This window comes from Rhodococcus sp. SORGH_AS_0303 (genome assembly GCF_030819335.1).
Classification (GTDB): Bacteria; Actinomycetota; Actinomycetes; order Mycobacteriales; family Mycobacteriaceae; genus Rhodococcoides.
Map to the genome: position 1 here is coordinate 2,076,402 of NZ_JAUTBO010000001.1, position 115,343 is coordinate 2,191,744.

The 115,343-nt window shown below is 68.8% G+C and carries 109 protein-coding genes and 1 riboswitch (2 of these 110 cut by a window edge); of the genes, 82 read left to right on the forward strand and 27 right to left on the reverse strand.

Annotated elements, in window-relative coordinates:
* From coaD to QE449_RS09895, 13 genes are all read left to right on the forward strand, one after another.
* Positions 1–346, forward strand: the 3' portion of a protein-coding gene (gene coaD / locus QE449_RS09835; protein WP_027504973.1) for a pantetheine-phosphate adenylyltransferase. Its footprint begins 137 nt before the window's first position; the window shows 346 of its 483 coding nt (coding positions 138–483); its start codon lies beyond the left edge, outside the window; its stop codon occupies positions 344–346.
* Between the two features lie 137 nt (positions 347–483).
* Positions 484–1,257 carry a DivIVA domain-containing protein gene (locus QE449_RS09840; protein WP_027504974.1) on the forward strand — a complete coding sequence of 258 codons (774 nt, stop codon included), beginning with the start codon at positions 484–486 and terminating at the stop codon, positions 1,255–1,257.
* Between the two features lie 195 nt (positions 1,258–1,452).
* Positions 1,453–1,941, forward strand: a complete 489-nt coding sequence (locus QE449_RS09845; protein ID WP_081821208.1) for a DUF177 domain-containing protein — start codon at positions 1,453–1,455, stop codon at positions 1,939–1,941.
* 81 nt (positions 1,942–2,022) lie between these two features.
* Positions 2,023–2,205, forward strand: coding sequence for a 50S ribosomal protein L32 (gene rpmF, locus QE449_RS09850; protein WP_027504976.1), 183 nt, complete (start codon positions 2,023–2,025; stop codon positions 2,203–2,205).
* A 2-nt stretch (positions 2,206–2,207) separates the two neighbouring features.
* Complete coding sequence (gene rnc, locus QE449_RS09855; RefSeq protein WP_027504977.1) at positions 2,208–2,990, forward strand: ribonuclease III; 783 nt, start codon at positions 2,208–2,210, stop codon at positions 2,988–2,990.
* Positions 2,983–3,867: a bifunctional DNA-formamidopyrimidine glycosylase/DNA-(apurinic or apyrimidinic site) lyase gene (gene mutM, locus QE449_RS09860; protein ID WP_056445093.1), complete on the forward strand. Its 885-nt coding sequence runs from the start codon at positions 2,983–2,985 to the stop codon at positions 3,865–3,867. Before rnc ends, mutM begins: the two co-directional genes overlap by 8 nt.
* 236 nt (positions 3,868–4,103) lie before the next feature.
* On the forward strand, positions 4,104–4,202 hold the full coding sequence (gene kdpF, locus QE449_RS09865) for a K(+)-transporting ATPase subunit F (protein WP_222630725.1): 99 nt from the start codon (positions 4,104–4,106) through the stop codon (positions 4,200–4,202).
* Between the two features lie 3 nt (positions 4,203–4,205).
* On the forward strand, positions 4,206–6,014 hold the full coding sequence (kdpA, locus tag QE449_RS09870) for a potassium-transporting ATPase subunit KdpA (RefSeq protein ID WP_307108723.1): 1,809 nt from the start codon (positions 4,206–4,208) through the stop codon (positions 6,012–6,014).
* Positions 6,011–8,101 (forward strand): potassium-transporting ATPase subunit KdpB, encoded by a 2,091-nt coding sequence (gene kdpB / locus QE449_RS09875; protein ID WP_307108724.1) that lies wholly within the window; start codon positions 6,011–6,013, stop codon positions 8,099–8,101. The genes kdpA and kdpB overlap by 4 nt, the downstream gene beginning before the upstream one ends.
* A 2-nt stretch (positions 8,102–8,103) precedes the next feature.
* Positions 8,104–8,748: a potassium-transporting ATPase subunit C gene (locus tag QE449_RS09880; RefSeq protein WP_373428282.1), complete on the forward strand. Its 645-nt coding sequence runs from the start codon at positions 8,104–8,106 to the stop codon at positions 8,746–8,748.
* A 13-nt stretch (positions 8,749–8,761) separates the two neighbouring features.
* A complete protein-coding gene (locus tag QE449_RS09885) occupies positions 8,762–11,257 on the forward strand; it encodes a sensor histidine kinase KdpD (RefSeq protein ID WP_307109700.1) in 2,496 nt (831 codons plus the stop codon).
* Positions 11,254–11,985 (forward strand): response regulator, encoded by a 732-nt coding sequence (locus tag QE449_RS09890; RefSeq protein ID WP_307108726.1) that lies wholly within the window; start codon positions 11,254–11,256, stop codon positions 11,983–11,985. The genes QE449_RS09885 and QE449_RS09890 overlap by 4 nt, the downstream gene beginning before the upstream one ends.
* 45 nt (positions 11,986–12,030) lie before the next feature.
* A complete protein-coding gene (locus QE449_RS09895; protein WP_222645364.1) occupies positions 12,031–14,406 on the forward strand; it encodes a lysylphosphatidylglycerol synthase transmembrane domain-containing protein in 2,376 nt (791 codons plus the stop codon).
* Positions 14,407–14,415: 9 nt separating this feature from the next.
* Here QE449_RS09895 and QE449_RS09900 read toward each other — a convergent pair whose 3' ends face one another.
* Complete coding sequence (locus QE449_RS09900) at positions 14,416–15,921, reverse strand: PucR family transcriptional regulator (protein ID WP_261781972.1); 1,506 nt, start codon at positions 15,919–15,921, stop codon at positions 14,416–14,418.
* A 94-nt stretch (positions 15,922–16,015) separates the two neighbouring features.
* Between QE449_RS09900 and QE449_RS09905 the strand changes: the two genes are divergently transcribed.
* From QE449_RS09905 to QE449_RS09935, 7 genes are all read left to right on the forward strand, one after another.
* A complete protein-coding gene (locus QE449_RS09905) occupies positions 16,016–16,882 on the forward strand; it encodes a xanthine dehydrogenase family protein subunit M (RefSeq protein WP_307108727.1) in 867 nt (288 codons plus the stop codon).
* Positions 16,883–16,884: 2 nt separating this feature from the next.
* Entirely contained in the window at positions 16,885–17,358 is a 474-nt protein-coding gene (locus QE449_RS09910; protein ID WP_307109701.1) for a (2Fe-2S)-binding protein, read from the forward strand.
* Positions 17,355–18,710 (forward strand): 8-oxoguanine deaminase, encoded by a 1,356-nt coding sequence (locus QE449_RS09915; protein ID WP_307108728.1) that lies wholly within the window; start codon positions 17,355–17,357, stop codon positions 18,708–18,710. Before QE449_RS09910 ends, QE449_RS09915 begins: the two co-directional genes overlap by 4 nt.
* Entirely contained in the window at positions 18,707–21,043 is a 2,337-nt protein-coding gene (locus tag QE449_RS09920) for a xanthine dehydrogenase family protein molybdopterin-binding subunit (protein WP_307108729.1), read from the forward strand. Before QE449_RS09915 ends, QE449_RS09920 begins: the two co-directional genes overlap by 4 nt.
* 4 nt (positions 21,044–21,047) lie before the next feature.
* Positions 21,048–22,490: an NCS2 family permease gene (locus QE449_RS09925; RefSeq protein ID WP_307108730.1), complete on the forward strand. Its 1,443-nt coding sequence runs from the start codon at positions 21,048–21,050 to the stop codon at positions 22,488–22,490.
* Positions 22,490–23,563, forward strand: coding sequence for an XdhC family protein (locus QE449_RS09930; protein ID WP_307108731.1), 1,074 nt, complete (start codon positions 22,490–22,492; stop codon positions 23,561–23,563). Before QE449_RS09925 ends, QE449_RS09930 begins: the two co-directional genes overlap by 1 nt.
* A 91-nt stretch (positions 23,564–23,654) precedes the next feature.
* The gene (locus tag QE449_RS09935) at positions 23,655–24,506 is read left to right on the forward strand and encodes a type IV toxin-antitoxin system AbiEi family antitoxin domain-containing protein (RefSeq protein WP_307108732.1); all 852 of its coding nucleotides are present in this window, start codon (positions 23,655–23,657) and stop codon (positions 24,504–24,506) included.
* Between the two features lie 35 nt (positions 24,507–24,541).
* Here QE449_RS09935 and alc read toward each other — a convergent pair whose 3' ends face one another.
* The 6 genes from alc to QE449_RS09965 are packed head-to-tail and all read right to left on the reverse strand — an operon-like array spanning position 24,542 to position 30,594.
* Positions 24,542–25,567: an allantoicase gene (gene alc / locus QE449_RS09940; protein WP_222637734.1), complete on the reverse strand. Its 1,026-nt coding sequence runs from the start codon at positions 25,565–25,567 to the stop codon at positions 24,542–24,544.
* Positions 25,564–26,685, reverse strand: coding sequence for a glycerate kinase (locus tag QE449_RS09945; RefSeq protein WP_307108733.1), 1,122 nt, complete (start codon positions 26,683–26,685; stop codon positions 25,564–25,566). Before QE449_RS09945 ends, alc begins: the two co-directional genes overlap by 4 nt.
* A gap of 2 nt (positions 26,686–26,687) precedes the next feature.
* On the reverse strand, positions 26,688–28,487 hold the full coding sequence (gcl, locus tag QE449_RS09950) for a glyoxylate carboligase (RefSeq protein ID WP_307108734.1): 1,800 nt from the start codon (positions 28,485–28,487) through the stop codon (positions 26,688–26,690).
* Positions 28,484–29,368 (reverse strand): 2-hydroxy-3-oxopropionate reductase, encoded by an 885-nt coding sequence (locus QE449_RS09955; protein WP_307108735.1) that lies wholly within the window; start codon positions 29,366–29,368, stop codon positions 28,484–28,486. Before QE449_RS09955 ends, gcl begins: the two co-directional genes overlap by 4 nt.
* A gap of 9 nt (positions 29,369–29,377) precedes the next feature.
* On the reverse strand, positions 29,378–30,190 hold the full coding sequence (locus QE449_RS09960) for a hydroxypyruvate isomerase family protein (protein WP_307108736.1): 813 nt from the start codon (positions 30,188–30,190) through the stop codon (positions 29,378–29,380).
* Positions 30,187–30,594 (reverse strand): gamma-glutamylcyclotransferase, encoded by a 408-nt coding sequence (locus QE449_RS09965; RefSeq protein ID WP_307108737.1) that lies wholly within the window; start codon positions 30,592–30,594, stop codon positions 30,187–30,189. The genes QE449_RS09960 and QE449_RS09965 overlap by 4 nt, the downstream gene beginning before the upstream one ends.
* Positions 30,595–30,751: 157 nt before the next feature.
* Here QE449_RS09965 and uraD point away from each other — a divergent pair, with 157 nt between their 5' ends.
* The 14 genes from uraD to QE449_RS10035 all read left to right on the forward strand — a co-directional run bounded on the left by uraD (position 30,752) and on the right by QE449_RS10035 (position 47,665).
* Positions 30,752–31,261 (forward strand): 2-oxo-4-hydroxy-4-carboxy-5-ureidoimidazoline decarboxylase, encoded by a 510-nt coding sequence (gene uraD, locus QE449_RS09970; RefSeq protein WP_307108738.1) that lies wholly within the window; start codon positions 30,752–30,754, stop codon positions 31,259–31,261.
* On the forward strand, positions 31,258–31,596 hold the full coding sequence (gene uraH, locus QE449_RS09975) for a hydroxyisourate hydrolase (RefSeq protein WP_222645352.1): 339 nt from the start codon (positions 31,258–31,260) through the stop codon (positions 31,594–31,596). Before uraD ends, uraH begins: the two co-directional genes overlap by 4 nt.
* A 2-nt stretch (positions 31,597–31,598) precedes the next feature.
* The gene (pucL, locus tag QE449_RS09980; protein WP_307108739.1) at positions 31,599–32,492 is read left to right on the forward strand and encodes a factor-independent urate hydroxylase; all 894 of its coding nucleotides are present in this window, start codon (positions 31,599–31,601) and stop codon (positions 32,490–32,492) included.
* Positions 32,493–32,501: 9 nt separating this feature from the next.
* Positions 32,502–33,875: a nucleobase:cation symporter-2 family protein gene (locus QE449_RS09985; protein ID WP_307108740.1), complete on the forward strand. Its 1,374-nt coding sequence runs from the start codon at positions 32,502–32,504 to the stop codon at positions 33,873–33,875.
* A 36-nt stretch (positions 33,876–33,911) separates the two neighbouring features.
* Positions 33,912–34,676: an IclR family transcriptional regulator gene (locus QE449_RS09990; RefSeq protein ID WP_027505003.1), complete on the forward strand. Its 765-nt coding sequence runs from the start codon at positions 33,912–33,914 to the stop codon at positions 34,674–34,676.
* A 13-nt stretch (positions 34,677–34,689) separates the two neighbouring features.
* The gene (locus tag QE449_RS09995) at positions 34,690–35,100 is read left to right on the forward strand and encodes an OsmC family protein (protein WP_027505004.1); all 411 of its coding nucleotides are present in this window, start codon (positions 34,690–34,692) and stop codon (positions 35,098–35,100) included.
* Positions 35,097–35,381 (forward strand): acylphosphatase, encoded by a 285-nt coding sequence (locus tag QE449_RS10000; RefSeq protein WP_307108741.1) that lies wholly within the window; start codon positions 35,097–35,099, stop codon positions 35,379–35,381. Before QE449_RS09995 ends, QE449_RS10000 begins: the two co-directional genes overlap by 4 nt.
* Before the next feature lie 29 nt (positions 35,382–35,410).
* Positions 35,411–39,034 carry a chromosome segregation protein SMC gene (gene smc / locus QE449_RS10005; protein WP_307108742.1) on the forward strand — a complete coding sequence of 1,208 codons (3,624 nt, stop codon included), beginning with the start codon at positions 35,411–35,413 and terminating at the stop codon, positions 39,032–39,034.
* Between the two features lie 4 nt (positions 39,035–39,038).
* On the forward strand, positions 39,039–40,439 hold the full coding sequence (gene ftsY / locus QE449_RS10010; protein WP_056445072.1) for a signal recognition particle-docking protein FtsY: 1,401 nt from the start codon (positions 39,039–39,041) through the stop codon (positions 40,437–40,439).
* A gap of 222 nt (positions 40,440–40,661) precedes the next feature.
* Positions 40,662–42,023: an ammonium transporter gene (locus tag QE449_RS10015; RefSeq protein ID WP_027505008.1), complete on the forward strand. Its 1,362-nt coding sequence runs from the start codon at positions 40,662–40,664 to the stop codon at positions 42,021–42,023.
* A gap of 3 nt (positions 42,024–42,026) precedes the next feature.
* On the forward strand, positions 42,027–42,365 hold the full coding sequence (locus QE449_RS10020) for a P-II family nitrogen regulator (RefSeq protein WP_027505009.1): 339 nt from the start codon (positions 42,027–42,029) through the stop codon (positions 42,363–42,365).
* A 57-nt stretch (positions 42,366–42,422) separates the two neighbouring features.
* Positions 42,423–44,909: a [protein-PII] uridylyltransferase gene (locus tag QE449_RS10025; protein ID WP_307109702.1), complete on the forward strand. Its 2,487-nt coding sequence runs from the start codon at positions 42,423–42,425 to the stop codon at positions 44,907–44,909.
* Between the two features lie 91 nt (positions 44,910–45,000).
* On the forward strand, positions 45,001–46,569 hold the full coding sequence (ffh, locus tag QE449_RS10030) for a signal recognition particle protein (RefSeq protein WP_056445067.1): 1,569 nt from the start codon (positions 45,001–45,003) through the stop codon (positions 46,567–46,569).
* 31 nt (positions 46,570–46,600) lie between these two features.
* A complete protein-coding gene (locus QE449_RS10035; protein WP_222637819.1) occupies positions 46,601–47,665 on the forward strand; it encodes an amidohydrolase family protein in 1,065 nt (354 codons plus the stop codon).
* Between the two features lie 16 nt (positions 47,666–47,681).
* Here QE449_RS10035 and QE449_RS10040 read toward each other — a convergent pair whose 3' ends face one another.
* Together QE449_RS10040 and QE449_RS10045 are read right to left on the reverse strand one after the other, a co-directional pair.
* The gene (locus QE449_RS10040) at positions 47,682–48,362 is read right to left on the reverse strand and encodes a response regulator (RefSeq protein WP_307108743.1); all 681 of its coding nucleotides are present in this window, start codon (positions 48,360–48,362) and stop codon (positions 47,682–47,684) included.
* Between the two features lie 42 nt (positions 48,363–48,404).
* A complete protein-coding gene (locus QE449_RS10045) occupies positions 48,405–50,030 on the reverse strand; it encodes an ATP-binding protein (protein WP_373428385.1) in 1,626 nt (541 codons plus the stop codon).
* 106 nt (positions 50,031–50,136) lie between these two features.
* Here QE449_RS10045 and QE449_RS10050 point away from each other — a divergent pair, with 106 nt between their 5' ends.
* From QE449_RS10050 to trmD, 8 genes are all read left to right on the forward strand, one after another.
* Entirely contained in the window at positions 50,137–51,105 is a 969-nt protein-coding gene (locus tag QE449_RS10050) for a tripartite tricarboxylate transporter substrate binding protein (protein ID WP_027505015.1), read from the forward strand.
* Positions 51,102–51,629 (forward strand): tripartite tricarboxylate transporter TctB family protein, encoded by a 528-nt coding sequence (locus QE449_RS10055; protein WP_269320092.1) that lies wholly within the window; start codon positions 51,102–51,104, stop codon positions 51,627–51,629. Before QE449_RS10050 ends, QE449_RS10055 begins: the two co-directional genes overlap by 4 nt.
* Positions 51,629–53,152 (forward strand): tripartite tricarboxylate transporter permease, encoded by a 1,524-nt coding sequence (locus QE449_RS10060; RefSeq protein WP_051613188.1) that lies wholly within the window; start codon positions 51,629–51,631, stop codon positions 53,150–53,152. Before QE449_RS10055 ends, QE449_RS10060 begins: the two co-directional genes overlap by 1 nt.
* Positions 53,149–53,538 carry a universal stress protein gene (locus QE449_RS10065; RefSeq protein ID WP_027505017.1) on the forward strand — a complete coding sequence of 130 codons (390 nt, stop codon included), beginning with the start codon at positions 53,149–53,151 and terminating at the stop codon, positions 53,536–53,538. The genes QE449_RS10060 and QE449_RS10065 overlap by 4 nt, the downstream gene beginning before the upstream one ends.
* Before the next feature lie 216 nt (positions 53,539–53,754).
* The gene (rpsP, locus tag QE449_RS10070; RefSeq protein WP_027505018.1) at positions 53,755–54,216 is read left to right on the forward strand and encodes a 30S ribosomal protein S16; all 462 of its coding nucleotides are present in this window, start codon (positions 53,755–53,757) and stop codon (positions 54,214–54,216) included.
* Positions 54,217–54,225: 9 nt separating this feature from the next.
* Entirely contained in the window at positions 54,226–54,468 is a 243-nt protein-coding gene (locus QE449_RS10075) for an RNA-binding protein (protein WP_027505019.1), read from the forward strand.
* Positions 54,469–54,476: 8 nt separating this feature from the next.
* Positions 54,477–55,022 (forward strand): ribosome maturation factor RimM, encoded by a 546-nt coding sequence (rimM, locus tag QE449_RS10080; RefSeq protein WP_056445061.1) that lies wholly within the window; start codon positions 54,477–54,479, stop codon positions 55,020–55,022.
* 2 nt (positions 55,023–55,024) lie between these two features.
* Positions 55,025–55,705: a tRNA (guanosine(37)-N1)-methyltransferase TrmD gene (gene trmD, locus QE449_RS10085; RefSeq protein ID WP_056445343.1), complete on the forward strand. Its 681-nt coding sequence runs from the start codon at positions 55,025–55,027 to the stop codon at positions 55,703–55,705.
* Between the two features lie 9 nt (positions 55,706–55,714).
* On the opposite strand, the gene QE449_RS10090 is transcribed toward trmD, so the two are convergent.
* On the reverse strand, positions 55,715–56,671 hold the full coding sequence (locus QE449_RS10090; protein ID WP_307108745.1) for a serine hydrolase: 957 nt from the start codon (positions 56,669–56,671) through the stop codon (positions 55,715–55,717).
* A gap of 122 nt (positions 56,672–56,793) precedes the next feature.
* On the opposite strand from QE449_RS10090, the gene QE449_RS10095 reads away from it, so the two are divergent.
* The 6 genes from QE449_RS10095 (at position 56,794) to QE449_RS10120 (ending at position 62,507) form a co-directional block, all read left to right on the forward strand.
* Positions 56,794–59,115 (forward strand): Tex family protein, encoded by a 2,322-nt coding sequence (locus tag QE449_RS10095; protein WP_307108746.1) that lies wholly within the window; start codon positions 56,794–56,796, stop codon positions 59,113–59,115.
* A 65-nt stretch (positions 59,116–59,180) separates the two neighbouring features.
* A complete protein-coding gene (locus QE449_RS10100) occupies positions 59,181–60,038 on the forward strand; it encodes a hypothetical protein (protein ID WP_373428283.1) in 858 nt (285 codons plus the stop codon).
* Between the two features lie 191 nt (positions 60,039–60,229).
* Positions 60,230–60,571, forward strand: coding sequence for a 50S ribosomal protein L19 (gene rplS, locus QE449_RS10105; RefSeq protein ID WP_027505024.1), 342 nt, complete (start codon positions 60,230–60,232; stop codon positions 60,569–60,571).
* A gap of 112 nt (positions 60,572–60,683) precedes the next feature.
* Positions 60,684–61,439, forward strand: coding sequence for a signal peptidase I (gene lepB / locus QE449_RS10110; protein WP_307108748.1), 756 nt, complete (start codon positions 60,684–60,686; stop codon positions 61,437–61,439).
* Positions 61,440–61,450: 11 nt separating this feature from the next.
* Positions 61,451–62,194, forward strand: coding sequence for a ribonuclease HII (locus QE449_RS10115; protein WP_307108749.1), 744 nt, complete (start codon positions 61,451–61,453; stop codon positions 62,192–62,194).
* A 7-nt stretch (positions 62,195–62,201) separates the two neighbouring features.
* Positions 62,202–62,507, forward strand: coding sequence for a DUF2469 domain-containing protein (locus tag QE449_RS10120; RefSeq protein WP_027505026.1), 306 nt, complete (start codon positions 62,202–62,204; stop codon positions 62,505–62,507).
* A 37-nt stretch (positions 62,508–62,544) separates the two neighbouring features.
* Here QE449_RS10120 and QE449_RS10125 read toward each other — a convergent pair whose 3' ends face one another.
* On the reverse strand, positions 62,545–62,847 hold the full coding sequence (locus QE449_RS10125) for a hypothetical protein (protein WP_204867859.1): 303 nt from the start codon (positions 62,845–62,847) through the stop codon (positions 62,545–62,547).
* A 198-nt stretch (positions 62,848–63,045) separates the two neighbouring features.
* Between QE449_RS10125 and QE449_RS10130 the strand changes: the two genes are divergently transcribed.
* From QE449_RS10130 to dprA, 3 genes are read left to right on the forward strand one after another with little or no spacing between them, the layout of a single operon-like run.
* Positions 63,046–63,402 carry a YraN family protein gene (locus QE449_RS10130; RefSeq protein ID WP_027505028.1) on the forward strand — a complete coding sequence of 119 codons (357 nt, stop codon included), beginning with the start codon at positions 63,046–63,048 and terminating at the stop codon, positions 63,400–63,402.
* Entirely contained in the window at positions 63,402–64,913 is a 1,512-nt protein-coding gene (locus tag QE449_RS10135; RefSeq protein ID WP_307108750.1) for a YifB family Mg chelatase-like AAA ATPase, read from the forward strand. Before QE449_RS10130 ends, QE449_RS10135 begins: the two co-directional genes overlap by 1 nt.
* Positions 64,910–66,064, forward strand: a complete 1,155-nt coding sequence (gene dprA, locus QE449_RS10140; RefSeq protein WP_307108751.1) for a DNA-processing protein DprA — start codon at positions 64,910–64,912, stop codon at positions 66,062–66,064. The genes QE449_RS10135 and dprA overlap by 4 nt, the downstream gene beginning before the upstream one ends.
* Here dprA and QE449_RS10145 read toward each other — a convergent pair.
* The gene (locus QE449_RS10145; RefSeq protein ID WP_081821169.1) at positions 65,984–67,315 is read right to left on the reverse strand and encodes a DNA cytosine methyltransferase; all 1,332 of its coding nucleotides are present in this window, start codon (positions 67,313–67,315) and stop codon (positions 65,984–65,986) included. The genes dprA and QE449_RS10145 overlap by 81 nt on opposite strands.
* Before the next feature lie 250 nt (positions 67,316–67,565).
* Here QE449_RS10145 and QE449_RS10150 point away from each other — a divergent pair, with 250 nt between their 5' ends.
* The 4 genes from QE449_RS10150 to QE449_RS10165 all read left to right on the forward strand — a co-directional run bounded on the left by QE449_RS10150 (position 67,566) and on the right by QE449_RS10165 (position 70,964).
* On the forward strand, positions 67,566–67,910 hold the full coding sequence (locus QE449_RS10150) for an Lsr2 family protein (RefSeq protein ID WP_027505031.1): 345 nt from the start codon (positions 67,566–67,568) through the stop codon (positions 67,908–67,910).
* A gap of 90 nt (positions 67,911–68,000) precedes the next feature.
* Positions 68,001–68,744: a siderophore-interacting protein gene (locus QE449_RS10155; protein ID WP_307108752.1), complete on the forward strand. Its 744-nt coding sequence runs from the start codon at positions 68,001–68,003 to the stop codon at positions 68,742–68,744.
* Complete coding sequence (locus QE449_RS10160) at positions 68,728–69,657, forward strand: tyrosine recombinase XerC (protein ID WP_307109703.1); 930 nt, start codon at positions 68,728–68,730, stop codon at positions 69,655–69,657. The genes QE449_RS10155 and QE449_RS10160 overlap by 17 nt, the downstream gene beginning before the upstream one ends.
* A 77-nt stretch (positions 69,658–69,734) precedes the next feature.
* Positions 69,735–70,964 (forward strand): AAA family ATPase, encoded by a 1,230-nt coding sequence (locus QE449_RS10165; RefSeq protein WP_373428386.1) that lies wholly within the window; start codon positions 69,735–69,737, stop codon positions 70,962–70,964.
* A gap of 7 nt (positions 70,965–70,971) precedes the next feature.
* On the opposite strand, the gene QE449_RS10170 is transcribed toward QE449_RS10165, so the two are convergent.
* Positions 70,972–71,511: a M23 family metallopeptidase gene (locus QE449_RS10170; protein WP_307108753.1), complete on the reverse strand. Its 540-nt coding sequence runs from the start codon at positions 71,509–71,511 to the stop codon at positions 70,972–70,974.
* Positions 71,512–71,866: 355 nt separating this feature from the next.
* On the opposite strand from QE449_RS10170, the gene rpsB reads away from it, so the two are divergent.
* The 7 genes from rpsB (at position 71,867) to QE449_RS10205 (ending at position 79,343) form a co-directional block, all read left to right on the forward strand.
* Complete coding sequence (gene rpsB / locus QE449_RS10175) at positions 71,867–72,799, forward strand: 30S ribosomal protein S2 (RefSeq protein ID WP_056445046.1); 933 nt, start codon at positions 71,867–71,869, stop codon at positions 72,797–72,799.
* A gap of 128 nt (positions 72,800–72,927) precedes the next feature.
* Entirely contained in the window at positions 72,928–73,752 is an 825-nt protein-coding gene (tsf, locus tag QE449_RS10180; protein WP_027505036.1) for a translation elongation factor Ts, read from the forward strand.
* Positions 73,753–73,908: 156 nt separating this feature from the next.
* Positions 73,909–74,634, forward strand: coding sequence for a UMP kinase (gene pyrH / locus QE449_RS10185; RefSeq protein ID WP_027505037.1), 726 nt, complete (start codon positions 73,909–73,911; stop codon positions 74,632–74,634).
* 49 nt (positions 74,635–74,683) lie between these two features.
* Positions 74,684–75,241: a ribosome recycling factor gene (gene frr / locus QE449_RS10190; protein ID WP_027505038.1), complete on the forward strand. Its 558-nt coding sequence runs from the start codon at positions 74,684–74,686 to the stop codon at positions 75,239–75,241.
* A gap of 44 nt (positions 75,242–75,285) precedes the next feature.
* Positions 75,286–76,152, forward strand: a complete 867-nt coding sequence (locus tag QE449_RS10195; protein WP_037185291.1) for a phosphatidate cytidylyltransferase — start codon at positions 75,286–75,288, stop codon at positions 76,150–76,152.
* A 22-nt stretch (positions 76,153–76,174) separates the two neighbouring features.
* Positions 76,175–76,870, forward strand: a complete 696-nt coding sequence (locus QE449_RS10200) for a class I SAM-dependent methyltransferase (RefSeq protein WP_307108754.1) — start codon at positions 76,175–76,177, stop codon at positions 76,868–76,870.
* 97 nt (positions 76,871–76,967) lie between these two features.
* A complete protein-coding gene (locus QE449_RS10205; RefSeq protein ID WP_307108755.1) occupies positions 76,968–79,343 on the forward strand; it encodes an excinuclease ABC subunit UvrA in 2,376 nt (791 codons plus the stop codon).
* A 3-nt stretch (positions 79,344–79,346) separates the two neighbouring features.
* Here QE449_RS10205 and QE449_RS10210 read toward each other — a convergent pair whose 3' ends face one another.
* Together QE449_RS10210 and QE449_RS10215 are read right to left on the reverse strand one after the other, a co-directional pair.
* Complete coding sequence (locus QE449_RS10210; RefSeq protein ID WP_197027755.1) at positions 79,347–80,192, reverse strand: CoA ester lyase; 846 nt, start codon at positions 80,190–80,192, stop codon at positions 79,347–79,349.
* Between the two features lie 178 nt (positions 80,193–80,370).
* On the reverse strand, positions 80,371–80,763 hold the full coding sequence (locus QE449_RS10215; RefSeq protein ID WP_027505043.1) for a lipopolysaccharide assembly LapA domain-containing protein: 393 nt from the start codon (positions 80,761–80,763) through the stop codon (positions 80,371–80,373).
* A gap of 91 nt (positions 80,764–80,854) precedes the next feature.
* Here QE449_RS10215 and rlmN point away from each other — a divergent pair, with 91 nt between their 5' ends.
* Complete coding sequence (gene rlmN, locus QE449_RS10220) at positions 80,855–81,967, forward strand: 23S rRNA (adenine(2503)-C(2))-methyltransferase RlmN (protein WP_027505044.1); 1,113 nt, start codon at positions 80,855–80,857, stop codon at positions 81,965–81,967.
* Between the two features lie 4 nt (positions 81,968–81,971).
* On the opposite strand, the gene QE449_RS10225 is transcribed toward rlmN, so the two are convergent.
* Entirely contained in the window at positions 81,972–82,250 is a 279-nt protein-coding gene (locus tag QE449_RS10225) for a DUF2631 domain-containing protein (RefSeq protein ID WP_037185298.1), read from the reverse strand.
* A 100-nt stretch (positions 82,251–82,350) separates the two neighbouring features.
* Positions 82,351–82,884, reverse strand: a complete 534-nt coding sequence (locus QE449_RS10230; RefSeq protein ID WP_307108756.1) for a DUF1990 family protein — start codon at positions 82,882–82,884, stop codon at positions 82,351–82,353.
* Between the two features lie 107 nt (positions 82,885–82,991).
* On the opposite strand from QE449_RS10230, the gene dxr reads away from it, so the two are divergent.
* The 7 genes from dxr to QE449_RS10265 all read left to right on the forward strand — a co-directional run bounded on the left by dxr (position 82,992) and on the right by QE449_RS10265 (position 91,824).
* On the forward strand, positions 82,992–84,134 hold the full coding sequence (gene dxr, locus QE449_RS10235; RefSeq protein WP_373428387.1) for a 1-deoxy-D-xylulose-5-phosphate reductoisomerase: 1,143 nt from the start codon (positions 82,992–82,994) through the stop codon (positions 84,132–84,134).
* A gap of 8 nt (positions 84,135–84,142) precedes the next feature.
* Entirely contained in the window at positions 84,143–85,354 is a 1,212-nt protein-coding gene (locus QE449_RS10240) for an RIP metalloprotease (RefSeq protein WP_222630776.1), read from the forward strand.
* Positions 85,355–85,457: 103 nt separating this feature from the next.
* A complete protein-coding gene (gene ispG, locus QE449_RS10245; protein ID WP_155956970.1) occupies positions 85,458–86,621 on the forward strand; it encodes a flavodoxin-dependent (E)-4-hydroxy-3-methylbut-2-enyl-diphosphate synthase in 1,164 nt (387 codons plus the stop codon).
* 88 nt (positions 86,622–86,709) lie between these two features.
* The gene (locus QE449_RS10250) at positions 86,710–87,543 is read left to right on the forward strand and encodes a GNAT family N-acetyltransferase (RefSeq protein WP_027505050.1); all 834 of its coding nucleotides are present in this window, start codon (positions 86,710–86,712) and stop codon (positions 87,541–87,543) included.
* Positions 87,544–87,596: 53 nt separating this feature from the next.
* Positions 87,597–89,405, forward strand: coding sequence for a penicillin-binding transpeptidase domain-containing protein (locus tag QE449_RS10255; protein WP_307108758.1), 1,809 nt, complete (start codon positions 87,597–87,599; stop codon positions 89,403–89,405).
* Between the two features lie 29 nt (positions 89,406–89,434).
* A complete protein-coding gene (gene map / locus QE449_RS10260; protein WP_027505052.1) occupies positions 89,435–90,292 on the forward strand; it encodes a type I methionyl aminopeptidase in 858 nt (285 codons plus the stop codon).
* A complete protein-coding gene (locus tag QE449_RS10265) occupies positions 90,289–91,824 on the forward strand; it encodes a cobyric acid synthase (RefSeq protein ID WP_307108759.1) in 1,536 nt (511 codons plus the stop codon). Before map ends, QE449_RS10265 begins: the two co-directional genes overlap by 4 nt.
* Here QE449_RS10265 and QE449_RS10270 read toward each other — a convergent pair.
* Genes QE449_RS10270 through QE449_RS10280 form a run of 3 tightly spaced genes read right to left on the reverse strand, consistent with a single transcriptional unit; the run spans position 91,799 to position 93,836 of the window.
* Positions 91,799–92,527, reverse strand: a complete 729-nt coding sequence (locus tag QE449_RS10270; protein ID WP_307108760.1) for an ABC transporter permease — start codon at positions 92,525–92,527, stop codon at positions 91,799–91,801. The genes QE449_RS10265 and QE449_RS10270 overlap by 26 nt on opposite strands.
* The gene (locus QE449_RS10275) at positions 92,524–93,444 is read right to left on the reverse strand and encodes an ABC transporter ATP-binding protein (RefSeq protein WP_307108761.1); all 921 of its coding nucleotides are present in this window, start codon (positions 93,442–93,444) and stop codon (positions 92,524–92,526) included. The genes QE449_RS10270 and QE449_RS10275 overlap by 4 nt, the downstream gene beginning before the upstream one ends.
* On the reverse strand, positions 93,441–93,836 hold the full coding sequence (locus QE449_RS10280) for a GntR family transcriptional regulator (protein WP_197027756.1): 396 nt from the start codon (positions 93,834–93,836) through the stop codon (positions 93,441–93,443). The genes QE449_RS10275 and QE449_RS10280 overlap by 4 nt, the downstream gene beginning before the upstream one ends.
* A 125-nt stretch (positions 93,837–93,961) precedes the next feature.
* Here QE449_RS10280 and QE449_RS10285 point away from each other — a divergent pair, with 125 nt between their 5' ends.
* Positions 93,962–94,504, forward strand: coding sequence for an alpha/beta hydrolase (locus QE449_RS10285; protein ID WP_307108762.1), 543 nt, complete (start codon positions 93,962–93,964; stop codon positions 94,502–94,504).
* On the opposite strand, the gene QE449_RS10290 is transcribed toward QE449_RS10285, so the two are convergent.
* From QE449_RS10290 to QE449_RS10305, 4 genes are all read right to left on the reverse strand, one after another.
* The gene (locus tag QE449_RS10290; RefSeq protein WP_307108763.1) at positions 94,505–95,947 is read right to left on the reverse strand and encodes an HNH endonuclease signature motif containing protein; all 1,443 of its coding nucleotides are present in this window, start codon (positions 95,945–95,947) and stop codon (positions 94,505–94,507) included.
* 92 nt (positions 95,948–96,039) lie between these two features.
* Entirely contained in the window at positions 96,040–96,873 is an 834-nt protein-coding gene (locus QE449_RS10295; protein ID WP_307108764.1) for a chromosome condensation regulator, read from the reverse strand.
* Positions 96,874–96,884: 11 nt separating this feature from the next.
* On the reverse strand, positions 96,885–98,294 hold the full coding sequence (gene mtr, locus QE449_RS10300; protein WP_307108765.1) for a mycothione reductase: 1,410 nt from the start codon (positions 98,292–98,294) through the stop codon (positions 96,885–96,887).
* Complete coding sequence (locus QE449_RS10305; RefSeq protein ID WP_307108766.1) at positions 98,291–99,331, reverse strand: alpha/beta hydrolase; 1,041 nt, start codon at positions 99,329–99,331, stop codon at positions 98,291–98,293. Before QE449_RS10305 ends, mtr begins: the two co-directional genes overlap by 4 nt.
* A gap of 158 nt (positions 99,332–99,489) precedes the next feature.
* Between QE449_RS10305 and mqo the strand changes: the two genes are divergently transcribed.
* From mqo to QE449_RS10335, 6 genes are all read left to right on the forward strand, one after another.
* Positions 99,490–101,049: a malate dehydrogenase (quinone) gene (gene mqo / locus QE449_RS10310; RefSeq protein WP_307108767.1), complete on the forward strand. Its 1,560-nt coding sequence runs from the start codon at positions 99,490–99,492 to the stop codon at positions 101,047–101,049.
* Between the two features lie 12 nt (positions 101,050–101,061).
* Positions 101,062–101,547 carry a GNAT family N-acetyltransferase gene (locus QE449_RS10315; RefSeq protein ID WP_027505061.1) on the forward strand — a complete coding sequence of 162 codons (486 nt, stop codon included), beginning with the start codon at positions 101,062–101,064 and terminating at the stop codon, positions 101,545–101,547.
* A 39-nt stretch (positions 101,548–101,586) separates the two neighbouring features.
* Positions 101,587–101,670: riboswitch (cobalamin riboswitch) on the forward strand.
* Between the two features lie 94 nt (positions 101,671–101,764).
* On the forward strand, positions 101,765–103,666 hold the full coding sequence (locus QE449_RS10320; RefSeq protein WP_307108768.1) for a VWA domain-containing protein: 1,902 nt from the start codon (positions 101,765–101,767) through the stop codon (positions 103,664–103,666).
* An 11-nt stretch (positions 103,667–103,677) separates the two neighbouring features.
* Positions 103,678–104,298: a cob(I)yrinic acid a,c-diamide adenosyltransferase gene (gene cobO, locus QE449_RS10325; protein ID WP_027505063.1), complete on the forward strand. Its 621-nt coding sequence runs from the start codon at positions 103,678–103,680 to the stop codon at positions 104,296–104,298.
* Positions 104,292–105,674 carry a cobyrinate a,c-diamide synthase gene (locus QE449_RS10330; RefSeq protein ID WP_222649198.1) on the forward strand — a complete coding sequence of 461 codons (1,383 nt, stop codon included), beginning with the start codon at positions 104,292–104,294 and terminating at the stop codon, positions 105,672–105,674. The genes cobO and QE449_RS10330 overlap by 7 nt, the downstream gene beginning before the upstream one ends.
* A gap of 130 nt (positions 105,675–105,804) precedes the next feature.
* Positions 105,805–106,455, forward strand: a complete 651-nt coding sequence (locus tag QE449_RS10335; protein ID WP_307108769.1) for a pentapeptide repeat-containing protein — start codon at positions 105,805–105,807, stop codon at positions 106,453–106,455.
* Positions 106,456–106,472: 17 nt separating this feature from the next.
* Here the strand turns inward: QE449_RS10335 and QE449_RS10340 are convergent, their stop codons facing one another.
* Positions 106,473–106,889: a helix-turn-helix domain-containing protein gene (locus QE449_RS10340; RefSeq protein WP_027505065.1), complete on the reverse strand. Its 417-nt coding sequence runs from the start codon at positions 106,887–106,889 to the stop codon at positions 106,473–106,475.
* A gap of 151 nt (positions 106,890–107,040) precedes the next feature.
* On the opposite strand from QE449_RS10340, the gene QE449_RS10345 reads away from it, so the two are divergent.
* The 3 genes from QE449_RS10345 to QE449_RS10355 are packed head-to-tail and all read left to right on the forward strand — an operon-like array spanning position 107,041 to position 111,457.
* A complete protein-coding gene (locus QE449_RS10345) occupies positions 107,041–108,723 on the forward strand; it encodes an alkaline phosphatase D family protein (protein ID WP_027505066.1) in 1,683 nt (560 codons plus the stop codon).
* Between the two features lie 35 nt (positions 108,724–108,758).
* Complete coding sequence (cobA, locus tag QE449_RS10350) at positions 108,759–109,991, forward strand: uroporphyrinogen-III C-methyltransferase (RefSeq protein WP_222630836.1); 1,233 nt, start codon at positions 108,759–108,761, stop codon at positions 109,989–109,991.
* An 8-nt stretch (positions 109,992–109,999) separates the two neighbouring features.
* On the forward strand, positions 110,000–111,457 hold the full coding sequence (locus QE449_RS10355; RefSeq protein ID WP_307108770.1) for an MFS transporter: 1,458 nt from the start codon (positions 110,000–110,002) through the stop codon (positions 111,455–111,457).
* On the opposite strand, the gene QE449_RS10360 is transcribed toward QE449_RS10355, so the two are convergent.
* Together QE449_RS10360 and yaaA are read right to left on the reverse strand one after the other, a co-directional pair.
* Positions 111,448–112,674, reverse strand: coding sequence for a DUF2786 domain-containing protein (locus QE449_RS10360; protein ID WP_307108771.1), 1,227 nt, complete (start codon positions 112,672–112,674; stop codon positions 111,448–111,450). The genes QE449_RS10355 and QE449_RS10360 overlap by 10 nt on opposite strands.
* Entirely contained in the window at positions 112,671–113,414 is a 744-nt protein-coding gene (gene yaaA, locus QE449_RS10365) for a peroxide stress protein YaaA (protein ID WP_307092692.1), read from the reverse strand. Before yaaA ends, QE449_RS10360 begins: the two co-directional genes overlap by 4 nt.
* 44 nt (positions 113,415–113,458) lie before the next feature.
* On the opposite strand from yaaA, the gene QE449_RS10370 reads away from it, so the two are divergent.
* On the forward strand, positions 113,459–115,213 hold the full coding sequence (locus QE449_RS10370) for a proline--tRNA ligase (protein ID WP_307108772.1): 1,755 nt from the start codon (positions 113,459–113,461) through the stop codon (positions 115,211–115,213).
* Positions 115,210–115,343, forward strand: partial view of a hypothetical protein gene (locus tag QE449_RS10375; RefSeq protein WP_056444993.1) — the 5' end (the start) only. Its footprint extends 373 nt past the window's final position; the window shows 134 of its 507 coding nt (coding positions 1–134); the start codon lies at positions 115,210–115,212; its stop codon lies off the right edge, out of view. Before QE449_RS10370 ends, QE449_RS10375 begins: the two co-directional genes overlap by 4 nt.

Here is a 115,343-nt window from a genome sequence, read left to right on the forward strand (position 1 = left end):
CGTCGACGAACGGGTCGAGATGCTGGCGCAGGCCACCACTCATCTGCAGGGTGTGCGCGTCGCGACGTGGCAGGGGTTGCTCGTCGACTTCGCGTCGGAGTCCGGGGCCACCGCCATCGTCAAGGGTCTGCGCAACGCCGCCGACTTCGACTACGAGGTGCAGATGGCGCAGATGAACCGGCGACTCACCGGCGTGGACACAGTGTTCCTCGGAACCGACCCGGTGCACAGCAGCCTGTCGAGCTCGCTCATCAAGGAGATCGCGCGATTGGGCGGAGACGTCACGACGATGGTCCCGGCCGCCGTGCACGACCGACTGCTGGCCCGGCTCGCCGAGCGCTCCTGACCGGGCCGGACGGCGACACACCGGGGGACAATCGTGCGGACCGGTGCGCGTACCGGGCACACTGACACCGGAGATCGCGCCCGACGGGTGTGGTCGCCGAACTCAGAGACTGTCGATCGAAGTGAGGGCCGAGCACGGTGTACCGGGTATTCGAGGCGCTCGACGAGCTCGTCGCGATCGTCGAGGAGGCGCGCGGCGTCCCGATGACCGCGGGATGCGTCGTCCCGCGTGGTGATGTGCTGGAGCTGCTGGACGACGTCCGAGACGCCATTCCGGGTGAGCTCGACGACGCGCAGGACGTGCTGGACCACCGCGACAAGCTGGTGTCGGACGCACGGACCGGTGCCGAGAAGACGATCTCGTCGGCCGACGCGGAAGCCACCAGCACGGTGGAGAACGCGCGGGACGAGGCCGATCGACTCCTGGCCGACGCGAAGGCCCACGCCGACCGGATGGTCGCCGAGGCCACCGCGCACGCCGAGAGCCTCGTCGCCGACGCCACCGCGCGCGCCGACGCCACCATCGCGGACGCGGAGCACGAGTACGAGACGCTGACCGAGCGCGGCCGCGTCGAGTCCGCTCGCTCGATCGACGCCGGCAAGGCGGCCTACGAGCGTTCCGTCGCCGAGGGTCTCGCCGAACAGGAGCGCCTGGTCTCGCAGACCGAGGTGGTGCAGTCCGCGCACGCGGAGTCCGCTCGGGTCATCGACGCGGCGCACGCCGAGTCCGATCGTCTGCGTACCGAGTGCGACCTCTACGTCGACACGAAGTTCGCGGAGTTCGAGGAGATTCTCTCCGGCACGTTGCGGTCCGTCGGTCGGGGACGGCAGCAGCTCCGCACCGGCAGTGGCGTTCCGAGTTACGACACCGATTTCGCCGACTCGCGTGGTGAGGGCCGCTCGCGCTACTGACCGCCACGCAGATCCCTCCTCGCAGGGTGGGCTGGTGTGATTTGGCGCTGACCTGACGCTCCCGTATCGTGGAGTGGTTGCCCGCACCGCCCGTGAAAGGATCGTTCGTTGTCTCCCGCTGCTCGTCGCCACTCCGCCGAACCCGTCTCGGGGCTGGTGGTGGACACCCGTCGTCTGGGTCGCCGCGCAGGGTCGATGATGCCGGTCGCTCGCACCGTTCCCTCCCCGTCGCGCATCGGTCTGGACCTGATCGCGATCCAGGAGGGGGCCGACATCGATCTCGATCTCCGGTTCGAGTCCGTGTCCGAGGGTGTGCTCGTCAGCGGCACGGTCGACGCCGACACCGTCGGTGAGTGCTCGCGGTGCCTCGAGCCGTTCACGTCACACGTGCAGCTCCACCTCACGGAGCTGTACGCGTACCCGAACAGCGTCACCGAGGCCACCACGGACGAGGACGATCTCTACCGGGTCGAGGACGACGCGATCGATCTCGAACCACTGATCGTGGACGTGGCGGGGCTCACCCTGCCGCTGCGACCCCTGTGCACCGAGGACTGCCAGGGACTGTGCCCGGAGTGCGGCATCCGCCTGTCGATTGCGGAACCGGGTCATGCGCATGAGACAATTGATCCTCGCTGGGCCGGTCTCGCGGCGAAGCTGCAGACCGACACCGACCAGACCTAGTCGGCCGGCGCACCCTGCGCCTGCACGACCCGTGCTTCACCAGCACGACATTGCACCGAACGAGTACGAGGAGAAGTAGAAGTGGCTGTTCCGAAGCGCAAGATGTCGCGGTCCAACACCCGATCGCGACGCAGCCAGTGGAAGACCACTGCACCCACCCTCATCACCTGCCCCAACCGCGGGTGCGGCGAGAAGACCCTGCCCCACACGGTGTGCCCGAACTGCGGCACCTACAAGGGTCGCCAGGTCACCGCGGCAGTCTGACGGTGACCTCACAGTCGCCAGCGACAGACCGGAGCGGCGAGGACGATCATGCATCGCTTCTCGCCGCTCTTGGCGTGTCTCTGGACCACGACCTGCTCGTCCACGCTCTCACCCACCGCTCGTACGCGTACGAGAACGGTGGGCTGCCCACGAACGAACGCCTCGAGTTCCTCGGAGATTCCGTTCTGGGTCTGAGCATCACCGAGCAGCTGTACAGCGCCCACCCCGACAAGTCGGAGGGCGAGCTGGCCAAGATCCGCGCGAGCGTGGTCAACATGCACGCGCTCGCCGAGGTGGCTCGCCAACTGGGTGACGGCGGACTCGGTGCGCACCTGCTTCTGGGCAAGGGCGAGGAGATGACCGGTGGGCGCGACAAGCCGTCGATCCTCGCGGACGGCATGGAATCGCTTCTCGGCGCCATCCACGTCGAGCACGGCATCGACGTCGCACGCGAGGTGGTGCTGCGTCTGTTCGACGCGTTGCTCGAGCGTGGACCGCGTCTCGGTGCCGGCCTCGACTGGAAGACCAGCCTGCAGGAGCTCACGGCCGAGAAGGGTCTCGGTGTTCCCGCGTACGAGATCACCGCGACGGGACCGGACCACGACAAGGAGTTCACGGCCACCGTGCTTGTCGGCGGATCGCCGCACGGGCAGGGCGTGGGTCGCTCGAAGAAGGAAGCCGAGCAGCGCGCCGCCAGCGCGGCCTGGAACGCTCTCAGTGAATCGGCCTCCGCAGCGCTGATCGCCGGCCCGACCCCGGAGATGTCGTCCGACCGGAATGCCTGAACTTCCCGAGGTCGAGGTGGTGCGACGCGGACTCGCGTCGCACGTCGTGGGGGAGACCCTCGTCGACATCGAGGTCCTTCATCCGCGTGCCGCTCGACGGCATCTCGAGGGAAGTCTCGATCTCCAGTCGCGACTGGCCGGCACCACCGTCGTGTCCGCCGAGCGCCGTGGCAAGTACCTCTGGCTCGTGGTCGCCGCGAACGACGACGCGACCGGGCCGCTCGAGTCGATCGTGGTGCACCTGGGCATGAGCGGGCAGATGCTCGTCCAGCCCGCGGACGCACCCGACGAGAAGCATCTCCGCATCCGCGCCCGACTGGGCAGCGGCACGGATCTGCGATTCGTCGATCAGCGGACGTTCGGCGGGTGGGCCGTCGCCGACCTCGTGGAGGTCGACGGCTCCCGGGTCCCGGTTCCCGTGGCGCACATCGCCCGCGACCCACTCGACCCCCAGTTCGACGCGGAGTCCGTGGTGACGGCGATGCGGGGGAAGCACACCGAGATCAAGCGCGCGCTCCTCGATCAGACCGTCGTGTCGGGCGTGGGCAACATCTACGCCGACGAGTCGTTGTGGCGCAGCAAGATCCACGGCAATCGACTCACCGATTCACTGACTCGCCCGGCGCTGCGCAGGTTGTTGAACAACGCGCACGCTGTCATGGGGGAGGCACTGGCGCAGGGCGGCACCTCGTTCGACGCGCTGTACGTCAACGTGAACGGTCAGTCGGGGTACTTCGACCGGTCACTGGCCGCATACGGCCAGGAGGGACTCCCGTGCCCTCGCTGCGGCGCTCCCATCCGCCGCGAGAAGTTCATGAATCGGTCGTCCTTCAGCTGTCCGAAGTGTCAGCCGGCGCCGAGGGTTCGGCGGGGATGATTCCGGTGCGTGGCGTAAAGATCGCATCAAAGCGCCTGCTCGCAGCGTCAACAGAGCGTCAGTAAGGCCGAGATGGGCGCGTAGGGGGTGGACGCTGGCGTAGCTGCCGAGCATCCGCCGGCAGGTCGTCGCCGTTTCACGAGGATTGCATCCATGGCTGACCTGGCCTACCTACTCACCGCGGCAGCAGGTTTCGCTGCGCTGGTGTTCACCGTTCTTCGACTCGGTCGATCCGCATGACCGCCGCTGGAATCGAGAGCGTGATGTTGATCGTGGTCTCCGCGGCACTTGCGGTGTACCTGCTGATCGCGTTGCTCGACCCCGAGAGGTTCTGAGCCGTGACTCCCGCACTTGCGGCCGGGCTTCAGATCGCGGCCGTCGTGATCGTGCTCGCTGCCGCCTACGTTCCCCTCGGCGACTACATGGCGCGCGTCTTCACCACTCCGCGAGATGAACGTGCTCGTGACGAAGTGGTCCGCTCTGCCGCACGACAGGCTGCGGGATCGACGATCACCACGACCACCACGCTCGACCCGCCGAAGCCGACGAGCAGGTCGGTATCGGCAACGGCGGACTGGCGGGTGGAATCTCTGCTGTATCGCGTGTGCCGGATCGACCCCCGCTCGGAACAGACGTGGGTCGGCTACGCCTTGTCGCTGCTGGGCTTCTCTGCTGCCGGCGTCGTCTTCCTCTATGCCCTCCAACGTGTTCAAGGTGTTCTGCCGCTGAACAACTCGCTGCCGGGCGTCAGCCCGTCGGTCGCGTTCAACACGGCAATCTCCTTCGTCACCAACACCAACTGGCAGTCGTACTCACCCGAGACGACGATGAGCAATCTGACTCAACCTCTCGGCCTCGCAGTACAGAACTTCGTCTCTGCCGCAGTCGGACTGGCTGTGGCCGTCGCGGTGATCCGCGGGTTCGTCCGTGTGCGCAGCGGAGGTGAACTCGGAAACTTCTGGGTCGATCTCACGCGCGGCGTACTGCGGATCCTGCTGCCGTTGTCGTTCGTCGTGGCGCTGATCCTGCTGACGCAGGGCGTCGTCATGTCGTTCCACAGTGGTTTCGCCTCGACGGGTCTGGACGGCAGCTCGATCACGAACGCACTCGCTCCTGTCGCCTCTCAGGAAGCGATCAAAGAGCTCGGTACCAACGGTGGCGGAATCCTGGCGGCCAACTCGGCGCACCCGTTCGAGAATCCGACGCCGTTGTCCAACATCGTCGAGATCATCGCCCTGCTGTTGATCCCGGTCGCATTGACGCGCACCTTCGGAACCCTCGTCGGAGAACGCAAGCAGGGTCTGTCGATCCTCGCCGTCATGGCGTTGCTGTGGGCCGGCATTCTCGCCGTGACCCTCGCTGCGGAATCCGGCACTCGCGGCGTCGCTGCGCAGGCTGCCGGCGCCATGATGGAGGGCAAGGAACAACGATTCGGCATTCCCGGCTCGGCCCTGTTCGCAGTCAGCACCACCGGAACATCGACCGGTGCAGTCAACTCCGCGCACGACGCCATGTCCCCGCTCGGCGGTGGAGTCGTCATCCTGAACATGCTCTTCGGCGAGGTCGCACCCGGCGGAGTCGGGACCGGCCTCTACGGAATGCTGGTCCTGGCCGTCATCGCCGTGTTCGTGGGTGGGCTTCTGGTCGGACGCACGCCCGAATACCTCGGGAAGAAGCTCGGCAGACGCGAGATCACGATGGCAGCGCTGTCGGTACTGGTCATGCCGGCGCTCGTTCTGATCGGGACCGGTGTCACGGTGATCCTCGGTTCCACCAGCGGAGCGCTCGGCAACAGCGGCGACCCTGGAACTCCGGGTTCGATCCACGGGTTCAGCGAGGTGCTCTATGCCTACGCCTCCGCGTCGAACAACAACGGAAGTGCGTTCGGCGGACTGACCGTGACCGACGACTGGTTCCAGACCTCCCTCGGCATTGCGATGCTGCTCGGCCGATTCCTTCCGATCGTGTTCGTTCTGGCTCTCGCCGGCTCACTCGTGACCAAGCGTCGAAGTCCGGCCGGACCCGGCACGCTCCCCACCACGGGACTGCTGTTCGCCGGTCTTCTCACCGGCACGATCGTCCTCGTCGCTGCGCTCACATTCTTCCCGGCGCTCGCGCTGGGCCCCTTCGCGGAGGCTTTGCAATGACCCTCGTCAACGACCATCCCACTCAGTCGGAGGCGACACCCGACGCCGGCGCGCCGGCTCCCGTCACATCCGGCTACTTCAGCCCCACACAGCTGTGGACCTCGTTGCCCACCGCATTCCGCAAGCTCGATCCGCGTCACCAGGCCCGCAACCCGGTCATGTTCGTCGTTCTGGTCGGCTCGGTCATCACCACTGTCATGGCGATCGCCGACCCGTCGGTGTTCTCCTGGCTCGTCACCGGGTGGCTCTGGTTCACCGTGGTGTTCGCGAACCTCGCCGAGTCCGTTGCCGAGGGTCGCGGCAAGGCCCAGGCGGCCAGTCTGCGCAACGTCAAACGGGACACGCTCGCGAATCGTCGGCTGCCCGACGGGTCCGTCGAGAGCGTGCCCGGCACCGAGCTGAAGGTCAGTGACGAGGTGGTCGTCACCGCAGGGGAGGTCATTCCCGGTGACGGTGATGTGGTCGACGGCATCGCATCGGTGGACGAATCCGCCATCACGGGTGAATCCGCACCGGTGGTGCGCGAATCGGGCGGTGACCGAAGCGCCGTCACCGGCGGCACGACCGTGCTGTCGGACCGGATCGTCGTGAAGATCACCGCCGCACAGGGTGAGACGTTCGTCGACCGGATGATCGCGCTCGTCGAGGGTGCGTCGCGACAGAAGACTCCGAACGAGATCGCTCTCAACATCCTGCTCGCGTCCCTGACCATCGTGTTCCTGCTTGCCGTCGTGGCCATCGGTCCCATGAGCATCTACGCGGGGTCGGCGCAGGATCCGGTCAAGCTCATCGCACTTCTCGTCTGCCTGATTCCGACGACCATCGGCGCACTCCTGTCCGCCATCGGCATCGCCGGTATGGACCGACTGGTGCAGCGCAACGTTCTGGCCATGTCGGGCCGCGCGGTCGAGGCCGCCGGCGACATCGACACCCTGCTCATGGACAAGACCGGCACGATCACCTTCGGAAATCGCAGAGCCACGGCACTGCATCCGGCACCCGGGGTCGATGTTCGGGAACTCGCCGACGCGGCTCGCCTGTCGTCGCTCGCTGACGGAACTCCCGAGGGACGCAGCATCGTCGAACTCGTCGCACGCGACTTCGGCGGGGATGTGGATCCCACAGCTGGGGGTGAGTTCGTTCCCTTCACCGCTCAGACCCGCATGAGTGGGCTGGACGTCGACGGTCGGCAGATCCGAAAGGGCGCCTCCGACAGCGTGTTCGCCTGGGTTCGCGAGCAGAGTGGCCACGCCGCCGACACTGCGGTACGTGATTCGGTCGAATCGGTGTCCGAAGCGGGCGGTACACCGCTCGTCGTCGCGGTCGCCGAATCCGGATCGAGCGCCCGAGTTCTCGGAGTCGTCGAATTGTCGGATGTGGTCAAGCCTCACATCGCCGAACGATTCGAACGGTTGCGCGCCATGGGCATTCGGACCGTGATGGTGACCGGCGACAACCCCCTCACCGCTCGGGCCATCGCTGCGGAAGCCGGGGTGGACGACTTCCTCGCCGAAGCGACACCGGAAGACAAACTGGCCTTGATCCGCCGTGAACAGAACGGTGGTCGGCTGGTCGCGATGACGGGGGACGGCACCAACGACGCTCCCGCGCTGGCTCAGGCCGACGTCGGCGTGGCGATGAACACCGGCACGTCCGCAGCGAAAGAGGCGGGCAACATGGTGGATCTCGATTCCGATCCCACGAAGTTGATAGAAGTGGTGGAGGTCGGAAAGCAACTCCTCATCACCCGCGGAGCGCTCACGACGTTCTCGTTGGCGAACGACCTCGCCAAGTACTTCGCGATCCTGCCGGCACTGTTCTCCACGGTGTATCCCCAACTCGACACGCTCAACATCATGCGGCTGGCAACTCCGCAATCAGCGATCGTCTCGGCCGTGGTGTTCAACGCCTTGGTCATCGTGGCGCTGATCCCTCTTGCGCTGAAGGGTGTTCGGTACACGCCGTCCACCGCGTCGACACTGCTCGGCCGCAACCTCGCCGTCTACGGCGTCGGCGGCGCGATCTCGCCCTTCATCGGTATCTGGCTGATCGACCTCGTGGTCCGACTCGTTCCTGGAATGGGCTAGCAATGCGTACATTTTCGGTGTTCTTCAAACAGGTCGTCGCCGGGTTCACGGTCCTGTCGGCGTTGACGGTGCTTCTCGGCATCGGGTACCCAGCGGCGGTGTGGGCGGTCAGCCGGATCGGGTCCGACTCGGCGGAAGGCTCACCCATCCGCGATGCCTCGGGATGTGTTGTCGGCAGCTCGCTCATCGGCGTCGACACCGTGGTCGCAGACGGACGACCCGATCCGTATTTCCACACGCGCGTCACAGGGTCGGTCGCCGACGACGACGCCTTTGCCGCGGGTGACCCCTCCGCCGCTCTCCCTCTGAACCAGGGTCCGAGCAGTGACACTCTCGCGTCGTTCATCGAGCAACGTCGCGCTGCGATCGCCGAGCGTGAGAACGTCGATCCGGCGGCGGTGCCCGTCGACGCGGTGACGGGTTCGGGTTCGGGTATCGACCCGGTCATCAGCCCGGCGTATGCAGAGCTTCAGGTCGCCCGCGTGGCGGCAGCAACAGGGAAATCACAGGACGAGGTGCGCACGCTGGTCGCGGAGAACACCGACGGTCGGCAGCTCGGTTTCCTCGGACAATCGGTGGTGAACGTCGCCACGCTGAACGTCGACCTGGGACTGACTGCACCCGACTGCTCGACCACGGGTGGATGATGAGCAGGTGAGCATGCACGCCGACGCCGCAGACGAACGCACGACTCCGGGGGGCAGGGGAGAACTGCGTATCTATCTTGGCGCGGCGCCGGGCGTGGGAAAGACGTTCGCGATGCTCGGCGAGGCGCACCGTCGCCAGTCCCGCGGGTGTGACGTCGTCGCCGGTGTCGTCGAGACTCACGGACGCACTCGAACGGCAGAGATGCTGGACGGCATCGCGGTACTGGCGCCGAAAATGGTCGAGTATCGCGGAGCCTCGGTGCCCGAACTCGACGTCGACGGAGTCTTGGCCAGAATGCCGGAATTGGTGCTCGTCGACGAACTGGCCCACACGAACACTCCGGGCAGTCGTAACGCCAAGCGCTGGCAGGATGTCGAGGAGTTTCTGGCCGCCGGGATCGACGTGGTGTCGACTCTGAACGTGCAGCACCTCGAGAGTCTCAACGACGTGGTCCAGCGCATTACCGGTGTGGTGCAACGGGAGACGGTTCCCGACGCCATCGTGCGGGCCGCAGCCCAGGTCGAGCTGGTCGACATCACCCCGGAAGCGTTGCGGCGCAGGCTGTCACACGGGAACGTCTACGCGCCCGAGAAGGTCGACGCAGCGCTCAGCAACTTCTTCCGACGGGGTAATCTCACTGCGCTGCGGGAGCTGGCACTGCTGTGGCTGGCCGATCAGGTCGACGCGGCGCTGGCCCGCTACCGTGCGGACAACGCCATCAAGGACACCTGGGAAGCGCGAGAGCGTGTCGTCGTCGCGGTGACAGGCGGACCCGAGTCCGACACTCTCGTACGCCGCGCCAGCCGGATCGCCGCGAAGTCCAGCGCCGAACTCATGGTGCTGCACGTGGTGCGAGGTGACGGGTTGGCGGGGGTGTCCGCCGCGCACATGGGTGCGGTGCGGACCCTGGCCGGCGGTCTGGGCGCCTCGATGCACAGTGTCGTCGGCGACGACGTGCCCATGACGTTGCTCGAGTTCGCCCGCGGGGTGAACGCGACGCAACTCGTGCTCGGAACGTCGCGCCGGTCACGGTGGGCACGGGCCGTCGACGAGGGCATCGGATCGACCGTGGTGCAGAACTCCGGCGCGATCGACGTCCACATGGTCACGCACGACCACGCCTCCACCGGAGTCCGGCGACTGTCGTCGCCGACCGTCCGGCGCCCCGTCGCCTGGATCGCCGCGCTCGCCGTACCGGCGGTGGCGGCGGGATTGATCTCGCTCGTGGACGACCTTCTCGATCTCGGCGGCGAGAGCGCGCTGTTCTTCATCGTCGTGCTGGCGGTGTCCCTGCTCGGCGGTGTGGCCCCCGCTATCCTGTCGGCGCTGTTCTCCGCCCTGCTGCTGAACTTCCTCTTCACCGAACCGCGCTACAGCTTCACCATCGCCGAGCCGGACAACTTCGTGACGACGGTGGTGCTGCTCGTCGTCGCCGTGGCGGTGGCCGTGCTCGTCGACGCGGCCGCCCGGCGGGCACGGGACGCCCGCAGCGCGTCGCAACAGGCGGAACTGCTGGCGCTGTTCGCCGGATCGGTGCTGCGTGGAGCAGACCTGCCCGCTCTGCTCGAGCGGGTGCGCGAGACGTACGGGCAGCGCGCCGTGGCGGTGCTGCGCTCGGGGCACGGCGTCGTCAGTGCAGTGGGGGAGAACCCGCCCACGAGCGTGGACGACGCCGACACCGCTGTGGAGGTGGGCGACGAGGAATTCGCCCTCGTCCTCGCTGGGCACCGCACCCGCGCGACCGACCGGCGTGTCCTCACGGCGGTCGCCAATCAGGCGGTCGGCTTGATCCGCCAGAGCGAACTGGCCGCGGAGGCGAGCACCGCCGCGGCCGCCGTCGAGTCGGACACACTGCGGCGGGCACTGCTGTCCGCCGTGGGACACGACCTGAGGACGCCGCTGGCCGCGGTCAAGGCCGCCGCCTCGAGTCTGCGCAGCGAGGACGTCACCTTCTCGCCCGAGGACACCGCGGAGTTGCTGGCGACGGTCGAGGAGTCGGCGGATCAGCTCACCGCGCTGGTGGAGAACCTGCTCGACTCCTCGCGCCTGGCCGCCGGCGTGGTGCGGCCGGTGTCGGCGCGTGTGTTCCTCGACGAGGTCGTGCACCGCGCCTCGGCCTCCGTCGGTCCGGCGCGGTCCCGCCTGCAGGTGGAGGTGGGAGATCTGTCGGTGCTGGCGGACGAGGGTCTGCTGGAGCGAGTGGTGGCGAATCTGATCGACAACGCGGTGCGGTACGCACCCCACGGCGAGATCCGCGTGTCCGCTCGTGTGGACGACGACCGCGTCCGGCTCGCCGTGGCCGACCACGGGCCCGGTATCGCGGACGGCTCGGAGGAGACCGTCTTCGACGCGTTCCAGCGGCTCGGGGATCGCGACAACACCACCGGCGTCGGCCTCGGACTGTCCGTGGTGCGCGGCTTCGTCGAGGCCATGCACGGCACGGTGTCGACGCAGCGCACCGTCGGCGGCGGGCTGACCGTCACCGTCGACCTGCCGGCGGCGTCGTGACCGAGGACGGGGGAGCGACCGAGACGCCGCGGCCGGGACCGCCGCCCACCCGTGTCCTCGTCGTCGACGACGAGCCGCAGTTGCTGCGGGCGCTGCGCATCAATCTCGGGGTGCGAGGCTACGACGTGTCGACGGCGTCGACCGGAGCGGGAGCTCTGCGCGCCGCCGCCGAGAGGCATCCGGACGTGATCGTCCTCGACCTGGGTCTGCCGGATCTCGACGGCCTGGAGGTGCTCGCCGGACTTCGCGGGTGGACCACCGTGCCTGTGATCGTGCTGTCCGCCCGTTCGGATTCCGGCGACAAGGTCGACGCGCTGGACGCGGGTGCGGACGACTACGTGACCAAGCCGTTCGGCATGGACGAGTTCCTCGCCCGGCTGCGCGTCGCGGTTCGGCGCGCCGCGCGCACGGCGGACGGCGACGGCGAGGCGGTCGTCGTGACCGACTCGTTCACCGTGGATCTGGCCGCGAGATCGGTGACGCGCGACGGGCAGCCGGTCCACCTCACCCCCACCGAGTGGGGCATGCTCGAGATGCTGGTGCGGCACCGCGGCAAGCTGGTCGGACAGCGAGAACTGCTGCGCGAGGTGTGGGGTCCGGCGTACGAGACCGAGACCCACTATCTCCGGGTGTATCTCGGTCAGCTGCGGCGCAAACTCGAGCCCGATCCGGCGCATCCACGCCACCTGCTGACCGAGGCCGGCATGGGGTATCGCTTCCGAATCTGATGCGCCTCACCGCCGGCGGCCCACCGCTCCGATAGGTTGGCCGGTGTGCTGGTCGACGGAAGAGACATCCCGGTCACCGGGAGCGTCCTGCAACCGTTGACCCGGCGAACGAGCGACATCCTGCGGGTCGTGACCGCGGCGATCGTCCTGGGGGCGATCGTCGTCGGTTCGTTGGTGACCCGCAACGAGTGGACCGCGCTGGAGCGCTCGATCTCCGACATCGTCGGCGTGCTCACCCCGAGCCAGTCCAATGCCGTCTATCTCGTGTACGGCGTCGCCATTCTGGCTCTTCCGTTCACCGTGCTCGCCGGACTGGTGGCGGCACGCCGCTGGCGGCTGCTCGCGGGTTACGTCGCTGCGGCCGTGGTGGCCGCACTGGCGTTGTCGGTCAGTGGCAGCGGGATCTCCGCGCCGAAGTGGCACATCGACGAATCGACGCGCCTGGACACCCTGCTCTCGCAGATCCTCGACGATCCGCGCTGGATCGCCATCGTCGCGGCCGTGCTCACCGTCTCCGGCCCGGGGCTGCCGATCCGCTGGAAGCGGACGTGGTGGGTGCTGCTGCTGGCTTTCGTCCCGATCCATCTGCTCATCAGCACCGTCGTCCCCGCGCGCTCGCTGCTCGGTCTCGCCGTGGGGTGGCTCGCCGGATCGCTCGTGATCTGGGTGGTGGGCACCCCGGCACTCGAGGTGCCGCTCGCCGAGGCCGTCCGTGCCCTGAAGCGCCGGGGAGTCGACATCGCCGGGTTCGTCGTCCTGCGCCCGGCGGGTTCGGGTCCCCTGGTGCTCTCGGGACGGATCGGGCCGGTGGGCCACGACGTCGTCGTCGAGCTGTTCGGTCCCAATCAGCGCAGCCGCGGCGCCCTGCGTCTGCTGCGCCGACTGGTGACTCTGCGGTCGTCGGAGAGCCCGCCCCTGCACGCCTCACAGCGCCGCGCGGTGGAGCATCGCGCGTTGATGGGCATCGCGCTGAACGACCTGGGCGTGGCGGCCTGTGTCCCGACGGCGGTGTCGGCCCTCGAGCGTGGCTGGGTCCTGTACGCCCACAGCGTTCCCCGCGGTCGGCGCGTGGACCCCGAGCGTCCGGAGGATGCGCACGCACTGTGGCGGACTCTGGGAGTGCTGCGCTCCCGGCAGATCTCGCACGGAGACCTCCGGGTCGACGACATCCGGATCGACGAGGACGGCACCGCATTGCTCGGTGGCTTCGACACCGCGGAACTCGGCGCATCGCAGGCCCAGTTGCACTCGGACGCCGCGCAGCTGATGCTGACCACCGCATCGCTGTACGGGCCCGACGTCGCCGTCGACGCCGCGATCGACAGGCTCGGCCCGGCGGACGTTCTCACCGCCTCACGCCGGCTGACGCCGTCCGCCATCCCGACCCGCGTGCGACGGGCGGTGCACGACGCCAAGGGGGTGCTCACGGCGACGCGAGACACGGTGCTGGCCCGGACCGGGACCTCGGCGATCGCCACCGAGCAGGTGACGCGGTTCTCGCGCAACCAGGTCGTGCAGTTGGTCCTGCTCATCGCGCTGGTCTACGTCGCGTATCCGTTCATCAGTCAGGTCCCGACCTTCGCCTCCGAGCTGGCCTCGATCGACTGGTGGTGGGCACTGCTCGGTCTCGCGATCTCCGCCGCGACCTATTTCGGAGCGGCCGCGGCGCTGTGGGCGTGCGCCTCGGGCGCCGTGGGTTTCCTGAACACGACGATCATGCAGGTGGCCAACACGTTCGCGGCGACGACGACTCCGGCGGGCGTCGGCGGACTGGCGCTGAGTGTGCGCTTCCTGCAGAAGGGCGGACTGACGCTCACGCGCTCGACCGCTGCGGTGGCGTTGCAACAACTGGTGCAGGTGATCTCGCACGTCACGTTGCTCGTCGTGTTCAGCGTCGCGGCGGGGCAGTCCGCCGACCTGTCCCGCTTCGTCCCGAGCGCCACGATTCTGTACCTCATCGCCGGTGTCGCGTTCGGCGCTCTCGGAGCCTTTCTCTTCGTGCCCACCCTGCGGCGCTTCCTGCGCACGGCGGTACGGCCCCAGCTCGCGGAGGTCTACTCCGACCTCTCGGAGCTCGTGCGCCACCCGGCACGCTTCACCGTCATCGTGCTGGGTTGCGCCGCAACGACTCTCGGTGCCGCCTTCGCGCTGTGGGTGAGCATCGAGGCGTTCGGCGGGGGCACCACCTTCATCACCGTCACCATCGTCACGATGATCGGCGGAACACTCGCCTCCGCAGCCCCGACGCCGGGTGGCATCGGCGCCGTGGAAGCAGCTCTCATCGGCGGTCTGGCGGCGTTCGGGTTGCCCGCCACCATCGCGGTGCCGTCCGTTCTGCTCTATCGCGTGCTCACGTGCTGGATCCCGGTGTTCCTCGGCTGGCCGATCATGCGGTGGTTGGCGCGCAAGGACATGATCTGATCCCGGCTGTCACGACATCCGCAGTGCCAGGTAGAAGTTCACGCGGTCCTCGAGTCCGGAGAGATCCCGACCGGTGAGTTCCTCGATGCGCTGGATGCGGTAGCGCACCGAGTTGACGTGCAGGTGCAGCCGGGTCGAGCACGCCGTCCACGATCCGTTGCAGTCGAGGAAGGCTCGCAGAGTCGGGACGAGATCGCTCTGATGGCGGTCGTCGTACTCCACGACCGGATCCAGCAGACGCGAGCGGAACAGCCGTCTCATCTCGTCCGGCACGCTCGCCAGGAGCAGCACCAGATCCGCCAGTTCGTCGTGCCCCACTATGCGGACCCCGTCGCTGCGGCCGGCCGCGAGCCGGCGGGCGTACCTGGCTTCGTCGACGGCGCCGCGGAGTTCGCCCGCCGTCACCGCGCCGCTGACGCCGAGCGAGACGTCGCTGCCGGCAAGTCCGGGACCGAGGCGATCCATCCCCGACCGCACTCGCGGCGTCAGGTCGTCGTCGGTGGGAACGATCGCGACCACCTCACCGTCCGTCACACCGATCGCGCCGCCGCTCGGGAGCAACTCGCGCAGGACCACCCGGAGTTCGCCGGGGCGGAGGGGGCCACTCGCGACGGCCGCGGCGACCACCGCGTACCGAGCGTCGGTGTCGAGGCCGACCACCGTCATCTGGGCGAGGGTGTCCGCGACCGATCCGCCCGCGGTGATCACGCGGATCAGCTGGTGTGCCGAGCGTCCGGACGACCCGAGGCGGTCGTCGGTGCGCTCACGTTCGAGCGCGACGATCGACGCCACGTCCTCGGCGAGTGCGAGCCGCTCGGGCGTCCAACTGCGCCAGTCGCTGCGGAAGGCCACCATCGCGTCGGCGACGCGCGACGTCCGGTCACCGTCGACGGCGAGGAGGGACAGGCCGTGGGACACCACGGGAAGTGTTCGTGCCGTGAGGAAGTCGTGCGCCAGATCGTCGGGACGGATCTCGTCGGGAAGCGGATGGGACGAGGCCACGACGCGCCCGCCGGGGGTGAGCACCCAGCACTCCAGTCCGAGATCCTCGGACACCAGGTCGAGAAGTGGCCCGATGCCGTCCCCGGCGCCGGCGCCCGACACCAGGCGGCGGTGCCGGTCGAGGACCGACCGGAGATCGGTCGCGCGCTCGCGCGAGAGCGAGCGCACCACGCTCTCCGTGATCGTCGCGAAGGCCACGGCGGCGGACACCCGGAACAGGGGCAGCCCGTGTCGGCGGCACGACTCGACGAGATCGGCGGGCACCACGCCGTCGTACGAGGCCGCCAGTGCGGCGACGCCGGCACCGGTGATCGCACGGACGAAGACGTCCGAATCCTCGGGTCTGGTGTGCCACATCAGTCCGGTGAGGACCAGTTCTCCGCCCTCGAGATAGCGACCGGGATCGAGCATGTCGGTCGTCACGACCCATCGGATGACCGTGTCTCGTCCGTCGTCGGACACGAGGGGGTCGAGTCCGAGATGGGGCATGTCGAGTAGGTCGTGCACCTTCATTCGGAGGAACCTACAGTGAATCGCGTGTGATGCGGGTCATAGTCTGTCGTTCCTGCGTCTCGTCCGCCGGACGGCGGGCGGGTGTACTTCTCCCATGGACTTTCTTCGGCCTCAGACCTGGGCGGACGCACTCGCCACCGCAGCCGATCGACCCGATGTCGTCCCCGTGCAGGGGGGTACCGACGTCATGGTCGAGATGAACTTCGATCTGCACAGACCGACGGCGCTGCTCGACCTGAACCCGATCACGGAGCTCACCACCTGGGAGGAAAATCCAGACGGGTCGCTCCGCGTCGGTGCCGGCATGCCGTACGTGCGGATCATCGCCGAACTGGGCGATCGGCTGCCGGGAATCGCGCAAGCTGCGCGCACGGTCGGTTCGCCCCAGATCCGCAACAGGGGGACGGTCGGCGGCAATCTCGGGGGCGCATCGCCCGCCGGCGATCTGCACGCGCCGCTGCTCGCCTGCGGCGCGATCGTCGAGGCCGAGTCGGCCGCTCGGGGCACACGCATGATTCCGGCCGAGGAGTTCTACGTCGGCGTCAAGCGTCACTGCCTGGAACCGGACGAGTTGATCCGCGCGTTCCACGTGCCGCCGGCCACCGGGCCGCAGTACTTCTCGAAGGTCGGCACGCGCAACGCCATGGTCATCGCGGTGTGTTCGTTCTCGCTCGCCCTGTTCCCGGCCGAGCGACGTGTCGGGACGGGTATCGGTTCGGCCGCCCCGACGCCGCGGCGGGCCACCGCCGCCGAGGTATTTCTCGCTGCCGAACTGGACTGGGACGGCCCGCTCGACGACGCCGTCGCCCGCCGGTTCGGCGACCTGGTCCGTGAGGCGGCGAGCCCGATCGACGACGTACGCGGTACCGCCGACTATCGGCGACATGCGCTGGCGGTCATGGCGAGACGCACTCTCGCCTGGTCGTGGCGCGACCACAGGAACAACGGAGAGGCGGCGTGAGCATGAGAGTGAACTGCACGGTGAACGGCACCGACCAGAGCGCGGACGAGGTGTGGGAGGGCGAGAGTCTTCTCTACGTGTTGCGCGAGCGCATGGGCCTGCCCGGATCGAAGAACGCGTGCGAGCAGGGGGAGTGCGGTTCCTGCACCGTCTATCTCGACGACGTGCCGGTGTGCTCGTGCCTGGTGGCGGCCGGCCAGGTCGAAGGTCGACGCGTGCGCACCGTGGAGGGACTCTCCGACGGGGAGGCGCTGGGCCCGATCCAGAAGGCCTTCGTGGAGTGCGGCGCCGTCCAGTGCGGCTTCTGCACACCCGGGCTGGTGGTCCAGGCGCACGACCTCGTCGAGCGGGTGCCCGATCCGTCCGATGCGGAGATCCGCGAGGCCCTCGCCGGAAACCTCTGCCGCTGCACCGGTTACGAGAAAATTCTCGACGCCGTCCGACTCGCCGCCTCACGAAGGGCCGATTCCCGATGAGTGTTCGCATCGTCACCAACGCCTACATCGCACCCGTGGTCGGTGCCGAGATCCCGCACGGGTACATCGTCGTCGACGGGTCGCTCGTGACCGCGATCGGCGCGGGTCCCGCGCCGATCGTTCCCGGCGCCGAGATCATCGACGCGCGTGGCGGACTGGTCACGCCCGGTCTGGTCAATGCCCATCACCACCTGTACCAGTGGGCGTCGCAGGGACTGGCGAAGGACAGCACCCTCTTCGAGTGGCTCGTGACCCTGTACCGACCATGGGCGAAGATGGACGCCGAGGTGGTCGGCGGGGCCGCGCTGGCGGGGCTCGGCTGGCTCGCGAAGTCCGGGTGCACCACCAGCACCGATCACCACTACATCTTCCCGAAGGGACGGGGCGATCTGTTCGCCGCCGAGATCGACGCGGCGGCGCGGATCGGAGTGCGTTTCCACCCCTGCCGCGGGTCGATGGACCGGGGCGTGTCGGACGGCGGGCTCCCTCCCGACGAGGTGGTGGAGAAGCTCGACGACATCCTGACCGCCACCGCGGATGCGATCGACACGTACCACGACGCGTCGTTCGGCTCGATGCTGCGCATTGCCGTGGCGCCGTGCTCCCCGTTCTCGATCAGCAAGGACCTGCTCGTGGAATCGGCGAGCCTCGCCCGAACGAAAAGTGTTCGGCTGCACACACATCTGTCCGAGACGGTGGACGAGGAGGAGCACTGCCTCGCCCAGATGGGCTGCACGCCCGTGCAGTACATGGAACAGGTGGGGTGGCTGGGCGACGACGTGTGGTTCGCCCACGCCGTCCACCTGCACGACTCCGACATCACCTCGCTCGCGGCAACGGGTACCGGCGTCGCGCACTGCCCCAGTTCGAACGCGCGACTCGGCGCGGGAATCGCCCGTGTCGCCGATCTGCTGCACGCCGGCGCGCCGGTCGGTCTCGGCGTGGACGGATCGGCGTCCGCCGAGATGGTCTCGCTCGCCGGCGAGATCCGTCAGGCCGTGTACATGCAGCGGGCACGCTACGGGCCGACCGCGCTGAGTGCCCGCCAGGCTCTCGAGGCCGCGACACTCGGTGGCGCCACGGTCCTCGGCCGACAGGACGAGATCGGGTCACTCGAGGTGGGCAAGCTCGCCGACCTCGCGATCTGGCGTACGGACGGCTTCTTCGCCGCGATAGACGATCCCGTCGTCGCGCTCGCGTACGGGCAGACGCCGCCCCTGGGCCACCTCATGGTCGGCGGTCGGACGATCGTGGAGGACGACACGCTGATCAGCGTGTCGCAGGACGAGGCGGCGGCGGCCGGAGCGAACGCACACCGTCGTCTCATGGCTCTCGCGAAGGACGTGCTGTGAGCGCCCCCGGACGGACGCGCCCCGGCGCCTTCCCCGCACCCGTGGACGCACCGGGCCTCGGACGCGTGGGAGACAGTCCGCTCCGCCCCGACGGGACCCTGAAGGTCAAGGGAGAGTTCGCGTACTCGTCCGATCTGTTCATCGACGGCATGCTGCACGGCGCCACCCTGCGGAGTCCGCATCCCCGCGCGCGCATCGTGTCCGTGGACATCTCGGCGGCGCTCGCCCTCCCCGGCGTGGAGGCCGTGCTCACCCACGAGGACGTGCCGGGACGCCCGTGTTTCGGCCTCGACGGCACCTGGGACCAGCCTGTCCTCGCCTTCGGCGAGGTGCGTCACGAAGGCGAGCCCATCGTCCTCGTCGCGGCGGATCACCCCGAGACCGCGCGCCGGGCGATGGAACGGATCGAGGTGGTCTACGAGGTGCTCGAGCCACTGTGCGACGCCCGCCGTGCCGCACTGGATCCGACCTACCCGAAGGTGCAGGAGCGCGGCGGAATCGCACGCCACCAACCGGTGCGCGTCGGCGACGTGGCCGCTGCGCGCGTGCGGGCCGACGTGATCGTCAGCAGCGACTTCTCGGTCGGCATCCAGGACCAGGCCTTCCTCGGACCCGAATCGGGTCTCGCGGTTCCCGGCGACGACGGCGGGGTGGACCTGTACGTCGCGACGCAATGGATGCACAACGACCTCGAACAGATCGGGCCGTGCCTCGGACTGCCGAAGGAGAAGATCAGGATGACGCTCTCCGGAGTCGGGGGAGCGTTCGGCGGGCGCGAGGACCTGTCCATGCAGATCCACGCGGCCATGCTCGCGATGTACACGGGCAAGCCGGTCCGGATGGTCTACAACCGCTACGAGTCGTTCTTCGGGCATGTGCACCGGCACCCGGCGCAGATGCACTACGAGTACGGCGCCACGAGCGACGGCCGGCTGTTGTTCGCGGACGTCGAGATCATCCTCGACGGCGGCGCCTACACGTCGGCCACGCTGAACGTCGTCGGCAACGCTGCGTCGCTGGGCGTGGGACCGTACGTGATCCCGAACATCGAGATCGACGCGTACGGCGTCTACACGAACAACCCGCCGTGCGGCGCGATGCGCGGATTCGGCGCCGTACAGGCATGTTTCGCGTACGAGTCGATGATGGACCAGCTCGCCGAGGCGTGCGGTTTGAGCCCGGTCGAGGTCCGCCGCGTCAACGCCGTCGCTCAGGGTTCGCTCCTCGCCACCGGTCAGGTGGTCGAGGCTCCCGCGCCCCTCGCCGAGATGCTCCTCCGGGCCGAGGCGATGCCCATGCCGGTGCCACTGGACACTTCCGACATCCGCAACCTGCCCGGCGGCGCGTCGCAGACCACGCACGGCGAGGGCGTCGTGCGGGGAGTCGGCTACGGAGTGGGACTCAAGAACATCTGTTTCTCCGAGAACTACGACGACTACTCGACGGCGCGGGTCCGACTCGAGGTCATCGGCGGCGAGGTCACCGCTCTGGTGCACACGGCCGCCGCCGAGGTGGGACAGGGCCTGGTGACACTCGAGGCGCAGATCGCCCGCACCGAGCTGGGGGTGTCGCGCGTGACGATCCATCCTGCCGACACCACCGTCGGCAACTCCGGGTCGTCGTCCGCGTCCCGCCAGTCCTACATGACCGGCGGTGCGGTGAAGGCCGCGTGCGAGGCGGTCCGGGAGGCCGTGTTCGTCCTCGCCGGACTGCATCTCGGTCGCGCCGCGACGGACCTGACTCTCGACGGCGGCAAGGTCGTCTCCCGCACCGACGGCGTCCTGGCCACGATCGAGGACGTTCTCGGCGACCGAGTTGTCGAGCAGACCCGCGAGTTCCACCACCGTCCCACCACCGGCATGGATCCGGTGACCGGGCAGGGCGCGAGCCACACCCAGCTCGCGCTGTGCGTGCACCGCGCGGTGGTCGACGTCGACGTCGAGCTCGGTCTGGTGAAGGTCGTCGAGATGGCCGCCGTCCAGGACGTCGGCAAGATCCTCAACCGGCTCTCCCTCGAGGGGCAGATCCACGGCGGATCGGCTCAGGGACTGGGCCTGGCCCTGATGGAGGAGATCGTCGTCGTGGACGGGCTGGTGAAGAACCCGTCGTTCACCGACTACCTCATCCCCACCATCCTCGACATGCCGCCGATGCAGCTCGACATCCTGGAGAACCCGGACCCGCTGGCGCCGTACGGCCTTCGCGGCGCCGGCGAGCCTCCGACCCTGTCCTCCACCCCCGCAGTCGTCGCTGCCGTTCGCGACGCCACCGGTCTCGCCCTCACACGAGTACCGATACGACCCGAACACATCACGGACCCGGGAAGGCCCTGACCTCATGACGAAACTCGATCCCGCGACGACGGTGGGCAGCGGCGGACGCCGCTCCCGACTCGACACCTTCTTCTCCATCACGATGCGCGGCTCCACGATCACCCGTGAGATCCGCGGTGGCATCACGACGTTCGTCGCGATGGCCTACCTGATCGTGCTGATCCCGCTCATCATCGGCGACGCGCAGGACGTCACCGGTGCGACCCTCGACCCGGCACAGTTGAGCACCATGGTCGCGCTGTCGGCGGGGCTGACGACCGTGCTGATGGGCGTGGTGGGCAATGCGCCGCTCGCCATGGCGGCAGGGCTGGGAGTGACGCCGATCGTGGTGTTCCAGGCCGCGCCGTTCATGACCTGGCCCCAGGCGATGGGTCTCGTCGTCCTCGAAGGTGTCATCATCGTCGTCCTCGCGCTGACCGGTGTCCGCCAACTCATCATGGACGCGATCCCGCGCGTGCTGAAGCAGGCCATCGGAGTGGGCATCGGAGCGTTCATCGCTCTCATCGGTCTCGTCGACGCCGGGTTCGTCGGCTACGGCGACAACGCCTCCACCGCAGTCACACTCGGAATCTTCGGCAAGCTCGCAGGCTGGCCGGTCCTCGTGTTCTGCGTCGGCCTCGTGGTCATGATGGTGCTGTTCGTCCGGCGCGTCCCCGGTGCGATGCTCATCGGCATCTTCGTCGCCACCAACCTCGCCATCGTGCTGAACTCCGTGGTCGACATCGACCCACGCGCATGGGGTCCCGTGGTGCCCTCGGTACCCGATTCCATCGTCGCCACACCGCGATTCGACCTGCTGTTCGAGGTGGACGTGTTCGGCGGCTTCGCCCGCGCCGGCGTCGTCACCGCCTCGGTCGTGCTGTTCACGCTGGTGCTCTCGGGCTTCTTCGACGCCATGGGAACCATCCTCGGAGTGGGGGAGGAGGCCGGGCTCGTCGACAAACAGGGGCGGCTGCCCGGACTGAGCCGTATCCTCACCGTCGACGGCATCGGCGCCATCCTCGGCGGCGCGATCAACGGTTCCGCCAACACCGCGGTGGTCGAATCGGCCGCCGGAGTCGCGGAGGGTGCTCGCACGGGACTGGCCAGCGTGGTCACCGGTGGGCTGCTCACCAGCCTCATCTTCTTCACACCACTCGCCGGCGTCGTCCCGGTCGGCGCGGCAGCTCCCGCGCTGGTCCTCGTCGGCGCGTTGATGATGACTCACGTCCGCAAGATCGACTGGGAGGACACCGAGATCGCGATCCCTGCCTTCCTGACCATCGTGCTCATGCCTTTCACGTACTCGATCACGGTTGGTGTGGCGGCAGGGGTGTTGTCCTACACGATCATTCGCCTGGCCAAGGGAAAGATGCGGCAGACGCACTGGCTGCTGTACGTCATGAGCGCGGTGTTCGTCGTGTACTTCGCGCTGCACCCCATCGAGGAAGCGCTGGGCATCTCCTGATGCGGGACATCGCGGACCGGTTGATCGAATGGCACGACGCGGGGCTGTCCTGCGCCGTTGCGACCGTCGTCGCCGTCGCGGGCAGTGCGCCTCGGTCACCCGGTGCCGCGATGGCCGTCGCCTCCGACGGGCGGGTGGTGGGGAGCGTGTCGGGCGGCTGCGTCGAGGGTGCCGTCTACGCGCTCTGCCAGGAGGTCCTGGACACCGGCGTCGCGGTCCGGCAGAGTTTCGGCTACAGCGACGACGACGCGTTCGCCGTGGGGCTCACCTGCGGGGGCGAGATCGAGGTGTTCGTCTCGCCGGCGCCCGACCCCGCGGTCCTGCGGTCGTTCGACGGCGCTGTCGCCACCGTTCAGCTCCTCGACTCCGTCGGCACGGTCCTGGCCGTGCGGCCGGACAGGCACCTCGGATCGACCGGCTTCGCCGACATTGACCGCATCGCGATCGACGAGGCCCGCGCCATGCTTGACACCGGGACTACCGGAATCCGATCCGTTCGTTGCCGGCCCGGTGTGGAGATGTTCGTCGCGTCGTATGCCGAGTCGCCGCGACTGCTCGTCTTCGGCGCCATCGATCATGCCGGCGCTCTGGCCCGGCTCGGTACCTTCCTCGGCTACCGCGTGACGGTGTGCGACGCGCGCCCGGTGTTCGCCACACGGGCGCGGTTCCCGGACGCCGACGAGGTGATCGCCGAATGGCCGCACTCCTATCTCGCGCGCACGGACGTCGACGCGCGCACGGTGGTGTGCGTCCTGACCCACGACGCGAAGTTCGACGTGCCGCTGCTCGAGGTCGCGCTCAGGTTGCCGGTGGCGTTCGTCGGGGCGATGGGGTCCAGACGAACCCATCGGGACCGGCTGGCACGGCTGCGCGAGGTGGGGATGACCGAGACCGAGCTGTCTCGACTGCGGTCACCCGTCGGCCTCGACCTGGGTGCGAGTACACCCGAGGAGACCGCGGTGGCCATCGCGGCGGAGTTCGTGGCAGCGCGGCGCGGCGGCAGTGGCATGTCCCTGACACTCGGGGACGGCCCGATCCACCACGCGACCGTGCCCGACCGTCGTCAGGCGTAGCCGAGTTGTGTGCAGTGATCCGCGGTGGGCGCGGATCACTGCACACAGGCGGACCGGGAACGACCGTGCCGCCCTGCGCGTCGAACCACTCGTGATCGACAGACTGCTCGCGGCTCAGGACGGCGTGGTCACGTCCGCACACGCTCGAGCTGCCGGCCTGAGCTCGGACGCTCTCGAACGACGAGTCCGCTCGGGACGGTGGCGACGGGTGAGTCCCGGCGTGTACGTCGCCCTCGACCGACCGTTCACCGACACAGCGCGGGTGCGGTGCGCAGTGTGGTCGACCACCAGCGGAGTGCTCACCGGGACGAGCGCCGCGTTCTGGTTGGGCCTGACGACGCATCTCCCGCCGCTGGTCGAGGTCACCGTTCCGCTCACCGCGTCGGGACGCCCCGCGCCGGGGGTTCGGTTGCGCCGCCGCACTCTCGATGCGGCAGACATCGTCGAGGTCCGCCGTGTCCGCGTCTCCGGTCTGGCGCTGACGGTGCTCGAGGCGTCGGTCGTTCTCGGCCAGGAGGTCATGGACCGGCAGCTGCAGCGGCACGCGACTCTTCTGGGCCTACGGCGGGCGCAGGACCGCAATCGCGGACGACACGGCAGCACGGAAGCAGAGCGGTTGTTGCGGGCGGCCGAGTCCGGCGCTCGATCGGAGGCGGAGCGGCTCGTTGTTCGCCTGCTCACCGCATCCGGGCTCCGCGGGTGGGTGGTGAACCATCCGTTCGGCGGGTACGTGCTCGACATCGCGTTCCCGTTGCAGCGCTTGGCGATCGAGATCGACAGGTGGGCATTCCACTCCGACAGCGCGGCCTTCCACCGTGACCGTATCCGGCAGAACGTGCTGAGCGCGTCGTGGACGGTGCTGCTCTACACCTGGCGCGACCTGACCGAGCGTCCCGGCGACGTGATCGCGGAGATCCGCGCGTTCGTCGATCGTGTGCAGTGATCCGCGCCCACCGCGGATCACTGCACACAACTCGGCTACTCGGTGGGACGCGAGGACGACCAGCGTTCGCGGGCCGCGGTGGCCGAGGCGTCGTCGAGCTCACCGAACAGCCGCAGCCGCGACAGTCCGCCGTCCGGGTAGACGTCCAGACGCAGGTGCGTCGCGGCAGGCGAGGCATCCAGGGCGAACCGGTGCCGGGTGTCCGGAGCCACGGCCGTCCGCGGTAGCAGTTCGTGCCACGCGCCCTCGTCATGGACGTCGGCGGTGCGCGCGTCCACGGTGGTGATCCGGACCCACCCGGGCGCGTTGCCGACGTAGTAGCTCGTGTCCACTTCGAGGTGGCGGGGAACACCCGCGGCCGCCAGTGCGAACACCGCGAAGTCGTTGCCTCCGTGTCGTCGTCGCGCGTTCTCCCAGCCCTCACCCATGTTGCGGGCGCGGCCCGGCATGATGATGTTGGCCGGCGAAGAGTAGAACGCGTCGGAGCACTCCGTCAGGACGGCGCCGTTCTCCGCGGCGAGCAGGTCGACCGTCCCCGTCAGGAACCTCGGGTCCGGGACCACCTCGCCGTGCACCCGGAGTCGGGCCACGCCCCCGTCGGGAAAGATGTTGAGGCGCACATGTGTCCACCGGTGATGATCGTCGACGCTGTAGGCGTTCGCGGTGCCGCCGAGTGCCGGCGATCTCTCGACGAGGGTGTGCCAGTCGGCCTTCTCCAGCTCCTCGCTCGACGGGTGGCCCTCGACGCAGGCTCCGTCGACGGACACGAACGGCGGGTAGTTGCCGAGGAAGTGTGCCGTGTCGACGATGACGCCGTGCACGATGCCGGCGGCACCGAGTCGAACGATCGCCCAGTCGTGTCCGTCGTCCCGGCGGCGACGGGTCTCCCACCCGTCGTAGACCTTGCCCTTGTGCCCGAAGTCGTGGGGATCGAAGAACGGGGGTTCCGGCCGGATCAGGTTCTCCCGCTGGGCGAACAGTTCGTCGTTCGCCGCGCTGACGCTTCCTCCCAGGGCGCGGGAGGCGAGGTCGACATGGGCGGTGAACGCAGCGGTGGTCATGAAACTCCTTCGGTGAGGTACGAGGTGGCGATGGTCGCGCCGATCCGCCGGAGCAGCGTCGGAGCGCGGCGCATCGACGCGGCGAGATCGGGTTCGAGATCGGCGAGCGAGTAGGAGCGGACGATGCCGTGGTCGAGTAGGCGATCGGGTGCGAGCGTGATTCGGCCGGCGACGGCGATCACCGGGATGCCTTCGTCGCGGGCGACGTGGGCGACGCCGACCGGGACTTTGCCGTGCAGGCTCTGCTCGTCCAGCGATCCCTCACCGGTGACCACGAGGTCCGCCGACGCCAGTCGGCGACGGAAGTCGACCAGGTCGAGCACGGTGTCGATTCCGGACCGCACCGTCGCTCCGAGCACTGCCATCGCGCCGAAGGCAGTTCCGCCGGCTGCGCCCGCACCGGGCCGATCGGCGTGGGCAGCGCCCGCGACCTCCGCCCATCGCGTCATCGCCTGCTCGAGGACACGCACTGCGTCCGGGCCGGCGCCCTTCTGTGGTGCGTACACGGCGGTGGCGCCCGCAGGGCCGAGCAGTGGATTGTCGACGTCGCACGCGAGTTGGAAGGAGACACCGGCCACCGCGGACGTCATCGCGTCGAGATCCAACGTCGCCGCCTCGCGCAACGCCTCACCGCCGCCGGTGATCTCACGGCCACGGGCGTCGAGGATACGCACACCCAGTCCGCGGAGCATACCGGCGCCGCCGTCGGTGGAGGCGCTGCCGCCCAGTCCGATGACGATGGTCCTGGCGCCGTCGCCGAGAGCGTGTAATACGACCGTCCCCAGTCCGAACGTGCTGGTTTCCAACGCGTTCGGGGCACCGCCGGGCAGTTGCGACAGTCCCACCGTCGACGCGAGTTCGACGACGGCGGTGGATCCCCGGCGCGCATACGAGGAGTCGACGGGGATGCCCGTCGGTCCGGTGGTGGACACGGGCACGCGATCCCACCCGGCGGCGACGGCAGCGTCGACCGTGCCGTCGCCGCCGTCCGCCACCGGGAGTCGTACGACGTCCCACGACGGAGCGGCAGTGATGATGCCGTCAGCGAGCGCATCGGTGACCTCGGCCGCCGTCGCCGATCCCTTGAACTTGTCGGGAGAGACGAGAACTCGCGTCATCGTCAGTCCAACATCAGCAGTGCCGTGGGTGCGTCGGCGGATGACTGTGCGAGGTCCTCGAACTCGCCGACGTTGTCGAGCTCGGTGCCCATCGAGATGTTGGTGACGCGTTCGAGCACGATCTCGACGACGACGGGGACCTTGTGCTCCGCCGCCAGGGTGCGAGCCGAGGTGAGTGCCTCCGCGATCGCATCGGGATCGGTGACGCGCAGCGCCTTGCATCCCAACCCTTCCGCGACTGCGACGTGATCGACGCCGTAGCCCTTGGGGATGCCCGGTTCACCGTCGACCGGGTCGCGGTGGTTGATGTTGTCGAACCCGAGCTGCACACAGAAGTCCATGTCGAAGGCGCGCTGGGCCTGCCGGATCAGACCGAGGTACGAGTTGTTCACCAGCACGTGCACGTAGGGCAGGTTGAACTGCGCGCCGACGGCCAACTCCTCGATCATGAACTGGAAGTCGTAGTCGCCCGAGAGTCCCACGACGGGGGTGCTCGGGTCCGCCGCGACCACACCGAGCGCGGCGGGGATCGTCCACCCCAGTGGACCGGCCTGGCCGCAGTTGATCCAGTTGCGCGGCTCGTACACGTGCAGGAACTGTCCGCCCGCGATCTGCGACAACCCGATCGTCGTGACGTAGCGGGTGTCCCGGCCGAAGACACGGTTCATCTCCTCGTACACGCGCTGCGGCTTGATCGGGACGTCGTCGAAGTGCGTGCGACGCTGCATGGTCCGCTTCCGCGTCGCGCACTCCTCCACCCAGCCAGTGAGGTCGCGGAGCGCACCGGCCGCGCGGCGGTCCCGTGCGACGGCGACGAACTGTTCCAGTGCTGCCGCAGCGTCCGAGATGATGCCGTAGTCGGGGGCGAACACCCGTCCGATCTGAGTCGGCTCGATGTCGACGTGGACGAACGTCCGCGTCCCGCGGTAGGTGTCCAGGCCACCGGTGTGTCGGTTGGCCCACCGGTTCCCGATGCCGATCACGAAGTCCGACGCCAGCAATGTCGCGTTGCCGTAGCGGTGCGAGGTCTGCAGGCCGACCATGCCCGCGGCGAGACGGTGATCGTCGGGGATGGTGCCCCAGCCCATCAGCGTCGGGATGACGGGGACGTTCAGGATCTCGGCCAACTCGACCAGCAGGTCCGACGCGTCGGCGTTGACGATGCCGCCGCCGGCGACGATCAACGGTCGCTCGGCGGCGAGCAGCATGTCGATCGCCTTTTCGGCTTGTGCCCGCGAGGCACGCGGCTTGTGCACCGGCAGTGACTGATACGTGTCGGGGTCGAACTCGATCTCGGCCATCTGCACGTCGATGGGCAGGTCGATCAGGACGGGACCGGGGCGCCCGGACCGCATCAGGTGGAACGCCTGCGCGAAAGCGCCGGGCACCTGCGCGGGCTCGAGGACCGTCATGGCCATCTTCGTCACCGGTGCGGCGATCGACGCGATGTCGACGGCCTGAAAGTCTTCCTTGTGCAGTCGGGCCACCGGTGCCTGGCCCGTGATGGCCAGTACGGGAACGGAATCCGCCATCGCGGAGTAGAGACCGGTGATCATGTCGGTGCCGGCCGGCCCGGAGGTGCCGATGCAGATGCCGATGTTGCCGGCCTTCGCTCGGGTGAATCCCTCCGCCATGTGTGACGCGCCTTCGACGTGGCGGGCCAGGACATGCCGGATCCCGCCGTGCGCCCGCATGGCCGAGTAGAAGGGGTTGATCGCTGCGCCGGGCAGACCGAACGCGGTGGTGGCGCCCTCGAGTTCGAGAATCTTCACCGCGGCGTCGGCTGCGCGCATGCGGGTCATCGGCTCGCCTTCCCGGACAGCTGCTCGACGCCGCGGAACAGGGCCGAGTGGTCGAGTCCGCCATCGCCGTTGGCGCGTGCCGACGCCATCATTTGAGCGAGCAGGGCGCCCATCGGCGTGACGACACCCGCCTCGCGTGCCGCGGAGCCGACGATGCCGAGGTCCTTGTGGTGCAGGTCGATCCGGAACCCGGGCTCGAACGATCGGTCGAGCATCTTCTGTGCCTTCTGCTTCAGGACTGCCGATCCGGCGAGGCCGCCCCCCAGAACCTCGACGGCGGCGCGCATGTCGACGCCGTAGGCCTCGAGGAAGACGATCGCCTCCGCGAGCACCTGGATGTTGCCGGCCACGATCAATTGGTTGGCGGCCTTGACGGTCTGCCCGGAGCCGTTGGGTCCGACGTGGACGACGGTCGAGCCCACCACGTCGAGAATGGGCCTGGCCGACTCGACGTCCTCGGCGGTGCCGCCCACCATGATCGACAGGGCCCGGTTCTCGGCGCCGGCCTGACCGCCGGACACCGGTGCGTCGATGATGCGGAACCCGCGTGACCGGGCCTCCTGCGCCAGCGCGCTGGTGACGTCCGGTCGGATACTGGAGAAGTCGATGATCAGGGCGTCTGCAGGTGCGTTGTCGAACACCCCGCCCTCGCCGGTGAGGACGTCCTGGACGTCGGGGGAGTCGGGCACCATGACCGCGATGACGTCGGCTCCCGTGACAGCCTTGGCGATCGACTCGGCCGCGGTGCCGCCGGCCTCGACCAGTGGCGCGGTGCGGTCGGGTGTGAGGTTGTACCCGACCACCTGATGGCCGGCATGTGCGAGGTGGACGGCCATGGGGCTGCCCATGATGCCGAGTCCGATGAATGCGATGGTGCTCATGGCGGATCCTTACGTGGAGTGCGAGTGGGTGAGCCAGTCGAAGGCGGTGTCCCGAGCGGCCTTGTATTCGAGTCCGATGACACCGCGGTAGCCGTTCTCGGCGAGGCGCGCGAGGTGCGCGTCCAGATCGAGGGCGCCGCTGCCGGGTGCACCGCGACCGGGCGAGTCAGCAATTTGGACGTGTCCGATCAGGGCGGCCCGGGTGTCGATGACCGCGGCGACGTCGTCACCGTTGACGTCGAGGTGGTACAGGTCGGCGAGCAGTCGGAGCGAGTCGACGCCGCGGGCGGCGACCCGGTCGATCACGGCGACCGCGTCCGCGGCCGTCGTCAGCGGGTAGGCGGGAGCTCCGCTCACCGGCTCGATCAGGACGACTCCACCGAGTCGGGCGACGGCGGTGCCGGCGGCCACCAGGTTGTCGGTGGCGACGCGGTCCTGTTCGACGGGATCGACCCCCTCCAGCCGATTGCCGTAGAGCGCGTTGAACGCTCGGGTACCGAGTCGCTCACCGATTCCGACCGTGACGTCGATGTTGTCGCGGAACGCCGCGATCTGTGCCGGGTCTGACAGGATTCCTCGATCACCGGCCGGCATGTCGCCCGCGGCGAAGTTCAGCCCGGTCAGTCGGACCCCGGCATCCTCGACCGCGGTGACGAAGGCGTCCACCTCGCGGTCGGCGGGCACGGGAGAGGCGAAGGGCCACCAGAACTCGACGGCCTCGAAGCCGAGCTCCTGAGCGAGCCGTGGTCGCTCGAGCAGGGGCACCTCGGTCAACAGGATCGAGCAGTTGACCGCGTACGTCCACGTCCGGTCGCCTCTCACGACACGTCGCCGGACGACGGGGCGGTGAGCCCGCGGTACCGCCGCCAGCTGCCGGCGGCGGTGATGTCGGTCAGGCCCGTGCGGTCGTCGAGCAGTATGCCGGGCCGAAGACCCACGGCGAGAATGGAATCACCGTTCTCGAGCTGCACGACCGTCAGTTCGAGCTCGGGTGGCTCGTCGGGCAGGAACCGAGCGCGGATGTCGTTCATCGGGACGTCGTACAGCTCACCCTCGATGGCGGCGCCGCCGTCCGGGGCGAGCACCAGGGCCGGGAACTCGTCCCGTACCGAGTAGAAGCGGTAGTCGGGTGTGGTGCGCACGGTGCCGAGGAAGGTGTGGACGGCGACGTTGTGGTGCAGAACGCCACCACGCATAGCGTCGCCGTTGCAGAAGAGTCGAGCCATCGAACGGACCTCCAGAATCCGTATTGTGGAATAATTATTCCGCGGATGCGTCGAGTGTCACGGGTCACAGTGGGGATGTCAACCCCTGGACCGCGCCGTGCGAGGCGCTGCGGATCGAGGGTTGACAGCGCGTGTGACCGCTGTCACTCTTCGTTCTATGGAATTGCTGTTTCGCGATACGGAATCCAAGACCCCCGCGAATGACGGCGGAGAAGAGCACCTCCGACACTGCCTCGACATCCCCCGGTGGGGCCGGGCGCTGCTCGCGCTGACGCCCTTCGCGGACGAGAGATCGCTGCACACCGCGGTGATGTCGGTGGCCGCCCCGTTCACGCCCGCCGAGATCGACGGTGCGCTCCGGCACCATCCGCGCATCGGGGACCGGCCCGTCGGTGACGACGCCGGCGCCGCGTTCGCACGCTCGGAGCAGTCCGGCGTGGACAGCTCCGATGCGCGGGTCGTCGCTCGGCTCGCCGCCGGCAACGAGGAGTACGAATCGCGATTCGGTCGGGTGTTCCTCGTCAGAGCGGCCGGCCGGAGTGCCGCCGACGTGCTCGCCGAGCTCGATCGGCGGCTGGGTCACGACGAGTCGACCGAACTCCGCGAGATCGAGGACGCTCTGCGTCAGATCGCCGCTGTGCGGCTCCTGGGACCGGGTGTCCTGTGACCGAGCCCGCTCACGTCACGACGCACGTACTCGATGCAGCCGATGGTGTTCCCGCACAGGGCATGTCGGTCGCTCTGGTGCGTGAACGCGACGGCGTGACCCTGGCCTCGCGCGTGACGGACGCGCAGGGCCGCATCACCGATCTCGGTCCCGCCCGCCTCGAACCGGGCGTCTACCGGCTGACCTTCGACACCGCGTCCTACTTCGCGCGCGGGGGCCGTCCGACCTTCTATCCACGGATCGACATCGCCGTCGACATCCGTTCCGCCGACGAGCACTACCACGTACCGATTCTTCTCAGCCCGTTCGCGTACACGACCTATCGAGGGAGCTAGACATGAGCACGATCGTTCTCGGAGCCAACCAGTACGGCAAGGCCGAATGCCGCCTCGTGCGCATCGACAGGGAGACCCCGCGCCACCGCATCACCGACATCTCGGTCACGTCGCAGTTGCGAGGAGATCTGTCCGCGGCGCACACCGACGGCGACAACGGTCATGTCGTCGCGACCGACACACAGAAGAACACCGTGTACGCGTTCGCACGCCACGGGATCGGTGCCATCGAGGAGTTCGCGCTGCGTCTCGGGCGGCACTTCACCACCGATTTCGACTGGATCACCGGCGGCCGCTGGGAGATAGAGCAGTACTCGTGGGACCGCATCCCGACGGGACCGGAAGGGCACGATCACTCCTTCGTCCGTGCCGGCGACGAGAAGCGCACCACCATCGTGACCGTGGACGGCGACGACACCTGGATCGTCTCGGGCCTCAGCGATCTGGTGGTGCTCAAGTCGACGGGCTCGGAGTTCTGGGGCTTCCCCACCGACAGATACACCACTCTGCAGGAGACGACGGATCGCATCCTCGCCACCTCGGTGAGTGCACGGTGGCGGTATCTCACCACCGAGCTCGATTTCGACAAGACGTTCACCGACGTCCGCTCCATCATGCTCGAGACCTTCGCGACGGTGCATTCACTGGGGTTGCAGCAGAGCCTGTTCCAGATGGGGACGAAAGTTCTGGAGGCGCATCCCGAGATCGGTGAGATCAGATTCTCGATGCCCAACAAACACCACTTCCTCGTCGACCTGGAACCGCTCGGGCTCGACAACCCCGGCGAGGTGTTCTACGCCGCGGACCGGCCCTACGGGCTCATCGAGGCCACCGTCGAACGTGACGACGCCCCCGACGCCGGCCGGGCGTGGGACACCGTCCCCGGATTCTGCTAGGAGACGGCGATGACACGCGCAGCGCACGATCCCGCCCGTCCGGAGGACGAGCGGCTGAGTCTCGGCAAGACGTACGTCTACGGCCTGCAACACATCCTGACGATGTACGGCGGGGTCATCGCGCCTCCGCTCATCGTCGGCGGCGCCGCCGGTCTGTCCGGTACCGACATCGCGATCCTGGTGTCGGCGGCCCTGTTCGTCAGCGGCGCGGCGACTCTGCTGCAGACACTCGGGTTGCCGTTCGTGGGCGCCAAGCTACCTCTCGTGCAGGGAATCTCGTTCGCCTCCGTGTCCACGATGGTGGCCGTCGCGAGTGGGCCCGGTGGGCTGAACGCGGTGTTCGGCGCCATCATCGCCGCCGGTGCCATCGGCATCCTCGTCACACCGTTCTTCAGCAGGATCGTCCGCTTCTTCCCACCGGTGGTCACCGGCACCATCATCACGGTCATCGGAATCTCGTTGCTGCCCGTGGCCTGTCGGTGGGCCATGGGTGGGACGGAGTCCGCGCCGGACTGGGGGTCGACCTCGAACATCGGGTTGGCCGGTGTCAGTCTCCTCGTCGTCCTCGTCGTCAGCCGGTTCGCGCAGGGCACAGTGTCGCGCCTGTCCATCCTGATCGGCATCGTCGTCGGCACGATCGTCGCGTCGCTCGTCGGCGAGGCCGACTTCGGTGACGTGGGCACGGGCGCGATCTTCAGTGTCCCGGAGCCGTTCGCCTTCGGGACGCCCGTCTTCCAGATCGGGGCGATCATCTCGATGGTCGTGGTCATCCTGGTGATCATGACCGAGACGACGGCCGACATCCTCGCGGTGGGCGAGATCGTCGGCACCGACGTCGATTCCCGCCGCGTCGGGGACGGTCTCCGGGCCGACATGCTCGCCACCACCGTTGCCCCGATCTTCGGGACGTTCCCCGCGAGTGCCTTCGCACAGAACGTCGGCCTCGTGGCGGTGACGGGCATCAAGAGCAGGTTCGTGGTCGCCGCCGGTGGATCGGTCCTGCTGGTGCTCGGGTTGTTTCCCGTCCTCGGACGTCTCGTCGCCGCGGTACCACTGCCCGTGCTGGGCGGCGCCGGCATCGTGTTGTTCGGTTCGGTGGCGGCGAGCGGCATTCGCACCCTGTCGAAGGTCGACTTCGACGGCAACCTGAATCTCGTGATCGTGGCCGTGGCCATCGGATTCGGCGTGCTTCCCATCGCCGTGCCCGGATTCTGGTCGGCGTTCCCGGAGTGGGTGCACGTGGTGTTCGACTCGGGAATCAGCGCGGCGAGCATCGTCGCGGTGATCCTCAACATCTTCTTCAACGAGATCACTGCCGGTCGACGGTCGTCGCCGTCGGTGGTCGCAGCGGCACCACCCATCGTGGTCGAGCGAAGGGAATAAGCCGTTTCTTCCGCCTGGTGGAATAGGCTCGGCGGCATGGAGTCCAGTGGCGGCGTGCAGTCGGTCGAGCGCGCGTTCGACCTTCTCGAGATCATGGCCGGTGCGGGAGGGTCGGTCGGTGTCAGCGAGCTGGCCGAGGCGGCCGAGCTGCCGATGCCGACCATCCACCGTCTGCTCAAGACCCTGGTGGCGCTGGGATACGCACGCCGACTCCCGTCGCGCCGGTACGCCCTGGGGACACGGCTCATCGCCCTCGGTGAGCGATCCGCCAAGCTCATCGGCTCGTGGGCTCGTCCCTATCTGGCGGAGCTCGTGTCGATCACGCACGAGACGTCCAACATGGCGTTCCTCGAGGACGACATGGCCGTGTACGTCGCGCAGGTGCCGTCCGAGCATGCGATGCGCATGTTCAACGAGGTGGGTCAGCGCGTGTTCCCGCACAGCACCGGGGTGGGAAAGGCGTTGCTCGCGCAGCTGCCCGACGAGGAGGTGCTCGCACTGCTCGCCCGGACGGGGATGGCGCCGAAGACGGTGAACACCCACACCACACCCGCGGCGCTCCTCGCAGATCTCGCCGTGATCCGCGAGCGCGGCTACTCCGTGGACGAGGGGGAGCAGGAGGTGGGGGTGCGGTGCTTCGCGGTTCCGGTGATCGGCGCCCCGACACTCACCGCGATCTCGATCGCGGGCCCGTCCGCCCGCGTCACCCCCGACACCGCGAACGACTATGTGCCACTGCTCGTCTCGGCCGCCGAACGACTGGCGAAGGACCTGGCCGCGGACGGTCTCGGTCGCCGCTGACTAGACTCGGTCCATGGCTGAACTGTGGGTCGATCGCACCGGGACACGTCGTTACACCGGCAAGAGTTCGCGCGGTGCCGAAGTGCTCATCGGGTCCGAGGACGTCGAGGGTGTCTTCACTCCCGGTGAGCTGCTCAAGATCGCTCTCGCGGCATGCACGGGCATGAGCTCCGACCGTCCCCTCGCCCGCCGGCTCGGTGACGACTACGACGCGACCGTCCGGGTGTCGGGCGTCGCCGATCGTGACGAGGAGCGCTACCCGCGGCTCGAGGAGGTGCTGACGGTCGACCTCAGCGCCCTCGATCCGGAGGCCAGGGAACGGTTACTCACCGTCGTCACCAAGGCAGTCGACAAGGTGTGCACGGTGGGGCGCACGTTGAAGGCGGGCACCGAGGTGGACCTCCGTATCGAGGTCGAGGAGTGACGGCAGTCGACCCCGAACGGCTGAGCGCGTGGGTCCACGGCAGTGTCCAGGGCGTCGGTTTCCGCTGGTGGACGCGGTCGCGTGCGTTGGAACTCGGGCTCGTCGGATCAGCGACCAACACGTCCGACGGCCGGGTGCACGTGGTCGCCGAGGGAGATCGAGCTGATCTCGAGGCGCTGCTCGCCGCTCTGCGATCGGGTGACACCCCGGGCTCGGTGACCACCGTGGTGGACAACTGGGAATCCGCGCGCGGCGAACTCGACGGGTTCGTCGAACGCTGAGAGAGCAGGGCTGGGTAGTCTGAACCGCCATGCACCTCAAGAGTCTGACGCTGAAGGGCTTCAAGTCCTTCGCCTCGGCGACGACTCTGCGTTTCGAGCCCGGCATCACCTGCGTGGTGGGGCCCAACGGATCGGGCAAGTCGAATGTCGTCGACGCGCTGACCTGGGTCATGGGGGAGCAGGGCGCGAAGGCGCTGCGCGGCGGCAAGATGGAGGACGTCATCTTCGCCGGCACGTCCGGCCGCGCCCCGCTGGGCCGGGCCGAGGTGACGCTGACCATCGACAACAGCGACGGCGCGCTGCCGATCGACTACTCCGAGGTCTCGATCACCCGCCGCATGTTCCGCGACGGTGCCGGCGAGTACGAGATCAACGGCAGCTCGTGCCGACTGATGGACGTCCAGGAACTGCTCAGCGACTCGGGTATCGGCCGTGAGATGCACGTCATCGTCGGTCAGGGTCGACTCGCCGCCATTCTCGAGTCGCGGCCGGAGGACCGTCGCGCCTTCATCGAGGAGGCCGCCGGCGTCCTCAAGCACCGCAAGCGCAAAGAGAAGGCCGTCCGCAAGCTCGACTCCATGCAGGCCAACCTCGCGCGTCTGACGGACCTCACCACCGAACTGCGTCGGCAGCTCAAGCCTCTCGGTCGTCAGGCCGAGGTGGCCCGGCGCGCGCAGACGGTGCAGGCCGACCTCCGCGATGCGCGACTGCGCATCGCCGCCGACGATCTGGTGACACGCCGGACCGAACTGGCGGAGCAGTCACACGACGAGACGAAGGCCCGTGAGGAGTACGCCTCGGTCCAGGACGCGTTGGCCGAGGGCGAAGCGGTGCTCGCCGGGGGCGAGCAGGACCTCGCGCGACTCACCCCGAGCGCGGAGGCGGCGGCGCAGACGTGGTTCCAGCTGTCCGCGCTCGCGGAGCGTGTCGGCGCCACCGTGCGCATCGCGAGCGAGCGGGCGCGCCACCTCGGTGACGAGCCGGAGGACCGCCGCGGTCCCGACCCGGACGAGCTCGAGCAGCGTGCGGACCGGGTCGCCGAGGAGGAGATGCAGCTGACCGAGGCGGTGGAGTTCGCGCGCGCCACCCTCGATGCCGCGAGGGAGCAGCTCGCGGAACGGGAAGCGGCCGCGGCGGACGCGGAGCGCGCCCACGCCGCTGCCGTGCGCGCCGTCGCCGACCGCAGGGAGGGCCTCGCGCGGCTCTCCGGTCAGGTGGACGGGCTGCGCGCTCGGGCCGAGTCGTACGACACGGAGGTGGCCCGTCTCGCGACCGCGATCGAGGACGCGAGGCACCGCGGCGACGCCGCACAGGCCGAGTTCGACATCGTCCAGGAGAAGGTCGGCGAACTCGACGCCGGTGAGGCGGGACTGGACTCGCAGCACGAGAATGCTGTCGAGGCACTGGCCATCGCCGACGCCCGCGTCGCGGAACTGCAGACGGGAGAACGGGAGTCGAGCCAGCGAGTGGCATCGCTGCGCGCCCGGATCGACGCTCTCACGATGAACCTGGAACGCGGCGACGGCGGTGCGTGGCTGGGGGAGAAGCAACAGCACGGCGTCGTCGGCAGGTTGGGCGATCACCTCACCGTGCGGCCGGGGTACGAGGTGGCGGTGGCCGTGGCGCTGGGAGCCGCGGCCGACGCCGTGGTGGTCTCGTCGGTCGAGAACGCCCGCGAGGCGGTGTCGGCGCTCAAGAGCGAGGACGCCGGCCGCGCGGCGATCGTCTACCCCACGGGCGCGGCGTCCGAGGAGCGGAGAATCGGCTCCGGCACCTCGATCCTGTCGGTGATCGAGGCGTCCGAGTCGGCGCGCGGCGCGCTCGCCTCGTTGTTGGCGGGCACCAGCGTCGTCGACACGCTGGAGGAGGCCACCGCCCTGGTCGAGGACAGCGCCGACGTGCGCGTCGTGACACGCGGCGGCGACCTGGTGGGGCGCGGGTGGATCACCGGTGGGTCGGACCGCCGACCCAGCACGCTCGAGGTGCAGGCGGCCATCGACGAGTCGGTGACCGAACTGGCGGCGACGGAGCGTCGGACCGAGGAACTCGCCGCGGCGCTGTCCGGGGCACTCGCCGAACAGGCGGACCGCCGGGAGGCCGCCGATCAGGCGTTGGCCGCGCTCACGGAGTCCGACGCCGCGATGTCCGCGGTGTACGAGCAACTCGGCCGACTGGGCCAGGTCGCCCGTGTCGCGCATGCCGAGTCGACCCGGCTGCAGTCCCAGCGCGAACGGGCCGAGCATCAGCGGGACGAGGCGGTGACCGCGCTCGCCGAACTGGAGGAGCGCGTGCGCCGGGCCGAGGACGACCAGGGCGGCGACGCCGACGGGGACGGTGAGGCGGAGGAGTGGGCGCGGGCCCGCGAGGACGCTGCCGCAGCGGTCACCGAGGTGCGGTCCGTCGAGGTCGAGGCCAGATTGTCCCTACGCACCGCCGAGGAGCGCGCCGACTCGGTCCGCGGCAAGGCCGACCAGCTCCGTCGGCAGGCACGGATGGAACGAGAAGGCCGTGCGCGGGCCGAGCGGGCACGGGCACGCCGCGTGCAGTCCGCTGCGGTGGCCGCCGCGGTCGCCGAGGCCGGGACTCGTGTCGCCGGACGGCTGGAGCGCGTCGTGGCGGACGCTGCCGTGCGCCGCGACGAACTGGCTCGCCGTCGTTCCGACCGAGCTGCCGAGCTGGACCGAACGCGGGAACAGGTTCGCGCCCTCGCCGCGCGCGCCACGCAGTTGACCGATGCGGTGCACCGCGACGAGGTGGCCAAGGCGCAGGCGGTGCTCCGTATCGAGCAGCTCGAACAGAACGTGGTGGAGCAGTTCTCCATCGCGCCCGACGACCTGATCGCCGAGTACGGACCCGACGTCACGCTGCCGCCGACCGACCTCGAGATGGCGGAGTACGAGCAGGCGAAGGAACGCGGCGAGCAGGTGGTGGCCCCGGCCCCGATGCCGTTCGACCGCGCGGAGCAGGAGCGCCGGGTCAAGCGTGCGGAGAAGGACCTCGCGACGCTGGGCAAGGTCAACCCGCTGGCTCTCGAGGAGTTCGCCGCCCTGGAGGAGCGCTACAACTTCCTGTCCACCCAGCTCGAGGACGTGAAGTCGGCGCGCAAGGATCTGTTGGGCGTGGTCGCGGACGTCGACGCCCGCATCCTGCAGGTGTTCACCGAGGCCTACGCCGACGTCGAGCGCGAGTTCGTCGGCGTCTTCGCCAAGCTCTTCCCGGGCGGTGAGGGCCGACTGGTACTGACCGACCCCTCGGACATGCTCACCACCGGCATCGAGGTCGAGGCCCGTCCGCCGGGCAAGAAGGTCAAGAGGTTGTCGCTGCTGTCCGGCGGCGAGAAGTCGCTCACCGCGGTCGCGATGCTCGTCGCCATCTTCCGGGCCCGGCCGTCCCCGTTCTACGTCATGGACGAGGTCGAGGCGGCGCTGGACGACACGAACCTCCGTCGCCTCATCGGCCTGTTCGAGCAGCTGCGGGAGAAGTCGCAGCTCATCGTCATCACGCACCAGAAACCCACCATGGAGGTGGCCGACGCGCTGTACGGCGTGAGCATGCGCGGCGACGGCATCACGACGGTGATCTCGCAGCGGTTGCCCAAGCGTGCCGTCCTCGAGCCCGCGGGGGAGGTGGCGACTCCCGAGCCACCGTCCTGACAGGATGGTCGACGTGACTACCGAACTGTGGATCGTCGTGGCGGCCGTCCTCGCACTGCTCGTCGTCGTTCTCGTCGTCGGGTTGGTGTTGCAGCGTCGTCGCCGCATCTCCCTGGCCCGTCCGGACACCACCGAGCAGGTCCGCGAGGTCGACCGATCGGGTGGCTACAAGGCCGGGACCGGATTCGACTTCTCGCAGGGCACGGCGGCTCCGCCCGCGCCGGCGCCCCGGAAGCCGATCCCCGAACCCACCCTCGAGCGCACCGACACCGACGATCAGCCGCGGGTCGGTGACGACGCGTCGGTTCCTCGCGACGCACCCAAGCGGGGCATCACCGACATCTCGCTGCCCGACCCGGTGCTCGACGAGCCCGCTCCGGCCACGGAGGCACCGCCTGTCGAGACCCCGCCCGTGGTCGTCCCTCCGGTGGAGGAGGAGACGCCCGCAGAACCGGCGAGCTCCGCTCCGGTGCTCGACGAGATCGAGCCGACGTCGGGCCGCCTGACCAAGCTGCGCGGTCGACTGTCGCGATCGCAGAACGCCGTGGGCCGGTCGCTGCTCGGACTGCTCGGTGGCGGCGACCTCGACGAGGACTCGTGGGAGGAGGTCGAGGACACCCTCCTCGTCGCCGACCTGGGGAGTGCGGCGACCGCCGAGATCGTCGCGACGCTGCGTGAACAGATGGCCGTGCGCAACGTGCGGACGGAGCCCGAGGCCCGCGCCCTGCTGCGCGAGGTGCTGATCGAGCAGCTCACCCCGTCGTTCGACCGCTCGATCCGTGCGCTGCCGCACGGTGACCGACCGTCGGTCCTGCTCGTCGTCGGCGTCAACGGCACCGGCAAGACCACGACGACCGGCAAGCTCGCCCGCGTCCTGGTGGCGGACGGCCGTCGGGTCGTGCTGGGCGCGGCCGACACCTTCCGCGCCGCGGCGGCCGACCAGCTGCAGACGTGGGCCGAGCGCGTGGGCGCCGAGGTGGTGCGCGGCAAGGAGGGCGCCGATCCGGCCGCCGTCGCGTTCGACGCTGTGACGCGCGGCATCGCCGACGGAGTCGACGCCGTGCTCATCGACACGGCGGGCCGACTGCACACCAAGACCGGACTGATGGACGAGCTGGGCAAGGTCAAGCGCGTCATCGAGAAGAAGGCGCCCGTCGACGACGTCCTGCTCGTGCTCGACGCGACCATCGGTCAGAACGGTCTCGCGCAGGCCCGGGTGTTCGCTCAGGTCGTCGACATCACCGGCGTCGTGCTGACCAAGCTGGACGGCACCGCCAAGGGCGGCATCGTGTTCCAGGTGCAGCGTGAACTCGGTGTCCCGGTGAAGCTCGTGGGCCTCGGTGAGGGCGCCGACGACCTCGCTCCGTTCGAGCCCGGCGCGTTCGTCGACGCTCTTCTCGGCTGACCGCGAGCTCCGCTCGGGCCGCCGAGAATTCGACTCTCGTCGAGTCCTCGGCGGCCGAATCGGGTGAAAAGACCGAGACGCAACACGGTCGCAACATGATTCGGCTGTGCGTTCACACCGACGAAACACCGCAGTGTCGTCGCCGAAACGTCGAGTGAGCACCCTTCTCCTCAGGTCGTCAGCCGCCATCGGCTGGGGCGAGGAAGAAGGAGGAGGCTCAAGGTGGATTTTCCCACTATCGGTGCGCCCGACACCGGTGACACCGCATGGATGCTGACAAGCGCGGCATTCGTGTTGCTCATGGTTCCGGGTCTTGCGTTCTTCTACGGCGGCATGGTCCGCGCGAAGAGCGTGCTGAACATGATCATGATGAGCATCAGCGCGATGGGCGTCGTCGGCGTTCTCTGGGTGCTGTACGGCTACTCGGTCACCTTCGGCGAGGACAAGGGCAACCTGATCGGTGACCCGTTCCAGTACTTCGGGCTCAAGGGCCTGATCGGCGGAACGTACCTCGCCTCCGAGGACGAGGCCGGTGTGCTCACCGATGCCGCGATCCCGCTCGTCGGCACCATCCCCGCGACCGTGTTCGTCTCCTTCCAGGCCATGTTCGCGATCCTGACGGTCGCGCTGATCTCCGGCGCTGTCGCGGACCGCATGCGCTTCGGACCGTGGCTGCTGTTCGCCGGACTGTGGGCGACCCTCGTCTACTTCCCGGTCGCGCACTGGGTCTTCTCCTTCGACGAGGTCACCACCACGACCGGTGGCTGGATCGCCAACAAGCTCGCGGCGGTCGACTTCGCCGGCGGTACCGCCGTCCACATCAACGCGGGTGCCGCGGGTCTGGTGCTCGCCGTCATCCTGGGCAAGCGCAAGGGATGGCCGGGTACTCCGTTCCGCCCCCACAACCTGCCGTTCGTCATGCTGGGTGCCGGCCTCCTCTGGTTCGGTTGGTTCGGCTTCAACGCCGGTTCCGCCGTCGGCTCCAACGGCATCGCCGGTGCCACCTTCGTCACCACCATCGCGGCCACGGCCGCAGCCATGCTGGCCTGGCTCCTCACGGAGCGCATCCGTGACGGGCACGCGACGAGTCTCGGTGGTGCGTCGGGCATCGTCGCCGGACTCGTGGCCATCACCCCGGCCTGCTCCTCGGTCAACATCCTCGGTGCACTCGTCATCGGCGTCGTCGCCGGTGTGCTCTGCGCACTGGCCGTCGGCCTGAAGTTCAAGTTCGGTTTCGACGACTCGCTCGACGTCGTCGGCGTCCACCTCGTCGGCGGTCTGGTGGGCACGCTGCTCGTCGGACTGGTCGCCACCTCCGAGGCGCCGGCCGGTGTCGAGGGGCTGTTCTACGGCGGCGGATTCGACCAGCTGTGGCGTCAGGCAGTCGGTGCCGGTGCGGTGCTGCTCTACTCTCTGGTGGGTACGACCATCGTCGCGCTCATCGTCAAGTACACCGTGGGCCTCCGGATCGACGACGATGGTGAATCCATGGGAGCCGACGAATCGGAACATGCCGAGACCGCCTACGACTTTGCGGCACTCGGTGGGTCAACACTGGGACGCGTTCCCAGCAAGGAGGCGTGAGACATGAAGTTGATCACTGCAATCGTCAAGCCGTTCACTCTCGAGGACGTCAAGACGGCTCTCGAGCAGGCAGGCGTTCTCGGTATGACCGTGAGCGAGGTACAGGGGTACGGCCGACAGAAGGGCCACACCGAGGTCTACCGCGGTGCCGAGTACTCCGTGGACTTCGTTCCCAAGGTGCGCGTCGAGGTCGTCGTGGACGATGCGGCCGTGGACAAGGTCGTCGAGGTGATCGTCGAGGCAGCCCGTACCGGCAAGATCGGTGACGGCAAGGTCTGGGTCTCGCCCGTGGAGGCCGTCGTGCGCGTGCGCACAGGCGAGCGTGGCTCCGACGCTCTGTAGTTCCCGTCAGTCCGGCCGCGGATCCGCCTCGTTCGACGGGGCGGATCCGCGGCCGATCTGTTTCTCGGCGACACGACACCAGAAGGAGTGAGCCCCGTGGGAGGTTCCGAAGCAGCGGCGGATCTCGTCCGAGCGCGCGAGCAACTGCTCGCGGGCCAGGGCCGGAATCGACGACTGGACGCGACGGCGCTGCGCCAGGCGCTCGTCGATCTGCACGAGTTCTGGCTGACCACCAAGGGTTCCGAGGTGGGTATCAAGCCGGACAGCGGATTCGCCATCGTCGCCGTCGGCGGGTTGGGTCGCCGCGAGATGCTGCCGTACTCGGACCTGGACCTGGTGCTGTTGCACGACGATCTCGATCCCGCGCTCGTCAGCGGTGTGGCCGACCAACTCTGGTACCCGCTGTGGGACGCGCACATCAAGCTCGATCACAGTGTCCGCACGGTTCCGCAGGCTCTGGACGTCGCCGCCCACGACATGACCGCGGCCCTCGGTCTGCTCGACGCCCGACACATCGTGGGCGACGCCGAACTCAGTTCGATGTTGATCGACGGGATCCGGCGTCAGTGGCGCATCGGGATCCGCGATCGGTTCGACGAGTTGCACGCGCTGACCCGCACTCGCTGGGGGCGTAGCGGCGAGATCGCCCACCGGGCCGAGCCCGATCTCAAGAGTGGACGCGGCGGACTGCGCGACGTGCAGCTGCTCGACGCGCTCTCCATCGCGCAGCTCACCGACGCGATGCCGGGCCTCGGGCCCGAATCACCGGGCGGTGGACTGGATTTCGCTCACCGACGGATCCTCGACGTCCGTACCGAGCTGCACCGGGTGGCGGGCCGTGCCCGTGATCAGCTGCGAGCGCAGGACGCGGACGAGATCGCCGCCGCGCTCCGTATCGGCGATCGGTTCGATCTCGCACGCGTACTGAGTGATTCGGCGCGCACCATCGTCTACTCGACGGACGTGGGCCTGCGTACCGCCGGGAATGCCATACCGCGACGCGGACTCTCGCGGCTCCGCCGGGTACCTGTGCGTCGGCCCCTGGACGAGGGGGTCGTCGAGCACGCCGGCGAGGTGGTGCTGGCGCGGGACGCCCGCCCCAACAAGGATCCGGGACTGATCATGCGTGTCGCGGCGGCCTCCGCGGTGACAGGGATGCCGATGTCCGCGTCGACCCTGGGCCGGCTGTCCGACAGTGCACCGGAACTGCGCGAGCCGTGGCCGAAGGAGGCGCTGAACGACCTGCTGGTGGTCCTCGGATCCGGCCGCCGCGCCATCGACGCGATCGAGGCTCTGGACCGGACGGGCCTGTGGGGGCGTCTGCTTCCCGAGTGGGGGGCGGTGCGCGACCTGCCGCCGCGCGACGCCGTGCACACCTGGACCGTGGATCGCCATCTCGTCGAGACCGCCGCTCACGCGAGCGGTTTCACCACCCGGGTCGCGAGGCCCGACCTGCTGGTCCTCGGGGCACTGCTGCACGACATCGGCAAGGGCCGCGGGGGAGACCACAGCATCGTCGGCGCGGATCTGGCCACGCAGGTGGGCAAGCGGCTCGGTCTGTGGCCGTCGGACGTCCGGCTGCTCGAGGCGATGGTGCGCCACCATCTGCTCCTGCCGGACACCGCGACCCGACGCGACCTGGACGATCCCGCGACGGTGCAGCGGGTGGTCGACGCGCTGGACGGCGATCCGATCCTGCTCGAACTCCTGCACGCGCTGGCCGAGGCGGACTCGCTCGCGACGGGACCCGGTGTCTGGGGGGACTGGAAGTCCTCGCTCATCGGTGAGCTCGTGCGGCGCTGCCGCATGATCATGGCCGGTGAATCACTGCCGACGCCCGATCCGATCGACGCGGCGCTCGCGGCCCGCGCCGCCGAGGGCGGAGTCGACGTCGATCTGCAGCCGTCGGACAGTCCGCACACGTTCGAGGTGACGGTGACCGCGCCGGACAGGCTCGGCCTGCTGTCCAACGCGTCGGGCGTGCTCGCTCTGGCCGCGCTGCGGGTACTGTCCGCGTCCGTGGTCAGCGCGAACGGGTTCGCGATCAACCGCTTCGTCGTCACGCCCACCTTCGGGGCGCCGCCCCAGCCCGGCCTGCTGCGCCAGGAGCTCATCCGGGCACTCGACGGGGACCTCGACCTGCTCGCGCAACTCGACCTCAAGGAGGCCGGGGCACGGATCGCCGCCTCGGACGGCGAACTCGGAACGCTCGACTCGTCGGAGGTGCTGCTGTACGCGCAGGCGCCGCCGCGGGTGCTGTGGTTCGACGGTCCGGACGGTGACTCCGTGATCGTGGAGGTCCGCGCCGAGGATCGGCTCGGGCTGCTGTGCCGGCTCTCGTCCGTCTTCGAGAAGCACGGTGCCGACGTGCGCTGGGCCAAGGTCACCACCCGCGGATCCTCGGTGGTGGACGCGTTCTGCGTCGACACCAGCGGGGCGTCGGAGGGCGGTGCCGGATCGCGGGCACACCGCGAGGAGCTCGAACGCGCGCTGCTGGCCGTCGTCCCCGCCCTGCGTCCGAAGGAGCCCGAGTCGGACGACTGAGGTACGCGTCGGGCCGGGCCACCGCCGGGTCGATCGACCGTTAGTCTGGTCGACGGAGTCTTCACTTCTCTCGCGATGTTCAGGAGTATCGGTGTTCGAATCACTGTCCGACAGATTGACCGGAAGCCTCAAGGATCTGAGAGGCAAGGGTCGGCTCTCGGGCGCCGACATCGATGCGGTGTGCCGCGAGATCCGCCTGGCACTGCTCGACGCCGACGTCGCGCTGCCGGTCGTGCGCGCTTTCATCACTCGGATCAAGGAGCGCGCGAAGGGCGCCGAGGTCTCCGCTGCTCTCAACCCCGCGCAGCAGGTCGTCAAGATCGTCAACGACGAGCTCGTCGGCATCCTCGGTGGCGAGACCCGGCGGGTGGAGTTCGCGAAGAACCCGCCGACCGTAATCATGCTGGCCGGTCTGCAGGGCTCCGGTAAGACGACACTCGCCGGCAAGCTAGCCAAGTGGCTCAAGGACCAGAACCACACCCCGCTCCTCGTGGCCTGCGACCTCCAGCGCCCCGGTGCGGTGAGTCAGCTCCAGATCGTCGGCGAGCGTGCGGGCGCCGCCGTCTTCGCGCCGCATCCGGGCACGTCGATCGGCGGCGGCGAGAATGCCCTCGGCGTGACCGCGGCCGATCCGGTGGAGGTCGCTCGCGCCGGTGTCGCGGAGGCCAGGGCCAAGCAGTACGACGTCGTCATCGTCGACACCGCGGGCCGTCTCGGTATCGACACCGAGCTCATGGGCCAGGCCGCCGGTATCCGCGACGCGACGAACCCCGACGAGATCCTGTTCGTGCTCGACGCGATGATCGGCCAGGACGCCGTCAGCACGGCGCAGGCCTTCCAGGACGGTGTCGGCTTCACCGGCGTCGTGCTGACCAAGCTCGACGGCGACGCCCGCGGTGGCGCCGCGCTGAGCGTCCGCGAGGTCACCGGTCGACCGATCATGTTCGCGTCGACGGGCGAGAAGCTCGAGGACTTCGAGATCTTCCACCCGGATCGCATGGCGAGCCGCATCCTCGGCATGGGCGACCTGCTCAGCCTCATCGAGCAGGCCGAGACCGTCTTCGACGCGAAGCAGGCGGAGGACACCGCCGCGAAGATCGGGTCCGGCCAGTTGACGCTCGAGGACTTCCTCGAGCAGATGATGGCGATCCGCAAGATGGGACCGATCGGCAACCTGCTCGGCATGCTGCCCGGTGCCGGTCAGATGAAGGACGCCCTCGCGTCGGTGGACGACAAGCAGCTCGACCGCGTGCAGGCCATCATCCGCGGTATGACACCCGCCGAGCGGGCCGATCCGAAGATGATCAACGCCTCCCGTCGTCTGCGCATCGCCAACGGTTCCGGTGTGAAGGTCTCCGACGTCAACCAGCTCGTCGACCGCTTCTTCGAGGCCCGCAAGATGATGGCGTCGATGGCCGGCCGCATGGGCATGCCCGGCGCGCGCAAGCAGGTTCAGCGCAGCAACAAGAAGGGCAAGAAGGGGAAGAAGGGCGGTCGCGGACCCACACCGCCGAAGGGCGTGCGGGGAGGCTTCCCCGGTATGCCGGGCGGAATGCCCGCGGGGATGCCCGATCTGTCCTCGATGCCGAAGGGCCTCGACCAGCTTCCGCCGGGCCTCGAGGGCATCGACCTGTCGCAGCTGAAGCTCCCCAAGAAGTAGGGCGGAGCACGCGGTGCGCATCTCGCCGAGTCTGCATCTGCGCGGCGTCGTGCTGCCCGGCCACGACGAGGTGGACGTCTGGGTGCGAGACGGCCTCGTCTCACTGGATCCGGTTCCCGGTGCCACCACGGTGGCGCGGGGCGGCTGGATCGTTCCGGGTCTCGTCGACGCGCACTGCCATGTCGGTATCACGTACGGCGGCGGGCACGAGGATCACGACGGCACCGTCGCGCAGGCCACCACCGAGCGCGAGGTGGGTGCGCTGCTGCTGCGTGACGCGGGATCGCCCGTCGACACCCGCGCACTCGACGACCACGAGGATCTGCCGCGCATCATCCGCGCGGGTCGGCACATCGCGATGCCCAAGCGCTACATTCCCGGCCTCGCCGTCGATCTCGAGGACGAGTCGCAACTGCCCGAGGCCGTGGCTCAGCAGGCGCGCCTCGGCGACGGGTGGGTCAAGCTGGTCGGCGACTGGATCGACCGCGAGGTCGGCGACCTCGCACCCTTGTGGGACGACGCGGTCCTGCGCCGGGCCATCGACGCCGCCCACGCCGAGGGCGCCCGGGTCACTGCGCACGTCTTCGGCGAGGACGCGCTGCCCGGGCTGATCGGTGCCGGCATCGACTGCATCGAACACGGCACCGGCCTGACCGACGAGACCATCGAGATGATGGTCGAGCACGGAACCGCACTGGTGCCCACGCTCATCAACATCGAGACCTTTCCGTCGATCGCCGACTCGGCCACCCGCTATCCGCGCTACGCCGATCACATGCGCGACCTGCACGCCCGAGTGGCGGACACGGTGGGGCGCGCGCACGACGCCGGAGTCCCGATCTACGCGGGCACCGACGCGGGCGGCAGCATCGAGCACGGGCGGGTGGCCGACGAGGTGGCGGCGCTGGTGGGCGTGGGCCTGTCGCCGACCGACGCCCTGGGTGCGGCCAGTTGGACGGCGCGGCGGTGGCTCGGGCGTGCGGGCATCGAGCACGGCGCACCCGCGGATCTGGTGTTCTACTCCACGGACCCACGAACCGGGCCGGACGTGCTGTCGGCGCCGGACGTGGTGGTCTTGCGCGGCCGGATCTGGTGACCGTCGGCTCCGATGGTCAGCGTGCTCGGTAGCGGCGTTCCGGGCGCCCCGCCCGGCCGTACTGCAGACGGACGTCCAGCACGCCGCAGGCCAGATAGTGTTCGAGGTACCGGCGCGCGCTGACTCGCGAGATGCCGACGGCTTCAGCGCATTCCGTGGCCGACAGCTCGGCTCCTCCGGTCATCTGCCCGAGTACCACGCCGCCGGTCTCCGGCGACAGACCCTTGGGCAGCCGGGCGGCGGCGTCCGAGGTCGACTGGTCCGGCCGCGCTGCGGCACCGAACAGCGAATCGACGAGTGACTGATCAGCCTGCCCGGAGGACAGGGCATCGAAGCGCGCGGCGAAGGCGTCCAGCTTGTCGCGCAGCTGCGGATACTCGAAGGGTTTGATCAGGTAGTCCGCGGCGCCGCCGCTCAAGGCATCCGCGACGGTGTCGAGTTCCCGTGCGGCGGTGATCATGATGACGCCGACGGGATTCTTCTCGGCCCGCAAGGTACGGAGCACGTCGAGTCCCGAGGCGTCGGGCAGGTGCACGTCGAGAAGGACGAGGTCCGGTGTCAACGCGGTGATGCTGGTCCGGGCTGCCGCCGCGGAGTGCGCGACACCGACCGCCGTGAAGCCAGGTGTGTGGTCGACGAAGCGGCGGTGGATGTCCGCCACCATGAAGTCGTCGTCCACCACCAGCACCGTGGGCACTCGGGGTACGTCCTCTCTCGTCGGGTCGGGAATGTGCAGAACCTAACCGAGCGGCATGCGGACGCGGAAACGGGCACCGCCGGAATCTGCGTCCTCGATGGTCGCGGTGCCGCCGTGCTGCACGCTGACCAAGCGGACGAGCGCGAGACCGATGCCGCGTCCGCCGGGAACGTCCGTCTTGGACGTCACGCCCCGCGAGAAGATCAACTCGCGCATATGCGGGGGAACTCCGGGGCCGGAGTCGAGGACCTCGACACACAGTTCCGGATCGTCCCGGACGAGCACGGTGATGGAGCGATCGCCGTGGTCGCGGGAGACGTCGAGCGCGTTGTCCACGAGGTTGCCGAGGACGGTGATGACGTCCGTCGACAGCGCCGGATCGAGCGCACCCAGATCCGACTCCGGATCCAACACGAGCCGCACCCCGGCCTCGGCGGCGAGTGACGTCTTCGCGATGAGCAGTGCCGCCACCGCCGGGTCGTGGACGTGCGCCGTGATCGAATCGCTGATCTCCGCGCGGCGGCGGGTGAGCGTGCCCACCAACCGGGTCACGTCGTCGTAGCTGCCCAGCTGTGCCAAGCCGGAGATGGTGTGCAGCTGGTTCGCGAATTCGTGGGTCTGGGCGCGCAGGGTGTCGGTCACACTCTTGTGCGACGTCAGTTGGCTCTGCATCGAGGCGAGTTCGGTGCTGTCACGCATTGTGGTCACGGTGCCGATGTGCTGCCCGCGGTTCTCCGCACGGCGACTGGTGGCACTGCGGCGATTGAGGGCCAGGACCCGCGTCGAGGTGGTGACGACGACGTCCTCGACGTCACCGTCGGACAGAAGTACCTCGCGTATCCCGGCGTCGATGTCGACCTCGGCGACGTGACTCCCGACGACGCTCGGCTGTAGATCCAGCAGGGCGCACGCGCTGTCGTTGATCATCGTGATCCGGCCGTCGTTGCCGACGGCGATGACGCCTTCACGGATGCTGTGCAGCAACGCTTCTCGGTGGTCGGCAAGGCTCGCGATCTCGGTGGTCTCGAGCCCGAGAGTGTGGCGACGGATGCGCCGGGAGAGCAGCCACGATCCCGCGGCGCCGACGCCGGCGCCTATTCCGAGATAGATCAGGAGGCGAGCACCGGAGTCGGACAACAGCATCCACGTCGAGGGATAGTTCTCCGACACGGTGACCACAGCGATCACACCACCGTCGGTGTCGAGGATCGGCACGTGTCCGGCAATGGAAGGGTGGCCCTCCACGTCGACGTCGCCGTACCAGCCGCGGCCGCCGAAGACGTCGCTGTCACCGAGTTCTGCGGCGGATCCGACGCGGGTCGGATCGGTGGACACCAGAACCTCGCCTTCGGTCGAGACGATCTCGGCCAGGGTGGCTCCGGAGAGAGACACCGCGCGGTCGACGTCCGGCGCGAGCACTTGTTCCACCAGCGGCGCGTTCAGCTGCTCCCGCACGATCGGGGTGGAGGCCAGGCTCTCCGCGACGGACAGCATGCGCCCGCCCTGGATGTCCCGGAACTCGGTGGTCGACTGATGAATCGAGATCGCGGCCACGGCCCCCAACACCACGGCGACGACGGCCAGTTGCAACACGAGGAACTGGCCGGCCAGCGACCTGCCGCGCGCGTGCCGGACCAGGGCGGTCCGGGTCGACCGTCGTGACCACAAAGAACTCAACTTTCCTTGGTAACGAATGGGTGACCTGAATCACTGAAACATCCATGATTGCTCTCGATCACAGTCTTACATCACGATCGAGACGAATCGAGGACCGATGCCGAGAAGGCTGACAGCCGTTCTGGCGCTCGTACTCCTGCTGGCGGGGTGCGGCGTCACCCGGGGCGACGAGGGCGAAGGGCTGCACCGCATCCGCATGATGGTGCCCAACAGCCCCGGCGGCGGATACGACCTGACGGCGCGCACGGCCGTGAAGATCATGGAGGACGACGACATCACCGGTCGTGTCGAGGTGTTCAACGTCATCGGCGCCGGTGGCACTGTCGCCATGGCCCGTCTGATGAACGAGTCGGGTAACGACGACCTCATGATGATGATGGGCCTGGGTGTGGTCGGCGCGGGATACACGAACGGGTCCGCTGCCCGAGTGTCCGACGCGACTCCGCTGGCCAAGGTGGTCGAAGAGCAGGAGGGCATCCTGGTACCCGCCGATTCGCCGTTCACCACGGTGAACGAGCTGGTGGAAGCGTGGCGCGCGAATCCGGGGTCGGTGACGATCGGTGGCGGCTCGTCGCCTGGCGGCCCGGACCACCTGTTCCCGATGGAGACCGCGCAGGCGGTGGGCGTCGATCCCACCGCGGTCAACTACATCTCCTACGACGGCGGCGGCGATCTGCTGACGGCGTTGCTGGGCAACAAGATCACCGCGGGCACGTCGGGTCTGGGGGAGTACGTCGACCAGATCGAGGCGGGCCAGGTCCGTGTTCTCGCCGTCTCGGGAGCGGAGCGCGTTCGCGGGGTCGACGCCCCCACGCTGCGCGAGGCCGGCATCGATCTCGAATTCACCAACTGGCGCGGCATTCTCGCGCCGCCCGGACTCTCCGACGAGGTCCGCGCCGAGATGGTCGAGGCGCTGACAGAGCTGCACGCCACGACGGAATGGAAGGACGCACTGATGACCAACGGCTGGACCGACGCTTTCGAGACGGGACCGGGCTTCGAGCAGTTCCTGCGCGAGCAGGACGAACGGGTCGAGTCGACTCTGACCGAACTGGGGCTGGTGTGACGGCCACGGTGGAACGACCGGACGACGCGGCTGCGCAGAACCGTCCGGACTGGGCGCAGTTCGTCGTCTGCGCGGTCATGCTGGTGGTGGGGATCTTCCTGATCGTCGACGCCCTGTCCCTGACGGCGGAGTTCGCGAAGGTGGACCCGGTGGGCCCCAAGCTGTTCCCGCTCGTCATCGGCGCCGGCCTGCTGGTGTGCTCCGTGCTGCTGGCCATCGCCACCGCGCGCGGCAGCAAGGGCACCCCCGACGACGGTGAGGACATCGACACGTCCACGCCGGCCGACTGGAAGACGGTGGGACTGCTGGTTGCCCTGTTCGTCGCCACGATCGCACTGGTCGACGTTCTCGGCTGGGTGATCATGGGCGCCGTGCTGTTCGGCGGCGCCGCGACGATCCTGGGCAACAGGCATTGGATCCGCAATCTCGGGATCGGTCTGGTGCTCTCGCTCGTCAGCTTCTACGCGTTCTACGTCGGACTCGGGATCCCGCTGTCCGCAGGCATCCTGGACGGAATTCTCTGATGGACAATCTGAACTGGCTCATGGAGGGGTTCTCCCAGGCTGCGACGCCGATGAACCTGCTCTACGCCTGCATCGGTGTGCTTCTCGGCACCGCCGTGGGAGTGCTCCCCGGAATCGGCCCGGCCATGACGGTCGCGCTGCTGCTCCCCATCACCTACAACGTCAGTCCCAGTGCGGCGTTCATCATGTTCGCCGGCATCTACTACGGCGGTATGTACGGCGGTTCGACGACCTCGATCCTGCTCAACACGCCGGGTGAGTCGTCGTCGGTGATCACGGCCATCGAGGGCAACAAGATGGCGAGAGCGGGTCGAGCTGCACAAGCGCTCGCGACCGCTGCCATCGGGTCGTTCATCGCCGGCTCGATCGGCACGATGCTGCTGGTGCTCTTCGCCCCGATGGTCTCTCGGTTCGCCGTATCCCTGGGTGCGCCGTCCTATCTGGCCATCATGCTGCTGGCCCTCGTCGCCGTGACCGCGGTCCTCGGCTCGTCCAAGCTCCGCGGGTGCATCTCGCTGCTGCTCGGACTGTCCATCGGACTGGTCGGCATCGACTTCCTGACCGGCCAGCCGCGTGCCACATTCGGTATCCCGCAGCTGTCGGACGGCATCGACATCGTCGTGATCGCCGTCGCCGTGTTCGCCCTCGGCGAGGCTCTCTGGGTCGCCGCGCACCTGCGTCGCAAGCCGGCCGAGGTCATTCCCGTCGGGCGTCCGTGGATGGGTAGAAGCGACTGGAAGCGGTCGTGGAAGCCCTGGCTGCGCGGAACCGCGTACGGCTTCCCGTTCGGTGCTCTTCCCGCCGGCGGCGCCGAACTACCGACATTTCTGAGCTACATCACCGAGAAGAAGCTGTCGAAGCATCCCGAGGAATTCGGCAAGGGCGCCATCGAGGGCGTCGCCGGACCCGAGGCCGCCAACAACGCGTCCGCGGCCGGCACCCTGGTCCCGATGCTCTCACTGGGGCTGCCCACCAATGCCACCGCCGCGGTCATGCTCACAGCGTTCGTCTCCTACGGCATCCAGCCCGGCCCTACGCTGTTCGACAAGGAACCGCTGCTGATCTGGACGCTCATCGCCAGCCTCTTCATCGGCAACTTCCTGCTGCTCGTGCTGAACCTGCCGCTCGCGCCGGTGTGGGCCAAGCTCCTGCGTACTCCGCGTCCGTACCTGTACGCCGGCATTCTGTTCTTCGCCGTCCTGGGTGCGTACGCCGTCAACCTGCAGTGGCTCGACCTGGCGATGCTGTTGATCTTCGGCCTGTTGGGGCTGATGATGCGGCGCTTCGGACTCCCCGTGCTCCCGCTGATCATCGGTGTGATCCTCGGACCGCGCATCGAACGTCAGCTCCGCCAGACGCTGCAACTCAACGAAGGCGACTGGAGCGGCATCTTCACCGAGCCCATCGCCGTGGTGGTCTACGCGATCATCGCCGTCCTGTTGATCGCGCCGTTGCTGGCCCGTCTCGTCCGACCCCGTGTGTCCGCCACCGCGGACCGGGAACTTCAGAAGGAGAACGCATGATCGTCGTCGGCTACACCCCGGACAAGTATGGCCGAGCCGCCCTCGAGCACGGCATCGCCGAGGCGAAGGCGCACGGCACCGAGGTGACCGTGGTCAACGCCTCGAAGGGCGATGCGCTGGCCGACCCGCACTTCGCCGACTCCGCGGCGGTGGACCAGTTGCAGAGCACGCTCGAGTCGTCCGGCGTGCCCTTCACCGTCGAGCAGGACACCACCACCGATCCGGTCGAGGCTCTGCTCACCGCGATGGAGAAGCCCGACGCCGACGTCCTGGTCATCGGCATCCGGCACCGCACTCCGGTGGGCAAGCTGTTGATGGGCAGCACCGCGCAGCGGATCCTGCTCACGTGCCCCAAGCCGGTGCTGGCGGTGAAGCCGGAGGACTGACGGGCGGGTCCCCGGGGACGGGAAGGCCGAGGATTATGAGGGGCGGGCAGCGTCTGGCAGAATAAGTCGCTGTTCGCCCGTCTCCGGTTCCGTACCGAGCGGCGGTCACAACACCCATCCACCGCAAAACCGGGTGCGCATGCCGTGCGCATCGCTGAATTGCGCCGTGACCAGCGGTCGCGTCCCGCGACCACATCGAAAGAGGCTTCGTTTCACATGGCAGTCAAGATCAAGCTCACCCGTCTCGGCAAGATCCGCAACCCGCAGTACCGCGTCGTCATCGCCGACGCGCGTACCCGTCGCGGTGGCCGTGCCATCGAGACCGTCGGCAAGTACCACCCGAAGGAAGAGCCGTCGCTGATCGAGATCGATTCCGATCGCGTGCAGCACTGGCTGAGCGTGGGCGCACAGCCCACCGAGCCCGTCGAGGCACTCCTCAAGATCACCGGTGACTGGCAGAAGTTCAAGGGCCTGCCGGGCGCCGAGGGCACGCTCCGCGTCAAGGAGCCGAAGCCGTCCAAGCTGGACCTGTTCAACGCTGCGCTCGCCGCCGCCGACAACGAGCCCGTCGCCGAGGCCACCACGCCGAAGAAGAAGAAGGCCGCCAAGGCGGACGACGCCGAGAGCGCACCGGCAGACGAGACCGCGGACGCCACCGCCGAGTCCACCGAGAAGTAGGACCCACCTGTGAGCACCATGGTCGCCGACGCCGTCGAGCATCTGGTTCGCGGCATCGTGTCCAATCCGGACGACGTTCGTGTCGAGATGATCACCGGTCGCCGTGGCCGGACCGTCGAGGTGCACGTGCACCCCGACGATCTGGGCAAGGTCATCGGCCGTGGCGGTCGTACCGCCACCGCGCTCCGTACCCTCGTCTCGGGTATCGGCGGCCGTGGGATCCGTGTCGACGTCGTCGACACCGATCGCTGATCACCGACGTGGAGCTCGTCGTGGGCCGCGTGGCCAAGTCGCACGGCATCAAGGGCGAGGTCGTCGTGGAGGTCCGCACGGACGATCCTGACGAGCGGTTCGCTCCGGGATCCGTTCTGCACGGCCGTGCGCGTCGCGACAACAGCACGACCGACTACACGGTGGAAGCCGCCCGGGAGCATTCCGGGCGGCTTCTGCTGCGTCTGAAGGGAATCGACGATCGCAGTACCGCCGACGCGATGCGCGGCACCCTGTTCGTCGTCGACACCGCGGATCTACCCCCGTCCGACGATCCGGACGAGTTCTACGACCACGAGCTCGAGGGCATGACGGTGCAGTTCGCTCCGGATCACGAGTCGGCGGGCACGGTGATCGGCACGGTCAGCGAGGTGCTGCACTCCGCTGCGGGGGAGTTGCTGTCGATCACGCCGGCCGACGAGAACGTCGGCCGCGAACTGCTCGTACCGTTCGTGTCCGCGATCGTGGTGTCGGTCTCCCGCGAGACGCGGACCGTCGAGATCGACCCGCCCGAAGGGCTTCTGGACGGCGAGTGACCATGCGTATCGACGTGGTGACGATCTTCCCCGAGTACCTCGAGCCCATGCGTACCGCGCTGCTGGGCAAGGCCGTGCAGAACGGTCTGGTGACCCTCGGTGTCCACGACCTCCGGGACTGGACACACGACGTGCACAAGGCGGTCGACGACTCGCCCTACGGCGGCGGCCCCGGCATGGTCATGAAGCCGACGGTGTGGGGAGACGCGTTGGACGACGTCATGCGCGACGCCGACCCGATCCTGGTGGTGCCCACGCCCGCCGGAGTGCCCTTCACCCAGCGCACCGCCGAGAGATGGTCGCGCGAGGATCATCTGGTGTTCGCATGCGGCCGCTACGAGGGCATCGATCAGCGAGTCTTCGATGACGCGGCGACCCGGGTGCGCGTCGAGGAGGTCAGCATCGGGGACTACGTGCTCATCGGCGGCGAGGCCGCGGTGCTGGTGATGACCGAGGCCGTGACGCGGCTGCTGCCCGGCGTCCTGGGCAATCAGCTCTCGCACCAACAGGACTCGTTCTCCGACGGTCTCCTCGAGGGGCCTGGCTACACCCGACCGGCCACGTGGCGCGGCCTGGACGTGCCGCCGGTTCTGTTGTCCGGCAACCACTCCCGCATCGAACAGTGGCGGCGGGAACAGTCGCTCGAGCGTACCGCTCAGCGCCGGCCCGACCTCCTACCCTGACGCGATCCCTCAGGCGACGACCCCGGTGGGGAACAGGATCTTCAGCGCGCCGGTGACGGTGACGCGCGCGTGCTTGGCGCCGTCGTCGTCCGTCACCGCGGTGTCCGCCGTCGTCTCCGCGCTGCCGCCGTCCGCGCCGTACCAGGGATCCTCCCGCGAGAGCACCGCCACCACGTAGCGTTCTCCGTCGCCGACGAACCCCGTGCTCAGGTGGATCCACCGACCGTCGACGCAGCACATCCACCCTTGCTTGACCCCGCGGACCGTCTCGCCGGGGAGTGCCCGCGGGATGCCGAAGGTCTGGGGATAGCCGTCTGCCCCCTCGGGGGTGAACGCCTCGAGGTCTCCGACGACGGTCGCCCGGTCCGCCGGGTTCAGTCCGCCGGTGCCGTCGAGGACGGCGTCGTAGTACCGCACCAGGTCCGCCGCGGTGGTTCGGGTGTTCCACCAGATCCCGTCCGCCGACGCGGCGGTGGCGGGCAGGCCGTAGCGGCCGGCGACGCGTGCCACGACCTCGGATCCACCGGCGGCGTCCCACAGGACCTGCGCCGCACTGTCGTCCGAGGACGAGAGCATCGGCGCGATGAGGGCACGGGACTCCTCGTCGAGGGCGAACTCGCCGCGCGACGAGCGGTAGAGCAGATCGTCGGCGATGAACAACTTGACCACCGACGCCGTCTCGATCGGATCGTTGTCACCGGAACCCATGTACGTCCCGGTCTCCCGGTCGAGGAAGCCGATGGAGAGCGTCGCGCCGCGCGCGGCCGCGCCGTCGAGTGCCTGCTGCAGGCGGCCGGTGAGGTCCGGCGCCATCGGCATCTCGGGTTCGGGGAACTCCGGTGCGACCGGGATCGTCGTCGCCGCCGGCTCGGCCGGCTGCGCGCAGGCCGCCGCCATCGTGGTGGCGAGCGCCACCGCCGCCAACATGGTGGAGGCTCGTCGCAGGCGCGCCGAGGGAGTTGTCACGTGACTACCGTTCTGTCATCGAGTGCCCCCACATTCGAGAGTGGACGTACCGGGCGCGTCGGCGCTCGGAACCCGGGGCGGCACCGTCACTCCACGGTACCGGCGCGGTAGGGTCCATCGCCGTGACGACCGCTGTGAAATCTGTCAATCGCCGGATCGCCGAGGAGCTCGACGTCGCGGAGGAGCGCGTACGCGCCGCCGTGGACCTGCTCGACGGGGGTGCGACGGTGCCGTTCATCGCGCGCTACCGCAAGGAGGTCACGGGCACGCTCGACGACACCCAGCTGCGCACGATCGACGAGCGACTGCGATACCTGCGCGAGCTCGACGAGCGCCGCGCCGCGATTCTCGAGTCCATCCGCTCGCAGGGCAAGCTCGACGACGCGCTCGAGGACTCGATCGTGCTCGCGGACACCAAGGCGCGCCTCGAAGACATCTACCTCCCGTTCAAACCGAAGCGCCGCACCAAGGCGCAGATCGCGCGCGAGGCCGGCCACCAGCCCGTGGCGGACGCCCTGCTGTCCGATCCGACCACCGATCCGACGTCCTTCGGCGAGGAGCAGCTCGCCGGTGCGCGCGCGATCCTCGTCGAGCACTTCGCCGAGGACGCCGACCTCGTCGGGTCGCTGCGCGAGCTGATGTGGACCCGTGGCCGGTTGACCAGCGCGGTGCGACCGGGCAAGGAGACGGACGGTGCGAAGTTCTCCGACTACTTCGCGTTCTCCGAGTCCTTCACCTCCGTTCCGTCCCATCGAGTACTGGCAGTCCTGCGCGGGGAGAAGGAGGAGGTGCTCTCCCTCACGATGGATCCGGAGCCGAACACCGACGAACCCGCACCCGGTACCGCGTCGGTGTACGAGACCCGCATCGCGGCGCGCTTCGGTATCGGCGACCACGGCCGTGCGGCCGACCGGTGGCTCCTCGACACGGTGCGATGGGCGTGGCGGACCAAGCTTCTGGTCAGCCTGGGCATCGACACCCGCATGCGGCTGCGGCAGTCCGCGGAGGAGCGCGCGGTCGACGTCTTCGCCTCCAATCTCGAGGACCTGCTGTTGGCGGCGCCCGCCGGCAGTCGCACCACCATGGGCCTCGACCCGGGGTTCCGCACGGGGACCAAGGTCGCGATCGTGGACCCCACCGGCAAGGTCCTCGCGTACGACACCATCTATCCGCACAAGCCCCAGGGCAAGTGGAACGAGGCGCTCGCGACGCTGGCCGCACTGGCGGCGAAGCACCGTGTCGATCTGCTGGCCATCGGCAACGGCACCGCGTCGCGTGAGACCGACGCGCTGGCGGCGGAACTCATCGCGAGGTACCCGGACGCGAACCTGACCAAGGCGATGGTCTCCGAGGCCGGCGCCTCCGTGTACTCCGCGTCCGCCTACGGGTCGCGCGAACTGCCCGATCTCGACGTCTCGATCCGCGGCGCGGTCTCCATCGCCCGTCGTCTGCAGGATCCCCTCGCGGAACTGGTGAAGATCGACCCGAAGTCGATCGGCGTGGGGCAGTACCAGCACGACGTCTCGGAATCCATGTTGGCGCGTTCCCTGGGCGCCGTCGTCGAGGACGCGGTGAACGCGGTCGGCGTCGACGTCAACACCGCCAGCGTGCCTCTGCTCGCGCGCGTCTCCGGCGTGGCCACCACTCTCGCCGAGTCGATCGTCGCGCACCGCGACGAGAACGGCCCCTTCCGATCCCGATCCGCGCTTCAGAAGGTTCCGCGGCTCGGGCCCAAGGCCTTCGAGCAGTGCGCCGGGTTCCTCCGCATCACCGACGGCGACGACCCCCTCGACCGGTCGAGCGTGCACCCCGAGGCGTATCCCGTGGTGCGCCGCATCGTCGACAGGGCCGGCATGGGAGTCCGTGAGGTGATCGGCAACGAGCGGGTGCTGCGGTCCCTGCGCCCGCAGGACTTCGTCGACGACCGGTTCGGACTCCCGACCGTCACCGACATCCTGTCCGAGCTCGAGAAGCCCGGCCGCGATCCGCGTCCGGAGTTCGCCACCGCCACCTTCGCGGCCGGTGTCGAGAAGGTCGCCGACCTCGAACCGGGCATGGTGCTAGAGGGAGTGGTGACCAACGTGGCGGCCTTCGGCGCCTTCGTCGACGTGGGCGTGCACCAGGACGGACTCGTCCACGTCTCGGCGATGTCCGACCGCTTCGTCTCGGACCCGCACGACGTCGTCAAGTCCGGACAGGTCGTGCGCGTGAAGATCATGGAGGTCGACCTGCCGCGCCAGCGGATCGGCCTGTCCTTGCGACTGACCGACGAGATCGGCGGTACGGCAGCGGCATCGGCTCCACGCGGCGGGTCGGGAGGCCAGGGCGCCCGGAACCGGCAGAAGACCGGAGCCGGACCGCGCAAGGGAGCGCAGTCCTCGGCACCGGCCGCGGCAACGGGATCGATGGCCGATGCGCTGCGGAAGGCGGGCTTCGGAAAGTAGAGGGTGTCGCGGCGGCGCGGATAGACTTCCTCGTCACAGGACGGGCACGGCAGGAAGGCGCTGCGATGGAGCGGTGGATGCACCACGTCTCCGACGAGGGGCGCATCCCGCTGCTGTTCTTCCTCGTCGGGTTCATCGCCGGGTTCGTCTTCATCCGGTTCAGCGTCCGCATGATCCGCGCGCAGGTGTCCTGGTGGCCGGGCAACGTCACGCCGGGCGGACACCACGTGCATCACGTCGTGTTCGGTGTGGTCGCCATGCTGGTCTCGGGTATCGCGATGATCACCGTGTACGTCGACGGCACCCAGACCACGGGCGCGGCGCTCGCGGCGTTCTTCGGTATCGGTGCGGCACTGGTACTCGACGAGTTCGCGCTCATCTTCTATCTGGAGGACGTGTACTGGGCCGAGCAGGGCCGCACCTCCGTCGACGCGGTCTTCGTCGCCGTGGCCGCCACCGTCATGCTGCTGTTCGGTCTCAAACCGCTCGAGTTCTTCGACGTCGCCGGCTTCCGTGACGATCCCAGCGTCGCGGTGCGGAGCATCATCGTCGTCCTGGCCGCGCTCAATCTCCTCCTCGCCGCGATCGTCCTCGCGAAGGGCAAGATCTGGACCGGGCTCGCCGGCCTGTTCTTCCTGCCGCTGCTCGTGATCGGCGCGATCCGGATCGGCCGGCCGGGGTCACCCTGGGCGCGCTGGCGCTACACCCGACGCCCGCGGCGGATGGAGAAGGCCCTGCGGCGCGAGCGCAACCTGCGCCGTCCCGTCGTCCGCGCGAAGATCTGGATGCAGGACGCCATCGCGGGCACGCCCGACGTCGCGCACGTGCGCGCCGCTGCCGAGGACGAACTCGATCGCATCGTCCTTCCGGCGCCGGCGCCGGGGGAGTCGCGCCCCGATCGCGAATCGGTCGGCGCGGGCTGATCCGGCCGATTTCGTCGGGCACCGGTTCTCTGGCACAATCGTGGGGTTGCCTGACACCGGGCGTGCTACTCGCATGCCCGGCATCCGGTGGACACCTATTCGGAGTACGAACCAGTCGAGCGTCGACGGCATCCGCCGACGGCAGCCGCTCGGGTCCTCTGCTCGAGATCTCGTCACAGCAAGGATGAACCATGAACACCCTGGATTTCCTGGACAAGCAGTCGCTGCGCAGCGACATCCCCGAGTTCCGCCCGGGCGACACACTGAACGTGCACGTGAAGGTCATCGAGGGCTCCAAGGAGCGCGTGCAGATCTTCAAGGGCGTCGTCATTCGGCGTCAGGGTGGCGGCATCCGCGAGACCTTCACGGTCCGCAAGGTGTCCTTCGGCGTCGGCGTGGAGCGCACCTTCCCCGTCCACACCCCGAACATCGCCCAGATCGACGTGCTGACCCGCGGTGACGTGCGTCGCGCGAAGCTGTACTACCTGCGCGAGCTGCGCGGCAAGGCAGCCAAGATCAAGGAGAAGCGCTGATCTTCGGCGTTCCACTCGCTGGACGGCCGGACACAGGGGACTCGTTCCCCTGTGTCCGGCCGTTCTGCGTCCCGGTCGTTCTGCACCGCGGCGCTGCCGCTAATCTTGACCCGTGACGGACGAGCGCGCGGGCGACGACAACGACGAGGCGCAGCGAACCAAGAAGCCACGGTCCTTCTGGCGCGAGCTTCCGATTCTCATCCTGGTCGCCCTGGTGCTCAGCTTCCTCTTGCAGACCTTCGTCGCGAGGGTGTACCTGATTCCCTCGGAATCGATGGAGCCGACCTTGCACGGCTGCACTGGTTGCACCGGTGACCGCATCGTCGTGGAGAAGATCGGGTACCGCTTCGGCGATCCGACGGCCGGTGACGTCGTCGTGTTCCGCGGACCGCCGTCCTGGGACGGCGACTACGTCTCCACGCGGTCGTCCAACATCGTCGTCCGCGGCGCTCAGGAACTCGGATCCCTCGTCGGCCTGGTCGCACCGGACGAGAACGATCTGGTCAAGCGCGTCATCGCCACCGGCGGTCAGACCGTCGAGTGCTGCGACGAGCAGGGGCGCGTTCTCGTCGACGGCAAGCCGCTCGACGAGCCGTACATCACCATGGACTTCGACTTCGTGCCCGGCACGCTCACGTGTGACACCCCGATCCGTTCCGGGCGGTGCTTCGGGCCCGTCACCGTGCCCGAGGGCAACGTGTGGGTCATGGGTGACAACCGCAGCAACTCCGCCGACTCGCGCTTCCACGTCGCCGACGAACTGCAGGGAACCATCCCGCTGGACAACGTGATCGGCAAGGCGCAGGCCATCGTGCTGCCGCCCGGTCGCTGGGGTCTCATCGACGATCCGGACATCCAGGGGCAGTGAGTTCGGGGCCCATGAAGTCGACCACGCGGCTCTCCCGGACGTCGTGGCCGCCGCGCACCGTCATCCGTCGCGCGGGTGGCATGCGGACCATGGAGTCGGCCCTTCTCCGGTCGGGGCTCGGGCCCGTGGCGGGCGTGGACGAAGCGGGTCGTGGCGCCTGTGCGGGCCCACTGGTCATCGCCGCGTGCATCCTGGGCGATCGCGCCCGCGCCGCGCTGGACCTTCTGGACGACTCGAAGAAGCTGAGCGAGAAGACGCGGGAGTCGTTGTTCCCGAAGGTGATCCGCTGGGCGACGGCATACTCGATCGTCATCGTCCCCGCGGCCGAGATCGACCGCATCGGTATCCACGTCGCCAACATCGAGGGCATGCGCCGCGCGGTCGCCGGACTGTCGGTCGACCCCGGGTACGTCCTGACCGACGGTTTTCGGGTGCCCGGGCTTCCCGCGCCGTCACTCCCGGTGATCGGTGGGGACGCCACCGCGGCCTGTATCGCCGCCGCGAGCGTGCTCGCCAAGGTGCACCGTGACCGCATCATGCGCTCACTCGACGGAGACATCCCCGGCTACGACTTCTCCGTACACAAGGGCTACAACACGACGCTGCACACGGACGCCCTCGCCCGTCTCGGGGCGAGCCGGGAGCACCGTCGCTCGTGGTCGAACGTCGCCTGCCTCGAGGATGCCGGCGCCGCACCGACGGTGTCGCCGCAGGAGCGGGGTCGATGGGAACACGAGGGCGCCGATGCGCGATGATGGCGGCATGAGTGCCGAGGATCTCGAGAAGTACGAAACCGAGATGGAACTGTCGCTGTACCGGGAGTACCGCGACATCGTCGGCCAGTTCACCTACGTGGTGGAGACCGAGCGTCGCTTCTATCTCGCGAACTCGGTGGAGATGATCCCGCGGAACGCGGACGGCGAGATCTACTTCGAGGTGCGGATGTCCGATGCGTGGGTGTGGGACATGTACCGACCCGCGCGCTTCGTCAAGCACGTCCGGGTGATCACGTTCAAGGACGTCAACATCGAGGAACTCGACAAGCCGGATCTGAGACTTCCTGAGTGACGGGGACTTCCCGAGTGACGGGGACTTCCCGAGTGAATCAGCGCTGATCCGTCCCCAGGATGCGCGCGTTGAGGTGCCACCCCTCGTAGCCGTCGTCCACGCCGCCGCGCTGGTCGTGCTCGATCGACGCGCGCGGAATGGACAGGATGCGTGCCGTCCGTAGCGCCCACGAGTAGTCGCCGCACCCCACCTCCCTGGTCGATTCCCGACCCAGCGCATCGTTCGACGTCCACAGCAGTGCATAGGGGTGAGCGGGCCGCCGATCGTCCGGCACGCGGCGGAGAAGGAACTCACTGCCGGACGGCGTCCCGCTCGCCGACGAGTCGCGTGCAGTGTTCATGACCCGATCATCGCAAACCCCACGGCCGAGCGCCGCGCAACAGGGGGTTTCGGTGGTCCGTCATCCCCGGGTCGAGCGTCGTCCCCGGGTTTTCTGCGGCCGCAGGTCGGCGCCGCGGCACGGTCGCCGCGTGCCTGCACAGTCGTGCTCCGACACCGGGTGTGCCCACCACCGGGCACCGGGTCGGCGAGGGGAGCCATGGCGACGAACGCGGAAATGGGCAGAGCGGGCGAGGAAGCTGCCGCGTCGTATCTGACGACGGTGGGTCTGCGGATTCTCGACCGCAACTGGCGGTGCCGGCACGGCGAGGTCGACATCATCGGCGTGGACGGCGACACCGTCGTGTTCGTCGAGGTGAAGACCCGCTCCGGCGACGGGTACGGCACTCCGGCCGAGGCGGTCACGCCGGCGAAGGCGCAGCGCATCCACCGGCTGGCCGGGCTGTGGCTCGCCGAGCGGTCCGGTCCGTGGGTGCCGGTGCGGTTCGACGTCGTGGAGGTTGTGATCGCCGACGGCCGGGGGCCTCTGCTCTCGCATCTGAGGGCGGCGTTCTGATGGCTCTGGGACGGACGTTCTCGGTCGCCGTCACGGGCATCGACGGCATCCTGGTGGAGATCGAGGCCGACGTGGGGCGGGGCCTGCCGGGCGTGCACGTGGTCGGACTCCCCGATGCGGCGCTGCAGGAGTCACGGGACCGAGTGCGGGCCGCGGTGAACAACTCCGGCCAGAGCTGGCCCGCGTCCAAGGTGGTGCTCGCGCTGTCGCCGGCCACACTCCCGAAAGTGGGATCCGTGTACGACCTGGCACTGGCGTGCGCGGTGCTCGGCGCCGCCAAGGTGGTGCCGCCGGGTCTGTTGGCCTCGACGGTGCTGGTGGGTGAGCTGGCACTCGACGGGCGGGTGCGGAGCGTGCGAGGGGTCCTTCCCGCCGTGCTCGCCGCACGCGGAGCGGGATGGACCCGCGTGGTGGTGCCGCAGGACAGCCTCGCCGAGGCGGGCCTGGTGGGCGGGATCGAGGTCCTCGGGGCCGCGCATCTTCGGCAGGTGATCGAGTGGCTCTCGCACCGGTGCACTCTCCCGGAACCGATGCCGACACGGCCGGGTCCGGAGCCCCGGTACGGCGATCTCGCCGACGTGGTCGGACAGTCCGAAGCACGCTGGGCTCTCGAGGTCGCGGCCGCCGGCGCACACCATCTGATGTTCACGGGGCCGCCCGGTATCGGCAAGACGATGCTCGCGGGTCGGCTGCCCGGACTGCTGCCGCCGCTGACGGAGGGTCAGGCCCTGGAGGTGACGGCGGTGCACTCCGTCGCGGGGACACTCACGGCGGAGTGTCCGTTGATCACCACCGCCCCGTTCATCGCGCCGCATCACACCACCTCGGTGGCGGCACTGGTGGGCGGCGGAAGCGGCATGGCGCGACCGGGTGCGGTGAGCCGGGCGCACCACGGCGTGCTCTTCCTCGACGAGTGTGCCGAGATGTCGGTGCGCGTGCTGGAGGCACTGCGTACCCCGCTGGAGGACGGCGAGGTGCGCATCGCGCGGCGCGACGGGGTCGCCCGCTATCCCGCTCGCTTCCAACTGGTGCTGGCGGCCAATCCGTGTCCGTGCGCCTCGCCGCGGACCGCCGACTGCGTGTGTGCGCCGAACGCCCGCCGGCGCTACCTCGGCAAGCTGTCCGGACCACTGCTCGACCGGGTGGACCTGCGGCTGTCGATGCAGCCCGCTGCGACCGGATTGTTGACCGACGACGTGGGGGAGACGACCGAGGTGGTGCGCGGCAGAGTGACGGCAGCGCGGCAGGCGGCGGCGGAGCGGTGGTCCGAGTTCGGCTGGCGAACCAATGCCGAGGTACCCGGATCAGCACTGCGCCAGCGCTTCCGGCTCGAACGCGAAGCATTGATTCCGATCGAACGGGCGCTGCGGCGCGGTGGCATCACGGCGCGGGGCGCGGACCGCATCCTGCGCTTGGCCTGGACGCTCGGCGACCTCGAGGGGCGGATGTCTCCGGGACCCGAGTGCGTGGCGTCGGCGATGAGTTTTCGCGAACAGGGGAGTGGCGTGTGAGTGGAGCGCAGAATCCGGAGACCCTGGCGTGGGCGTACGTCTCGACGGTGGTGCAGGGTCCGTCGCGCGCCGTCGAGCAGCTCATTGCCTCGCGCGGAGTGGTGGACGCCGCGGCGACGATGCGCACCGGGGACGTTCCGAAGGCGGTGTGGGACCGCGTGTCGGCGCGGGCACATCTCGACACCGCCGCGGCGAGCCTCGACCTGATGGCTGCGATGGACGGTCGACTGGTGGTGCCGTCGGACGAGGAGTGGCCCGCCTGGCGGTTCCTCGGATTCGAGCGGCCGGACGGGGCTCTGCCCACTCGCGACGGCGGTGCGCCGTTGGCGTTGTGGGTGGTGGGTCCGGCGCCGGTGGCGTCGTCCACGGAGCGGGCGGTGGCCGTGGTGGGAACGCGCGCCGCGACGAGCTACGGGGAGCACGTGACGGGTGAGATCGCGGGAGACCTGGCCGTGGACGGGTGGACGGTGGTCTCCGGCGGCGCGTACGGCATCGACGGTGCGGCGCATCGCGCCGCGCTGGGCGTGGGCGGCTGCACGGTGGCGGTGCTGGCGTGCGGCGTCGACCGGGCGTACCCGGCGGGGCACGAGCGTCTGCTGCGGAGAGTGTCGGAGACGGGTGCGGTGGTGTCGGAGTATCCGCCGGGCACACCACCCGCCCGGTACCGCTTCCTCTCCCGCAACAGGCTGGTGGCCGCACTGTGTGACGGCGTGGTCGTGGTCGAGGCGGGATGGCGCAGCGGGGCGCGTAACACGGCGTCGTGGGCACGGGCACTGGGGCGACCGGTCATGGCGGTACCGGGGCCGGTGACGTCCGCGTCGTCGACGGGGTGCCACCGGATGATCCGCGAGGGCGAAGCGCGTCTGGTGACGGGTGCCCGGGACGTGGTGGCCGAGGCGGGTGCGGTGGGTGCGGGTGTCGAGGACGACGACCGGGACGCCCTGTTCGGCCGCGATCTCGATCGCCTGCCGCAGACTCCCGCCCGCGTGCTGGACGCGTTCCCGGCCACGGGAGCCCGAACGGTGCAGCAACTGTCCGTGGACTCCGGCGTGCCCGTGTCGGCGGTGCGGTCAGCGCTGGTGGTCCTCGAGATCGAGGGACACGCCGGCCGCGACGAGGCGGGATGGGTGCGCATCGAGAAGATCCGGTGAGGGCTGTGCCGGGAGCAGGTCCTCTGCCCGCAGGGAGGTGCCGGGCAGGATCGCGTCGCGCAGGTCCGGCTTGACGCCGCTGATGATCCAGGTGCACAGCGCGGCGAGCTGAGCGGACACGAGCGGCGGTACCGCGTCCCCGATGTGGCGGTACATGTTCGACAGCGATCGCGCGCGGAACACGTAGTCGTCCGGAAAACCGTTCAGCAGGGCCAACTCTCGCACCGTGCACAGCCGGTCCTGCTCGGGATGGGTGTAGCGGCCGTTGCCGAAGTGGGCGCACTCCCGTTTGACGGTGGGCGCGGGACGGTCCCACCACAGTCGGCCGTAGACGTCGGGGTGCGACCCCAGGCGCCCGGCGGCGACGAGGCGCTGCATCGCGGGCGTCAGGTGGTCGTCGCCGCCGGGGGCGGACCTGAGGTCGAGCCAGGAACCGCCGTCGTGGGGGAGGGCGTGGAGGCGGCGGCGGGTCGACTCGCGACCGATGCTGGGCGAGAGGTGCATCGGATCGCCGGACGCCGTCTCACCGGCCTCGACGCGGGGCAGGTGGCCGATCGCGCGCCGCACCGTGATCGCCTCCGGTGCGATGGTCCTGCCCTCCCACAATTCGGAAAGAGTGTGCAATTCGTGATCGCGCCGCACCGCGACCACCAGGGATCTCTCGCGTCGTTGCGGTAAGCCGACCGTACTGAGCATGTGCACCGAGGCATCGACGTCGTAGCCGAGGTGATCCAACCGCAGAGCCAACGCGTCGAGATGACCACGGAAATTACCGCCGACCAATTCTCGTGCGTTTTCCATGACGAGGACGATCGGGCGCAGAGCCTCGACGGAGTCGGCGACACGGGTCACGAGCGAATTGCGTGGATCGTCGGTGAGATGATTTCGAGGATTTGCACGGGAGAAGCCGGTGCACGGCGGGCACGCGCTGAGTACGTCGAGTGGTCGTCCGTTCAGACGCGGGGCGAAGAGTCGCGCCAACTCGGCCCCGGTGACAGCGGAAAGATCCACGGCGTGCGGCACCGTTCCGATATTCGCCTCATAGGACGCATTGCATTCGAGAGATCCGCGCGCACTGCTCGGTTTACCCAGTTGTGCGTCCGCCGCGCCGACGACATCGAAGGCGCCGTGTCGTGCGAAGCCGCAACTCATTCCGCCCGCACCGCTGAAGAGATCGACGAAGGTCAGCGAACCGGACGGTCTCGTCGTCGACGACACGGCACGCGTTTCCGAGAAACTCTGTGCGGTCATCCGTGAACCCTTCGTGGCCGACGTCGACGGGAGTGGCCGCGTCGAGTGTGCGTCCGTCACAGTACCGGCGACCGCGGTGAGCCCGATCGTCCCGTGTCGGTCACGAACGACAGGTCGTCGAAATCACGACCGAGATGTCGTGATTCGGATGTTGTCAGGGCGGTGTCGGGTCGGTGTCACGATGTCGGCCATCTCGGCTGTTATCTTGGAGGAAATTCTTTCTCCACCCGGTATCGAGGAGCGCAGAACAATGGCACGACGCACCACCGTCCAAATGATCGACGATGTCGACGGTTCACTCATCAAGGACGGGCAGGGCGAGACGGTCGAGTTCGCGGTCGGAGGCGTGTCGTATTCGATCGATCTCAACAGCAAGCACGCCAACGAGTTGTACGACCAATTCGCATTCTGGATCGAACACGCGGAGAAGGTGGGCGGCAAGAAGTCTCGCCGGAACGGGTCCGCCGCGGCGCCGAAGAAGGGCCGCCAGAATCTGCAGGACGTGCGGGCGTGGGCCAAGGAGAACGGCTTCGAGGTCAGCACCCGCGGGCGCATCAGCCAGGAGATCCAGGACGCGTACGACGCCGCGCACTGACCTGTCGTGGGGCCGGTCGGCGAATTAGGGTAGGCTAACCACGTCTTGCGCCCCACCGGCGGCAAGGCCCGTACCCGATGGAGGTGCCCTGTGGCGCGACGACTGACCACCCTGACCGTTCTCCGCACCGAGCGGCTCACCCCGCACATGGTGCGCGTGGTGCTCGGCGGTGCGAACTTCGACGAGTTCGCGCCGTCCGAGTTCACCGACAGCTACGTCAAGCTGCACTTCGGTGACGCCGACGAGCCGACGTTGCGCACCTACACGGTGCGATCGGTGGACACGCAGGCCCGCGAAGTCGCCATCGACTTCGTCGTCCACGGCGACGAGGGTGTCGCCGGCCCGTGGGCGCTGAGCGCCGCGGCGGGGGACCAGCTCTCGTTCTTCGGTCCCGCCGGCGCGTACTCGCCTCGTGCGGACGCAGACTGGCACCTTCTCGCCGGCGACGAGACGGGCGTGCCCGCCATCTCCGCAGCACTCGCGGCGCTTCCCGAGGGAGCCGTCGCGCGAGTGGTGCTCGAAGCAGCGAGTCCGGAGGACCGCGTCGAGATCGCGGCGCCGACCTCTGCCGACATCCGCTGGGTGTACCGCGACCAGGATTCGGGTGGCTCACCGCTGGCCGCCGCCGTCCGTGCGGTGGAGTGGCTGCCCGGTCAGCCTCATGTCTTCGTGCACGGTGAAGCGCAGTCCGTGATGCACGAGATCCGGCCTTACATCCGCAAAGAGCGTGGCGTGACTGCGGAATGGGCCTCGATATCGGGATACTGGCGTCGTGGCCGCACCGAGGAGGGATTCCGCACCTGGAAGCGAGAACTCGCTGCCAGCGAATCCTGACGATCTCGCGCTCCTCGCGAGATTCACCGAGCATCTCGCTCTGCAACGCAACCGCTCCGAGCACACCGTGCGCGCGTACGTCGGCGACGCCCGTGCTCTGATCGGCTTCTGTCGAGACGCGCACGGTGATCCGTCCGCGGCACTCGACGACGTGATCACACTTCGCTCCCTGCGCTCGTGGCTCGCCTCGATGTCGGTCGCGGGAGTGTCCCGCTCGACTCTCGCGCGTCGAGCGAGTTCGGCGCGCACCTTCACCGCGTGGTCGTGCACCGTCGGAGCACTCACCGCGGACCCGGCGGTGCGGCTGTCGGCACCGCCGTCGCGTCGGACGCTCCCGGGCGTGCTGCGTGAGCGTGACGCTCGGGACGCGATGACGGCCGCGACATCCGGTGCCGAGCAACAGGATCCGATGGCCCTGCGCGACAGGGTCGTCGTAGAGCTCTTGTACGCGACCGGAATCCGGGTCGGCGAACTGTGCGGTCTCGATGTGGACGACGTGGATCTCGACGGACGGGTGCTCCGCGTCCTCGGCAAGGGCGACAAGGAACGCGTCGTACCGTTCGGCGCGCCCGCGGAGGACGCGGTGGTGCAGTGGTCGACCGTGGGCCGCCCCGCCCTGGCCACACCGGACTCCGGCGCGGCCCTGCTCCTGGGTCGTCGCGGCGGACGCCTGAATCAGCGGCAGGCGCGCTCGGTGGTGCACGAAGTGCTGTCCGCCGTGCCCGGTGCCCCGGACCTGGGTCCGCACGGCCTCCGACACTCCGCCGCGACCCACCTGCTCGAGGGCGGCGCCGATCTCCGCGTGGTGCAGGAACTGCTCGGGCACGCGTCGCTCGCCACGACGCAGATCTACACCCATGTCTCCGTGGAGCGGCTGCGCGCGGTCCACGATCAGGCGCATCCGCGAGCCTGACGTCGGGTCCTGTCGACCACCTCGCACGCTCGTGCACGTTTGGTACCGTCTGCACGGGGGATGTGACCGTGCCGGCGCTGGGAACCACACCGTTCGTCCCTGATCGGCAATCGGAGCAGACCGTCGACAGGAGGGTGGGGACCGTGGATCGTCGAGACGACAGGCCGCACTCCTCCGGTCCCGGCAGCCGGGCGGGTACGAACGGACCCTGGTCTCCGCCCGAACCGGAACGATTCTCTCGGCCGTCCGTTCCGCCCTCCCACGTTCCCGCACCGCACCATCCGGGCCTCGCCGATCCGCGACGCGACTCGGCCGCCTTCGGTGCGGAGAGTCCGGTGCGCCGACCCGGGTCGCCCTTCGTCTCGCCGGCCCCGTCCTCCACTCGGCCGGGGTGGCGCCGCACCCTGGATCGCGTCCTGGGCAGTGGGCGACCGGGTGGCCGTGGTGCGGTCGCCTCCGAGGCGGAGCGTCGCCACCAGATCGACCGCATTCGACAGCCGCTGCGCAGCGATTACCGGATCGCCTTCCTGTCCCTCAAGGGCGGGGTGGGCAAGACGACCGTCACCGTCGGGCTGGGGTCGGTGTTCGCTTCCTTGCGACGCGACGACGTCATCGCCGTCGACGCGAACCCCGACTTCGGAACGCTGGGGGAGCGCGTCCCGCGGCAGACGATGTCCACTGTGCGCGATCTCCTCGCTGCCCGGCCGACCATCCGGAGTTACGCCGACATCAGGGAGCACACCTCCCAGTCGTCGAGTCGTCTCGAGGTCGTCGCGGGGGAGCGTGACCCGGCCGCGTCGGAGGCGTTCACCGAACAGGACTACCGCGCGGTCATCGACACCCTTCGAGCGCACTACAACCTGATCCTCACCGACTGCGGCACGGGCATCATGCACTCGGCGATGGAGGGGGTGCTGTCGCTGGCGCACGCACTGGTGCTCGTCAGCTCGCCGGCGGTCGACGGTGCCAAGAGCGCCGCCGCGACCCTCGACTGGCTCGGGCTGCACGGGTACGCGCACCTCGTCGAGCGGACCGTCGTCGTCATCAGCGCCCACCGACCGGGCGCCGCGAGCATCGACATGGACGAACTCACTCGGCACTTCCTCGCGCGCTGCCGCGCGGTCGTGGTGATTCCCTTCGACGATCATCTGGCGGAGGGCTCCGTCGTCGATCTCGATCGACTGCGCCCCCGCACGCGCGCCGCCTTCATGGACCTGGCGGCGATGATGGCGGACGATTTCCCCGACGCGGAGGGCCGGCACGCGTCCGCGCCGCAGTCGACGCCGCAGCGTCACCGCGCGTACTGAAGGCGCCTCACTCGGGCTCGGCCAGGGGTTTCAGCACCACCACACCGCGGTCGACGAGAGCCGTGGGATCGAGGTAGTCACGGCCGCGACGCGCTCCCCAGTGCAGGCACCAGGCGGCGCCGCACCTCTGGTGACCTGCCTCGAGGACACCGATCGGCTGACCTCGTCGCAGCCGGGTGCCGACCGTGACGGTGGGCGTGACCGGTTCGTACGTGGTCCGGAGGCCGTCGGCATGGTCGATCGAGACGACGGGGCGGCCGGCGACCGCACCTGCGAACACGACGACCCCGTCCCCGGCCGCGACGACGGTGTGTGTCGGATCGGAGCCCCCGTCGAGGTCGACGCCGCGATGGCCCGGCAGCCACCGCTCGGGTGGCGGGTCGTACGGGGTCACCACGGCGGGACGGGGCTGCAGCGGCCAGTCGAACGGGTGTCCGTCCGTGTCCGCGGCTGCTACGTATCCGGACGCCAGCAGGGCTGCCGCCAGCGCCGCGGACACGAGCGCCGAACGCGGCGACCAACGGCGGGCGGAGCGGAGACAGGTCATCCCCGCACTCTTGCGAACGCGACGACAGTGGTCCCGCGTCGAGCCACCGCACCCGGGGACGGACCGTCCTCCGTGCACAGGCGGTCGACCCGGTTATGACCTGCGGCGTCGCGGACGTACACTGAGTTCTGCGGCCTGTCCACACGGGTCGACTTCGCGCGCTCGTCGCGCTTCGGTACGGAACGGCACCTGTCGATCCTCCACCGGAGCACGGGTTCGTCGGCTGGTCCTGCACTGCAGGTCCGACGGACGACGAGCGCCAGGGCACGACACACCTGCGGTACGACGGACCCACGGGTTCGGCGATCGACGGTGCTCGCGCATCAACCGGCACACGAAAGAGAGATCCACAGCTATGGCTGTCGTTACCATGAAGCAGCTGCTCGACAGCGGCACGCACTTCGGGCACCAGACCCGTCGTTGGAATCCGAAGATGAAGCGATTCATCTTCACCGATCGCAACGGCATCTACATCATCGACCTGCAGCAGACGCTGACGTACATCGATCAGGCGTACGAATTCGTCAAGGAGACCGTCGCCCACGGTGGCACCGTTCTCTTCGTCGGGACCAAGAAGCAGGCACAGGAGTCCATTGCGGCCGAGGCGACTCGGGTCGGAATGCCCTACGTGAACCAGCGCTGGCTCGGCGGCATGCTCACCAACTTCACCACGGTCCACAAGCGTCTGATCCGGCTCAAGGAACTCGAGTCGATGGAGCAGACCGGTGGCTTCGAGGGCCGCACGAAGAAGGAAATCCTCATGCTCACGCGTGAGATGACCAAGCTCGATCGCACCCTCGGTGGTATCCGGGACATGTCCAAGGTCCCGTCGGCGATCTGGATCGTCGACACCAACAAGGAGCACCTCGCGGTCGCCGAGGCTCGCAAGCTGAACATCCCGGTCATCGCGATCCTGGACACCAACTGCGACCCCGACGTCGTCGACTACCCGATCCCGGGCAACGACGACGCGATCCGTTCCGCAGCACTCCTCACCAAGGTCGTGGCGTCCGCCGTGGCCGAGGGCGTGCAGGCGCGTGCCGGCCGCAACGCCGGTACGGACGAGAAGCCCGAGGTCGGTGCCGGCGAGCCCCTGGCCGAGTGGGAGCTCGAGCAGCTCTCGCAGGCCTCCCCGGCCGCCGAGGCGACGCAGCAGGCCGCTGCCGAGACCCCGGCAACCACCGACGCACCTGTCACGGAGGCTCCGGCCGCCGAGGGCGCGAACGGTGCGGCGGCTCCCGCCGAGACCGAGGCACCCGTCGCGGACGTTCCCACCGCGCAGAACTGATCACGGTCGAGACCCGGTGTGCCCGTTAGTGGCGCACCGGGTCTCGTTCTGATTCACCCCCTCTCTCGTCACACACGAGACGCATCACCCGTGCGTCTCCACGAGCAATGCAAGGAGGCTCGCCCACGATGGCGAACTACACTGCCGCCGACGTCAAGCGGCTCCGTGAGCTGACCGGCTCCGGCATGTTGGACTGCAAGAACGCGCTCGCCGACAACGACGGCGACTTCGACAAGGCCGTCGAGCAGCTCCGTATCAAGGGCGCGAAGGACGTCGGCAAGCGCGCCGAGCGTTCCACCGCCGAGGGTCTCGTCGTCGCGAAGAACGGTGTCCTCCTCGAGATCAACTCGGAGACCGACTTCGTCGCCAAGAACGAGGAGTTCCAGAACTTCGCGCAGTCCATCGCGGACGTGGCGGCCGAGGGCAAGCCGGCCGACGTCGACGCCCTGAAGGCGCTGCAGCTCGACGGCAAGACCGTCGACGCCGCACTGCAGGAGCTCTCGGCCAAGATCGGCGAGAAGCTCGAGATCCGTCGCGTCGTCTCCTTCGACGGTCCGGTCGCGACCTACCTGCACAAGCGCAGCTCGGACCTCCCGCCCGCCGTCGGTGTCCTCGTCGAGTACACCGGTGAGGGCGAGGCCGCAGCCGAGGCCGCTCGCGGCGCAGCGATGCAGGTCGCCGCGCTCAAGGCCAAGTACGTCACCCGCGACGAGGTCCCCGCCGACATCGTCGAGGGCGAGCGCCGCATCGCGGAGCAGACCGCCCGCGAGGAGGGCAAGCCCGAGCAGGCACTGCCCAAGATCATCGAGGGTCGCGTCAACGGCTACTACAAGGACGTCGTGCTGACCGAGCAGTCCTCGGTCCAGGACAGCAAGAAGACCGTCAAGGCTCTTCTCGCCGACGCCGGAGTCACCATCACGCGCTTCGTGCGTTTCGAGGTCGGCTCCAACTGAGCCTCGTGACACCCGAGTGACGTCATGACCGTGCCGTCCACCCCGAGGGGTGGACGGCACAGTCATGTGCGCCCCGTGCCGACGCATGGGGCAAGATCAGGCGCAACAGTGTCGTGCGGACACCGACCCGCACACGCCCCACGGACAGGAGCCTTCATGACCGAGTCGTCGCCCGCCCGCACCGGATTCTCCCGAGTGCTGCTCAAACTGGGCGGTGAGATGTTCGGTGGTGGCCAGGTCGGGCTCGATCCCGACGTGGTGCAGAAGGTGGCGGAGGAGATCGCGGACGTCGTCCGTTCGGGTGTCCAGGTCGCCGTCGTCATCGGCGGCGGGAACTTCTTTCGCGGAGCCGAGCTCCAGGTGCGCGGTATGGACCGGTCCCGCTCCGACTACATGGGCATGCTGGGCACCGTCATGAACTGCCTCGCCCTGCAGGACTTCCTCGAGAAGCAGGGCATCACCACGCGCGTGCAGACGGCCATCACCATGGGGCAGGTCGCCGAGCCGTACATCCCGCTGCGCGCCGAACGCCACCTCGAGAAGGGGCGCGTGGTCATCTTCGGAGCCGGCATGGGCATGCCGTACTTCTCCACCGACACCACGGCGGCGCAGCGTGCGCTCGAGATCGGCGCGGAAGTGGTGCTGATGGCCAAGGGTGTCGACGGGGTCTACTCCGCGGACCCGCGAGAGGATCCGACCGCCACGATGTACACCGAGATCTCGCACCGCGAGGTCATCGAGAAGGGGCTGAAGGTGGCCGATGCCACAGCCTTCAGCCTCTGCATGGACAATGGGATGCCGATCATGGTCTTCAATCTGCTCACCGAGGGAAACATCGCGCGAGCGGTGTCGGGTGAGAAGATCGGAACCCTGGTCAAGTGAGTCACCACGTGCAGTCGCTGCACACTCGAGGTTTTCGGAAGGAACGGTCGTGATCGACGAAGCGCTCTTCGACGCCGAAGAGAGAATGGAAAAGGCCGTCACGGTCGCGCAGAACGATCTGTCGTCCATTCGGACGGGTCGCGCGAACCCGGGGATGTTCTCGAAGATCGTGGTCGAGTACTACGGCTCGCTGACCCCCATCACCCAGCTCGCGGGCATCAACGTGCCCGAGGCGCGCATGGTGATCGTCAAGCCGTACGAGCAGGCCCAGTTGGGGCCCATCGAGACTGCGATCCGCAACTCGGACCTGGGGTTCAACCCGTCCAACGACGGACACATCATCCGGATCTCCATCCCGCAGCTCACCGAGGAGCGGCGCCGCGAGTACGTCAAGCAGGCCAAGAGCAAGGGTGAGGACGCGAAGGTGTCCATCCGCAACGTCCGCCGCAAGGTGATGGACGAGCTCAAGCGCATCCAGAAGGACGGCGAGGCAGGCGAGGACGAGGTCACGCGTGCGGAGGCCGAGCTCGACAAGACCACCGCGAAGTACGTGGCGCAGGTGGACGAGATCGTGAAGAACAAGGAAGCGGAACTGATGGAGGTGTGACCTCCGCACGTCCCGGTGGCCCAGATGAAGTGAAACGAGAAGCAGTGTCCGTATCGGCCGACAACGGTTCGACCGCCGATCCCGCCCCGAAGACCTCGCGGGCGGGCCGCGACCTCCCCGCGGCGATCGCGGTCGGCGGCGCACTGGGCGTGTCGCTCATCGTCGTCCTGGTCCTGGTTCCGCTCGTGTTCATCGGCATCGCCGCGGCCGCGGTCGCCGTCGCCTCGTGGGAGGTGACGAAGCGACTGCGGGAGTCCGACATCTCGGTGCCCCGGATCCCGGTGATCCTCGGTGGTCAGGCGATGATCTGGCTCGCGTGGCCGTTCGGCGCACTGGGCGCGCTCAGTGCGTTCGCCGCGACGGTGCTGGTCACGATGGTCTGGCGCCTGTTGTCCGGTGGTCTGGACGTGGCACCGAAGAACTACCTGCGCGACTGCGCGATCTCGATCTTCGTCCTGTCGTGGCTGCCGCTGTTCGGTGCGTTCGCGGCATTGCTGACCCTCGAGGACGACGGGGGCTCGCGCGTCCTCGTGCTCATGATCGCGGTGGTGTGTTCGGACGTCGGCGGTTACGCGGCCGGAGTCCTGTTCGGACGGCACGCGATGGCGCCGGCCATCAGCCCGAAGAAGTCCTGGGAGGGGCTCGGCGGATCGCTGCTCTTCAGTGTCGTCGGGTGCGTCCTCACCGTCACGTTCCTGCTGGACGCGAACCCGTTCGTGGGGGCCCTGCTGGGCGTGCTCATCGTCTTCTCCGCGACGCTCGGCGACCTGGTCGAGTCGCAGGTCAAGCGGGAGCTCGGGATCAAGGACATGGGGACGATGCTTCCCGGTCACGGCGGACTGATGGACCGCCTCGACTCCGTTCTGCCCAGCATCCTCGTGACGTGGATCGTTCTGACGATCTTCGTCTGATCCTGTGCCCGGTCGCGACGGCGTGATCGCCAGTCCGAACATCTGGAACTGGCCCGATGTGTACGAGGCCGAGAATCGCGCCCAGGACGTCACCGGCGAGATCGAGGCGGTGTTGCGGGATCTCACGCCGTGGGCGGGACGCGACGTCGTCGACGTCGGATGCGGAACCGGATTCCATCTGCCTCTGTTCGCCCGCGAGGCACGGTCCGTGGTCGGTGTCGAACCACACCCACCACTGATCGAGCGTGCTCGGCACCGGGTCGCGGGCTCCGCTGTGCGGGTGCTCCGGGGGACTGCGGATCGGCTGCCGCTGGAGGACTGCTCGGCGGACGTCGTGCACGCCAGGACGGCCTACTTCTTCGGGCCGGGATGCGGGCCGGGCATCACCGAGGCCCTGCGCGTCCTGCGCCCCGGGGGTGTGGTGGTGGTGGTGGATCTCGACGCCACGGTCGATCCGTACGGAGGATGGATGCGCCGTGACCTGCCGCACTACGACCCCCTCACAGTCGAACGATTCTTCGCCGCGCAGGGTTTCGACCTGCGCCGGGTCCGGACGCGGTGGTCGTTCGCGGACCGCGAGGAGGCCGCTGCGGTGCTGGGAATCGAGTTCTCGCCGCGGGTGGCCGCTCGCGCGCTGCGGCAGCTCACCGGCACGTCCGTCGAGGTCGGATACCGGGTGCACACTCGTCGCAGACCGCACGGACTCGAGACGGCCTGAGCCGCCGCGTCGGCGATCAGAAATCGAGAAGCAGCCCCGATGCGCACCGGCTACCGTGTCCGCTGACCCGTTCGCTGCACCACGAAGGACATCAGCCATGGCCACGAAGTCGAGTACCGCACGGCACGTCGCCGACACCCACGATGTCATCCGGGTGCAGGGGGCGAGAGTCAACACTCTGCAGAACGTGAGCGTCGACCTCCCGAAGCGCCGTCTGACGGTCTTCACCGGCGTGTCCGGATCGGGCAAGAGTTCGTTGGTGTTCGGCACGATCGCCGCCGAGTCCCAGCGCATGATCAACGAGACGTACAGCGCGTTCGTACAGGGGTTCATGCCCAGTCTCGCGCGGCCTGACGTGGATCTGCTCGACGGTCTGACGACGGCCATCATCGTGGACCAGCAGCGGCTCGGCGCCGATCCGAGGTCCACCGTCGGTACCGCCACCGACGCCAACGCGATGCTGCGCATCCTCTTCAGCCGTCTCGGACAGCCGTACGTCGGCTCCCCGCAGGCGTTCTCGTTCAACGTGGCGTCCATCTCCGGTGCGGGAGCGGTGACGGTGGAGAAGGGCGGACGTCAGACGAAGGAGAAGCGCACCTTCAGCATCACCGGCGGGATGTGTCCGCGGTGCGAGGGGCGCGGCTCCGTCTCCGACATCGACCTCACGGCGCTCTTCGACGACAGCAAGTCGCTCAACGAGGGTGCGATCACGATCCCCGGCTACAGCATGGAGGGGTGGTACGGGAGGATCTTCCGCGGCTCCGGCTACTTCGATCCGGACAAGCCCATCGCGAAGTTCACCAAGCGCCAGCGCGAGGACCTGCTGTACCGGGAGCCGACCAAGATCCAGGTGGACGGCATCAACCTCACGTACTCCGGACTGATTCCCCAGATCCAGAAGTCGTTCCTGTCCAAGGACGTCGACGCGATGCAGCCGCACATCCGGGCGTTCGTCGAACGCGCGGTGACCTTCGCCGTGTGCCCGGAGTGCGACGGCACGCGGCTCAACGAGGGTGCGCGGTCCTCGAAGATCGACGGCGTGTCGATCGCCGACGCGTGCGCCATGCAGATCAGCGATCTCGCGACGTGGATCCGCGGAGTGTCGGCACCGTCCGTGGCCCCGCTGCTCACCTCGCTGGGAGACACCCTCGACTCGTTCCGGGAGATCGGACTGGGCTATCTGAGTCTCGACCGGCCGGCGGGCACGCTCTCCGGTGGTGAAGCGCAGCGCACCAAGATGATCCGGCACCTCGGATCGTCGCTCACCGACGTCACCTACGTCTTCGACGAACCCACCACCGGACTCCATCCCCACGACATCGCCAACATGAACGATTTGTTGATCCGGTTGCGCGACAAGGGAAACACGGTGCTCGTCGTCGAGCACAAGCCCGAGACGATCGTCATCGCCGACCACGTCGTCGATCTCGGACCCGGCGCCGGAACGGCCGGTGGCACGGTGTGCTTCGAGGGCACCGTCGAGGGGCTGCGGACGAGTGACACCATCACGGGCCGGCACTTCGACGACCGCGCCGCGGTGAAGGACGCGGTGCGTACGTCGACCGGAGCGGTGGAGATCCGGGGAGCCGACTCGCACAACCTGAAGTCGGTGGACGTCGACGTGCCCCTCGGTGTCCTGGTGGTCGTGACCGGGGTCGCCGGGTCGGGCAAGAGTTCGTTGATCCACGGCTCGCTCTCGGGCCGCGAGGACGTCGTGGCCGTCGATCAGGGCGCGATCCGCGGCTCGCGGCGCAGCAACCCCGCGACCTACACGGGCCTCCTCGAGCCGATCCGGAAGGCCTTCGCCAAGGTCAACGGAGTGAAGCCGGCTCTCTTCAGCGCGAATTCGGAGGGAGCGTGCCCGACGTGCAACGGCAACGGGGTGATCTACAGCGACCTCGCGATGATGGCCGGAGTCGCCACCGTGTGCGAGCTGTGCGAGGGCCGACGGTTCCAGAACTCGGTCCTCGAGTACCACCTCGGCGGCCGCGACATCAGCGAGGTGCTCGCGATGTCGGTGGCGCAGGCACAGGAGTTCTTCGCCGACGGTGACGCCGCGCTACCGGCGGCGCATCGAATCCTGACCCGGCTGAACGACGTTGGCCTGGGCTATCTGAAGATCGGTCAGCCGCTGACCACACTGTCCGGCGGCGAGCGTCAGCGGCTGAAGCTGGCGACGCACATGGGGGACAAGGGCGGCATCCTGGTCCTCGACGAGCCCACGACGGGACTTCATCTCGCCGACGTCGAGCAGTTGCTCGCCCTGCTCGACAGGCTGGTGGACGCCGGGAAGTCGGTGATCGTCATCGAGCATCACCAGGCCGTGATGGCCCATGCGGACTGGATCATCGACCTCGGACCGGGCGCCGGGCACGACGGTGGCACCGTGGTCTACGAAGGAACACCCGCGGACCTGGTCGCGGAACGGTCCACCCTCACGGGTGAACACCTCGCCGTGTACGTCGAGCGGTGACCGTCAGCCGATCGAGAAGACCGCGGCCTGAGCGGTGATCTTCTTCGCCTTGGCCAGGCGGGGGAGGTCGCTGCCGTCGCGCACGCCGGAGCCGTCCTCACCGAGCTGGGCGATGACGTCCCGAGCCCACGCCACATCGGCAGCGCTGGGTGCGAGTTCGCGGTTGACGATGGGGCCCTGATCGGAGTGCATGCACAGCTTGCCGGTCATGCCCATGGAGACGGTGAGCTGGCTGTCGCGGCTCAGCATGCTGTCGTTGACGGCGAGGGTGGGGCCGTCGATGGGGCCGGGAAGCCGGGCGGCGCGGCTCGACACGACGAGCCGGGCGCGCGGGTAGGCCATCGCCATCGGGTCGTCGCTCATGCCGGTGTCGCGCCGGAAGTCGCCGCTGCCGAACGCCAGGCGGAAGGTGGCCTCGGCGCGCGCGATCTCGGGGGCAGCCTCGAGACCCATGGCCGACTCCACCAGCGCCACGATCCGGCAACCGTGACCCAATCGGTCGGCGGTGGCCTCGACCTGGCTTCCGCTCTCGGTCTTGGCGAGCATGACGCCCTCGAGGGTGTCGATGCCGCGTAGCGCGTCGAGATCGTCGGCCCAGTACGGCGTCGTGGCGTCGTTGATGCGTACCCAGGCGCGGCCGCCGGCACGGAGCCAGGACACGACGGCATCGCGTGCGGCGGGCTTCGCGCCCGGTGCGACGGCGTCCTCGATGTCCAGGATCACGGCGTCGACGGCGGACTCCGCGGCCGGGGTGAAGAGTTCCGGCTTGCTCGCAGGAACGAGAAGCCACGAGCGCGCCTTGTCGGCGGCCACTCCAGATAGCACGGGGTTCTCCAGGAAGGTCGTCACGTGTGCAGTCCTCGCTCGGTGTGTCGCTCGTGGGTCGCGTCGAGCTGCGACTCGTACCGTTCGATCACCACTGTGCACGGCAGACCACCACACGTGAAGGTTGTGTCAATAGTGTTCACGTGCCCGACGGAACACCGACGGCCGCGACGTGAGATCGCTCACGACGGCGGCCGACGAACTACTTGCGCTTGGCGGCCCGGCGGACCTGCAGGATGCGCACTCCACCCGCGGTGGCCATGACGAGTGCACCGGCGACCGCGGCGAGGAGCATGCCGATGCCGATGGGCAGGTCGAAGGTCCAGCCGAACAAGTGAATCGGGACGCTGTCGAGGTTCTGGATGATGAACACCATCAGGACGACCAGGATGATCGCGCCCACCACGAGACCGGTGTAGAGCGCCGCCGCACGGGTGTGCTTGACGCCGTCGGGCGTCTTTCCCTGCGCCAGGCGGGTGTCCGTGGGCCCGGTCTGCTCGACGGGGAGACCCGCGGCGGTGGAGGAGGTGTCCAGAGGGGCGTCCGTGCCGGTCAGGGCGTTCGGATCGGATGCGTCGTGCGATGAGCGGGCCATGTACAGATCATGCTGTACGGAGGTGGCGAATGCACGTCTGCCCCGACCGTGCCCGACAGTGTCGCCGAACAGTGAGAGAATGGTGCTCACTATGGCACCCATCGCTCTCCCTCTCGTGTTCGACGCTCCCCGTCGCGGCATGCCCGCGAAGCACCTCGCCGACCTCGACGCGGACCAGCGTCGAGCGGCCGTCGCCGAGCTGGGCCTGCCGGCGTTCCGCGCCGACCAGCTGGCGCGGCAGTACTACTCCCGGCTGGAGGCGGACCCGGCGAAGATGACCGATCTTCCGGCGTCGGTCCGCGAGAAGGTCGGGGACGCGCTGTTCCCGACGTTGCTCACGCCCGTCAAGCACATCGCCTGCGACGGCGGGGACACGCGCAAGACGCTGTGGAAGGCCGCCGACGGCACACTGCTCGAGTCGGTTCTCATGCGGTACCCGGATCGCGCGACGCTGTGCATCTCGAGCCAGGCCGGGTGTGGCATGGCCTGCCCGTTCTGCGCCACCGGCCAGGCCGGCCTGCAACGCAACCTCTCCACGGCCGAGATCGTCGACCAGGTGCGGAGCGCTGCGGCGGATCTCCGCGACGGTGCGGTCGAGGGCGGCGAGGGGCGACTGTCCAACGTCGTCTTCATGGGGATGGGGGAGCCGCTCGCGAACTACAAGCGCGTCGTCGCGGCGGTCAAAAGGATCGTCTCGCCCGCGCCGGAGGGCCTCGGCCTGTCACAGCGCTCGGTGACGGTGTCCACCGTCGGGCTCGCGCCCGCGATCCGCAAGCTGGCCGACGAGGGTCTGACGGTGACGCTGGCCGTGTCGCTGCACTGCCCGGACGACGAACTGCGCGACACGCTCGTCCCCGTCAACAACCGCTGGCCCATCGCCGAGGTCCTCGACGCGGCGCGCTACTACGCCGACACCACGGGGCGACGGGTCTCGATCGAGTACGCGCTGATCCGCGACATCAACGATCAGCCGTGGCGAGCGGACATGCTGGCCAAGAAGCTCAAGCGCGCCCTGGGGGCGCTGGTCCACGTGAACCTGATCCCGCTGAATCCGACACCCGGCAGCGAGTGGGACGCCAGTCCGAAGCCGGTGGAGCAGGAATTCGTGCGACGCGTCCGTGCGCACGGAGTCTCGTGCACCGTGCGTGACACGCGGGGTCAGGAGATCGCGGCGGCCTGCGGGCAGCTGGCCGCCGAGAACTGAGCCGTCAGGAGCGGCGCGGCTTGCGGCGGAGCAGGATGTCGCGGACCAGCAGGCCTGCGATGGCCACGGCGAAGCCGACGAGCCAGATGTCCTCGACCCGGCCCGTGTGGTTACCGATGATCATGACCAGCAGGATCGCGACGGTGACCCAGCCCGCGATGCGCGAGGTACGGGGGCCTTCGCCGCTCCACCCCCACTCCGCGGACGGCACCTCGGCGGTGCTGACCTTGGTCGTGGGAACGCGCTCGACGTCCGAAGCCTGGTTGCGGCTGATGTCGGTCACGGCCGATCCTCCTGAAAGTCTGTGATGCAGGTGGTCCCTGGTGGGCTGAATCCTAGCGCGCTGTACGACCGGCCGTCGTAGGGGCAGTCGCCACGACGTGTCAGGCGGTGAGGGCCGCGATGTAGTGACCGGTCGCGATGCGCTGGGTCGCCCTGTTGAGGGGCCCGCCCAGTGCGACGACCCTGTTGCCGGGCCGCGAGAAGGCGCGGATGTGGGCGGTCACGGCATCGGTGACCGGATCGTGTCGGACGGTGAAGCGCTCCTCACCCGACTCGGGGTGACCCGGCAGCGTGCCGTACGCGAAGCCCCGGTGGTGCGACTCGTCGATCACCTCGACTACCCGGCACGGGATGCGGACCGGACCGAGTAGCAGGACCACCACGGTGTCGACGGTCGCCGACGCCGCGCTCGACCGCACCCGCAGCCCGGCGCCGCGATGCATGTCCCACTCGACGATGCGGCGTCCGGCCCGCTCGAAGAGTTCGAGGCCGGTCCCGATGCGCTTCTCCACGTCGACGTGGTCGTAACCCGCCGGCATCGACTCGTGCGCGGTCCCTCCGATCTCGGCGTACGTGAGGGGCGTCGAGAAGTACGAGTCCGGATCGGCGGACGGGAGCAGGGGCACGCGGTCCATCCTCACACGGTGAGCCGCAGTTGCCCGCTCACCGTGCTCTCAGTGAGGTCGTCCACACTGTCCAGGTGACGGAACAGAAGGCACGTGGGACCGACGGACCCGTGCGGGTGCTGGTGCTCGGCAGTACGGGGTCCATCGGCACCCAGGCGCTCGAGGTGATGGCGGCTCGACCGGACCGTTTCACCGTGGTCGGGTTGGCCGCCGGCGGCGGCAACGTCGATCTGTTGCGTCGACAGATCGCCGAGACCGGTGTCCGCGACGTGGCGGTGGCCGACGTCGACGCCGCGCGGACCGTGGACACGCCGGGGCTGCGCTCGGGGGCCGACGCGGCGACGTCGTTGGTCCGCGAGGTGCAGGCCGACGTGGTCCTCAACGCGCTCGTCGGGTCTCTCGGTCTGCCGCCGACGCTCGCTGCGCTGGAATCGGGAGCTCGACTGGCGTTGGCGAACAAGGAGTCTCTCGTGGCGGGCGGCTCGCTGGTCACGTCCGCGGCGGCTCCGGGCCAGATCGTTCCCGTCGACTCCGAGCACTCGGCTCTCGCCCAGTGCCTGCGCGGCGGTCGCGCCGACGAGGTGGCCCGACTGGTGGTCACGGCGTCCGGTGGGCCGTTCCGCGGCTGGGATCGCGAGGGCCTCGAGTCCGTGACGCCGGAGCAGGCCGGCAAGCACCCCACCTGGTCGATGGGGCCGATGAACACGTTGAACTCGGCCACCCTGGTGAACAAGGGCCTCGAGGTGATCGAGGCGCATCTGCTGTTCGGCATCCCGTACGACCGCATCGACGTCACCGTGCATCCGCAGTCCATCGTCCACTCGATGGTCACGTTCACCGACGGATCGACGCTAGCTCAGGCCAGCCCGCCGGACATGAAGCTGCCGATCGCGCTGGCACTCGGATGGCCTGATCGCATCGCCGGCGCCGCGACGGCCCTGGACTTCACCCGAGCCCACACGTGGGACTTCGAACCACTCGACGACGAGGTGTTCCCCGCGGTCGAGCTCGCGCGCACCGCCGGCGCGCTGGGCGGCTGCATGACGGCGGTCTACAACGCGGCGAACGAGATCGCCGCCGAGGCGTTCCTCGACGGGCGCCTGTCGTTCCCGCAGATCGTGGACGTCGTGTCCGACGTGGTCGACGCCGGACGCGGCGACTGGTCCGCGGAACCGTCTACGGTGGACGACGTTCTCGCAGCGGACACGTGGGCTCGGGACACCGCCCGCACACTCGCCGCCACACGATCGAAAGGCTGAACGAGAAGATGGTGTTCGTTCTCGGTGTGATCGCCTTCGCGATCTGCATCGGCATCTCGATCGCGCTCCACGAGTGCGGGCACATGTGGGTGGCCAAGGCCACCGGCATGAAGGTGCGCCGCTACTACATCGGGTTCGGGCCCAAGATCTTCTCCTGGCGTCGCGGCGAGACCGAGTACGGACTCAAGGCGATCCCGGCCGGTGGCTTCTGCGACATCGCGGGCATGACGGCGGTGGACGAGCTCGCTCCCGACGAGGTCGAGCGCGCGATGTACAAGCAGAAGACCTGGAAGCGCCTCGCCGTGATGTTCGGCGGGATCGCGATGAACTTCGTGCTGGCGTTCGTGCTGGTGTACACCCTCGCCCTCGGCTGGGGTCTGCCCAATCGCGACACGACGGCCACCGTGGCGGGGACCCAGTGCGTGGCCCCGCAGAACGTCGAGGGTGACATGGCGCCCTGCTCGGGTCCCGGTCCCGCGGGTGCCGCGGGCATCCGGGACGGTGACGTCATCACCGCCGTGAACGGCGAGTCGACGCCCACGTTCGGCGACGTCGTCGCGGCGATCCAGGACGAGCGTGGATCGGTGTCCGTCACGGTCGAGCGGGCCGGTGAGACCCTCACCGTGCCCGTCGACGTGCAGGAGACGGACCGTCTCTTCGCCGTCGAGAACGGCGCACCCGACGCCACGGAGCTGCGCACGGTCGGCGCCATCGGCGTCGCCCGCACCCCACTCACCCTCGACTACGACGCGGTGTCCGCCATCGGCGGATCGGCCTCCTACACGGTGTTCATCGCGGGGCAGACGGTGCAGGCCATCGTCGATCTCCCCAGCAAGGTGGGGGCACTGTGGACGTCGATCACCGGTGGTGAGCGGGATCCGAACACTCCCATCAGCGTGGTCGGTGCCAGCGTCATCGGCGGTCAGGCGGCGGAACGCGGCCTGTGGGAGGTCTTCGTCACGCTGTTGGCGACCCTCAACTTCTTCCTCGGTGCCTTCAACCTGCTCCCGTTGCTCCCGCTCGACGGCGGTCACATCGCGGTGACCGTCTACGAGGGCATCCGGAACAAGATCCGCTCGCTGCGGGGGCTGGGCAAGGGTGCGCCCGTGAACTACCTCAAGCTGATGCCGGTGACGTACGTCGTCATTCTCATCGGCGGCGCGTTCATGCTCCTGACCCTCACCGCCGACATCGTGAACCCCATTCAGATCTTCCGCTAGAAGCGCAGGTCCGGCGTGACGGCGCGAACACACGGCGGTCCTCCGGGCGCGACTACAGTGGGGAGGGTCAGTCGGCACCAGATGCCGTCAGAAGCTCGAAAGGATCGAAGTGACCGTTGGACTGGGCATGCCGGCCGGACCCGTACCGGTGCTCACACCGCGACGGAAGACTCGTCAGCTTCAGGTGGGCAGCGTCGGTGTCGGCAGCGACTCGCCGATCTCGGTGCAGTCGATGTGCACCACCAAGACTCACGACATCAACTCCACCCTGCAGCAGATCGCCGAACTCACCGCCGCGGGATGCGACATCGTCCGCGTCGCGTGCCCGCGTCAGGAGGATGCGGACGCCCTGGCGACCATTGCGCGCAAGTCGCAGATCCCTGTCATCGCGGACATCCACTTCCAGCCGCGGTACATCTTCGCGGCCATCGATGCCGGGTGCGCCGCCGTGCGCGTGAACCCCGGCAACATCAAGGAGTTCGACGGCCGCGTCAAGGAGGTCGCGAAGGCGGCCGGTGACGCGGGCATCCCCATCCGTATCGGAGTCAACGCAGGATCCCTCGATCCGCGCCTGATGCAGAAGTACGGCAAGGCCACGCCCGAGGCGCTGGTGGAGTCGGCGCTGTGGGAGGCCGGCCTCTTCGAGGAACACGGTTTCGGCGACATCAAGATCTCGGTCAAGCACAACGACCCGGTCATCATGGTCGAGGCCTACCGTCAGCTCGCCGCCAAGTGCGACTACCCGCTGCACCTCGGCGTGACCGAGGCCGGGCCGGCGTTCCAGGGCACCATCAAGTCCGCCGTCGCCTTCGGATCGCTGCTGGCCGACGGCATCGGCGACACGATCCGCGTCTCGCTGTCCGCGCCGCCCAACGAGGAGATCAAGGTTGGGACCCAGATCCTGCAGTCCCTCAACCTCCGTCCCCGCAAGCTCGAGATCGTCTCCTGCCCGTCCTGCGGACGCGCACAGGTCGACGTCTACACCCTCGCCGACCAGGTGACGGCCGGACTCGAGGGCATGGAGATCCCGCTCCGCGTCGCCGTCATGGGCTGCGTCGTCAACGGTCCCGGTGAGGCGCGCGACGCCGATCTCGGTGTGGCGTCCGGAAACGGCAAGGGACAGATCTTCGTCAAGGGCGAGGTCATCAAGACGGTGCCCGAGGCGATGATCGTGGAGACCCTGATCGAGGAGGCGATGCGTATCGCCGAGTCGTACGAGTCCGACCAGGAAGCCGCCGGCGGATCGCCCGTCGTGTCGGTCAGCTGATTCTCCTCGTCTGCGGCGACATTTCCTGGCAGTGTCACCATGACAACGGGTGTGCTCGGTGCGGATCGGTGGTCACGGAGGTGGCGGGATGCTCAAGCTGCTCGGCGCTAAGGCGCTGACGAGCCGCGACACGAACGAGGTCGTCCGTGTGCTGCGCAGTGATCCCGTCGCATCGTGCATGGTGCTGGCACGTGTCGAGGAATCGGGCGTGGAGCCCCGCGACAACCACGGTGAACTGTGGTCACGCGGAGGTCCGGCATCGTCCCTGTGTTTCTCGGGAGCCAATCTCGTGCCGTTGTTCGGTACCTACGACGATCTCCGGAGTTTCGCCGAGCGCGCGTTGCGCTCTCCCCGCGTCTGCTCGTCGCTGGTGGGGCGAGCCGAACTGACGCTGCCGTTGTGGGACATGCTCGCCGCGGACTGGGGGACCCCGCGTGAGGTGCGTGCCGAGCAGCCACTGCTGGCGTTGACGAGCGCGCCTACCGCCGTGGACCCCTACGTCCGACGCGTCACCGTCGACGAGCTGGACGTGTACCTCACCGCTGCCGTGGCGATGTTCATCGAGGAGGTGGGCGTCGATCCGCGCGCGGGCGACGGCGGACGCGGCTATCGGCGGCGCATCGCCTCGCTGATCGCGGCGGGTCGCGCCTGGGCGAGGTTCGAGGAGGGCCGCGTCGTCTTCAAGGCCGAGGTCGGATCGCTGTCCACCTCGGTCGGTCAGATCCAGGGCGTGTGGGTGCACCCGCTCTACCGCGGGCGCGGGCTCGGCACCGCGGGGACCGCATCCGTGGCGGCCGCGGTGGTCGACAGCGGCCGCACGGCCAGCCTGTACGTCAACAGTTTCAACGTGCCCGCCCGCCGTGCCTACGAGCGTGTCGGGTTCGAGCGCGTCGCCACCTTCTCCACAGTTCTGCTCGACTGACACGCTGTCAGGGTGAGGGCCGCGGGCGTCCCGTCGCCCTACGATGAGGATCGATGACCTCTCGTGAACACGGCCGTGCCACCCGCGTCCTGATCGTGCTCGTCGCGGCGATCACCGCGGTGGCGGCCTCGGCGTGCACCCCGAAACCGCAGGGCCCCGAGTCCGCGGCCGATTCGTTCGTCTCCGCGCTGGCCGAGCGTGACAGTGCCGCCGCGGCGCAGGCCACGGATCGGCCGGACCTCGCGACCGCCGCCGTCGATCAGGCGTGGGACGGCCTACAGGCCGAGTCGCTCGACGCGGCGACCGGCGCGGTGAGCGTGAACGGCGACACCGCGACCGTCGACTACACCTACACGTGGCACCTTCCGAAGGACCGCACCTGGACCTACGACGGGGCCCTGCAGATGGGCCGACGCGACGGGGCCTGGGTGGTCCGGTGGAACTCGACCGATCTGCACCCCAAGCTCGGGGACACCCAGTCGATGGTGCTGCGGTCCACGTCGGCGCCGCGGGCGCGGGTCAACGAGCACGCGGGGTCGGACGTCCTGGTCCCCGGGGTGGTCCAGGGGGTGTCCTTCGACGCCGCCGAGTCGACCGACGTGGTGGGCACGGCGCGCACCCTCGAACGCATCCTGAAGCCCTTCGACGCGTCGATCACGGCGCAGTCCATCGTGGAGTCGGCGACCGCGACGCAGGGCCCGTACCGCCTGATGACCCTCCGGGACGAGGACTACGACGCCGTCGCGCCCGGTCTGCTCGCGTTGTCCGGGGTGTCGGTGACAGAGCAGTCCGACCTGGTCTCCACCGATCGCACGTTCGCCCCCGACCTGGTGAGCCAGGTGAAGAAGACCGTGATGGACCGCGTCGACGGTGCCGCGGGCTGGAGCGTCGTGGCGGTCAACACCAACGGCGCGGACACCGGTGTGTTGACCGAGACGGCGCCGCAGCCGGTTCCGTCGATCAGTATCAGCCTCGACCGTCCGGTGCAGGTGGCCGCACAGAACGCCGTCAACGTGTCACGGGACCAGGCAATGATGGTGGTGATCCAGCCGTCGACAGGCGACATCCTCGCGGTGGCGCAGAACCCGGCGGCGGATCGGGACGGTCCCGTGGCCTCGACCGGCCTCTACCCGCCGGGCTCCACCTTCAAGATCATCACGGCGGGTGCGGCGATCGAGGAGGGACTCGCGACGCCCGAGACCACCGTGCCGTGCCCGGGCCGCATCGTCATCGGCGAGCGCAGCGTGCCCAACTACAACGAGTTCTCCCTCGGGGACGTCTCGATGAACACGGCCTTCACGCGCTCGTGCAACACCTCGTTCGCGAAGCTCGCCAGTGAGATGTCCGCGAGTGCTCTCACCGACGCGGCGGCCATGTTCGGCGTCGGGCCCGACTACGGCGTCGTGGGTCTGCCCACCGAGTCGGGATCCGTCCCGCCCGCAGAGGAATTGGTGCAGCGCACCGAGGACGGGTTCGGACAGGGAAAGGTGCTGGTGTCGACGTTCGGCATGGCTCTCGCCGCCGCGACCGTCGCACACGGATCGACGCCCGTTCCGCGGCTGATCCAGGGGGAGGAGACCACGATCGACGGTGACCACCCGCAGATCGAGCCGGCCATGGTCGACGGACTCCGCGGGATGATGCGCTCGGTGGTCACGAGCGGCACCGCGGACCGGATCGCCGACCAGGGCGAGGTGTACGGCAAGACGGGTGAGGCCGAGGTCGAGGGCGGATCCCATGCCTGGTTCGTCGGATACCGCGGTGATCTCGCGTTCGCGACCCTGGTCGTGCGCGGTGGCAGCTCGGACAATGCCGTCGCCGTGACGCGGGACATGATCACCGCGTTGCCCGCCGGATACTGACCGCGACCGGCGGCGACTAGGCTGGTGCCATGTCCGTCCGCACCGTTCTCGAACCCGGCACCGTCTCACCCGTTCTCGATGTTCCCAAGTCCGTCGAGCGTCCCGAGTACGCGTGGAAGAAGACTGCGCGCGAAGGCCACGAGCCGTGGGTGCAGACCCCGGAGACCATCGAGAAGATGCGTCTGGCGAGCCGCATCGCCGCGCAGGCACTGCAGGAGGCCGGAAAGGCCGTCGAGCCGGGCGTCACGACGGACCGACTCGACCGTATCGCCCACGAGTACATGGTCGACCACGGCGCGTACCCGTCGACGTTGGGCTACAAGGGATTTCCGAAGTCCTGCTGCACCTCGCTCAACGAGGTCATCTGCCACGGCATCCCTGATTCGACGGTCGTGCAGGACGGCGACATCGTCAACATCGACGTCACGGCGTACATCGACGGGGTGCACGGTGACACGAACGCCACCTTCCTCGCCGGGGACGTCTCCGAGGAAGCGCGCCTGCTCGTGGAGCGCACCCACGAGGCCACCATGCGGGCGATCAAGTCGGTCAAGCCGGGTCGCGCTCTGAACGTCGTGGGACGGGTCATCGAGGCCTACGCCGATCGTTTCGGGTACGGCGTCGTCCGGGACTTCACCGGCCACGGCATCGGCACCACCTTCCACAACGGCCTGGTGGTGCTGCACTACGACGAGCCCACCGTCGAGACGGTGCTGGAGCCCGGGATGGTCTTCACCATCGAGCCGATGATCACCCTCGGCGGCATCGACTGGGACCAGTGGAACGACGGCTGGACCGTCGTCACGCGGGACCGATCCTGGACCGCCCAGTTCGAGCACACTCTCGTCGTCACGGAGACGGGCGCCGAGATCCTCACCCTCCCTTGACCCTTCGCGGCGCCATTCTGGTCGCGGGAACCACCTCGGACGCGGGCAAGAGTGTCGTCGTGGCGGGGTTGTGCCGCCTCCTCGCTCGACGCGGTGTGAGGGTGGCGCCCTTCAAGGCGCAGAACATGTCCAACAACTCCGTCGTCACGTTGGACGGAGGGGAGATCGGCCGTGCGCAGGCACTGCAGGCCCGGGCATGCGGTCTCGAGCCCAGCGTGCGGTTCAATCCGATACTGCTGAAGCCAGGCGGGGACAGGACGTCGCAACTGGTGGTCCGCGGCCGGGCCACCGGCACCGTGGGCGCCGCCGACTACATGACGCACCGACAGTATCTGCGCTCGGTCGTGGCGGAGGAACTCGACGCTCTGCGGGCCGACTTCGACGTGGTGATCTGCGAGGGCGCCGGATCACCCGCCGAGATCAACCTGCGGGCCACCGATCTGGCGAACATGGGACTGGCGCGCGCTGCGAGCCTTCCCGTGATCGTCGTGGGCGACATCGATCGCGGGGGAGTGCTGGCCCACTTCTTCGGCACTCTGGCCGTGCTCGACGCGGCGGATCAGGCACTGATCGCGGGGTTCGTCGTGAACAAGTTCCGCGGCGATCCCGCGCTGCTGCAACCGGGACTCGACACCCTCGAGGCTCTCACGGGCCGACCGACGTTGGGCATCGTTCCGTTCAGCGACGAGTTGTGGCTCGACGCCGAGGACTCCCTCGGGACCGTGGCCGACGCACCGCTGGGCCGGCCCGCTCCTCCGATCGGATCGCAGTGGCTCCGCGTCGCCGCCGTGCGGTTACCGCGTATCTCGAACTCCACCGACGTCGAGGCCCTGGCGTGCGAACCGGGGGTGACGGTGCACTGGGCGACCGAGGCCTCCCGACTGGCAGATGCCGATCTGGTGGTGCTCCCCGGCTCCAAGGCCACGGTCCAGGACCTGGACTGGCTTCGTCGCACCGGTATCGCGGACGAGCTGGCGCGGCGCGTGGCTCGCGGTGCTCCGGTCCTCGGGATCTGCGGCGGTTACCAGATGCTGGGAAGAACGATCACCGACGCCGTGGAGTCGGGTGCCGGGCAGGTGCAGGGGCTCGGCCTCCTGGACCTCGACATCGAATTCGCGGCGGACAAGGTGCTCTCCCGGGTCAGCGGGTATGCCGGCGCGGTCCCCGTGACCGGCTACGAGATCCACCACGGCCGGGTGACCCGAAGCGGCGACGAGCCCTGGTTCACGGGCACCGGTGACGAACCCGAGGGCAGCGTTCGTGGACGGGTGCGCGGCACCCACTGGCACGGCCTCCTGGAGAACGACGACTTCCGTCGGGCCTTCCTCACGGAGGTGGCGGAGCAGGCCGGCCGCACCGGTTTCGTGGTGGCCCCGGACACGGATGTCGACGCGATGCGCACCGCCCAGGTGGACCTGTTGGCCGACCTCATGGAGAGCTCTCTCGACGTCGACGCGCTTCTCACGCTCGTCGCCGAGGGAGCTCCCGCCCTACCCGTGCTGCGCGTCACGCAGTCGTCCTCCGCAGGATGACGTGTGTTCCCAGACCGGCCGCGGATGCGACGAGAAGCGGCAGCAGCACCATGGTCGACAGTCGTGGTGCGTCGGCGATGGTCTCGGTGATCGTGCCCCACCACCCCTGCCAGGTGACGACGAAGATCACGGCGCCGATGACGACGGATTCGACCAGTACGGCAGTCCAGATACCGGAGACCCGCCAGCGCAGGTAGACGGCGCCGGCCAGCACGCCGACGAGGTTGCACATCAGGAACGCCGCAAGGAGGAAGAGTAGCTCGGTGACGGCATTGCCGGCGAGCGGCGTTGCGAGCGCGAACATCTGCATTCCCACCCCGAAGCCGTTCGTCGCCGTCTCCACGACAGACAGCACGAACATGCCGATTCCGAACACGAGAGCATGCGCCGCTGCGACGCACAGAGTCCCGCGGAAGAATTCGCGGCGCGTGACCCCCAGCCCCAGAACGAACGGGAACACCTGCGTCACCATCTGCGCGAACAGCACCAGGCCGAAGAAGAAGACGAACAGCGACCCGCCCGTCTTGATCTCGGTACTGCCTTCGGGAGCGAGGGACAACACCGCCCACGTGACGCCGACGATGACGGCCAGGATGCCGAGTGGCCATGCGAAGGCGAGCGTGCGGTAGTTGATGTGGACGCGCATCACGGAGACGATGCGGTCACGAGCGGGGGCTGTCCGAGTGTCGAGTGCGGTGGTCATGACGGGACGTCCTCTCGTGTGTCGGACACGGCGGGCAGCGTGGCTCGTCCGCGCGAGGTGCAGTGGACGACGAACTGTTGCAACGACACGGGTTCGACGGCGAGCCCGTCTGCAGCGACCCGGTCGAGGTCTGCCTCGGTGAGCGGGCCCACGACGGTGGTGCGGGCCATCGATCCGAATGACTCACGATGCAGCACTGCGCGATCCGCGACGAGTCGCTCGACGGCGTCGGTGGACCCACCGATGGTGACCGCGCGTCCGCGAAGATTCTCCGCATCGTCGTCGACCACGACGGTGCCGTCACTGATGACGACGACGCGGTCGACGAGCTCGCTGACCTCGTCGATGAGATGGGTGGACAGCACGACAGTGCGCGGGTGTTCCGCGAAGTCCGCGAGCAGGTGGTCGTAGAACATCTGCCGGGCCACAGCGTCGAGACCGAGGTACGGCTCGTCGAACAAGGTCAACGGTGCTCGGGACGCCAGTCCGACGACGACGCCGAGTGCCGACGTCATGCCGCGAGAGAGCTTCTTCACCTTGCGCTTCCGAGGAAGTTCGAAATCGTCGGTCAGCCGGCGGGCGAAGTCCTCGTCCCAGTCACGCATCACTGTCGCAGCGGACGAGAGAACCTGGCCGACCGTGAAGTCCTCGGGGTACTTCTGGCTTTCCTTGACGAAGCAGACGTCGCGCAGGACGGTCGCGTTCTCGAATGGGCGGGCGCCGAACACTTTAACGTCGCCGGCGTCCTGCCACGCCTGACCGGTGAGGATCTGCATCATCGTCGTCTTGCCGGCACCGTTGCGCCCCAGCAGTCCGTGGATGCGATGCTCCTGCAACTCGAAGGTCACGTCCCGGAGTGCGGCCACGTCGCCGAAGGTCTTGACGACACCACGGACCGTCGCCACTGCCGCGGTCATCGCCGGACCTCCGTGGTCATGGGATCGACAGTCGACGCGTGCGAGAGCGCGTCGATCATGTCCTGAAGTTCGGCGGTGCCGAGGCCGAGTTTGCGTGCCTCGGCCACGAGCGGCCGGACGTACTGCTCGGCGAAGCCCTCGCGCCGACGGAAGCGGAGCGCATCTCGTGCGCCCGAGGTGACGAACATTCCGATTCCTCGCTTCTTGTGGAGAATTCCGGCCGTGACCAGATGGTTCAGGCCTTTGCCTGCGGTGGCGGGGTTGATGCGGTGGAAGGCTGCCAGCTCGTTGGTCGAGGGAACCTGGCTCTCCTCGGCGAGCGAACCGTCGATGATCGAGTTCTCGATCATCTCGGCGATCTGCAGGAAGATCGGCCGGCCGTCGTCCATCACCGGGACCACCGCGCCCGGTGGCGCCGCAGCCTCATTGGTTCATTACTCATGTAATTAACCGTACAACCTTCGGCTCGGTCGTGGCAAGGGCTGCGAACGTGCAGGGTCGGGTAGCGTCGGGTCCCATGCAGCAGCAGACCGTCTCCCTGCCCTCCGGCGATCTGACCGTGCGACTCGACGGGCCGGACAGTGGCCACGCGGTGCTGTTGCTCCCGGCCGACGACGACGGCGCAGACGTCTTCGACGACACGGCGGCGCGGCTGACGACATCAGATCTGCGCACCGTCACGCTCGAGCCCGGCGTGAGTCCGAACGACACCGATCTCGTTGCGCTGCTCGATGCTCTCGGGTTGCCGTGGGTCAATCTGGTCGGCAGGGGAGAGGGCGCCGACCGCGCCTGGTCGCTCGCCGCCCGCACGTTCGGGCGCGTGTCGAGCCTGGTCGTCATCGACCGGGGTCACCCGGCTGTTCGTGACGACTCCGGTTGCCCGGCAGTCGAGTTGCGTACGACGATGGTGGTCGTGGACCCCACCTTTGCGGAGGAGGCGTCCGCGACGAGCCGCTACGTCTACGGCGACTACCGCGTCGTCACGCTCGACTCGTCGACCCCGGACGCCGCGGCCGCAGCACTGGCCACCGAGATCGTGATGCGCACCAGCGCCTGGTGATCATTCGCCGGGCGCGGTGAGGTAGTCATTCCCCTGCGAGTCGCGGATGTGGACGATGCCGTTGCGAAGCTTCCGGTAATGCCACTGCCCCCGTGTCTTCAACCCGTGATGCCGGCGGCACAGGGGTTGAAGGTTGGCGGCGACCGTCCATCCGCCGGACACCGGATCCGCATGATCGAACGGAACCACGTGGTCGAGGTCGCAGTCCTCGCTGGGCACAGCACATCCCCGGTGCACGCACGTCGGATACAGGGCTGTCACCAGCGACGCGATCGCCTCGGACGGCCGGTAGGTCAACGCACCGGCCGGGGGTACGGCGAACCCCCCATGGCCGTCGGGGTTCTCGACGGCTCGGTCCACTGCCGGTGGTGGGAGCGCGCGGAGATAGTCGACCTGCTCCCTGGCTTTGCGGGCTGTCGTGCTGCCCAGCTTCCCCGTGGTCGGTGTCCAGCCTGCGGGCATGCGGCGGGTGCGGCGGACTTCCCGACCCGTGATCGGCACAGGCGGGTCGGGGACGGTGGGTGGGTCGTGCTCCGGGCATAGGCAGCTGCATCCCGCTCGCGGTTCAGTTCCGCCGGTTGCGGTGATGAGTGCTTGCCACGTCGCATCCCCGGCGATCCTCCGTGCAGTGTCCGCAGGAACCGGACCCCAGCCGACGAGGTGACCGGGTTCCCCTGCCAACCCCGCCGCCGTGGCGGCGTCGAGGACGATGACGGCATGATGGGCCGGTGCGGCCGGCGACGGCGCGTGGGCGCAACTCTCGTCAACGCAGTCGCACGGCAGAGGTGTGCCGGTGATGATCGCGTGCGCAGCGTCGAACAACCGCGCCGGCAGCGAACTCGGATCGGTCACCCCTCGGGCCGCCTCGACGATGGCCCGCTTCATCCCGGCGATCTGCTCTGCGGGGCCACGAACCTTCAGCTCGGCTTGACCTCGCGCCAGCTTCCTGACCGAGACGTACCGTTCCGTCGTCGCGCGCTCCCGAGCGATGCGGTGCCATTCCGCGTCGAACTCCGCGAGAATCCGATCGACCGCCGCGGCGACCGCACCCGGAGTGCACCTCGACGCGGCAGCGATCACCCGCTGCAGCAGCGCTTCGGTGGCGTTCGGAACCCCGGCCACCGATCGGCACACCGTCCGGAACGCCGCATACGCCAACAGGCCCGCATCGAACGCCTCCGCCACCGCAGGATGCGCGGTGCGGGTCAGGAACAGCCACTCGGTCACCGTGCGCGTCGACACCGACAACGCCGCCGCGACCTCCGCCACCGCACAGGTCTCTGCAGCCTCGGCGTCGAACACCCCACCCGGACCGAGCACCGCCGGCCGGCGCGACGACTCCTGCACGTACGCACACGACGCCGTGACTGAAAGCGCCAGAGCGGCCTGAGCATCACTCTTGGCAGCCGTCAGCTGGTCCACCGACAGTGTTGTCTCGTACATCGATTCACCCCCCGGTGACGTCCGAACGCAGCGCCCCCCGACGCCAGATCAGACGGTAGCTCACCCCACCGACACACTCCGGGCCAGAAATGTCACGCCAGACGGACATGCCAGTCTTCTACGTCGCACTGCCCGTCATCGCCGTTGCCCGCCGCGAACACGGTGCCGTCCGACCTCAGCCCGAGGGTGTGCGTCGACCCGGCCGCCACTGCGACGATGTCTCGCCACGACGCGACATCGCACTGACCTCGATCGTCGTATCCCGCTGCGACCACGTGACCGTCGTCGAGCAGACCCACTGTGTGCCGACTGCCGGCCGATACGGCGACGACGCCGACCCAGTCGTTCGCATTCCCACCGCTCGCGCCGACGATCGCCACTCTTCCGTCGACGGTCAGAGCGACGGAATGGAGATGGCCCGCCGCGACCGACCGCATGTTCGTCCACTCTGTCACCGAACACTGACCTCGCGAATCGGTGCCTGCCGCGATCACGGTTCCGTCCGAGCGCAGTCCGACGGAGTGCCAGTCCCCGGCAGCGACCGCCACGACACCGGCCCACGACGACACCTCACACGCACCCTCGTCGGTGCGACCTGCGGCCCTGACGGTGCCGTCTGCAGCCACACCCAGTGTGCGTCGCCACCCCGCCGCAACGCCCACGATGTGCGACCAGTCGGTGACGTCGCACTGTCCGTGCGCGTTCCAGCCGGTCGCCACGACAGAGCCGTCGGCTCGCAGCCCCACGGTGTGCGACTGTCCGGTGTTGCGAGCGGTGTGCACGTTCCCTGCGGCCACGGCCACCACGTCGGACCATTCCTCGACGCGGTGACCCGTCACGTCACCCGCGAGAGTGACCGAGCCGTCGGCGCACAGTCCGACGGAGTGGCGACGTCCCGCGGCGAGGACATCCGCGTGTTGTCGCACCCGGCGTCCGATCAGTCGAGATCGAGTCCGAGGAGCGCGTTCTCGACCACCTCGGGCAGTGCCGGGTGGATCCAGTACTGGCCTCGTGCGACGTCGCGGACGGACTGCCCGAACGTGAGGGCCTGGATCAGCGGTTGGATCACGGTCGGCGCCTGCTCACCGATGATGTGCGCGCCCAGCAGACGGCCGGTCGCGCGGTCGGCGATCACCTTGCAGAGACCCTCGTCGTCCTCCATCGCCCAGCCGTACGCGACGTCGGCGTACTTCTGGACCTTGACCGCGATGTCGTATCCCTGGTCACGAGCCTCCTGCTCGGTGAGACCCACCTCGGCGATCATCGGATCGGTGAACACCGCGGAGGGGACGTAGCGGTGATCGAAGCGCTTCCACCCCGTCGTGTCGTCCCACGACGGCTTCAGGACGTTCTCCTGCACCACACGCGCCTCGGCATTGGCGACGTGCTTGAGCTGGTACGGCGACGAGACGTCGCCGAGTGCGAAGACGCCCTCGGCCGACGTGCGGCCGAACTCGTCGACCGCGATGCGGCCGTCGTCGTGCAGGTCGATGCCCGCCTCGTCGGCGCCGAGCTGATCGGCGTTGGGAGCGCGACCGATCGCCACCAGCAGCGCGTCCCCGCGTACCTCGGTGCCGTCCGACAGGGACACCACGACGTCGTCGCCGTCCTGACGGACACCGGTGGCATCGACCGAGAGCCGGACGTCCCACTTGTCCTGCGCGAGCGTGGTGAACTGCTGCGAGATCTCGAGATCCGACTTGCGGAGGAGGCGCTCCTTGCGTGCCAGGACCGTCACGTGCGAGCCGAGGGCCGAGAACACGTGCGCGAACTCGGCGGCGATGTAGCCCGACCCGAGCACGATCAGCCGCTCCGGAAGGGACGGCAGCCGCATGATGTCGTCGTTGGTGTGGAACGTGACGCCGCTGTCGCGGATGAAATCGGGGACGGTGGCACGCGAGCCGCTCGCGACGACGACCTTGTCGGCGGTGACGACACGGCCGTCACCGGTGTCGATACGGCGCGGTCCGACGAAGCGTGCGTGGCTGCTGAACAGCGTCACGTTGGGCGAACCTTCGCGGCGGTACTTCTCCCCGCCGTCCGCGATGGGGTCGATCCGGCCGAAGACGCGGTCCACGATGTCGGTCCACCGCACCCTGTCGATGTGGGCGTCGATGCCGTACTTCGACGCAGTGGTGACAGCGCGGGCCACCTCCGCCGCGTAGACGAACATCTTCGTCGGGATGCATCCCACGTTGATGCAGGTGCCGCCGAAGATTGACTCCTCGAACATCGCGACGCTCAACCCGTCGAAGCGCTCGTCGAGAATCGAGTTACCGGACCCGGTTCCGATGATCGCGAGGTCGAAGTGCTGGACGTCGGACCCGGTGTCCTCCGTGGCGCTCACGATCCGGTCGCCAGTTCTGCGTGGTCGCCGCCCGAGGGCGCGTCGGACAACCCGCTGCCGCGGTGCCGCAGCCAGTCGTCCATCTCGGCGAAGGCGCGTTCCAGCGGCTCGGATGTGGAGAGGAAGACGTCGTGGCGGGCGCCCTCGATCGGGACGATCGTCGTGCGGTTGCCCAGGCATCCCGCCCACCGCGCGATCTGTCGGACGTCGAGAACGGCGTCCGCGGCGTCGACGTCCGGCACGTACGTCTTGGAGAAGCGCGTGACCTTGGATCGGAGGATGAGGGACGGCACGCCGATGTCGAGTCCCCGGTGCAGTTCCGCGTGGCCGCGACGGACCGCGCGGATCCAGCCGAGCTTGATGGGGAAGCCTGCCAACGGTTTCCACGACAGGTCGTAGTCCCACTCGCCGTTGCCACCCGAGCTGATGGAGAGGCCGTAGGTGTCCAGACCCTGGCCCGGCAGCGCGCGCAGGGGAGCGACGCGGCCCAGGACACCGATCGCGACGGTTCCGACACTGCGCACCAGAGGTGGGCCCTGGAGGTCGAACCACGGACTGTTCAGCACCAGACCGGAGATGCCGGCGGCAGCGGCGCCCCCTCGGGTGCGTTCGAGACGATCGAGCCACAGCGGGACGATGAGGCCGCCCGTCGAGTGCGCCGCCATCAGGACCTCGGCGCCCGTCTCCTCGCGCACGATCGCCAGCGACCGGTCGAGTTCCTCGTCGTACAGCGCCAGGTCGGACACGAAGTGCGGCGACTGCCCCTCGTCGATGGAGCGTCCGCACTTGCGCAGATCGAGTGCGTAGAACGCGTGTCCCAGATCGGCGAAGTGCTCGGCCAGATGGCGCTGGAAGAAATAGTCCGTGAAACCGTGCACGTAGAGGACTGCGCCCTTCGGCGTCGCCGAACCCGTCACGGACCGCGTCAGGCGCACGAGAGTGGCCCGCACCTCGCCCTCGCCGTCCGGGTCGGAGCCGAGCGGTATGGTCAGTTGCTCGTAATCGTCACCGAGTACATCGGGCGCCCATGTAGTCACACTCACACAGTAATGGCCGCTTCGCAGGGGTGGCGAGGGGCACAATCGGGTACAGAGACGGTGACTGTCGCGGTGACGCGGCACGGCGCCGCGGACAGCAGCATCCGCACCGCACTCCCTGTCGGGAGTGCCGATGGACGAAGGAAGTCGATCCAGCAGTGGGCGAACACGATCAGAACAGTCAGTCCGGCACCAAGTCGGGATCGAAGGTGGAGAGGACCGACGTCGTCCTGATCGGCGCGGGCATCATGAGCGCCACGCTGGGCACGCTCCTCCGTCAGGTCGAGCCCACCTGGTCCATCTCCGTCTTCGAGCGTCTCGACGCCGCGGCCGCGGAGAGCAGCGACCCGTGGAACAACGCCGGTACGGGCCACTCCGCCCTCTGCGAGCTCAACTACACCCCGCAGGGCAAGGACGGCTCCGTCGACATCAGCAAGGCGCTGAACGTCAACGAGCAGTTCCAGGTCTCGCGGCAGTGGTGGTCGCACGCGCTGGAGGCCGGCGTGCTCGCCGACCCCAAGAACTTCATCAACCCCATCCCGCACGTCAGCTTCGTGCACGGCGAGGACAACGTGAAGTACCTGCGAGCGCGGTACGACGCGCTCTCGGGCAACCCGCTGTTCCCCGGTATGGAGTACATCGACGACGAGACCGAGTTCGCCCGTCGCCTCCCGCTGATGGCGAAGGGGCGCGATTTCAGTGATCCGATCGCGCTCAACTGGTCCGACGGCGGCACGGACGTCGACTTCGGCGCACTGACCAAGCAGCTACTCAACCACCTCGCGGTGGAGGGCGCGTCGGTCAACTTCGGGCACGAGGTCCGCGACCTGTCCAAGAACTCCGACGGCACCTGGACCGTCAAGGTCTACAACGGGCGGACCGGCGTCACGCGCAAGATCGTCACCAAGTTCGTCTTCGTCGGCGCGGGCGGCGGCGCCCTGCACCTCCTGCAGAAGTCGGGCATCGCGGAGGTCAAGGGCTTCGGCGGTTTCCCCGTCAGCGGTGAGTGGCTGCGGTGCACCACCCCCGATCTCGTCGAGCAGCACTCCGCCAAGGTGTACGGCAAGGCCTCGGTCGGTGCGCCCCCGATGTCGGTGCCGCACCTCGACACCCGCGTCATCGGTGGCAAGCCCGGGCTCCTGTTCGGGCCTTACGCCGGCTGGTCGCCCAAGTTCCTCAAGCAGGGCAAGATGACCGATCTCGTCAACTCGGTCAAGCCGAACAACCTGTTTTCGATGCTCGGTGTCGGTGTCACCGAGATGGCCCTCACCAAGTACCTCGTCACCGAGCTGCTGCAGTCCGAGACCGACCGCGTGGAGACGCTGCGGGAGTTCATGCCGTCTGCTCAGGGCAAGGACTTCGAGCTGGTCACCGCCGGACAGCGAGTCCAGGTGATCCGTCGCAAGGGTCGCGGCGGCGTGCTCGAGTTCGGCACCGCCGTGATCAACGCGGGCGACGGCACCATCGCGGGCCTGCTCGGGGCGTCACCCGGCGCGTCCACCGCCGTGCCGGCGATGCTGGACGTGCTGAAGCGCTGCTTCTCCGACAGGTACAGCTCGTGGGAGCCGACCCTCAAGGACATGGTTCCGTCCCTGGGCACCAAGCTGGCCGAGAACCCGCGTCTGTTCGACGAGATCTGGTCGCACACCACGCGAGTGCTGCAGCTCGACACGACCTCGGCCACCGGCCGGCAGGTCGCGCACTCCGGAACTGTGTGATACCACCATCACATGACGACGGCGACTGCAACACTCAAGCGATCCTGGGCACTCGACCTGTCGAACGAGACCCTCTACGAGCTGCTCAAGCTGCGCGTGGAGGTGTTCGTGGTGGAGCAGGCCTGCGCCTACCCCGAGCTCGACGGTAAGGACCTGCTCTCCGACACCCGCCACTTCTGGCTCGAGCGCGACGGCAGCGTGGTCTGCACACTGCGTCTCCTCGAGGAGCACGACGACGGCGAGAAGTCGTTCCGCATCGGGCGCCTGTGCACCCACCGCTCCTCGCGCGGGCAGGGCCACACCACGCGTCTGCTGCGGGCTGCGCTCGCGGAGGTCGGGTCGTCCCCGTGCCGCATCAACGCGCAGAGCTACCTGGTGGAGATGTACGCAAAGCACGGCTTCTACCCGGACGGCCAGGAAGTTCTCGAGGACGGCATCCCGCACACGCCCATGCGGCGCGGCGGCGGCAGTCCCTGGAGCGAAGGCGACAAGAACTGACTCGCCTGCACCGACACTGAACAACCGACGAACGTCTCGGAGAAGCCCGTGTGACTCGGGCGCGGTCCCGCCACTGTGACGTGGTCCGGCCTCCTTCAGGAGGTCGGATCACGGAGCCAGATCGCCGAGCGTTCGTGTCACTGCTGCGTGAGGAGACCACGCGCAGCATCGTCTCGACTCCTCGGCGCGGTCACCGAGGTCGAACAGGACCACACGCGTGAATCCCGGATATCCGTTCTCTGCCATCGTCGGTCAGGACCGACTGCTGTTGGCGCTCTCACTCTGTGCCGTTCACCCCGGCATCGGCGGCGTGCTCGTACGCGGTGAGAAGGGCACGGCGAAATCGACCGCCGTGCGTGCGCTGACGGCGCTGATGCCTCCCGTCACGGACTCGGCGGGCACCCGGCCCGCTCGGCTCGTCGAACTGCCCGTCGGTGCGACCGAGGACCGCGTCGTCGGGTCCATCGACTTCGAGCGCATCGTCCGCGACGGCGAACGCGCCTTCACCCCCGGCCTGCTCGCGTCAGCGGACCGTGGCCTTCTGTACGTCGACGAGGTCAACCTTCTCCACGACCATCTCGTCGATCTGCTGCTCGACGCGGCAGCCATGGGCCGGGTACACGTGGAGCGGGACGGTATCTCGCACTCCTACCCGTCGACCTTCGTGCTCGTCGGCACCATGAACCCCGAGGAGGGGGAGCTGCGCCCGCAGCTGCTCGATCGCTTCGGCCTCGCCGTGGACGTCTCCGCCTCCCGCGATGTCGACACGCGGATGACGGTCGTCCGTCGCCGACTCGACTACGAACGCGACGCCGTCGCGTTCGCCGAGGCGCATGCCGACGCCGACGCGGAGATCGCGGCCCGCATCGCCGGTGCGCGGGACCGTGTCGCCGACGTCGAGCTGCCCGACTCGGAACTGCGTCGTATCGCGGCCGTGTGTGCGGCCTTCGACGTCGACGGGATGCGCGGTGACCTCGTCGTCGCGCGCACCGCGACCGCTCACGCCGCGTGGCGGGGCGGCACCACGGTGACCGAGGACGACGTGCGCGTCGCCGTCGAACTGGCGTTGCCCCATCGGCGTCGGCGCGATCCGTTCGATGCTCCCGGACTCGCGGACGGCGAGCTGGACGACGCGATGTCGCAGGCGGACGAGGACGTGCGACGTTCGGAACCGGAGCCCGATCCCGATCCCGACCCGGACGACGGCGGAGGCGCACCCGATCCCGCTGCCGAGGACGGTGCTCCCGAACAGTCGAGCTCCGACGATGCACCGTCGGCCGATGAACCGCCCCCGCGGCCGTCGACCGGTGGCAGCTCCGGAACCGCCGCGTCCGGGGACGGCTTCGATGCCCGGCTCCTGCAGATCGACGGTGTCGGCGACGGCGCACCCGGCCGTCGCTCACGCGCGCGGGTGTCCTCGGGTCGTGTCGTGCGTGCGACCGACTTCACCGGCGGCTCACTCCATCTCGTCGGCACTCTGATGCGTGCCGCGGAGCGCAGGGGAGCGGCCGAGTCCGGCCGGTTGTCCATCGCGGGCGGTGATCTGCGCGGCGTCGATCGCGAAGGGCGCGAAGGCAATCTGATCGTCTTCGTCGTCGACGCCTCCGGCTCGATGGCGGCGCGCGACCGCCTGTCGGCGGTCACCGGTGCCGTCGTGTCGTTGCTGCGCGACGCCTACCGACGCCGCGACCGCGTCGCCGTCGTCTCGGTGCGGGGCAGCGACGCGGAGGTGATCCTCCCGCCGACCCGGTCGGTGGACGTCGCCGTCACCCGACTCCGCGACGTACGCACCGGTGGCAGAACGCCGCTCGCGTCGGGCTTCCTGACGACACGCGACGTCGTCGCACGTGAGCGGGTCCGGGAGCCGGGGCGTCGTGCCCTCGTCGTCACCCTGACCGACGGCCGAGCCACCGGTGGACCCGATCCGGTGGGACGAGCCCGTCACGCCGCCGCACTGCTGGCCGCGGACAAGGTGGCCTCCGTGGTCGTCGACTGCGAGTCCGGCATGGTTCGCCTCGGACTCGCCCGTGACCTCGCGACCGCCCTGCGCGGCACCTACATCTCACTGCCCGAACTGTCGTCGGCGAGCGTGGCCGGCGTCGTCCGGGCCGCAGCCTGAGGAGATCCTCCATGCCACAGGGAGTTCCGGCACCCGGCACCGTTCCCGACGACGGCCTGACCACCAGGCAGCGTCGCAACCTCCCCATCCTCGCCGTCCACACGGGCCCCGGAAAGGGGAAGTCCACCGCCGCGTTCGGCATGGCGATGCGCGCCTGGAACCAGGGCTTCGACGTCGCGGTCTTCCAGTTCGTCAAGAGCGCCAAGTGGAAGGTCGGCGAGGAGTCGGTGTTCCGCACCCTCGGTGATCTGCACGACGAGACCGGCGTCGGCGGCGCCGTGGAGTGGCACAAGATGGGCTCGGGATGGTCCTGGTCGCGCAAGCGCGGCGACGAGGTCGACCATGCCGAGGACGCCCGCGAAGGGTGGGCGGAGATCGCGGCGCGCATCCGCGACGAACGGCATCGCTTCTACGTCCTCGACGAGTTCACCTATCCGCTGCACTGGGGGTGGATCGACGTCGACGACGTGGTGCGCACCCTCACCGACCGGCCCGGCAACCAGCACGTAGTCATCACGGGCCGCAACGCACCCACCGCGCTGCTCGACGCCGCCGATCTGGTCACCGAGATGTCGAAGATCAAGCACCCCATGGACGCAGGTCGCAAGGGTCAGCGCGGCATCGAATGGTGAACGATCTGCCCGCCGTCGTCATCGCGGCCCCCTCGTCCGGCAGCGGAAAGACCACCATCGCCACCGGCATCATGGGCGCACTGCGCGCCGCCGGCCGGCGGGTCGCTCCGTTCAAGGTCGGCCCGGACTACATCGATCCCGGGTACCACGCCGTCGCCGCAGGACGGCCCGGTCGCAACCTCGACGCCGTCATGACGGGCCGCGACGCGATGGTGCCCGCGCTGCGCTGGGGTGCGAGCGGGTGCGACATCGCGGTCGTCGAGGGCGTCATGGGTCTCTTCGACGGTCGCATCGACCCCCACGCCACCGGACCCGCTGCGGAGGGGTCCACGGCCGCGGTCGCCGCCGCGATCGGTGCGCCGGTGATTCTGGTGGTGGATTCGCGAGGGCACAGCCAGAGCATCGGCGCGCTGGTCCACGGGTTCTCGACGTACGACCCCTCGGTCCGCGTCGCCGGGGTGATCCTGAACCGGGTCGGCAGTGAGCGACACGAGGCGGTGCTGCGACAGGCCTGCGACCGGGTCGGCGTTCCCGTGATCGGGTCGGTGCCTCGCGCCGGCGCGCTCGAGGTGCCGTCGCGTCACCTCGGCCTGGTGACCGCGGCCGAGCACGGCTCCGCCGCGGTCGACGCCGTCGCGGCGATGACCGAGCTGGTGTCGCGCCATGTCGACGTCGACGCTCTCGCTCGCATCGCGGCGACGGCGCAGGTTCCGACGGCGGAGCCGTGGAGTCCGGACGCTGCGGTGGGGGTGCGGATCGAGGGTCCGCGTCCGGTGGTCGCCGTCGCCGGTGGCCCGGCGTTCACGTTCGGCTACGCCGAGCAACCGGAGGTGCTGCGTGCCGCGGGAGCGGACGTGGCGGTGTTCGATCCGCGCCACGACCGGTTGCCCGAGGGTGCCACCGGCCTGGTCGTCCCCGGCGGCTTCCCCGAGCTCCACGCCGCCGAGCTGGCCGCCAACGAGCCACTGCTGCACGACATCCGGGCTCTCGCCGACGCCGGGTGGCCGGTGCACGGTGAGTGTGCGGGCCTCCTGTACCTGGCCACCTCGCTGGACGGGCACCGCATGGCGGCAGTGCTCGACCTCGACGTCGAGTTCGGGTCGAGGCTCACCCTCGGCTATCGAGACGCGGTGGCGCTGACGGGGTCGGTGATGTTCGACGTCGGCCAGCGCATCACCGGCCACGAATTCCACCGCACCCACGTCGTCCGGGCGGGATCGTTCGAACCCGCGTGGGCCTGGCGGCGCGACGGCAGCACCGTGCAGGAGGGATCCGTCGGCGCCGGCGGACGGGTGCACGCGTCGTATCTGCACACCCATCCGGTGGCGACGGCCCGGGGATTCGCTCGGTTCGTGGCGGCCTGCCGGCCGAACTGACCCACAGCGTCTCGGCGCCCGTCTGGTTGCATCTCACAAACTTCTGGTGTCTACTGTCGGTCGGATACATACCGAAAGATTGTTTGCACCCGGTTTCCTGGGGAGTTCATCCGGCGAGAGGGTCCTTCGCATGGTCAGCAGAATGTTCGGTAGCGCACGCGTCTCGTGGGCGAGTGTCGGATCCGTCGTCGTCGCAGCGGCGGCGCTGGCCGTGGCGTCACCGGCCGCAGCCGGTGCCACCGAGATCAAAGGGTGCGTGATCACCTCGCCGGCAGACGGCACGGTCTGCACCGGTATGGACCTGAGCGGCGCGGATCTCGCGGGCTTGAATCTGTCGGGAGCCGACTTCTCGGGCTCGAACCTCAGTGGAGCGGACCTGTCCGGCGTGGTCGGATTCGGCGGCCGCTTCACCGGCGCGAATCTGCGGGGTGCGAATCTCGCGGGCTCGTCCTTCGGCCGCGCGGACTTCCATCACGCGTCGCTGGCGAACGCCGACCTGACGAATGCAGCACTGTCGGACACGATGCTCGATCAGGCAGATCTGACGCGGACGGGCTTGAGCGGCACGGATTTCACCGTGTCCTACCTGCGAGACGCTGATCTGTCGCATGCTCGGTTCGCGGGCACGAAGTTCTTCGGCGCCCAGGTGTGCGGCGCCAACATCTTCGGTACCGACCCGTCGGCTGCGAGCAACCTCGACACGTCCTGCACGGTGTCCGAGGGTCCGGCGACCCCCCTTCCCGTTCCGGCACCTGTGCCCGGTGGGTTCTTCGGTAGTTGATCGACGTCGTCCACCGATCACGCCGCGAGCAGTCCCTCCAGGTAGTCCAGGAGCCGTGACACCTCCCGCGGGGCGCCGAGGACGACGACCTTGAGCCGGTCGCGTTGCGCGTCGTAGGCGGTGTTGACGCGCAACGGTTCACTGTCGGGTCGCGCGTCCCCGGTGGCTCTGGCGAGCAGTGCGGTCAGCCGATCCGCGGTCTCGCGGTCGACGGTGTCGATGTCGACGATCGAGGTGACCTCGACGCGATGCTCGGTGCGCAGTGTGGAGGCGGCCTGCCCGGTGAACGTCTCGAGGTCCTCGCCGGAGATGCGGTACTGCTTGCCGATGCGGACGGCGGGAAGGCGACCGGACCGCACGTAGCCGCGGACGGTGCGCACGTGCAGCCCCAGCATGTCGGCGACATCGTCGACCGAATACATCCGCACAGTCATCCAAACAACGTAAACATCCCCTGTCGCACACGTCAATTGGGACATCTACGTGCCCCGTGGCGGCTTTTCCCGGACATGTCGTCGGGAGACTTTTCCGACAGGTTGCCGGTGAACGGCGCGGAAATCGGGCATTGGTGGCAATCTGGATCGAATGACCGACATCGACCAGAGACTGATCCTGGGGCCGTTCGTCCGCTACGTCAGTACCGATCGTGCGACCTTCTGGGTGGAGACATCGCACTCCTGCACCGTCACGGTCACCACGTCCTCGGGCGCCTCGGTGGACGAGCGCACGTGGGGTCTCCACGGGCACCACTACGCCCTCGTCGCCGTCGAGGATCTGCCGCAGAACTCCCTCGTCGACTACACCGTCGCGATCGACGGCGAGCAGGTGTGGCCCACTCCCGACCGCCGGGCCGTCGTGCACACGATGTGCGACGACGAGCCCGTCACCGTCGCCTTCGGATCCTGCCGGCGGGGTGACACCTACAGCGACGAGGCGTTGACGCGCATCGGCGCCGACGCTCTGGTCGGGCTCGCCGACCGTGTCGCGAGCGAAGAGCCCGACACCTGGCCGGATCTTTTGGTCTTCCTCGGCGATCAGGTCTACGCGGACGATCCGTCGCCCGAGATCGTCGAGCGCCTGCACGCCCGGCGCGAGGCCGGCGAGCGTGCTGCCGGGGCCCGCTCGGAGGAGGTCGAGGACGAGATCTGCGACTTCGAGGAGTACACCTGGCTTTACCAGGAGTCGTGGGGCGACGACCGCGTCCGCCAACTGATGGCCACGGTCCCGACGTGCATGATCCTCGACGACCACGATCTGCGGGACGACTGGAACTCCTCCGCGGACTGGCGCGCGGAGGTGACACAGGCGTCCTGGTGGGAGGACCGCGTGATCGGCGCCTTCTCCTCGTACTGGGTCTACCAACACCTGGGCAACCTGTCTCCGCGCGAACTCGAGGACGACGCGATGTACGCGGCCGTGCGATCCGCCGCGAGCGACTCCGAGCGTGAGACGCTGCTCGCCGAGTTCGCCCTGAAGGCGGACGCGGAACCGTCCTCGGCGCGCTGGAGCTATCACCGCGACATCGGCAACACGCGTCTGGTGATGATCGACAGCCGCTGTTCGCGTGACCTGTCGCCCGAGCGCAGGGCCATGGTCGACGACGTCGAGTGGGCATGGGTGCGCGAGCACACGCTGAAATCGGGAAAGGAGCACGTGCTTCTGGGGTCCTCGCTGCCCTTCCTCATGCTTCCGGGGCTGCACGCGGTGGAGCAGTGGAACGAGGCGGTGGCGCAGGGCGCGTGGGGGAAGCGGTTCGGTCGGATCGGGGAGAAGCTGCGTATCGCGCTCGATCTCGAGCACTGGGCCGCGTTCGGAAAGTCGTTCGGCGACATGGTGGATCTGGTCGACGAGGTGGTCGTGGGGCCGGACGCGCCGAAGTCGGTCGTGTGGTTGTCGGGTGACGTGCACTGCTCCTACGTCGCGAAGGCGGAGACCCGCGTGTCGACGTCGACGTCTCTGTACCAGCTGACGATGTCGCCGTTCCGTAATCCACTGAACCTGCCGATCCGGGCGGTCAACCGCCTGGCGATCCGTCGCCCGGTGGCGAGGATGCTCGCGCGCCTGGCGCGCGGAGCCAAGGCGGAACCCGTGCACGCGGAGTGGAGCACGGAGGCGGGTCCCTGGTTCGACAACGGGGTGATGTCGTTGACCACGGACTCGCAGGCGCTGCGTCTCGAGGTGAACCACGCCGCGGTGGTGAACGGGCGTCAGACGCTCAGCACCACGGCTCGCTACGACCTCACGCCGTCCGGGGTGCGGCAGCGCTGATCGTGCCCGTGCCACGACAGGTAGGGTCTTCCGACGTGGACGCGACCGATTCTCCCTACCTCGCAGGGCTCGATCTGGCCGGTCGTCGCGTGGTCGTCGTCGGTGGGGGCAGTGTCGCGCAGCGGCGGCTCCCGCTGCTGGTGTCGTGCGGCGCGAAGGTCGTCGTCATCACCCGCGAGGCCACCCCGGCCGTCGAGGGCATGGCGAGCTTCGGTCAGATCGAGCTGGAGCTGCGCGACTATCGCGACGGCGATCTGCACGAGGCCTGGTACGCCATCGCCTGCACCGACGAGGCCGAGACCAACGCGGCCATCGTCGCGGAAGCGGCGCGCTCCCGGATCTTCTGCGTGCGCGCGGACGTGGCGAGAGACGGCACGGCGGTCACGCCTGCCAGCGCGGAGTACGACGGTCTGACCGTCGGCGTGCTCGCCAGCGGCGAGCATCGCCGGTCCGCCGCCGTGCGCAACGCCGTGCTGGACGGGCTGCAGTCCGGGGCCATCGCGGACGCACCGGAGAAGTCGATCGCGGGGGTCGCACTCGTGGGCGGTGGACCGGGAGACCCGGACCTGATCACCGTGCGGGGGCGCCGCCTGCTGGCGCGTGCCGACGTGGTGGTGGCCGACCGTCTCGCGCCGCCCGAGCTGTTGGCCGAACTGGGACCGCACGTCGAGGTGATCGACGCGTCGAAGATTCCGTACGGCCGGTTCATGGCACAGGAGGCCATCAACGACGCGTTGATCACGCATGCCCGCGCCGGCCGGTTCGTGGTCCGACTCAAGGGCGGCGATCCCTACGTCTTCGGCCGCGGATACGAGGAACTCGAGGCGTGCACCGCAGCGGGCATTCCCGTCACCGTCGTTCCCGGCATCACCAGCGCCATCTCGGTGCCGTCCGCCGCCGGTATCCCGGTCACCCATCGTGGCGTCACGCACGAGTTCGTCGTCGTCAGCGGTCATCTGCGCCCGGATCACCCGGACTCGCTGATCGACTGGCCGTCCCTGGGCCGGTTGCGCGGCACCATCGTGCTGCTCATGGCGGTCGAGCGCATCGGAGCCTTCGCGGACGTGCTCGTCGAGAACGGGCGCGCCGCGGACACGCCGGTCGTGGTGGTCCAGGAGGGCACGACGCGGTCGCAGCGGGTGGTGCGGGCGGATCTGACCACCGTCGCCGAGCGGGTGCGTGCGGAGAACGTGCGCCCCCCGGCCATCATCGTCATCGGACCGGTGGCGGGATTCGACGCCGCGGCCGTGATCGGCGCAGCCTCGTGACCCGGCCGATGACGTACCCCGTGACCGAGCGGGCCTTCGGACTCGCGATCATCGCGCTCAGCGGCATGCAGTTGATGGCCGTGCTCGACGGCACCGTGGTGAACCTCGCGCTCGCTCCGCTGCAGGCCGAACTCGGCCTCAGCGATGCCGGTCGCAACTGGGTGGTCTCGTCATACGTACTGGCCTTCGGCGGGCTCATGCTCCTCGGCGGGCGCATGGGCGACGCCTTCGGACGCAAGCGCATGTTCCTCGTCGGAGTCGCGCTGTTCACAGTGGCGTCCGCGGCCTGCGGACTCGCGCAGAACGAGGCGATGCTGGTGCTGGCCCGCGTGATCCAGGGCGCCGGCGCCGCGGTCGCGTCGCCCACGGCGTTCGCACTGGTGGCCACCACGTTCGCGCCGGGGCCCGTCCGCAATCAGGCCATCGCCATCTACGCGGCCATGACCGGTGTCGGCTCCTTCTCAGGTCTCATCATCGGCGGCGCGCTCACCGAGGTCTCGTGGCGGTGGATCTTCCTCATCAATGTGCCGATCGGTCTCGCGATCCTGGCCCTGGGATGGCGCGCGCTCACCGAGACGGCCGGCGAACGGGCACCCCTCGACGTGCCGGGGGCGATCCTCGCGACGCTCGGATCCACCGGTGTCGTGTTCGGCATCGTCGAGGGTCCGGAACGAGGCTGGACGGACGTCGTCACCCTCACCGCGATCGTCGTCGGTCTGTTCCTGCTGCTCGCGTTCCTCACCGTCGAGCGGCGCGCCAGGAACCCACTGCTGCCCTTCGAACTCTTCCGCGACCGGGACCGCGTCGCCACCTTCTTCGCCATCTTCTTCTCCGGCGGCGCCCTGTTCGCGATGACCGTGATCGTCGCGGTGTTCGTCCAGGACGTGTTGGACTACAGCCCGCTGCGCGCCGGCATCTCGTTCATCCCGTTCGGTGGCGGCATGGCGCTCGCCGCCGTCGCGTCGTCGTGGCTGGCGCCGCGGGTCGCACCGCGCTGGATCATCGCGACCGGCGCGGTCCTCACCGTCGGGTACCTGATCTTCGCGTCGACCATCACGGTGGAGTCGACGTACTGGAAGAACCTGTTCCTCCCCATCGGCGGCATCGGTTTCGGCGTCGGACTGGCGGTCATCGCCCTCCCGCTCTGCGCGATCGCCAACGTCGACCAGAAGAACATCGGGCCCCTCACCGCCATCTCGCTCGTCGCGCAGAACCTGGGTGGCCCACTCGGCCTCGCTGTGGTCAGCGCGATGGCGGCGTCGAAGACGCTCTCACTGGGCGGTCGGACGGGCTCGGCCGTCGACATGACCCGGCCGGAGATCGTCGCGTTGGGAGAGGGCTACACGTTCGCTCTTCTCGGCTGCGCCGTTCTCGCCGCGGTCGCCGCGGTCTCGGCGTTGTTCATCCGCTACAGCGCGGCCGACGTCGCCCAGGCCAAGGCAGCCCAGGACGCGGTTCACCGCTGACGGTCGGCGGGCAGGTCCGCCTCGTTCGCCGCCGCGCGCCCGGACTCCCATCCCGCGAGGTCCAGCCGGGGTCCACGGACCGACCGGGTGGCCGGGAACAGTCGCTCGACCTCTGCCTCGACGGCCACCGTCTGCGTCGCCAGCATCGGCAGCAATTCGCCGGACCGGCGACTCGCCTCCTCGAGGGCCAGCGCGTCCGACTCGGCGAGGCGTTCACCCAGCCGCACGGCATAGGCCCACAGGAACGCGGTGTCGAAGCCGGATGCCGCCTTCTTCCGCCGAGCCGGTCGGGGAGCGCGAGCCAGAGCGCGCGCCGCCTGCACCGAGAGGGAGGTGAAGAGCATCTCGGTCTGCTCCACGTCGACGGGTGCACCCACCACCGTCGCGAGGGCGTGATCGGTGTCCCAGACCACCCGGGTGCGGTTGACCGTCGCCACCACGTGCAGCAACTGGGCACGCGCATCCGCGTGCGGATTGTCGACGTGCACACGCCTGCTCACGACGTCGGTCCGGCCCTCGGCGAGCACGAGGGTGTCGACGGAGTACTTCGTCATCAGTTCCTGCGCCTTCGCGGTGAACGCATCGGCCTCCTCCTCGAACTCGGTCGAGTCCGCCTTGGCGAGAAGCCCCCTGATGCGCCCGAGCATGCCGGACCCGACGACGGTGTCGGGCGGCAGCAGGCGTGCGGTCCGGGCCGACGGCCACTGCGACGGCAGCGCACCGATCCGGGTGAGTCGGGGCAGGCTCTGCCACCGCCCGAGCAGCGTGAGCACGGCGATCCACTGGTCACTGACGGCGATGTAGTCGGACGCACCGCCGAGGCGCAGACGCGCGGCGAGCAGACTCGGAGACGCGTCGACGGGCGACTCGACGTCCGGGCGCAGCGCCCGGATCGCCTCGACCTGGCGCACCCAGCTCTCGGGCGCGCGCGCGGTGGCGTCGGAGAGCTCGGCCTCGTGCAGGAGGGCCGCCGCGGCGAGTCCGGTGACCTCCGCGGTGCAGTGGCGGCGGACGACGTGCAGCAGGTCGAGCGGTTGCCACCCCTCCTCGTACAGCGCCGTGATCGTGGACAGGAGCGTGACGGACCCCTGAGCGAGGGGATCCGCGTCGGTGCAGGCGACCAACTGGTCCGCGACGTCGTCCACCACGCGTTGCGAGGCGGTGCGACCGACGGCGGCATCGGCGCCGCGCTGCAGCAGTTCCGGGACCGGGTTCATTCGGTCAGCACGATCACCTCGGTCGGCGATGCGACCTCGGCTCGGAGTCCTGCACGGACGGCGACCGCGGCGACGGCCCGTGCGCTCGTGGGTTCCGCGCGGGTGACGGTCAGCGCCCGTGCCAGCAGTCCCTTGTGATGCTTGTTGAAATGGCTGACGACGGTGCGGGATCCGTCGGGTTGCTCGGTGAGCACGGTGGCGGTGACCGCGCCGGGTATGGGGCCCAGGTCGCGGTAGATTCCCGAGCGCAGATCGACGACGAGACCGTCGGCCGCGGCGGTGACCGCCGCGGGCAGCACCGGCTTCCACAGGGCGCGGAGCGTGGGGAGCCCGGGCAGTGCGGACCCGCCCGAGAGCCGGTACGCCGGAACCGGATCGTCCGCTCGCACCGCACCGAAGAGGGCGGACCCGATCGCGAGGCGCTGCCGAGCCTTGGCCTTCTGCGCCCGGGTGAACGATGCCGCGTCCAACGCGTCGAACAACACTCCGGTGTAGCGCTCGAGAGCCGGTCTCGTCGCCGAGACCGTCAGGGCCGCATTGCGCTCGATCTCGTCGTCCTGCTTCGGCGAGAGTCCCAGGGCCGTGCGGGAGGCCGCGGGATCGTCGGCGAGGGACACGAGAGCGTTCACCAGCGTCGATCGGACGTCGGTGAGCTGCGGAAGCCACAGCTGGTCGAGATCGAGCGGATCACCGCGGCCGCCCGCGGACTTGGTTTCGGACGGTGGCAGAAGAACGAGCACGGCAGGAACGGTACCGACACACCCACGGACTAGGCTGTGCGCCTGTGATCACCCGTCTGTCCCACCTGTTCCTGCGCACGCTCCGCGACGATCCCGCCGATGCCGAGGTACCGAGCCACAAGCTCCTGGTGCGCGCCGGCTACGTCCGCCGCATCGCTCCCGGTGTGTACTCGTGGCTGCCGCTCGGGCTCCGGGTGCTGCGCCGCGTCGAGCAGGTGGTGCGCGAGGAGATGAACGCGATCGGTGGCCAGGAGATCTCGCTGCCGGCGCTGTTGCCGCGCGAACCGTACGAGGTGACCAACCGCTGGACCGAGTACGGCGACGGGCTGTTCCGGCTCAAGGATCGCAAGGGCGTCGACATGCTGCTCGGGCCGACGCACGAGGAGCTCTTCGCGCTGACGGTCAAGGGGGAGTACAGCTCCTACAAGGACCTGCCGGTCACGCTGTACCAGATCCAGACCAAGTACCGCGACGAGGAGCGTCCGCGGGCCGGCATCCTGCGCGGCCGTGAGTTCGTCATGAAGGACTCGTACTCGTTCGATCTGGACGAGGCGGGTCTGAAGACCTCCTACGAGGCCCACCGCGAGGCGTACCAGCGGATCTTCGAGCGCCTCGGTGTCAGCTACGTCATCGTCGCGGCCACGTCCGGTGCGATGGGCGGGAGCGCGTCCGAGGAGTTCCTCGCGGAATCGGTCGTCGGCGAGGACACCTACGTGCAGTGTGTCGAGTCCGGGTACGCCGCGAACGTCGAGGCCGTCACGACGCCGGCTCCGCCGTCGATCCCCCTCGAGGGCCTGCCGCAACCGACGGTGCACGAGACCGGCGACACCCCGACCATCGCGACGCTCGTCGACTGGGCGAACGGTGCGGATCTCGGCCGCACGGTCACCGCGGCGGACACGCTCAAGAACGTGCTGCTCAAGACACGCGTCCCCGGCGGTGAGTGGGAACTGCTCGCCATCGGCGTTCCCGGTGATCGTGACGTGGACGAGAAGCGCCTCGAGGCCTCCCTCGCCCCCGCCGAGTTCGTCATGCTGGGCGACGCGGACTTCGCCGCCAATCCGTTCCTCGTCAAGGGGTACATCGGACCGAAGGCCTTGCAGGACAACGGCGTGCGTTACCTCGTCGACCCTCGCGTCGTCGACGGCACGGCGTGGATCACCGGCGCGAACGAGAAGGGCAAGCACGTCGTCGATCTGGTCGCGGGCCGCGATTTCGTCGCGGACGGCACCATCGAGGCCGCCGAGGTGCGCGACGGTGATCCCTCTCCGGACGGCCGCGGCGCACTGGTGTCCGCTCGCGGCATCGAGATCGGCCACATCTTCCAGCTCGGTACCAAGTACACCGACGCCTTCGCGGTCGACGTCCTCGGCGAGAACGGCAAGCCCACCCGCCTGCTCCAGGGCTCGTACGGCGTCGGCGTGTCTCGCCTGGTGGCTGTCATCGCCGAGCAGATGCACGACGACAAGGGTCTGCGGTGGCCCGCGTCCGTCGCACCCGCCGACGTGCACATCGTCATCGCCAACAAGGACGTGGGCGCGCGCGAGGGTGCCGAGGCGCTCGCCGTCGAACTCGACGCGCACGGACTCGAGGTCGTCCTGGACGACCGTCCCAAGGTGTCTCCCGGTGTGAAGTTCAAGGACTCCGAGCTGATCGGTGTGCCGCTCGTCGTCGTCCTCGGTCGCGGCTGGGCGGACGGCACCGTCGAGCTGAAGGATCGCTTCACCGGTGAGGCTCGCGACGTTCCGGCCGAGTCGGCGGGCCGGGAGGTCCTGCGCGCGGTCGGGCGACCCGTGTGAGCACCTCGTCGTCGAGCGAGTCTCTCCCTGCCGTCCTGACCCGGCTCGTCGACGCTCGCCGAGTCCTGCTGATCGCGCCGACACACGGACGATCGGCCGCTCTCGCGGCCGACGCGGTCGGCGAGCGCGG

Coding starts and splice junctions, on each gene's coding strand:
- uraD (WP_307108738.1), top strand. CDS start 30,752: ATGGAATTGCTGTTTCGCGATACGGAATCCAAGACCCCCGCGAATGAC.
- cobO (WP_027505063.1), top strand. CDS start 103,678: ATGCCACAGGGAGTTCCGGCACCCGGCACCGTTCCCGACGACGGCCTG.
- QE449_RS10065 (WP_027505017.1), top strand. CDS start 53,149: ATGATCGTCGTCGGCTACACCCCGGACAAGTATGGCCGAGCCGCCCTC.
- QE449_RS10215 (WP_027505043.1), bottom strand. CDS start 80,763: ATGGCCCGCTCATCGCACGACGCATCCGATCCGAACGCCCTGACCGGC.
- QE449_RS09995 (WP_027505004.1), top strand. CDS start 34,690: ATGGCTGAACTGTGGGTCGATCGCACCGGGACACGTCGTTACACCGGC.
- QE449_RS09900 (WP_261781972.1), bottom strand. CDS start 15,921: ATGAAGGTGCACGACCTACTCGACATGCCCCATCTCGGACTCGACCCC.
- QE449_RS10115 (WP_307108749.1), top strand. CDS start 61,451: ATGAAGTCGACCACGCGGCTCTCCCGGACGTCGTGGCCGCCGCGCACC.
- QE449_RS10135 (WP_307108750.1), top strand. CDS start 63,402: ATGGCTCTGGGACGGACGTTCTCGGTCGCCGTCACGGGCATCGACGGC.
- QE449_RS09905 (WP_307108727.1), top strand. CDS start 16,016: ATGGACTTTCTTCGGCCTCAGACCTGGGCGGACGCACTCGCCACCGCA.
- trmD (WP_056445343.1), top strand. CDS start 55,025: ATGCGTATCGACGTGGTGACGATCTTCCCCGAGTACCTCGAGCCCATG.
- QE449_RS10335 (WP_307108769.1), top strand. CDS start 105,805: ATGGTCAGCAGAATGTTCGGTAGCGCACGCGTCTCGTGGGCGAGTGTC.
- ftsY (WP_056445072.1), top strand. CDS start 39,039: ATGGTCGACGTGACTACCGAACTGTGGATCGTCGTGGCGGCCGTCCTC.
- QE449_RS10230 (WP_307108756.1), bottom strand. CDS start 82,884: ATGGACCGCGTGCCCCTGCTCCCGTCCGCCGATCCGGACTCGTACTTC.
- QE449_RS09915 (WP_307108728.1), top strand. CDS start 17,355: ATGAGTGTTCGCATCGTCACCAACGCCTACATCGCACCCGTGGTCGGT.
- QE449_RS09885 (WP_307109700.1), top strand. CDS start 8,762: ATGCACGCCGACGCCGCAGACGAACGCACGACTCCGGGGGGCAGGGGA.
- rpsP (WP_027505018.1), top strand. CDS start 53,755: ATGGCAGTCAAGATCAAGCTCACCCGTCTCGGCAAGATCCGCAACCCG.
- QE449_RS10205 (WP_307108755.1), top strand. CDS start 76,968: ATGGCCACGAAGTCGAGTACCGCACGGCACGTCGCCGACACCCACGAT.
- QE449_RS09965 (WP_307108737.1), bottom strand. CDS start 30,594: ATGGCTCGACTCTTCTGCAACGGCGACGCTATGCGTGGTGGCGTTCTG.
- QE449_RS10170 (WP_307108753.1), bottom strand. CDS start 71,511: ATGACCTGTCTCCGCTCCGCCCGCCGTTGGTCGCCGCGTTCGGCGCTC.
- QE449_RS10130 (WP_027505028.1), top strand. CDS start 63,046: ATGGCGACGAACGCGGAAATGGGCAGAGCGGGCGAGGAAGCTGCCGCG.
- pyrH (WP_027505037.1), top strand. CDS start 73,909: ATGACCGAGTCGTCGCCCGCCCGCACCGGATTCTCCCGAGTGCTGCTC.
- QE449_RS10315 (WP_027505061.1), top strand. CDS start 101,062: ATGACGACGGCGACTGCAACACTCAAGCGATCCTGGGCACTCGACCTG.
- QE449_RS10250 (WP_027505050.1), top strand. CDS start 86,710: ATGCTCAAGCTGCTCGGCGCTAAGGCGCTGACGAGCCGCGACACGAAC.
- QE449_RS09910 (WP_307109701.1), top strand. CDS start 16,885: ATGAGAGTGAACTGCACGGTGAACGGCACCGACCAGAGCGCGGACGAG.
- QE449_RS09955 (WP_307108735.1), bottom strand. CDS start 29,368: ATGAGCACCATCGCATTCATCGGACTCGGCATCATGGGCAGCCCCATG.
- tsf (WP_027505036.1), top strand. CDS start 72,928: ATGGCGAACTACACTGCCGCCGACGTCAAGCGGCTCCGTGAGCTGACC.
- gcl (WP_307108734.1), bottom strand. CDS start 28,487: ATGACCCGCATGCGCGCAGCCGACGCCGCGGTGAAGATTCTCGAACTC.
- QE449_RS10125 (WP_204867859.1), bottom strand. CDS start 62,847: ATGAACACTGCACGCGACTCGTCGGCGAGCGGGACGCCGTCCGGCAGT.
- QE449_RS10270 (WP_307108760.1), bottom strand. CDS start 92,527: ATGACCACCGCACTCGACACTCGGACAGCCCCCGCTCGTGACCGCATC.
- QE449_RS10345 (WP_027505066.1), top strand. CDS start 107,041: ATGACCGACATCGACCAGAGACTGATCCTGGGGCCGTTCGTCCGCTAC.
- QE449_RS10060 (WP_051613188.1), top strand. CDS start 51,629: ATGGACAATCTGAACTGGCTCATGGAGGGGTTCTCCCAGGCTGCGACG.
- QE449_RS10290 (WP_307108763.1), bottom strand. CDS start 95,947: ATGTACGAGACAACACTGTCGGTGGACCAGCTGACGGCTGCCAAGAGT.
- QE449_RS09845 (WP_081821208.1), top strand. CDS start 1,453: ATGATGCCGGTCGCTCGCACCGTTCCCTCCCCGTCGCGCATCGGTCTG.
- QE449_RS10020 (WP_027505009.1), top strand. CDS start 42,027: ATGAAGTTGATCACTGCAATCGTCAAGCCGTTCACTCTCGAGGACGTC.
- QE449_RS09945 (WP_307108733.1), bottom strand. CDS start 26,685: ATGACGCGAGTTCTCGTCTCTCCCGACAAGTTCAAGGGATCGGCGACG.
- smc (WP_307108742.1), top strand. CDS start 35,411: ATGCACCTCAAGAGTCTGACGCTGAAGGGCTTCAAGTCCTTCGCCTCG.
- QE449_RS10120 (WP_027505026.1), top strand. CDS start 62,202: ATGAGTGCCGAGGATCTCGAGAAGTACGAAACCGAGATGGAACTGTCG.
- QE449_RS10330 (WP_222649198.1), top strand. CDS start 104,292: ATGGTGAACGATCTGCCCGCCGTCGTCATCGCGGCCCCCTCGTCCGGC.
- QE449_RS09880 (WP_373428282.1), top strand. CDS start 8,104: ATGCGTACATTTTCGGTGTTCTTCAAACAGGTCGTCGCCGGGTTCACG.
- QE449_RS09925 (WP_307108730.1), top strand. CDS start 21,048: ATGACGAAACTCGATCCCGCGACGACGGTGGGCAGCGGCGGACGCCGC.
- QE449_RS10240 (WP_222630776.1), top strand. CDS start 84,143: ATGGTGTTCGTTCTCGGTGTGATCGCCTTCGCGATCTGCATCGGCATC.
- alc (WP_222637734.1), bottom strand. CDS start 25,567: ATGACCACCGCTGCGTTCACCGCCCATGTCGACCTCGCCTCCCGCGCC.
- kdpF (WP_222630725.1), top strand. CDS start 4,104: ATGACCGCCGCTGGAATCGAGAGCGTGATGTTGATCGTGGTCTCCGCG.
- QE449_RS10340 (WP_027505065.1), bottom strand. CDS start 106,889: ATGACTGTGCGGATGTATTCGGTCGACGATGTCGCCGACATGCTGGGG.
- QE449_RS09990 (WP_027505003.1), top strand. CDS start 33,912: ATGGAGTCCAGTGGCGGCGTGCAGTCGGTCGAGCGCGCGTTCGACCTT.
- mutM (WP_056445093.1), top strand. CDS start 2,983: ATGCCTGAACTTCCCGAGGTCGAGGTGGTGCGACGCGGACTCGCGTCG.
- QE449_RS10285 (WP_307108762.1), top strand. CDS start 93,962: ATGCAGCAGCAGACCGTCTCCCTGCCCTCCGGCGATCTGACCGTGCGA.
- rpsB (WP_056445046.1), top strand. CDS start 71,867: ATGGCTGTCGTTACCATGAAGCAGCTGCTCGACAGCGGCACGCACTTC.
- QE449_RS10255 (WP_307108758.1), top strand. CDS start 87,597: ATGACCTCTCGTGAACACGGCCGTGCCACCCGCGTCCTGATCGTGCTC.
- QE449_RS10150 (WP_027505031.1), top strand. CDS start 67,566: ATGGCACGACGCACCACCGTCCAAATGATCGACGATGTCGACGGTTCA.
- QE449_RS10050 (WP_027505015.1), top strand. CDS start 50,137: ATGCCGAGAAGGCTGACAGCCGTTCTGGCGCTCGTACTCCTGCTGGCG.
- QE449_RS10355 (WP_307108770.1), top strand. CDS start 110,000: ATGACGTACCCCGTGACCGAGCGGGCCTTCGGACTCGCGATCATCGCG.
- QE449_RS09930 (WP_307108731.1), top strand. CDS start 22,490: ATGCGGGACATCGCGGACCGGTTGATCGAATGGCACGACGCGGGGCTG.
- rplS (WP_027505024.1), top strand. CDS start 60,230: ATGAACACCCTGGATTTCCTGGACAAGCAGTCGCTGCGCAGCGACATC.
- kdpB (WP_307108724.1), top strand. CDS start 6,011: ATGACCCTCGTCAACGACCATCCCACTCAGTCGGAGGCGACACCCGAC.
- QE449_RS10100 (WP_373428283.1), top strand. CDS start 59,181: ATGGAGCGGTGGATGCACCACGTCTCCGACGAGGGGCGCATCCCGCTG.
- QE449_RS10360 (WP_307108771.1), bottom strand. CDS start 112,674: ATGAACCCGGTCCCGGAACTGCTGCAGCGCGGCGCCGATGCCGCCGTC.
- QE449_RS10145 (WP_081821169.1), bottom strand. CDS start 67,315: ATGACCGCACAGAGTTTCTCGGAAACGCGTGCCGTGTCGTCGACGACG.
- QE449_RS10275 (WP_307108761.1), bottom strand. CDS start 93,444: ATGACCGCGGCAGTGGCGACGGTCCGTGGTGTCGTCAAGACCTTCGGC.
- QE449_RS09985 (WP_307108740.1), top strand. CDS start 32,502: ATGACACGCGCAGCGCACGATCCCGCCCGTCCGGAGGACGAGCGGCTG.
- pucL (WP_307108739.1), top strand. CDS start 31,599: ATGAGCACGATCGTTCTCGGAGCCAACCAGTACGGCAAGGCCGAATGC.
- rlmN (WP_027505044.1), top strand. CDS start 80,855: ATGGCACCCATCGCTCTCCCTCTCGTGTTCGACGCTCCCCGTCGCGGC.
- map (WP_027505052.1), top strand. CDS start 89,435: ATGTCCGTCCGCACCGTTCTCGAACCCGGCACCGTCTCACCCGTTCTC.